The 115,343-nt window shown below is 71.1% G+C and carries 93 protein-coding genes, 1 pseudogene and 1 riboswitch (2 of these 95 only partly in view); of the genes and pseudogenes, 54 read left to right on the top strand and 40 right to left on the bottom strand.

Annotated features, from left to right (window positions below; genetic code table 11):
* On the bottom strand, positions 1-84 hold the start of the coding sequence (locus tag BT364_RS20580) for an SDR family NAD(P)-dependent oxidoreductase (protein ID WP_072486670.1). It extends 690 nt beyond the left edge of the window; only the first 84 of its 774 coding nucleotides appear in the window; the start codon lies at positions 82-84; its stop codon lies beyond the left edge, outside the window.
* Positions 85-119: 35 nt separating this feature from the next.
* Complete coding sequence (locus BT364_RS20575) at positions 120-794, bottom strand: MOSC domain-containing protein (protein WP_072486669.1); 675 nt, start codon at positions 792-794, stop codon at positions 120-122.
* A 106-nt stretch (positions 795-900) separates the two neighbouring features.
* Between BT364_RS20575 and BT364_RS20570 the strand changes: the two genes are divergently transcribed.
* Positions 901-1,791 carry a LysR family transcriptional regulator gene (locus BT364_RS20570; RefSeq protein ID WP_072486668.1) on the top strand — a complete coding sequence of 297 codons (891 nt, stop codon included), beginning with the start codon at positions 901-903 and terminating at the stop codon, positions 1,789-1,791.
* Between the two features lie 96 nt (positions 1,792-1,887).
* On the opposite strand, the gene BT364_RS20565 is transcribed toward BT364_RS20570, so the two are convergent.
* Entirely contained in the window at positions 1,888-2,223 is a 336-nt protein-coding gene (locus BT364_RS20565; RefSeq protein ID WP_072486667.1) for a WhiB family transcriptional regulator, read from the bottom strand.
* A gap of 412 nt (positions 2,224-2,635) precedes the next feature.
* On the opposite strand from BT364_RS20565, the gene BT364_RS20560 reads away from it, so the two are divergent.
* From BT364_RS20560 to BT364_RS20545, 4 genes are all read left to right on the top strand, one after another.
* A complete protein-coding gene (locus tag BT364_RS20560) occupies positions 2,636-3,247 on the top strand; it encodes a response regulator transcription factor (RefSeq protein WP_003948568.1) in 612 nt (203 codons plus the stop codon).
* Positions 3,248-3,545: 298 nt separating this feature from the next.
* A complete protein-coding gene (locus tag BT364_RS20555; protein ID WP_072486721.1) occupies positions 3,546-4,121 on the top strand; it encodes a sigma-70 family RNA polymerase sigma factor in 576 nt (191 codons plus the stop codon).
* A 139-nt stretch (positions 4,122-4,260) separates the two neighbouring features.
* Complete coding sequence (guaB, locus tag BT364_RS20550; protein ID WP_072486666.1) at positions 4,261-5,763, top strand: IMP dehydrogenase; 1,503 nt, start codon at positions 4,261-4,263, stop codon at positions 5,761-5,763.
* Positions 5,764-5,869: 106 nt separating this feature from the next.
* Positions 5,870-6,994: a GuaB3 family IMP dehydrogenase-related protein gene (locus tag BT364_RS20545; protein ID WP_072486665.1), complete on the top strand. Its 1,125-nt coding sequence runs from the start codon at positions 5,870-5,872 to the stop codon at positions 6,992-6,994.
* A 71-nt stretch (positions 6,995-7,065) separates the two neighbouring features.
* On the opposite strand, the gene BT364_RS20540 is transcribed toward BT364_RS20545, so the two are convergent.
* A complete protein-coding gene (locus BT364_RS20540) occupies positions 7,066-7,638 on the bottom strand; it encodes a hypothetical protein (protein WP_072486664.1) in 573 nt (190 codons plus the stop codon).
* A 106-nt stretch (positions 7,639-7,744) separates the two neighbouring features.
* A complete protein-coding gene (locus BT364_RS20535) occupies positions 7,745-9,007 on the bottom strand; it encodes a nucleotide sugar dehydrogenase (RefSeq protein WP_072486663.1) in 1,263 nt (420 codons plus the stop codon).
* A 261-nt stretch (positions 9,008-9,268) separates the two neighbouring features.
* On the opposite strand from BT364_RS20535, the gene BT364_RS20530 reads away from it, so the two are divergent.
* Positions 9,269-10,975: a glycerol-3-phosphate dehydrogenase/oxidase gene (locus BT364_RS20530; RefSeq protein ID WP_072486662.1), complete on the top strand. Its 1,707-nt coding sequence runs from the start codon at positions 9,269-9,271 to the stop codon at positions 10,973-10,975.
* Here the strand turns inward: BT364_RS20530 and BT364_RS20525 are convergent.
* On the bottom strand, positions 10,972-12,060 hold the full coding sequence (locus tag BT364_RS20525) for a serine hydrolase domain-containing protein (protein WP_072486661.1): 1,089 nt from the start codon (positions 12,058-12,060) through the stop codon (positions 10,972-10,974). The genes BT364_RS20530 and BT364_RS20525 overlap by 4 nt on opposite strands.
* A 120-nt stretch (positions 12,061-12,180) precedes the next feature.
* Here BT364_RS20525 and BT364_RS20520 point away from each other — a divergent pair, with 120 nt between their 5' ends.
* The 5 genes from BT364_RS20520 (at position 12,181) to BT364_RS20500 (ending at position 22,678) form a co-directional block, all read left to right on the top strand.
* Positions 12,181-14,178 (top strand): serine/threonine-protein kinase, encoded by a 1,998-nt coding sequence (locus tag BT364_RS20520; RefSeq protein ID WP_072486660.1) that lies wholly within the window; start codon positions 12,181-12,183, stop codon positions 14,176-14,178.
* Between the two features lie 181 nt (positions 14,179-14,359).
* Complete coding sequence (locus tag BT364_RS20515; RefSeq protein WP_072486659.1) at positions 14,360-17,230, top strand: protein kinase; 2,871 nt, start codon at positions 14,360-14,362, stop codon at positions 17,228-17,230.
* Positions 17,231-17,361: 131 nt separating this feature from the next.
* Positions 17,362-19,029, top strand: a complete 1,668-nt coding sequence (locus BT364_RS20510) for a serine/threonine-protein kinase (RefSeq protein WP_177328180.1) — start codon at positions 17,362-17,364, stop codon at positions 19,027-19,029.
* A gap of 140 nt (positions 19,030-19,169) precedes the next feature.
* The gene (locus BT364_RS20505) at positions 19,170-20,798 is read left to right on the top strand and encodes a succinic semialdehyde dehydrogenase (protein ID WP_072486657.1); all 1,629 of its coding nucleotides are present in this window, start codon (positions 19,170-19,172) and stop codon (positions 20,796-20,798) included.
* Positions 20,799-20,848: 50 nt separating this feature from the next.
* Positions 20,849-22,678 carry a GMC family oxidoreductase gene (locus tag BT364_RS20500; protein ID WP_072486656.1) on the top strand — a complete coding sequence of 610 codons (1,830 nt, stop codon included), beginning with the start codon at positions 20,849-20,851 and terminating at the stop codon, positions 22,676-22,678.
* A 67-nt stretch (positions 22,679-22,745) separates the two neighbouring features.
* Here the strand turns inward: BT364_RS20500 and BT364_RS20495 are convergent, their stop codons facing one another.
* Together BT364_RS20495 and BT364_RS20490 are read right to left on the bottom strand one after the other, a co-directional pair.
* Positions 22,746-23,783, bottom strand: a complete 1,038-nt coding sequence (locus BT364_RS20495; RefSeq protein ID WP_072486655.1) for an LAETG motif-containing sortase-dependent surface protein — start codon at positions 23,781-23,783, stop codon at positions 22,746-22,748.
* A 506-nt stretch (positions 23,784-24,289) separates the two neighbouring features.
* Positions 24,290-24,607: a chorismate mutase gene (locus BT364_RS20490; protein WP_072486654.1), complete on the bottom strand. Its 318-nt coding sequence runs from the start codon at positions 24,605-24,607 to the stop codon at positions 24,290-24,292.
* 365 nt (positions 24,608-24,972) lie between these two features.
* On the opposite strand from BT364_RS20490, the gene guaA reads away from it, so the two are divergent.
* The 5 genes from guaA (at position 24,973) to BT364_RS20465 (ending at position 30,168) form a co-directional block, all read left to right on the top strand.
* Positions 24,973-26,568 (top strand): glutamine-hydrolyzing GMP synthase, encoded by a 1,596-nt coding sequence (gene guaA, locus BT364_RS20485; RefSeq protein ID WP_072486653.1) that lies wholly within the window; start codon positions 24,973-24,975, stop codon positions 26,566-26,568.
* 114 nt (positions 26,569-26,682) lie between these two features.
* Positions 26,683-27,288: a Uma2 family endonuclease gene (locus BT364_RS20480; RefSeq protein ID WP_072486652.1), complete on the top strand. Its 606-nt coding sequence runs from the start codon at positions 26,683-26,685 to the stop codon at positions 27,286-27,288.
* A 102-nt stretch (positions 27,289-27,390) separates the two neighbouring features.
* Positions 27,391-28,173 (top strand): class II aldolase/adducin family protein, encoded by a 783-nt coding sequence (locus BT364_RS20475; RefSeq protein WP_072486651.1) that lies wholly within the window; start codon positions 27,391-27,393, stop codon positions 28,171-28,173.
* A 112-nt stretch (positions 28,174-28,285) separates the two neighbouring features.
* A complete protein-coding gene (locus tag BT364_RS20470) occupies positions 28,286-29,551 on the top strand; it encodes a hypothetical protein (protein WP_072486650.1) in 1,266 nt (421 codons plus the stop codon).
* Positions 29,552-29,658: 107 nt separating this feature from the next.
* Positions 29,659-30,168, top strand: coding sequence for a DoxX family protein (locus BT364_RS20465; protein WP_072486649.1), 510 nt, complete (start codon positions 29,659-29,661; stop codon positions 30,166-30,168).
* Positions 30,169-30,324: 156 nt separating this feature from the next.
* Here BT364_RS20465 and BT364_RS20455 read toward each other — a convergent pair whose 3' ends face one another.
* A complete protein-coding gene (locus BT364_RS20455; protein ID WP_072486647.1) occupies positions 30,325-31,662 on the bottom strand; it encodes a PspC domain-containing protein in 1,338 nt (445 codons plus the stop codon).
* Positions 31,663-31,856: 194 nt separating this feature from the next.
* Here BT364_RS20455 and BT364_RS20450 point away from each other — a divergent pair, with 194 nt between their 5' ends.
* The 6 genes from BT364_RS20450 (at position 31,857) to BT364_RS20425 (ending at position 39,920) form a co-directional block, all read left to right on the top strand.
* Positions 31,857-33,155, top strand: coding sequence for an ATP-binding protein (locus BT364_RS20450; RefSeq protein ID WP_072486646.1), 1,299 nt, complete (start codon positions 31,857-31,859; stop codon positions 33,153-33,155).
* The gene (locus BT364_RS20445) at positions 33,139-33,834 is read left to right on the top strand and encodes a LuxR C-terminal-related transcriptional regulator (protein WP_072486645.1); all 696 of its coding nucleotides are present in this window, start codon (positions 33,139-33,141) and stop codon (positions 33,832-33,834) included. Before BT364_RS20450 ends, BT364_RS20445 begins: the two co-directional genes overlap by 17 nt.
* Before the next feature lie 79 nt (positions 33,835-33,913).
* The gene (locus BT364_RS20440; protein ID WP_072486644.1) at positions 33,914-35,167 is read left to right on the top strand and encodes an AAA family ATPase; all 1,254 of its coding nucleotides are present in this window, start codon (positions 33,914-33,916) and stop codon (positions 35,165-35,167) included.
* Positions 35,167-35,883, top strand: a complete 717-nt coding sequence (locus tag BT364_RS20435) for an RloB family protein (protein ID WP_072486643.1) — start codon at positions 35,167-35,169, stop codon at positions 35,881-35,883. Before BT364_RS20440 ends, BT364_RS20435 begins: the two co-directional genes overlap by 1 nt.
* Before the next feature lie 94 nt (positions 35,884-35,977).
* Complete coding sequence (locus BT364_RS20430) at positions 35,978-38,656, top strand: type I restriction-modification system subunit M (RefSeq protein ID WP_072486720.1); 2,679 nt, start codon at positions 35,978-35,980, stop codon at positions 38,654-38,656.
* A complete protein-coding gene (locus tag BT364_RS20425; RefSeq protein WP_072486642.1) occupies positions 38,646-39,920 on the top strand; it encodes a restriction endonuclease subunit S in 1,275 nt (424 codons plus the stop codon). Before BT364_RS20430 ends, BT364_RS20425 begins: the two co-directional genes overlap by 11 nt.
* Here the strand turns inward: BT364_RS20425 and BT364_RS20420 are convergent.
* Positions 39,883-40,311, bottom strand: a complete 429-nt coding sequence (locus BT364_RS20420; RefSeq protein ID WP_072486641.1) for an ATP-binding protein — start codon at positions 40,309-40,311, stop codon at positions 39,883-39,885. The two genes, BT364_RS20425 and BT364_RS20420, sit on opposite strands and share 38 nt — an antisense overlap.
* A gap of 252 nt (positions 40,312-40,563) precedes the next feature.
* On the opposite strand from BT364_RS20420, the gene BT364_RS20415 reads away from it, so the two are divergent.
* The 4 genes from BT364_RS20415 (at position 40,564) to BT364_RS20400 (ending at position 46,223) form a co-directional block, all read left to right on the top strand.
* On the top strand, positions 40,564-41,436 hold the full coding sequence (locus BT364_RS20415; protein WP_072486640.1) for a helix-turn-helix domain-containing protein: 873 nt from the start codon (positions 40,564-40,566) through the stop codon (positions 41,434-41,436).
* Positions 41,437-41,449: 13 nt separating this feature from the next.
* Positions 41,450-41,647, top strand: coding sequence for a DUF397 domain-containing protein (locus tag BT364_RS20410; RefSeq protein WP_072486639.1), 198 nt, complete (start codon positions 41,450-41,452; stop codon positions 41,645-41,647).
* Positions 41,648-41,770: 123 nt separating this feature from the next.
* The gene (locus BT364_RS20405) at positions 41,771-45,400 is read left to right on the top strand and encodes a type I restriction endonuclease subunit R (protein WP_072486638.1); all 3,630 of its coding nucleotides are present in this window, start codon (positions 41,771-41,773) and stop codon (positions 45,398-45,400) included.
* Positions 45,401-45,404: 4 nt separating this feature from the next.
* Positions 45,405-46,223, top strand: coding sequence for a M48 family metallopeptidase (locus tag BT364_RS20400; RefSeq protein WP_072486637.1), 819 nt, complete (start codon positions 45,405-45,407; stop codon positions 46,221-46,223).
* A 32-nt stretch (positions 46,224-46,255) separates the two neighbouring features.
* Here BT364_RS20400 and BT364_RS20395 read toward each other — a convergent pair whose 3' ends face one another.
* On the bottom strand, positions 46,256-47,011 hold the full coding sequence (locus BT364_RS20395; RefSeq protein WP_072486636.1) for a GNAT family N-acetyltransferase: 756 nt from the start codon (positions 47,009-47,011) through the stop codon (positions 46,256-46,258).
* 107 nt (positions 47,012-47,118) lie between these two features.
* Entirely contained in the window at positions 47,119-48,180 is a 1,062-nt protein-coding gene (locus BT364_RS20390) for a C40 family peptidase (protein WP_072486635.1), read from the bottom strand.
* A 315-nt stretch (positions 48,181-48,495) separates the two neighbouring features.
* Here BT364_RS20390 and BT364_RS20385 point away from each other — a divergent pair, with 315 nt between their 5' ends.
* On the top strand, positions 48,496-48,849 hold the full coding sequence (locus BT364_RS20385) for a hypothetical protein (protein WP_072486634.1): 354 nt from the start codon (positions 48,496-48,498) through the stop codon (positions 48,847-48,849).
* A gap of 55 nt (positions 48,850-48,904) precedes the next feature.
* On the opposite strand, the gene BT364_RS20380 is transcribed toward BT364_RS20385, so the two are convergent.
* Positions 48,905-50,047 (bottom strand): C40 family peptidase, encoded by a 1,143-nt coding sequence (locus BT364_RS20380; RefSeq protein WP_256260091.1) that lies wholly within the window; start codon positions 50,045-50,047, stop codon positions 48,905-48,907.
* Between the two features lie 7 nt (positions 50,048-50,054).
* Positions 50,055-50,220: riboswitch (cyclic di-AMP (ydaO/yuaA leader) on the bottom strand.
* Positions 50,221-50,628: 408 nt separating this feature from the next.
* Between BT364_RS20380 and pcrA the strand changes: the two genes are divergently transcribed.
* Positions 50,629-53,121 (top strand): DNA helicase PcrA, encoded by a 2,493-nt coding sequence (gene pcrA, locus BT364_RS20375; RefSeq protein WP_072486632.1) that lies wholly within the window; start codon positions 50,629-50,631, stop codon positions 53,119-53,121.
* Between the two features lie 43 nt (positions 53,122-53,164).
* Here pcrA and BT364_RS20370 read toward each other — a convergent pair whose 3' ends face one another.
* Positions 53,165-54,691 (bottom strand): M23 family metallopeptidase, encoded by a 1,527-nt coding sequence (locus BT364_RS20370; RefSeq protein ID WP_072486631.1) that lies wholly within the window; start codon positions 54,689-54,691, stop codon positions 53,165-53,167.
* Between the two features lie 231 nt (positions 54,692-54,922).
* The gene (locus BT364_RS20365; RefSeq protein WP_072486630.1) at positions 54,923-55,843 is read right to left on the bottom strand and encodes an esterase/lipase family protein; all 921 of its coding nucleotides are present in this window, start codon (positions 55,841-55,843) and stop codon (positions 54,923-54,925) included.
* 327 nt (positions 55,844-56,170) lie between these two features.
* Between BT364_RS20365 and BT364_RS20360 the strand changes: the two genes are divergently transcribed.
* The gene (locus BT364_RS20360; RefSeq protein ID WP_072486629.1) at positions 56,171-56,584 is read left to right on the top strand and encodes a coenzyme B12-dependent isobutyryl CoA mutase small subunit; all 414 of its coding nucleotides are present in this window, start codon (positions 56,171-56,173) and stop codon (positions 56,582-56,584) included.
* A 38-nt stretch (positions 56,585-56,622) separates the two neighbouring features.
* Here BT364_RS20360 and BT364_RS20355 read toward each other — a convergent pair whose 3' ends face one another.
* Together BT364_RS20355 and BT364_RS20350 are read right to left on the bottom strand one after the other, a co-directional pair.
* Complete coding sequence (locus BT364_RS20355) at positions 56,623-58,230, bottom strand: DUF5691 domain-containing protein (protein WP_072486628.1); 1,608 nt, start codon at positions 58,228-58,230, stop codon at positions 56,623-56,625.
* Between the two features lie 22 nt (positions 58,231-58,252).
* A complete protein-coding gene (locus BT364_RS20350) occupies positions 58,253-59,662 on the bottom strand; it encodes an SWIM zinc finger family protein (protein ID WP_072486627.1) in 1,410 nt (469 codons plus the stop codon).
* 132 nt (positions 59,663-59,794) lie between these two features.
* Here BT364_RS20350 and BT364_RS41635 point away from each other — a divergent pair, with 132 nt between their 5' ends.
* From BT364_RS41635 to sucD, 6 genes are all read left to right on the top strand, one after another.
* The gene (locus BT364_RS41635; protein WP_177328178.1) at positions 59,795-59,947 is read left to right on the top strand and encodes a hypothetical protein; all 153 of its coding nucleotides are present in this window, start codon (positions 59,795-59,797) and stop codon (positions 59,945-59,947) included.
* Positions 59,948-60,058: 111 nt separating this feature from the next.
* Positions 60,059-61,171, top strand: coding sequence for an ATP-binding protein (locus tag BT364_RS20345; RefSeq protein WP_072486626.1), 1,113 nt, complete (start codon positions 60,059-60,061; stop codon positions 61,169-61,171).
* Entirely contained in the window at positions 61,168-63,627 is a 2,460-nt protein-coding gene (locus BT364_RS20340; RefSeq protein WP_079179554.1) for a DUF5682 family protein, read from the top strand. The genes BT364_RS20345 and BT364_RS20340 overlap by 4 nt, the downstream gene beginning before the upstream one ends.
* A complete protein-coding gene (locus tag BT364_RS20335; protein WP_072486625.1) occupies positions 63,624-64,886 on the top strand; it encodes a VWA domain-containing protein in 1,263 nt (420 codons plus the stop codon). Before BT364_RS20340 ends, BT364_RS20335 begins: the two co-directional genes overlap by 4 nt.
* A gap of 241 nt (positions 64,887-65,127) precedes the next feature.
* On the top strand, positions 65,128-66,309 hold the full coding sequence (gene sucC / locus BT364_RS20330) for an ADP-forming succinate--CoA ligase subunit beta (protein ID WP_072486624.1): 1,182 nt from the start codon (positions 65,128-65,130) through the stop codon (positions 66,307-66,309).
* A 21-nt stretch (positions 66,310-66,330) separates the two neighbouring features.
* Entirely contained in the window at positions 66,331-67,215 is an 885-nt protein-coding gene (gene sucD / locus BT364_RS20325) for a succinate--CoA ligase subunit alpha (RefSeq protein ID WP_072486623.1), read from the top strand.
* Positions 67,216-67,340: 125 nt separating this feature from the next.
* Here sucD and BT364_RS20320 read toward each other — a convergent pair whose 3' ends face one another.
* Positions 67,341-68,681 (bottom strand): helix-turn-helix domain-containing protein, encoded by a 1,341-nt coding sequence (locus BT364_RS20320; RefSeq protein ID WP_072486622.1) that lies wholly within the window; start codon positions 68,679-68,681, stop codon positions 67,341-67,343.
* Between the two features lie 125 nt (positions 68,682-68,806).
* Between BT364_RS20320 and BT364_RS20315 the strand changes: the two genes are divergently transcribed.
* Positions 68,807-70,444, top strand: coding sequence for a cell division protein PerM (locus BT364_RS20315; RefSeq protein WP_256260097.1), 1,638 nt, complete (start codon positions 68,807-68,809; stop codon positions 70,442-70,444).
* Here the strand turns inward: BT364_RS20315 and BT364_RS20310 are convergent.
* Positions 70,434-71,321, bottom strand: coding sequence for a hypothetical protein (locus tag BT364_RS20310; protein WP_072486621.1), 888 nt, complete (start codon positions 71,319-71,321; stop codon positions 70,434-70,436). The genes BT364_RS20315 and BT364_RS20310 overlap by 11 nt on opposite strands.
* Positions 71,322-71,640: 319 nt before the next feature.
* Between BT364_RS20310 and purN the strand changes: the two genes are divergently transcribed.
* Both purN and purH read left to right on the top strand, forming a co-directional pair.
* A complete protein-coding gene (gene purN, locus BT364_RS20305; protein ID WP_072486620.1) occupies positions 71,641-72,297 on the top strand; it encodes a phosphoribosylglycinamide formyltransferase in 657 nt (218 codons plus the stop codon).
* Entirely contained in the window at positions 72,284-73,837 is a 1,554-nt protein-coding gene (purH, locus tag BT364_RS20300; RefSeq protein WP_072486619.1) for a bifunctional phosphoribosylaminoimidazolecarboxamide formyltransferase/IMP cyclohydrolase, read from the top strand. The genes purN and purH overlap by 14 nt, the downstream gene beginning before the upstream one ends.
* A 113-nt stretch (positions 73,838-73,950) precedes the next feature.
* On the opposite strand, the gene BT364_RS20295 is transcribed toward purH, so the two are convergent.
* On the bottom strand, positions 73,951-74,712 hold the full coding sequence (locus BT364_RS20295; RefSeq protein ID WP_072486618.1) for an RDD family protein: 762 nt from the start codon (positions 74,710-74,712) through the stop codon (positions 73,951-73,953).
* Positions 74,713-74,938: 226 nt separating this feature from the next.
* On the opposite strand from BT364_RS20295, the gene BT364_RS20290 reads away from it, so the two are divergent.
* The 4 genes from BT364_RS20290 (at position 74,939) to BT364_RS20275 (ending at position 79,475) form a co-directional block, all read left to right on the top strand.
* The gene (locus BT364_RS20290; RefSeq protein ID WP_072486617.1) at positions 74,939-75,802 is read left to right on the top strand and encodes a bifunctional methylenetetrahydrofolate dehydrogenase/methenyltetrahydrofolate cyclohydrolase; all 864 of its coding nucleotides are present in this window, start codon (positions 74,939-74,941) and stop codon (positions 75,800-75,802) included.
* Between the two features lie 29 nt (positions 75,803-75,831).
* The gene (locus BT364_RS20285) at positions 75,832-76,458 is read left to right on the top strand and encodes a DUF3017 domain-containing protein (RefSeq protein ID WP_072486616.1); all 627 of its coding nucleotides are present in this window, start codon (positions 75,832-75,834) and stop codon (positions 76,456-76,458) included.
* Between the two features lie 530 nt (positions 76,459-76,988).
* Positions 76,989-77,978: a malate dehydrogenase gene (locus BT364_RS20280; protein WP_072486615.1), complete on the top strand. Its 990-nt coding sequence runs from the start codon at positions 76,989-76,991 to the stop codon at positions 77,976-77,978.
* Positions 77,979-78,098: 120 nt separating this feature from the next.
* Entirely contained in the window at positions 78,099-79,475 is a 1,377-nt protein-coding gene (locus tag BT364_RS20275; protein ID WP_072486614.1) for a B12-binding domain-containing radical SAM protein, read from the top strand.
* Between the two features lie 34 nt (positions 79,476-79,509).
* Here the strand turns inward: BT364_RS20275 and BT364_RS20270 are convergent, their stop codons facing one another.
* Both BT364_RS20270 and BT364_RS20265 read right to left on the bottom strand, forming a co-directional pair.
* Entirely contained in the window at positions 79,510-80,244 is a 735-nt protein-coding gene (locus tag BT364_RS20270; RefSeq protein WP_072486613.1) for an isocitrate lyase/PEP mutase family protein, read from the bottom strand.
* A 74-nt stretch (positions 80,245-80,318) separates the two neighbouring features.
* The gene (locus BT364_RS20265; RefSeq protein WP_072486612.1) at positions 80,319-80,834 is read right to left on the bottom strand and encodes a carboxymuconolactone decarboxylase family protein; all 516 of its coding nucleotides are present in this window, start codon (positions 80,832-80,834) and stop codon (positions 80,319-80,321) included.
* Positions 80,835-80,881: 47 nt separating this feature from the next.
* Here BT364_RS20265 and pdxR point away from each other — a divergent pair, with 47 nt between their 5' ends.
* From pdxR to BT364_RS20250, 3 genes are all read left to right on the top strand, one after another.
* Positions 80,882-82,285, top strand: coding sequence for a MocR-like pyridoxine biosynthesis transcription factor PdxR (gene pdxR, locus BT364_RS20260; RefSeq protein WP_072486611.1), 1,404 nt, complete (start codon positions 80,882-80,884; stop codon positions 82,283-82,285).
* 100 nt (positions 82,286-82,385) lie between these two features.
* Positions 82,386-82,655 (top strand): hypothetical protein, encoded by a 270-nt coding sequence (locus BT364_RS20255; protein ID WP_072486610.1) that lies wholly within the window; start codon positions 82,386-82,388, stop codon positions 82,653-82,655.
* Positions 82,656-82,660: 5 nt separating this feature from the next.
* Positions 82,661-83,842 (top strand): glutathionylspermidine synthase family protein, encoded by a 1,182-nt coding sequence (locus BT364_RS20250; RefSeq protein ID WP_072486609.1) that lies wholly within the window; start codon positions 82,661-82,663, stop codon positions 83,840-83,842.
* Positions 83,843-83,908: 66 nt separating this feature from the next.
* Here the strand turns inward: BT364_RS20250 and BT364_RS20245 are convergent, their stop codons facing one another.
* Entirely contained in the window at positions 83,909-84,694 is a 786-nt protein-coding gene (locus BT364_RS20245) for an SMI1/KNR4 family protein (RefSeq protein ID WP_072486608.1), read from the bottom strand.
* A gap of 67 nt (positions 84,695-84,761) precedes the next feature.
* Complete coding sequence (gene rocD / locus BT364_RS20240; protein ID WP_072486607.1) at positions 84,762-85,964, bottom strand: ornithine--oxo-acid transaminase; 1,203 nt, start codon at positions 85,962-85,964, stop codon at positions 84,762-84,764.
* 140 nt (positions 85,965-86,104) lie between these two features.
* Here rocD and trpS point away from each other — a divergent pair, with 140 nt between their 5' ends.
* Both trpS and BT364_RS20230 read left to right on the top strand, forming a co-directional pair.
* Entirely contained in the window at positions 86,105-87,118 is a 1,014-nt protein-coding gene (trpS, locus tag BT364_RS20235; RefSeq protein WP_107408268.1) for a tryptophan--tRNA ligase, read from the top strand.
* A 112-nt stretch (positions 87,119-87,230) separates the two neighbouring features.
* A complete protein-coding gene (locus BT364_RS20230) occupies positions 87,231-87,821 on the top strand; it encodes a 2'-5' RNA ligase family protein (RefSeq protein WP_072486605.1) in 591 nt (196 codons plus the stop codon).
* 21 nt (positions 87,822-87,842) lie between these two features.
* Here BT364_RS20230 and BT364_RS20225 read toward each other — a convergent pair whose 3' ends face one another.
* Both BT364_RS20225 and BT364_RS20220 read right to left on the bottom strand, forming a co-directional pair.
* A complete protein-coding gene (locus tag BT364_RS20225) occupies positions 87,843-88,694 on the bottom strand; it encodes a decaprenylphospho-beta-D-erythro-pentofuranosid-2-ulose 2-reductase (protein ID WP_072486604.1) in 852 nt (283 codons plus the stop codon).
* 46 nt (positions 88,695-88,740) lie between these two features.
* Positions 88,741-90,090: a decaprenylphosphoryl-beta-D-ribose oxidase gene (locus BT364_RS20220; RefSeq protein ID WP_072486603.1), complete on the bottom strand. Its 1,350-nt coding sequence runs from the start codon at positions 90,088-90,090 to the stop codon at positions 88,741-88,743.
* A gap of 143 nt (positions 90,091-90,233) precedes the next feature.
* On the opposite strand from BT364_RS20220, the gene BT364_RS20215 reads away from it, so the two are divergent.
* Entirely contained in the window at positions 90,234-91,163 is a 930-nt protein-coding gene (locus BT364_RS20215; protein WP_072486602.1) for a YihY/virulence factor BrkB family protein, read from the top strand.
* Here BT364_RS20215 and BT364_RS20210 read toward each other — a convergent pair.
* Complete coding sequence (locus BT364_RS20210) at positions 91,111-92,364, bottom strand: D-alanyl-D-alanine carboxypeptidase family protein (protein WP_371268628.1); 1,254 nt, start codon at positions 92,362-92,364, stop codon at positions 91,111-91,113. The genes BT364_RS20215 and BT364_RS20210 overlap by 53 nt on opposite strands.
* Positions 92,365-92,485: 121 nt before the next feature.
* Between BT364_RS20210 and BT364_RS39230 the strand changes: the two genes are divergently transcribed.
* The 3 genes from BT364_RS39230 (at position 92,486) to BT364_RS20200 (ending at position 95,836) form a co-directional block, all read left to right on the top strand.
* A complete protein-coding gene (locus tag BT364_RS39230; protein ID WP_079179553.1) occupies positions 92,486-92,731 on the top strand; it encodes an SCO4848 family membrane protein in 246 nt (81 codons plus the stop codon).
* Between the two features lie 30 nt (positions 92,732-92,761).
* Positions 92,762-94,093 carry a metallophosphoesterase gene (locus BT364_RS20205; RefSeq protein ID WP_072486601.1) on the top strand — a complete coding sequence of 444 codons (1,332 nt, stop codon included), beginning with the start codon at positions 92,762-92,764 and terminating at the stop codon, positions 94,091-94,093.
* 186 nt (positions 94,094-94,279) lie between these two features.
* Positions 94,280-95,836, top strand: a complete 1,557-nt coding sequence (locus BT364_RS20200) for an ABC transporter substrate-binding protein (protein ID WP_072486600.1) — start codon at positions 94,280-94,282, stop codon at positions 95,834-95,836.
* A gap of 123 nt (positions 95,837-95,959) precedes the next feature.
* Here the strand turns inward: BT364_RS20200 and BT364_RS20195 are convergent, their stop codons facing one another.
* The 4 genes from BT364_RS20195 to BT364_RS20180 all read right to left on the bottom strand — a co-directional run bounded on the left by BT364_RS20195 (position 95,960) and on the right by BT364_RS20180 (position 98,883).
* Positions 95,960-96,694 carry a TetR/AcrR family transcriptional regulator gene (locus tag BT364_RS20195; RefSeq protein WP_072486599.1) on the bottom strand — a complete coding sequence of 245 codons (735 nt, stop codon included), beginning with the start codon at positions 96,692-96,694 and terminating at the stop codon, positions 95,960-95,962.
* Between the two features lie 23 nt (positions 96,695-96,717).
* Positions 96,718-97,152, bottom strand: coding sequence for a thiol-disulfide oxidoreductase DCC family protein (locus BT364_RS20190; RefSeq protein ID WP_072486717.1), 435 nt, complete (start codon positions 97,150-97,152; stop codon positions 96,718-96,720).
* Between the two features lie 5 nt (positions 97,153-97,157).
* Positions 97,158-97,589, bottom strand: coding sequence for a hypothetical protein (locus BT364_RS20185; RefSeq protein ID WP_072486598.1), 432 nt, complete (start codon positions 97,587-97,589; stop codon positions 97,158-97,160).
* Between the two features lie 67 nt (positions 97,590-97,656).
* On the bottom strand, positions 97,657-98,883 hold the full coding sequence (locus BT364_RS20180) for an MFS transporter (RefSeq protein ID WP_072486597.1): 1,227 nt from the start codon (positions 98,881-98,883) through the stop codon (positions 97,657-97,659).
* 1 nt (position 98,884) lies between these two features.
* Here BT364_RS20180 and BT364_RS20175 point away from each other — a divergent pair.
* Positions 98,885-99,052, top strand: a pseudogene (locus BT364_RS20175) (MarR family winged helix-turn-helix transcriptional regulator); the annotation flags it as partial.
* Positions 99,053-99,157: 105 nt separating this feature from the next.
* Here the strand turns inward: BT364_RS20175 and BT364_RS20170 are convergent.
* The 7 genes from BT364_RS20170 to BT364_RS20140 form a co-directional block, all read right to left on the bottom strand.
* Positions 99,158-99,961 carry a hypothetical protein gene (locus BT364_RS20170; protein WP_072486596.1) on the bottom strand — a complete coding sequence of 268 codons (804 nt, stop codon included), beginning with the start codon at positions 99,959-99,961 and terminating at the stop codon, positions 99,158-99,160.
* Between the two features lie 12 nt (positions 99,962-99,973).
* A complete protein-coding gene (locus BT364_RS20165) occupies positions 99,974-100,573 on the bottom strand; it encodes a hypothetical protein (RefSeq protein ID WP_072486595.1) in 600 nt (199 codons plus the stop codon).
* A 175-nt stretch (positions 100,574-100,748) separates the two neighbouring features.
* Positions 100,749-101,507 (bottom strand): succinate dehydrogenase iron-sulfur subunit, encoded by a 759-nt coding sequence (locus BT364_RS20160; protein ID WP_072486594.1) that lies wholly within the window; start codon positions 101,505-101,507, stop codon positions 100,749-100,751.
* Positions 101,507-103,261: a succinate dehydrogenase flavoprotein subunit gene (gene sdhA / locus BT364_RS20155; RefSeq protein WP_072486593.1), complete on the bottom strand. Its 1,755-nt coding sequence runs from the start codon at positions 103,259-103,261 to the stop codon at positions 101,507-101,509. Before sdhA ends, BT364_RS20160 begins: the two co-directional genes overlap by 1 nt.
* A 29-nt stretch (positions 103,262-103,290) precedes the next feature.
* Positions 103,291-103,767, bottom strand: a complete 477-nt coding sequence (locus tag BT364_RS20150) for a succinate dehydrogenase hydrophobic membrane anchor subunit (protein WP_072486592.1) — start codon at positions 103,765-103,767, stop codon at positions 103,291-103,293.
* Between the two features lie 5 nt (positions 103,768-103,772).
* Positions 103,773-104,153: a succinate dehydrogenase, cytochrome b556 subunit gene (gene sdhC / locus BT364_RS20145; protein WP_072486591.1), complete on the bottom strand. Its 381-nt coding sequence runs from the start codon at positions 104,151-104,153 to the stop codon at positions 103,773-103,775.
* A 206-nt stretch (positions 104,154-104,359) separates the two neighbouring features.
* A complete protein-coding gene (locus BT364_RS20140; RefSeq protein ID WP_072486590.1) occupies positions 104,360-104,878 on the bottom strand; it encodes a 2-oxo-4-hydroxy-4-carboxy-5-ureidoimidazoline decarboxylase in 519 nt (172 codons plus the stop codon).
* 318 nt (positions 104,879-105,196) lie between these two features.
* On the opposite strand from BT364_RS20140, the gene BT364_RS20135 reads away from it, so the two are divergent.
* Both BT364_RS20135 and BT364_RS20130 read left to right on the top strand, forming a co-directional pair.
* Positions 105,197-106,795 carry a beta-N-acetylhexosaminidase gene (locus BT364_RS20135; RefSeq protein ID WP_072486589.1) on the top strand — a complete coding sequence of 533 codons (1,599 nt, stop codon included), beginning with the start codon at positions 105,197-105,199 and terminating at the stop codon, positions 106,793-106,795.
* 115 nt (positions 106,796-106,910) lie between these two features.
* Positions 106,911-107,741 (top strand): DUF4328 domain-containing protein, encoded by an 831-nt coding sequence (locus BT364_RS20130; RefSeq protein ID WP_107408267.1) that lies wholly within the window; start codon positions 106,911-106,913, stop codon positions 107,739-107,741.
* A 200-nt stretch (positions 107,742-107,941) separates the two neighbouring features.
* Here BT364_RS20130 and BT364_RS20125 read toward each other — a convergent pair whose 3' ends face one another.
* Both BT364_RS20125 and BT364_RS20120 read right to left on the bottom strand, forming a co-directional pair.
* Positions 107,942-115,210, bottom strand: coding sequence for a non-ribosomal peptide synthetase (locus BT364_RS20125; protein ID WP_072486588.1), 7,269 nt, complete (start codon positions 115,208-115,210; stop codon positions 107,942-107,944).
* Positions 115,207-115,343, bottom strand: the 3' end of a protein-coding gene (locus tag BT364_RS20120) for a type I polyketide synthase (RefSeq protein WP_072486587.1). Its footprint extends 3,310 nt past the window's final position; the window shows 137 of its 3,447 coding nt (coding positions 3,311-3,447); its start codon lies beyond the right edge, outside the window; the stop codon is at positions 115,207-115,209. Before BT364_RS20120 ends, BT364_RS20125 begins: the two co-directional genes overlap by 4 nt.

Here is a 115,343-nt window from a genome sequence, read left to right as displayed (position 1 = left end):
CAGGTTGTGCCCGTCGGCCGCGAGCCGCCGCGCGAAGGCGGCACCGATCCCCGCGGTCGCGCCCGTAATCAGTGCAGTCGTCATACGCGGCACGTTAGTGCCTGTCCGGCACGCCGTGATCAGCTGTCCGCCGCCGGCTCCCCGGTGTACTTCAGAGCGGCATGCGAGGTCTCGGGATGCAGCGCGTCCCCGGCCGCGAGCAGTTCCGGCAGCAGCTCCCGCCGAGTCGTGGAGGCGAGGAACTCCAATTCCACGGTGACGTCGTGGTCCGGGCGGTGCACGATCTCGACCGGGTCACCGGCCCGGATCTCACCCGGCTCGATCACCCGCAGGTAGGCGCCCGGAGCGGCCGCCTGCGTGAACCGCCTGACCCAGCGCCGCTCGTCGAGATGACCGGCGAACGTACGGCACGGAATCCGGCCCGACGTCACCTCCAGCACCAGATCGGGGCCGATCCGCCAGCGCTCGCCGATCCTCGCGCCGCTCACATCGAGCCCGGCGGTCGTCAGGTTCTCGCCGAACGCACCATTGGCCAGCGGGCGGCCGAGCTCCCGCTCCCAGCCGTCGAGATCCTCGCGGGCGAAGGCGTACACCGCCTGGTCGGAGCCGCCGTGATGGCGCAGGTCGCACACCGCGTCCCCGGCCAGACCACTGCCGCCGGAGCCCTTGGGCCCCGGGTCGCTGACGCGTACCGGGCCCTCGACGGGCTGCTTGTCGATGCCGGTCAGGCCCGCGGGGGCGTCGGTGTAGTCGACGGCCTCCGGCCGTCCCGCATTCACGCTCAGCAGCCGCATCGGTTCTGCCGGTTCCATGGACGTCATAGGAGAACGCTAACCACCCGCTCCCAAAGAAGCACGGCAATAATTCGTACCCAACCCAAGATCCGCTTATGGTTGAGGGGTGATCGAAGCCCGTCATCTCCGTGTCCTGCGCGCCGTGGCCACCACCGGCTCGTTCTCCGCCGCCGCCCGCGAACTGGGCTGCACCCAGCCGGCGGTCAGCCAGCAGATGAAGGCCCTGGAGGCCTCCGCGGGCACCACGCTGCTGATCCGTACGGGACGCGAGATGCGGCTCACGCAGGCGGGCGAGGCCCTCGTCCGCCACGCCTCCGGCATCCTCGCCGGGCTCACCGCCGCCGAGGAGGAGGTCGCCGCCATCGCCGGGCTGCGGGCCGGCCGGGTCCGGCTCGTCTCGTTCCCCAGCGGCAGCTCCACCCTGGTCCCCGGCGCCCTCGCCGCACTGCGCGAGGCCCACCCCGGCACCCGGGTCTCGCTGGTGGAGGCCGAGCCGCCGCGCTCGGTCGAGATGCTGCGCGAGGGCGACTGCGACATCGCGCTGGCCTTCCGCTACGGCACCTCCGGCACCGAGTGGGACGACCTGGTCGTCCGCCCGCTGCTCACCGACCGGCTGATCGGCCTGGTCCCCGAGGGGCACCGGCTCTCGCACTCGGCCGCGGTGAGCATCGCCGACCTGGCCGGGGAGTCCTGGATCGCGGGCTGCCCGCGCTGCCGCCGTCAGCTGGTGGAGGTCTGCGAGGAGTCGGGCTTCACCCCCCGGATCGACTTCGCCACCGACGACTACCCGGCGGTGGTCGGCCTGGTCGGCGCCGGACTCGGGGTGGCCGTGCTGCCCGAGCTGGCGATCGAGTCGGTGCGACCCAAGGGGGCACGCACCGTGACGGTGGAGCCGGCCATCGAGCGCGAGATCGTCGCGCTGACCCTGCCCGACCTGGCGCAGGTCCCGGCAGTGGCGGCCACCCTCGACCGGCTGTCCCTGGCGGCCGCCCGCTGAGCGGCCTGCCTGTGGCCCGGCCCCGAGGTCATGCCGTCACCGTGGCCGGGTGAATTGCCAAAACGATTCTCTTGTTGCGGTACGGGTACGGCGTGGTCAGCCGTGCCCGGACGGGGACGGAACGCCCGAGGGTGCCGCCGCCGCGATCAGCCGGCCGCGGGCCCGTCCCATGAGCTCCTCGCGTTCGTCCTCGGTCAGTCCGCCCCACACCCCGTAGGGCTCTCGCACCGCCAGGGCGTGTGCCGCACACTCGGCGCGTACCGGGCATCGCATGCAGACCTCTTTCGCCGAGTTCTCGCGGGCGCTCCGTGCTGCCCCGCGCTCACCCTCCGGGTGGAAGAACAGCGAACTGTCCACTCCGCGGCAGGCCGCCAGCAGTTGCCAGTCCCAGAGATCGGCGTTGGGTCCGGGTAGGCGGGAGAAATCTGCCATTGCTTGTCCCCTCGAAACCATGCTGAGTCGGAAACGTCGTTGTCGTCCGTCATCGACCGTGCCCACGACCGTACATCTACCGTGTAAGTAGATGTAAATATGACTGATTGCGAATCTATCCACAGACACCAGTAAAAGGGAAGAAAACCCGCTAAATGGGGCATACCTTCATGTGAAATTTCGGTTGACCGTTGGATGATCCGCGCCGTTCTCCTCCGTGTGCGCCCCCTCACGTAGAGTGCCGAACCCGCTTGTCCGACCCGTAACTCTTTCGAGTGACCGTCGTTGAGAGGGCGGAAGCGGTTGACGAAAAAAGCGATCGGGCAGGTGTCCGAGAGTGTCAACCGCACAGGTGACGACATGTAACAGCCTGGAGGCTCAAGGTGACGCGCATCAGCTGCGGAGGACGGTCATGACATCCGTCCTCGTCTGCGACGACTCCCCGCTTGCCCGAGAAGCGCTCCGTCGGGCGGTCGCGACCGTGCCCGGCGTCGAGCGGGTGACGACGGCGGCCAACGGCGAGGAAGTCCTCCGCCGCTGGGGCGCCGACCGTTCGGATCTGATTCTGATGGACGTACGCATGCCCGGTCTGGGGGGTGTGGAGACGGTTCGGCGGCTGCTCTCCGCCGACCCCGGCGCCAGGATCATCATGCTGACCGTCGCCGAGGACCTGGACGGTGTCGCGCTCGCGGTCGCCGCCGGCGCCCGCGGCTATCTGCACAAGGACGCCTCCCGCGCGGAGTTGCGCGCCACCGTCACCCAGGCGCTGGCCGATCCGACGTGGCGGCTCGCCCCGCGCCGGCTGCGGTCGGCCGAGATGGGTGCGGCGCCGACGCTCACCGCGCGTGAGATCCAGGTGCTCGAAGGAATGAGTCACGGCCGTTCGAACGCGGAGATCGGCCGTGAGCTGTTCCTCTCGGAGGACACCGTGAAGACGCACGCCAGGCGTCTGTTCAAGAAGCTCGGCGCCTCCGACCGGGCACACGCCGTGGCGCTCGGCTTCCGCTGGGGCCTGGTCCGCTGAGCTCCGGCCGTGGCGGGCGGTCGATCGATATCCCCGTCCGCGCTCCGGCGGACGGGGCGACGTGACCGACGTGCGCGGGACGGGCTCCGCTCCACCGGTGGAGCCCGTCCCGACGACGGTATGTGAAGCTTCCCGGCCGATGCCGCATCCTTGAGATGTGGAGTTCCTCGGGAACGATTCGGTCGAGCGGAAGGGGAGGGCGCAGGACATGACTTCCGGCGCACCCGCTCATAACGCTTCGGTGCACAACTACGGACGCGGCGGCACGGATGACGCGGCTCCGGGGCACCATGGTCCGATGCGCGACGACGAGACGACGGGAATCGGTGCCCTGGTGCACCGTGCCGTCGAGGGCGACGCGCAGGCCACCCACGATCTGCTGGCCCATGTCCACCCCCTCGCGCTGCGCTACTGCAGGTCCCGGCTGAACCGGCTGCCCGGTGATGCCCGCCACTTCGTGGAGGACCTGGCGCAGGAGGTCTGTGTCGCGGTACTGATGGCGCTGCCGCGCTACAAGGACACCGGCAGACCCTTCGAAGCCTTCGTGTTCGCCATCGCGGGCCACAAGGTCGCCGATCTCCAGCGGGCCGCCATGCGGCATCCGGGATCGACAGCCGTGCCGTCCGACGAGATGCCCGAGCGGCCGGACGATTCGCTCGGGCCCGAGGAGCGCGCCCTGCTCAGCAGCGATGCCGCCTGGGCGAAGAAGCTCCTCGCCAACCTCCCGGACAACCAGCGCGAGCTGCTCGTCCTCCGGGTCGCCGTCGGGCTGACCGCCGAGGAGACCGGACAGATGCTGGGCATGTCGCCGGGCGCGGTCCGGGTCGCCCAGCACCGCGCCCTGAGCAGGCTGCGGGCCCTCGCGGAACAGTGAGCGGACCCGGTCGGGCCCGTACGGAAGGTTCCGTACGAAGCTACAGAACCTCTAGGTGATCTTGCTCGTGGAATGAGACACCCCCGAAGGCCGTTAGCATGGACATCCGCACCGATCAAGGCCATTTGGGGAAGGTGTCATGACTGCAAACGTCGACGGAGTGCCCGAGAAATTCGCGACGCTCGGGCTGACATACGACGACGTGCTGCTGCTGCCCGGCGCATCCGAAGTGCTGCCCAACGCAGTCGACATCTCGTCCCGCATCTCCCGCAACGTACGCGTGAACATTCCGCTGCTCTCCGCGGCGATGGACAAGGTCACCGAGTCCCGCATGGCCATCGCCATGGCGCGGCAGGGTGGAGTCGGTGTGCTGCACCGCAACCTGTCCATCGAGGACCAGGTCAACCAGGTCGACCTCGTGAAGCGCTCCGAGTCCGGCATGGTGACCGACCCGATCACCGTGCACCCGGACGCGACGCTGGCCGAGGCCGACGCGTTGTGTGCCAAGTTCCGCATCAGCGGCGTACCGGTGACCGACCCGGCGGGCAAGCTGCTCGGCATCGTCACCAACCGCGACATGGCGTTCGAGTCCGACCGCAGCCGCCAGGTGCGCGAGGTCATGACGCCGATGCCGCTCGTGACCGGCAAGGTCGGCATCTCCGGCGTCGACGCCATGGAGCTGCTGCGCCGCCACAAGATCGAGAAGCTTCCGCTGGTCGACGACGCGGGCGTGCTCAAGGGCCTCATCACGGTCAAGGACTTCGTGAAGGCCGAGCAGTACCCGAACGCGGCCAAGGACGCCGAGGGCCGTCTCCTCGTCGGCGCGGCCGTCGGCGCCAGCCCCGAGGCCCTGGAGCGTGCGCAGGCCCTGGCCGGGGCGGGTGTGGACTTCCTCATCGTCGACACCTCGCACGGACACAACAGCAACGCGCTGAACTGGATGGCGAAGATCAAGTCCAGCGTCGGCGTCGACGTCATCGGCGGCAACGTCGCGACGCGTGACGGCGCGCAGGCCCTGATCGACGCCGGTGTCGACGGCGTCAAGGTCGGCGTGGGCCCCGGCTCCATCTGCACCACGCGCGTGGTCGCCGGCATCGGCGTCCCGCAGGTCACCGCGATCTACGAGGCCGCCCTCGCCGCCCGCGCGGCCGGTGTCCCGGTCATCGGGGACGGCGGTCTGCAGTACTCCGGCGACATCGGCAAGGCGCTCGCCGCCGGTGCCGACACGGTCATGCTGGGCAGCCTCCTCGCGGGCTGCGAGGAGTCTCCCGGCGAGCTCCTCTTCATCAACGGCAAGCAGTTCAAGTCGTACCGCGGCATGGGTTCCCTCGGGGCGATGCAGTCCCGCGGACAGGGCCGCTCGTACTCCAAGGACCGCTACTTCCAGGCAGACGTGGCCTCGGACGACAAGCTGGTGCCCGAGGGCATCGAGGGTCAGGTGCCCTACCGCGGCCCGCTGGCCAACGTGCTGCACCAGCTCGTCGGCGGCCTTCGCCAGACCATGGGCTACGTGGGCGCCGCCTCCATCGACGAGATGGAGACCAAGGGCCGCTTCGTCCGCATCACGTCCGCGGGGCTAAAGGAGAGCCACCCGCACGACATCCAGATGACGGTCGAGGCGCCGAACTACAGCAGGAAGTAACGCGACAGCGCAGCCGAGGGGCGGTCCGGGGGTTCCCGGGACCGCCCCTCAGCCGTGTGTCGGGGATACTGGACAGCGCAGACATAGAGGGAAAGGCCACACCATCGTGACTGAGATCGAGATCGGGCGCGGCAAGCGCGGCCGCCGGGCGTACGCATTCGACGACATCGCCGTCGTTCCGAGCCGTCGTACCCGCGACCCGAAGGAGGTCTCGATCGCCTGGCAGATCGACGCCTACCGTTTCGAGCTGCCCTTCCTGGCCGCTCCCATGGACTCCGTGGTCTCCCCGCAGACCGCGATCCGCATCGGTGAGCTCGGCGGCCTCGGCGTCCTCAACCTCGAGGGCCTGTGGACCCGGCACGCCGACCCGCAGCCGCTGCTCGACGAGATCGCCGAGATGCCCGTCGAGTCGGCGACCCGCCGCCTCCAGGAGATCTACTCCGCCCCGATCCAGGAGGAGCTGATCGGACAGCGCATCAAGGAGGTGCGCGACTCCGGTGTCGTCACCGCCGCCGCGCTCTCCCCGCAGCGCACCGCGCAGTTCTCCAAGGCCGTCGTCGACGCGGGTGTGGACATCTTCGTCATCCGCGGTACGACGGTCTCCGCCGAGCACGTCTCGGGTGCCGCCGAGCCGCTCAACCTCAAGCAGTTCATCTACGAGCTGGACGTCCCGGTGATCGTCGGCGGCTGCGCCACGTACACCGCCGCCCTGCACCTGATGCGTACCGGTGCGGCCGGTGTCCTCGTCGGCTTCGGCGGCGGCGCCGCGCACACCACGCGCAACGTCTTCGGCATCCAGGTCCCGATGGCGACCGCGGTCGCCGATGTGGCCGGCGCCCGCCGCGACTACATGGACGAGTCCGGCGGCCGGTACGTGCACGTGATCGCGGACGGCGGCGTCGGCTGGTCCGGCGACCTGCCCAAGGCCATCGCCTGCGGCGCGGACGCCGTGATGATGGGCTCCCCGCTGGCCCGTGCGACGGACGCGCCCGGCCGCGGCCGGCACTGGGGCATGGAGGCCGTCCACGAGGACGTGCCGCGCGGCAAGCTGGTGGACCTGGGCTCGGTCGGCACCACCGAGGAGGTCCTGACCGGTCCCTCGCACACCCCCGACGGCTCGATGAACATCTTCGGCGCGCTGCGCCGGGCGATGGCGACGACGGGGTACAGCGACCTCAAGGAGTTCCAGCGCGTCGAGGTCACGGTGGCGGACTCGCAGCACCGCCGCTGAGTCCTCGGAGCACGACGGGAGGGCCCGGACCGCGACGGCGGTCCGGGCCCTCCCGTGTGTGCGGTCCGCGACTAGGCTCCGGCCTTCTTGGCGCCGGAGAACGCGGCGACGGCCGCGATGGCGAAGAAGAGGTACGAGATGAAGTCCGAGTCGGCCTTCCACGCCTCGTTCAGCAGGCTGAAGTGGTCGAAGAAGAGTTCGGAGACGGTGACCGGGAGCTCCTTGGCCGCGCTCATCGCCTTGCCGAGCAGCTGGCCGAAGTAGACGGCGACCAGCGAGAGCACGGCGCTGACGACCGGCAGCACGGGGTTGCGGCCGCCGAGCTTGCCCGCCGCGAAGCCGACGACGAAGCCGACACCCACGGCCGCGTAGCCGATCTCGTGCTTGGTGGCGCCGATGATGGCCCCGTAGATGCCCGCGGCGACGACGGCCGCGACGACGGCGGCGACCAGGCCGAGGCCGATGTTGTTGCGTGCGGGGGCCGGCGGGGCGAAGGGCGCGCCGCCGAACGGGGCGCCGGGCTGCTGGCCCGCGAAGGGGTTGCCGGTCGGGGCGCCGGCCTGCTGGCCCGCGAACGGGTTGCCGCCGGGCTGGGCGTTGTACGGCTGCTGCGGCTGGTCCGACGGTGGCACGGGCTGGCTCATGGTGGTATCCCCCCTGGGACGGAAGCGCACAACTGTGCGAGAAGTGACGCCGCAGGCTAGCAGCAGCCTGTGACATCTCCCCACCCAAATCCCGGGGGGAGAGTTCTCACAGCCGGTGCGCGGCCCCCGCCGGGGTCGCGCCCCGGGTGTCCAGGAGGAGCTGGGCCTTCACGGCGAGGCCCTGGAGGTCGTACGTCCGGTGGTGCTGGAGCAGCACCGTGAGGTCGGCGCTGGACGCCGCTTCGTACAGGGAGTCGGCGCGCGGCACCGGGAGTTCGCGCACCCGCCAGTCCAGGACGTGCGGGTCGTGGTAGCCGATCTGGGCGCCCATGCCCATCAGCCGGCTCGCGATCTCCCGGGCGGGGGAGCCCTCCTGGTCGGCGAGGTCGGGCTTGTAGGTGACCCCGAGCAGCAGCACCCGGGCGCCGCGGACGGACTTGCCGTGTTCGTTCAGGAGGGTGGCGCAGCGCTGGATCACGTACTGCGGCATCCGGCCATTGATCTCCTGGGCGAGCGAGACCATCCGCAGGGGGTGGCCGGGGGTGCGGCTGTTGTACGGGAGGTAGCCCGGGTCCACGGGTGCGCCGTGGCCGCCGACGCCGGGGCCGGGACGGAACGGCTGGAAGCCGAAGGGCTTGGTCTCGGCGCACCGGATGACGTCCCACAGGTCGACGCCGAGGTCGTGGCAGAGCACCGCCATCTCGTTGACCAGGGCGATGTTGACGTGCCGGAAGTTGGTCTCCAGGACCTTCGTCATCTCGGCCTCGCGCGGCCCGCGGGCCCGGACGACCTTGTCGGTGAGCCGGCCGTAGAAGGCGGCGGCGGACTCGGTGCAGGCGGGGGTGAGGCCGCCGATGACCTTGGGGGTGTTGGCGTAGACGTGGCTCCGGTTGCCGGGGTCGAGGCGGCTGGGGGAGCAGGCGAGGTGGAAGTCGCGGCCGGCGCGCAGCCCCGAGCCCTCTTCGAGCAGCGGCAGCAGGTAGTTCTCGGTGGTGCCGGGCGGCACGGCCGATTCCAGCAGCACGGTGGTGTGCGGGCGCAGCCGGGCGGCGAGCGCGCGGGCCGCGTCGCCGACGGCGGTCAGGTCGAGGGTGCGGTCGGCGCCGAGCGGGGTGGGCGCGCAGATCACCGCGGTACGGACCCGGCCCAGCTCGGCCGGGTCGGTGGTGGGCCGGAAGCCGCCCGAGAGCATCCGGCGGACGTCCGAGGCGGTGAGCGGTCCCTCGACGGGGGTGCGGCCGGCGGAGAGTTCCGTATAGGCGCGTGGGTCGGTGTCGTAGCCGACGGTCTGCACGCCTGCGGCCACGGCGGCCTGGGCGAGGGGCAGGCCGAGATGGCCGAGTCCGATGACTGCGAGGTCTGCGGGCATGTGGATGGGCCGTCCTTCCCGGTCGGTCTATGGACCATGAGGGCAGAAAGCGCAACCGCTGGGGACAGCGCAATGTCACACTAGGCGTAAATATGACCTATATGTTGCATTGTGGGCCTCCTGTCGTCCTGGTGTTGTCCACAGGCGGTGGCCGAAGTCGGGGACGGCGGACAGAATCGAGAGGTGCGCACGGGCCGCCCCGACCGCCGGGCCGGGTCGCGTCCCGGTGCCGGACCACCCCGATCTACCCGGGAGGCAGCAGTGAGGACAGCGACACTGGGACCTGCGGAACGTGCCGAGGCGCTGGCCGCGCTGGCCGAGCGCGAACTGGACGTGCTGGTCGTGGGAGCGGGCGTGGTCGGCGCCGGTACGGCGCTGGACGCGGCGACGAGAGGACTCTCGACCGGCCTGGTCGAGGCCCGCGACTGGGCGTCGGGCACATCGAGCAGGTCGAGCAAGCTGATCCACGGCGGGCTGCGCTACCTGGAGATGCTCGACTTCGCGCTCGTCCGGGAGGCGCTGAAGGAGCGCGGGTTGCTCCTGGAGCGGCTGGCCCCGCATCTGGTGAAGCCGGTGCCGTTCCTCTACCCGTTGCAGCACAAGGGCTGGGAGCGGCTCTACGCCGGTTCCGGAGTGGCGCTCTACGACGCGATGTCGGTGTCGTCGGGCCACGGCCGCGGCCTGCCCGTGCACCGGCATCTCTCCCGCCGCCGCGCCCTGCGCGTCGCCCCGGCGCTGAGGAAGGACGCCCTGGTCGGGGCGTTGCAGTACTACGACGCACAGATGGACGACGCCCGTTATGTGGCGACCCTGGTGCGCACCGCCGCCGGCTACGGCGCACATGTGGCCAACCGCGCGCGGGTGACCGGCTTTCTCCGGGAGGGCGAGCGGGTCGTCGGCGTCCGGGTGGAGGACGTCGAGGCGGGAGGGGAGTACGAGGTCAGGGCCAAGCAGGTGGTCAACGCGACCGGGGTCTGGACGGACGACACCCAGGCGCTGATCGGGGAGCGCGGACAGTTCCACGTCCGGGCGTCCAAGGGCATCCACCTGGTGGTCCCCAAGGACCGCATCCACTCCTCGACCGGCCTGATCCTGCGGACCGAGAAGTCCGTCCTCTTCGTCATCCCGTGGGGGCGGCACTGGATCATCGGGACGACGGACACCGACTGGGACCTGGACAAGGCGCACCCGGCGGCGTCCAGCGCCGACATCGACTACCTGCTCGAACACGTCAACTCGGTCCTGGCCACGCCCCTGGGCCGGGACGACGTCCAGGGTGTCTACGCCGGGCTGCGGCCGCTGCTGGCCGGCGAGTCCGACGCCACCAGCAAGCTCTCGCGCGAGCACACGGTGGCGCATCCGCTGCCGGGCCTCGTGGTCGTGGCGGGCGGCAAGTACACGACGTACCGGGTGATGGCGAAGGACGCCGTGGACGAGGCGGTGCACGGCCTCGACCAGCGGGTGGCGGCCTGCGTCACCGAGGAGATCCCGCTGTTGGGGGCGGAGGGATACCCGGCCCTGTGGAACGCCCGTGCGAGGATCGCGGCCCGCACCGGCCTCCATGTCGCCCGGGTGGAGCATCTGCTCAACCGGTACGGCTCGATGACCGAGCAGATCCTCGAACTGATCCTCGCCGATCCGGTGCTGGGGGAGCCGCTGCCCTCGGCCGACGACTATCTCAAGGCCGAGATCGTCTACGCGGCCTCGCACGAGGGGGCCCGCCATCTCGACGACGTACTGACCCGCCGGACCCGGATCTCCATCGAGACCTTCGACCGGGGCACGAACAGCGCCCGGCTCTGCGCGGAACTGATGGCGCCGGTGCTGGGCTGGGACGAGGGGCAGATCGACCGGGAGGTCGAGCACTACGAGAAGCGGGTGCAGGCGGAGCGGGAGTCGCAGCGGCAGCCGGACGACCTCACGGCCGACGCGGCGCGGCTCGGCGCTCCGGACATCGTGCCGATCTAGGAACTCCGGGGTCTCTGCGGCCGGTCGCAGAACTCCGCGTCCAGCAGCGCCGTTTCGAGGGTCTCCGCGTCGGCCAGGGTGTCCGTGTCGACGCGGTAGGTCAGGGTGTGTCCGCCGTCGCGCGTGGCGGCGGTGCGGACGTGACTGCCCGCGATGTGGCCGTTGTGACCCCAGACGGTGATGCCGCAGGAGAGCTTCTGCGGATAGATGCCCAGGCCGTAGACGCCGTGCGTGGCCCGGGTGTTCAGCAGGACCTTCAGCTGGGCGGGCGCGAGGAGACGGCCGCCCAGCAGGGCCGCGTAGAAGCGGTTCAGATCGTCGAGCGTGGAGATCAGCTCGCCGGCCGCGCCCGCTGTGCGCGGGTCGAGCGCGGTGACGTCGCGCAGGCGGCCGTCTGCCGCATCGCGGGTGTAGCCGCGGCCGTGCGGGGAGGGCAGCGCGGTACGGGCGCCCGGGAGGGAGGTGCCCGTGAGACGGAGGGGGGTGATGATGCGGTCGCGGATCTCGGCGGCGTAGCCGTGCCCGGTGACCCGTTGAACGACGAGTCCGAGTACGGCGTAATTGGTGTTGGAGTAGGCGTAGCGGCCGGGGGCGTCCGTCGGACGGTGGGCCAGGGCGACGCGGACCGCCGCGGTGGCGGAGAGAGGGTGGGCCGATGGGTCGGCGGTGTAGTCGTAGAGGCCGCTGGTGTGGCTGAGCAGGGCGCGCAGGGTGATGCGGCGGCCGTCGTTGCCGTTGCCGCGCACCAGCCCCGGCAGCAGCCGTTGGACCGTGTCCGACAGGCGCAGCTTCCGTTCCTCGACGAGCTGGAGGACGACCGTGGCGACGAAGGTCTTGGTGATGCTGCCCGCCCGGAAGTGGTCCGCCCGTCGGATGCCGGTCCCCGTCGAGCGGTAGGTGTCGTACGGTGCGGAGGAGGTGTGACGGGCCAGCAGCGCCGCCGTGGGAGCACCGCCGTCGGCGACGAGCCGGGGGAGATGGGCGGCTGCGGGGGTGAGGTGTGGTTCGCTGGGCAGGGGCACTGTTCCGAGCCCGAGCAGCGCCAGCACCAACAGGGTGGCGAACAGCACCCTGAGTATCGGCATGGCAGGGATTCCCTTCCTCCGGGCACATCATGGCGGCCGTGTGGACCCGGCACCATGACCGGTGCCGGGGTGAGGGACAATGAACGCTCTGCCAGGGCGGGTTGATCGCAGAGGGGACGCATGTCGGAGGCGGAGCAGGCACGGGAGCCCCAACGGGACAAGGAAGGACGTCTCCTTGCGGGGCGCTACCGGCTCGGGGAGGTGCTCGGCCGGGGCGGTATGGGCACGGTCTGGCGTGCCGTCGACGAGACGCTGGGCCGCACGGTCGCGGTCAAGGAACTGCGGTTCCCCTCGGCCATCGACGACGACGAGAAGCGACGGCTCATCACACGCACGCTGCGTGAGGCGAAGGCGATCGCCAGGATCCGCAACAACGGCGCGGTGACGGTCTACGACGTGGTCGACGAGGACGACCGGCCGTGGATCGTGATGGAGCTCATCGAGGGCAAGTCCCTCGCCGAAGCGGTGCGCGAGGACGGTGTGCTGACGCCGAAGCGCGCCGCCGAGGTCGGGCTCGCCATCCTCGACGTGCTGCGTTCGGCGCACCGCGAGGGCATCCTGCACCGCGATGTGAAGCCGTCCAACGTGCTGATCGCCGAGGACGGCCGGGTCGTGCTGACCGACTTCGGCATCGCCCAGGTCGAGGGCGACCCGTCGGTCACCTCCACGGGCATGCTCGTCGGCGCCCCCTCGTACATCTCTCCCGAGCGCGCCCGCGGCCACAAGCCGGGACCGCCCGCCGACCTCTGGTCGCTCGGCGGACTGCTGTACGCGAGCGTCGAGGGCTCTCCGCCGTACGACAAGGGGTCGGCCATCGCCACCCTGACCGCGGTGATGACCGAGCCGCTCGACCCGCCGAAGAACGCCGGTCCGCTGGAGGAGGTCATCTACGGCCTGCTCGCCAAGGACCCCGAGCAGCGGCTCGACGACGCGGGCGCCCGCGCCCTGCTCAACGACGTGATCCACGCCCCCGAGAAGCCGGACCCGGTGGTGCCCCCGCCCGCCGAGGCCACCCAGGTCATGGCGCTGCCCAAGTCGCCGGCCGAACCCCGTGCCAAGGCGACGTCGGCCTCCGCGGAGCAGGGCGAGGGTGCGCGGGACCGGCTGCGGGGCGCACTGCGCTCGGTACGGAACGCGAAGGGGGCACCGGCCGCCGCGACGGGGGCCGCCGCGGCCTCGGCCACCGTGCCGCCCAAGCCCTCGGACTCCCCCTCGGCCGGTGGCGCGGGCACCCCCGCGAAGCCCGCCCGGCCCGCGGCCGCCGCGGCCACGGCCTCCGCCGCCGTACCGCCGCAGCGCCCGGCGACGTCACCGGCCACCCCACCCCGGGCGTCCATCACGGACGTGGTCCCGCGCCGCACCCTGGCGATCATCGCGGCGGTGATCGTGCTCGCCGTGATCGGCACGATCCTCGCGCTCACGGTCGGCGGGGACGACGAGAACAACGCGGGCAAGCAAGGCGGCAAGGGCGACAAGTCCACCTCGGCCGGGCCCTCGGCGTCGACCGGCGGCTCCACGGAGACCGACAGCGGCAGCGGCAAGGGCCAGGGCAAGGGCCAGGACCAGAGCGGCGACCAGAACCAGGGGCAGGGCGAGGACAAGGGCAAGGGCAAGGACAACGGAAAGGGCAGCGACAAGGGCGACAAGCCGGGTGACGCGTTGCCGGCCGGATTCAAGACGGTCACGAACAAGAAGTTCCACTTCACGATGGCCATGCCCGAGGACTTCCGGTTCGACAAGACGGCGGGCAGCAACTCCGGTGGCATCTACAACGTCAGCGGCGGCTTCCCCCGTGTCCAGGTCGACTACACCGATTCGCCCGGTGGCGACGCGGCCGCGGCCTGGAACGCCGCGAAGGCCGGCGTCGCCGCCAGCAGCAACGGCTACCACCATCTCGGCGTCGAAAAGGTCCAGTACAACGGCTACCCGACCGTCGCCGACTGGCAGTTCGAGCGCACCCAGCACGGCAAGCGGGTCCATGTGATCAACCGGGGCTTCAAGGTCGATGCCGGCCACGGCTACGCGATCATGATCAGCTGCAAGGCGGACGAGTGGGACAGCGCGGAGTGCCGGACACTGCGCAAGACCGCGTTCGACACCTTCAAGCCCATCGACTGACCCGTGGGGGAAAGGGCCGGGATGCGACGACCCGGCCGCGTGGCTGTCACTTGCCACGTATCGTGAGAGCCTGAAGGCCGTACGCAGCCAGAACGGTGGGTCAATTGCGCGGTAAGTGACGGCGATTGATGGATCGACGCGGTCTTCGCGGCCGGGGGACAGCGCGCTCTGGGGAGGCGTCGTGGACGACTACGCGGGTCGGGTGCTTGCCGACCGCTACCGCCTTCCGCTGTCTTCGGACGATGAGTCCGAAGCGGTCGAGACCCGGGCGTTCGACACCTACAGCGGACAGGAAGTCCTGGTCCGGCAGGTGCCGTTGCCCGAGGTGGTGGACGCCGAGGTGCTCGACGCCGACGATCCGGCCCCGATGGCCCGTCGCGCCACCGGCCGGGCCGTGCACGCGCCCGCGGACCCGGCGGTCCGGCGCGCCGTGGAGGCCGCGCAGGCGGCGGCCCAGGTGCCCGACCACCCCAGGCTCGCCCAGGTCTTCGACGTGTTCGCCGAGGAGGGCTCGCTCTGGATCGTGAGCGAACTCGTCGCGGCCCGCCCGCTCGCCGCCCTGCTCACGGAGCGGCCGCTCAACCCCTTCCGGGCCGCCGAGATCGGTTCCGACGTGCTGACCGCGCTGCGGGTGCTGCACGCCCACGGCTGGACCCACCGGAACATCACCGTCCGCACGGTGCTGATCTGTGACGACGGCCGCGTCTTGCTGACCGGCCTGGCGGCCGGTGCGGCGGAGGAAGCGCTCTGCGGCTACGTACCGACACCGCAGCCCGACGAGGACGAGGACGAGGACGGGCACGAGGACGGGCACGAGGACGGCTACGGGCACGAGGGCGGGTTCGGCGACGGGGACGGCTTCCGCCGCCCGGCGATCGGTGCGGGCCCGCCCGGGACGTACGCACCGCCCCCGCCCGCCATACCGCCCATGCCGTCCGTGCCCGCCCCTCCGGCCGAGGTACCGGCCTCACGCGGCCCGGCGGCGATAGAGGCGGGCCGGTCGACCAGCGCCCCCCACGACGATGACGATGCCGATCCGTACAGTGAGGATGCGCACGGCGAGGATGCGTACGGCGAAGGCCCGTACGGCGAAGGCCCGTACGGCGAAGGCCCGTACGGCGAAGGCCCGTACGGCGAAGGCCCGTACGACGAAGGCCCGTACGGCGACGGTGACCACCCCGACGACCGTCGTGGCGGGACGGCGGACGCCGCGCACCTGCGGGCCACGCGCGCCGGGGCCATCGCCGCCTACCGCGAGGGCGCCCGCGCCGCCGCAAGCGTCACCGAGGACCGGCACCGCACCGGGGCGGCCGGGGCGGAGGGCACCGGCAGCCTGCCGGTCCAGCGTTCCGCAGGGCCGGAGGACACCGGACCGGCCGCCCCCCGGAGCCACGCCACCGACGCCCCGTACACCGACGACCCGTACACCAAGGACCTGCGCGCCCACGACCCGTACGCCGAGACCTCCCCCGACGACTGGGACGACGACGCGGACGGCCGGCCGCCCGCGCGGCGGCTGCACCTCACCGGCTCCTGGAGCGACGGCCCCACCTCCGGGCGCCCCGTCCCCGCCGGAGGCTCGGACGTCCGGCGCCGCGACGACTCCCCGGCACTGCCCGCGCACCGCCCCGGCGGGCAGCCGCAGCCGGGCCGCTGGGACGAGGCCGCCGGGAGCGTCCGTACCGGCTCCGCCTACCGCGGCCCCGCCACGCCCCTCGCCGCCGAGCGCGCCCGGCAGGCCCGGATCGCCGTGGTCGGCGCCGTCACCGAGCGCTGGGCGCCCGAGCAGGCCGGCCCCGTCCACGAGAACTGGCGGCTGGCCCCGCCGATCGGACCCGCCACCGACCTCTGGGCGCTGGGCGCGCTGCTCTACCGCGCCGTCCAGGGCCACGCCCCCTACCCCGAGGAGAACGCGGCCGAGCTCGTCCAGATGGTGTGCGGGGAGCCACCCGCCTTCGCCGAGGAGTGCGGCCCGCTGCGCCCCGTCGTCGAGTCCCTGCTGCGCCAGGACCCCACCGAGCGGCCGGACTTCGAGGAGCTGAGCGGCTGGCTGCGCTCCCTGGTGCGTTCGGCGCCCGAGCCCGAGGCCGGACTGGATGTCGTACCCCTGCCGTCCGCCGACAGCGCCCGGCTTCCCGTCGTACGCCGCCGGGGCGAGCTGGTCCGCAGACGGCGCGGCAGGAACGCGGCCCACGGCCGCCACCGCCACACCAAGGACAGAGCCGACCGGCAGGACGGCCCCAGGCCGGAGAAGGCCCCCCGGGTCGCCCCGGCCCCCCAGCCCCCCCGGCCGCCGCGCGAGCCCAAGGGCCCCAAGGCGCTGCGCACCCCGCCCCGCCCCCGGGACGGCGAGCGGCGGGCGCCACGGCGGCTCGGGCGGCTGCTCCTGGCGCTGATCCTGCTGGCCCTCGTCGCGGCCATCGCGTATGCCGTGATGTTCATGCCCAAGGCGGACACCGAGCCGGGCAAGGGCTCCACGGGCCCGGCGTCGTCCACGTCCGGTTCGCCGGAGCCCGGCACCGGCGGGTCCGGTGGCTCGGGGTCCTCGCGGTCACCCGGCGCGCAGCAGCCGCAGACCAGCCGCTCCGCCGTCGCGCTCGCCCCCGGCTACACCCTGCGCAAGGACCCGGAGGGCTTCGAGGTCGGCGTGCCCAAGGGCTGGCAGCGCAGCCCCGCCAACGCGGACCGTCAGATCCGCTACGGCAGCGACGGCTTCAGCCTGCTGATCGTGCCGGGCCGCGACACCGTCAAGGCGGGCGGCGACGACCCGCTGGCGTACCAGGCCGACAAGGAGCTGGAGTTGCAGCAGTTCCGCGACTCCACCTGGTCGGGGTCGAGCGGGCTGCGCCGGATCGACGTCGGGCGACAGGCCATGGCGGAGGGCCAGTTCACCTGGCAGGACGCGTCGGGGCGCGAGGTGTACGCCCGCAACCTCGTGATGGCCGTGGGCGGCCGGTACCACATCATCCAGGTCATCGGCCCGGAGAACCGGCGCGACAAGGTTTCGGACATCTACGAACAAGCCATCTCCTCCTACCGCGTGACGTCCTGAACCCTCTCCGCGCATCACCCGGCCGGTGGGGGGAGCGACAAGCATCACAGTGCGGTCTCGTGGGCGGTGCGAGGTTCCGTGGCCGTACGTCCGCTCCGTAATCTGGCACCCGAGGAACGGGGCGGGGACACGTGGATCGATCACAGGGCACGGACACGGGACTGTTGCTGGCCGGAAGGTACCGGCTGGGCGAAGTCCTCGGGCGCGGCGGCATGGGCAAGGTCTGGCGCGCCCACGACGAGGTGCTGCACCGCACGGTCGCGGTCAAGGAGTTGACCGCCGGTCTGTACGTAGCGGAGGCCGACCGGATCGTGCTGCACGCCCGCACGCAGAAGGAGGCCCGCGCGGCCGCCCGGATCACGCACCCGGGCGTGGTCACCGTGCACGACGTGATCGAGTACGACAACCGGCCCTGGATCGTCATGCAGTACGTCGACGGCCCGTCCCTCGCCGACGCCGCCAAGGAGTCCGGCGAGATCGAGCCGCGCGAGGCCGCCAGGATCGGCCTCCATGTGCTGAGCGCCCTGCGCGCCGCGCACGGGGCGGGGGTCCTGCACCGCGACGTGAAGCCCGGCAACGTGCTTCTCGCCAAGGACGGCCAGGTGCTGCTCACCGACTTCGGGATCGCCGCCATCGAGGGCGACTCGACCATCACCAGGACCGGCGAACTGGTCGGCTCCATCGACTACCTGGCGCCCGAGCGGGTACGCGGTGGCGACCCGGGCCCGGCGTCCGACCTGTGGTCGCTCGGCGCCACGCTCTACACCGCGGTCGAGGGGCGCTCGCCGTTCCGTCGCACGTCCCCGATCTCCACCATGCAGGCCGTCGTCGCCGACGAACCCCCGCCGCCCGGCCGGGCCGGCCCGCTGGCCCCCGTGATCACCGCGCTGCTGCGCAAGGAGCCGGACGAGCGTCCGTCGGCCGCGGAGACGGAGCGGATGCTGCTGGACGCCATGGAGGGCCGCGCGCCCGTGGCCGCCCAGGCGTTCGTGCCGACGCAGAGTGTCCCCGACGAGGTCCTGCGCTCGCTGGGCCCGGACGGCCCCTCCGGTCCCGGGACCACTCAGCTGCCCCACCCGGCGACCCCCGCCCCGGCACCAGCCCCCGCACCGGCCCCGGCGGTCCGGCGCAGCCGCAGCCGCTGGCGCACCGCGGTCCTGGTCATCGCGGCCGCGGCGCTGGTCGGCGGCGGCGCGGGACTCGCCGCGATGAAGTACAGCGACCGGACGGAGGACACCACCGGGGTCGACGGCACGGGCACGCACGCGCCCGTCGACCCCGGAAAGCCCGACGCCAAGGCCTCGCCCTCGGCCAAGCCCGACGTGCGGGTGAAGGACGTGCCCGACGGCTGGAAGCGGGTGGACGACCCCGAGGGCTTCAGCCTGACCGTGCCCGAGGGCTGGGAGCGCCGGGCGGACGGCAACCAGATCGACTACACCCCGGACAACGGCGTGCACTACATCCGGATCAGCATCGACCCGGCGCCCGACTTCGACAACCCGTACATGCACATGCTGAGTCTGGAGACGCAGCTCGCCACGCGGCTTCCCGGCTACCAGCGCAAGACCCTGCACTCCAACACCTACCGGGACCGGCCGGGCTCGCTCTGGGAGTTCACCTGGACCGAGACCAAGGACCACCCGGGGCCGCGCCACGCCATCGACCAGATGTACTTCGGGGAGCAGGGCGGTCCGGAGTACGCGCTGTACATGACGGGCCCGGCGGACGACTGGGACACGACCCGGTCGCAGTTCGACACGATGCTGCGCGGATGGCGTGCGCCCGGCAGCTCCGGCTGAGGTCCGCCGGACCGTTCCGCGAGCACAGGGCTCCTGATCAGGGGCTTTGTTGCCAGTGATCGCTGGCTCGTTTGTGAGGAGTGTGAAAACCCGTTACTCACGGGTACCCAAAGCGTCCGGCTGGACGTACTCTCGCCCTCATGACGGACTCGCAGGCCTCCACGTCCACCTCCGCAGCCCCGCTCGGCACCAATCCGGTGGCCGCCGCCCCCGCAGGGGTGCGCACCGCCGCCGATGTGGTGACCCCCGAGGTGGTCGCCCAGCTGACCCGGGGCGTGGCCGGATCGGGCCGTACGGCCAACCACACCCCCTTCACCGGGGAGAAGCTGGCCGACCTGCCGGAGTCCACTCCCGAGGACGTGGCGGGCGCCTTCGAGCGGGCCCGTGCCGCCCAGTCCGCCTGGGCCGCGACGCCCGTCCGCGCCAGGGCCGCCGTACTGCTCCGCTTCCACGACCTCGTCCTCAGCCGCCAGGCCGAGGTGCTCGACCTCATCCAGCTGGAGACCGGCAAGGCCCGGCTGCACGCCCACGAGGAGGTGCAGGCCGTCGCCGTCGCTGCCCGCCACTACGGGCGCAAGGCCGGCTCGTACCTGAAGCCGAAGCGGCACACCGGAGTCGTACCGACCCTCACCAAGGTCACCGAGCTGCGCCAGCCGCGCGGTGTCATCGGGCAGATCGCCCCGTGGAACTACCCGTTCGAGCTGTCCGTCGGCGACGCCCTGCCCGCGTTCGTCTCCGGCAACGCCGTCGTGATGAAGCCCGACACGGAGACCGCGCTGACCGCGCTGTGGGCCCGTGACCTGCTGATCGAGGCCGGGCTGCCCGCCGAGGTGTTCCAGGTCGTGCTCGGCGAGGGACCCGTCGTCGGCCCCGAGGTCGTCAAGCACGCCGACTACGTCTCGTTCACCGGCTCCACCCGCACCGGCCGCGAGGTCGCGCAGGGCGCGGCGGCCCGGCTCGTCGGCGTCTCGCTGGAGCTCGGCGGCAAGAACGCCATGCTGGTTCTCAAGGACGCCGACGTGGAGAAGGCCGCCGCGGGCGCCGTCCGCGCCTGCTTCTCCTCCGCAGGTCAGCTCTGCATCTCCATCGAGCGGCTGTACGTCCACGAGTCGATCGCCGACGACTTCGTGGCCCGCTTCGCCGCCCGCACGAAGGCCATGCGGCTCGGCAACTCCCTCGCCTACGGCGCCGACATGGGCTCCCTGGTCGGCGAGCGCCAGCTGGAGACCGTCACCCGGCATGTCGCCGAGGCCGTCGAGAAGGGTGCCCGGCTCGTCGCGGGTGGCGTCGCCCGGCCCGACATCGGCCCGCTGTTCTACGAGCCGACCATCCTCGACGGCGTCGAGGCGCCGATGGCCGTCTGCAGCGAGGAGACCTTCGGCCCGGTCGTCTCCATCTACCGCTTCACCGACGAGGACGAGGTCGTCGCCCTCGCCAACGCCACCCCGTACGGCCTGAACTCCAGCGTCTGGACCAAGGACTCCAGGCGCGGCCACCGGGTCGCCGCCCGGCTGCGGACCGGCACCGTCAACATCAACGAGGGGTACGCCCCCGCGTACGGCAGCGTGCAGTCCCCGATGGGTGGCATGAAGGACTCCGGCCTCGGCCGCCGGCACGGCTCCGAGGGCATCCTCAAGTACACCGAGGCGCAGACCGTCGCCCAGCAGCGGCTGATCCAGCTCGCCCCGTCCTTCGGTATGGACGACGAGAAGTACGCGGCGTTCATGAGCGTCAGCCTCAAGGCGATGAAGGCGTTCCGCCTGCGCTGACACCGGGGGGTTCCGCAGCACTTTCCGCTCGTTCCGCACCGAGGAGAGCCATGTCCCAGGACAGCCCTGCCCAGAATCGGCCCGCCGGCCCGGAAACAGCCGACGACGACGCCGCTTACGACTACGACGTGCTCGTCGTCGGCTCGGGCTTCGGCGGTGCGGTGTCGGCGCTGCGGCTGACCGAGAAGGGGTACCGCGTCGGGGTGCTGGAGGCGGGCCGCCGCTTCACCCGGTCCGAACTGCCCAGGAACTCCTGGGACCTGAAGAACTTCCTGTGGGCGCCGACGCTCGGTCTGTACGGCATCCAGCGCATCCACCTGCTGGGCAACGTCATGGTGCTGGCGGGCGCGGGTGTCGGCGGCGGTTCGCTGAACTACGCCAACACCCTGTACGAGCCGCTCGCGCCGTTCTTCGACGACCCGCAGTGGAAGGACATCACCGACTGGCGCGAGGAGCTGGGCCCGTACTACGACCAGGCCAAGCGGATGCTGGGGGTCCGGCTCAACCCGACCATGACCCCCTCGGACGTCCACCTGAAGGCGACCGCGCAGGCCATGGGCATCGGCGACACCTTCCACATGGCGCCGGTGGGCGTCTTCTTCGGGGACGGCAAGGACGGCGACGGCACGGGGAAGGCCCGGCCGGGCGGCGAGGTCGCCGACCCGTTCTTCGGCGGGGCGGGGCCCTCCCGCAAGGCCTGCACCGAGTGCGGCGAATGCATGACCGGCTGCCGGCACGGCGCGAAGAACACCCTCAACGAGAACTACCTCCACCTCGCTCAGAAGGCGGGCGCGGTCGTCCACCCGATGACCTCGGTCGTCGCGGTCACCGAGAACTCCAAGGGCGGCTACGCGGTCAAGACCCTCCCCACCGACAACCGGAAGAAGGGGAAGGGCCGTACGTTCACCGCCCGCAAGGTCGTCATCGCCGCAGGGACGTACGGCACCCAGACATTGCTGCACCGGATGAAGGACACCGGCCTGCTGCCCCGGATCTCGTCCCGGCTCGGCGAGCTGACCCGCACCAACTCCGAGGGCCTGGTCGGCTCGCAGACCAGCGACCGGCGCTACCGGAAGAAGCACGGGGCCGCGCGGGCCGACTTCACCCGCGGCATCGCCATCACCTCCTCGATCCACCCGGACGAGAACACGCACATCGAGCCGGTCCGCTACGGCAAGGGCTCCAACTCCATGGGCGCGCTGACCGTCCTCCAGGTGCCGTACGGCGCGCACCGGGTGCGCAGGTGGCTGCTCGAACTGGTCAAGCACCCCACGCTCGCGGCCCGGTCGCTCTCCAACCGCCGCTGGTCGGAACGGACCATCATCGGCCTCGTCATGCAGTCGCTCGACAACTCCCTGACGACGTACCGCAAGCCGGGCGGCGTGGGAAAGGGCCTGCTCACCGCCCGGCAGGGGCACGGAGCGCCCAACCCGACCCAGATCGAGGCGGCGACGCGCAGCGCCAAGCTGCTCGCCGAGGAGATCAACGGCTTCGCGGGTTCGAACGTGGGCGAGCTGATGGGCACCCCGCTCACCGCGCACTTCCTCGGCGGCTGCCCCATCGGCGCCACCGCCGACGCCGGGGTGATCGACCCGTACCACCGGCTCTACGGACACCCCGGCATCTCGGTGGTCGACGGCTCGTCGGTCTCCGCGAACCTCGGAGTCAACCCCTCGCTCACCATCACCGCACAGGCCGAGCGCGCCATGTCCTTCTGGCCCAACAAGGGCGAGGCGGACCCGCGTCCGGCGCAGGGCGAGGTGTACGAGCGGCTGTCCGCGGTCGAGCCGCGGTCACCGGCCGTGCCGAAGGACGCCTTCGGCGCGCTGAAGCTGCCGTTCCTCGGGCTGCCGGCCGTCCCGCCGAAGAAGAAGCCGTAAGCGCAGCAGAAAGGGGCTGCACCCCCCTCCGAGTGCAGCCCCTCCATGCTCACGGTGAATCGGCGTGTCACACGCCGGCGTCACCGTTCCTGCGGCGCCGCACGATGAACATCGCGCCCGCGCCGAGCACTACGGCCGCCCCGCCCGCGGTGGCGAACACCGGCAGCGCGGAGGACGAACCGGTCTCCGCGAGGCTGCCGGAGACCTTGCCCGTCGGGTTGTCGGCCGGCTTCGCGGACGGGACCGGGGCACTGCCACCGGTCTGCGGCGTCGAACCGCTCCCGCCGGACTCCACGATCTTGAACCTGTACGCGATGTCGCTGATGCCCGTGCAGTCCTTGTCGCCCACGTACAGACCGGCACCGAGCGTGAAGCCGGCGCCGACGGGGGCGGTCGGCTTCACGTTGATGCGCAGCGGGATGTCGACCTCGTACCCCGCGGGCATCTCGTCGGACCGGCCGACGTAACCGACCGCGCGGCCGTCCTCGCTGAGCTCCACCCACTTGTCGGTCTCCGGGTCGAGGGCCTGGAGGCTGACCTGCTTCGAGCGGAAGAGGTCGTTGCCCTCCTCGTCGGAGGAGGCGCCCGCGAAGTAGTCGATCTTCTTCACGGTGGACTTCGAGGAGTTGTAGACGTTCATCTTGAACGTGTGCCAGCCGCTGCCCCGGGCGATCCGGCCGGGCAGGCCGTCGATGGAGATGTCCAGGTCGGACTTGGCGCACTCCGCCGGCTCCGCCGGGTTCTCGGACTCCGACGGGGAAGCGGATGCGGACGACGAGGTGCTCGCCGAAGGGGTCGGGGCCGCGCCGACGGCCTCGTCCGGGGCCGGACCGGTGCTCCCGGCGGACTCGGACTCCTCGCCCGGACCGGGCTCGGCGGGGTCTTCGGAGGACTCCTCGGCGGGCGTGGAGGCGGACTCGGAGGCGGACGCGTCCGGCTCGGCCGCCGGGGCCCCGGAGTCGCTCGGCGAGGGCGAGCCGGTGGCCTCCGCGGCTGCGGTGGTCCCGTCCGCCGCCACGGCGAGCGCGGCGGGGGCGGCCAGGACCGCGGCAGGGGCGATGGCCGCCGTGGCGGCGGCGAGCGCCAGGGCGCGGCGAAGCTGCATGGTGACCTCAGGAGTCCGGCGTACCGCGAGGGGCGATACGGGGGCGGGACGGGCCCGCCGTGAGGGGGCACGAGCGGGGCCGGTGGTTCCGCATGGTTGACCCGCGGTCCGCCGCAAAGGTTGTCCGGATACTCACAGAACCTTTATGTGACGACGCTCACGTCCGCGTCCATGAGAAAGGGCCCCCGGGCCGGGAAGTCGGCCGGTGGGGGCCCTGGGGGGCCTCGGACACGGCCGGCTCCGGGCGTCCCCGGAGCCGGCCGTTTCCTGGGGTGACCGGCCTGCTGTCCCCTGCCGACCGGTCACGCACGCTGGGGCGCGGTCCCACGGCGTACCTGCAGTACGCCACACGCTCCAGCGGAGCCACGCGTGGTTTCTTTCCAGAGCCGCCCCTGGCTGGCACGGACACCGGGACCAACGAAGCCGCGCCGGACCCGGTCACGCGCCGTACGGGTGAGAGTGGGCCCGAACTGGGATACGCCGGGGTACCCGGCGCCCGCCCGGTGTCAGGCCCGGCCGCGGCACAGCTCCAGCAGCGTCATGGCGAGCGAGGTGCCGGGCCTGCCGAGCGCGTCCCGGTACGAGGCGAGGACCTCCATCTCGCGCGAGAGGTTGATCCGGCGGCCGCCGGAGGTGATCCGGGCCTCCTGGATGACCGCAGAGACGGCCATCCGCTCCTGGACGAGCCCGATGATCCGGTCGTCGAGGGTGTCGATGCGGGCCCGCGCGTCGTCGATGAGCGCGGCGGCCTCCTCGGTGTGCGCACCGGTCTTCTCGGCGGTGGTCTTCGCCGGGACGGTCTTGGCGGGGGCGGTGCTGGTCATGGTGGTGACTCCTCGTGGGGTGCGGTCCCCGAGGCCGGCCGGTCCGTGAACGCCAAGACGCCCCGGGCCTTTCGGCCCGGGGCGCCTGGAACGTTGCTTGTCAGTGGATCAAGCAGCACGACCATGGCAGCCGGCGGGCCGGATGCCATAGGTAAAGACGAAGGTCGTGTGCTGACGCATGGAACTCAGTATGGCCCCGTCGCCGGGGACGGACCAACACGGGGCCCGGATGCTGAGACTCCGAGTCCGGGCCGGCCCGCGCGGAGTCCGCTCCCGCACCCCCCGTACGGTCGGGACGACGGCCGACTCCGCAACCCCGGTAGAATCGACAAAACAGACCCCCCTTCACCGCCGGAAGGCCGCCCGTGCCAGCAGCACCCCCCGCCGCCCCCGACACCACCACAGACGTGGTTCTCGTCGTCGACTTCGGCGCGCAGTACGCCCAGCTCATCGCCCGACGCGTCCGTGAGGCCCGGGTCTACAGCGAGATCGTCCCGTCCACCATGCCGGTGGCCGAGATGCTGGCCAAGAACCCCCGGGCGATCATCCTCTCCGGCGGCCCCTCCTCGGTGTACGCCGAGGGCGCGCCCTCCCTCGACCGTGCGCTCTTCGAGGCCGGGGTCCCGGTCTTCGGCATGTGCTACGGCTTCCAGCTGATGGCCACCACGCTCGGCGGCACCGTCGACGACAACGGTGCCCGTGAGTACGGCCGTACCCCGCTCACCGTCTCCAAGACCGGCTCCACGCTCTTCGAGGGCACGCCCGCCGAGCAGTCGGTCTGGATGTCGCACGGCGACGCCTGCTCCGCCGCCCCCGAGGGCTTCACCGTCACCGCGTCCACCGATGTCGTCCCGGTCGCCGCCTTCGAGAACGACGAGAAGAAGCTCTACGGCGTCCAGTACCACCCCGAGGTCCTGCACTCCACGCACGGCCAGCAGGTCCTGGAGCACTTCCTCTACCGCGGCGCCGGCATCGAGCCGACCTGGACCACGACCAATGTGGTCGAGGAGCAGATCGCGCTGATCCGCGAGCAGGTCGGCACCAAGCGCGCCATCTGCGGCCTGTCCGGCGGCGTGGACTCCGCGGTCGCCGCGGCCCTCGTGCAGAAGGCCATCGGCTCCCAGCTGACCTGCGTGTACGTGGACCACGGTCTGATGCGCAAGGGCGAGAGCGAACAGGTCGAGAAGGACTTCGTGGCCTCCACCGGAGTCCAGCTGAAGGTCGTCGACGCCGAGGAGCGCTTCCTGGACGCGCTGGCCGGGGTCTCCGACCCCGAGCAGAAGCGGAAGATCATCGGCCGCGAGTTCATCCGCGTCTTCGAGCAGGCCCAGGCCGAGATCGTCGCCGAGGGCGCCGCCGACGGCGAGGAAGTCGCCTTCCTCGTCCAGGGCACCCTCTACCCGGACGTCGTCGAGTCCGGCGGCGGCACCGGCACCGCCAACATCAAGTCGCACCACAACGTGGGCGGCCTCCCCGAGGACATCGAGTTCCAGCTCGTCGAGCCGCTGCGCCAGCTGTTCAAGGACGAGGTCCGGATGGTCGGCCAGGAGCTCGGCCTGCCCGACGAGATCGTCCAGCGCCAGCCGTTCCCCGGCCCCGGCCTCGGCATCCGTATCGTCGGCGAGGTCACCAAGGAGCGGCTCGACCTGCTCCGCGAGGCCGACGCCATCGCCCGCGAGGAGCTGACCGCGGCCGGCCTGGACCGTGACATCTGGCAGTGCCCGGTGGTCCTGCTCGCCGACGTCCGCTCGGTCGGCGTCCAGGGCGACGGCCGCACCTACGGCCACCCGATCGTCCTGCGCCCGGTCTCCTCCGAGGACGCCATGACGGCCGACTGGTCGCGCCTGCCCTACGAGACGCTCGCCCGGATCTCGACCCGCATCACCAACGAGGTCGCCGACGTCAACCGCGTCGTGCTCGACGTGACGAGCAAGCCGCCGGGCACCATCGAGTGGGAGTGACCCCTCCCGCAAGGTCAATGCCGATGCCGTCGCTCATTCGTTTGGGCGGCGGCATCGTCGTATGAGCTGGGTACGCTGGCTGAGGAGACGAGACTCTGCCCCATGGGAGCAATCATGAGTGCCGCACCCGAATATGAGCTGGACGAGAAGTACAACTACCCCGTCCCCCCGCCCGAGGGCTGGACTGCGGACGATCTCGACCGGCTTCCGAATCTGCCGCGGCGCACCGAGCTGATCGACGGGAGTCTCGTCTTCATGAGTCCGCAGACCAGGTTTCACATGCGGACCATGCGTCTGCTGGAGAATTCTCTCCTTGAGCAGGCGCCGGACGATCTCGATGTCTTTCGTGAATTCAGCATCAGGCTGGACAGCCGGAACCGGCCGGAGCCGGACGTGCTCGTGGTTCCGCTGGGGGCGGATACCGGTCCCAAGCAGACATCGCTCAGGCCGGAGGACGTCATCCTGGCGGTCGAGGTCGTCTCGGAAGAGTCCGCGGACAGGGACCGGGAGGTCAAGCCCCGGAAGTACGCAGCTGCCGGGGTCGTGCACTTCTGGAGGGTGGAGTCGGGCGGGGACGGTCTGCCCATCGTGTACGTCTACGAGCTCGATCCGGCGCTGAAGGCTTACATGCCCATGGGCATCCACCACAACAAGCTGAAGCTGGACGTTCCCTTCCCCCTTGAAATCGACCTCACCGCGATCAACCAGCGGCGGCGATAGACGAAGCGAACGGGCGGTCCTCCCGGTGACATCCCTGGCCACTTGCGGCAACCGGCGGTAACTTCCGGTTCCCGTACGCCATGGGAGCCCCGAGGAGCCGCCATGTCCGAGCCCATATCCGTACCCGCACCCGTACCCGTGGACCAGCTTCACTTCGCGATGCCGCCCGTCCACGAATCCGTGGCCGACGAGCGCGCCCACCGGAAGGAACGGCTGGCCGGGGCGCTCCGGCTGTTCGGGGAGTACGGGTACGAGGACGGCGTCTCCGGGCACATCACCGCACGGGACCCGGAGTTCACCGACTGCTTCTGGGTCAACCCCTTCGGGGCCCCGTTCGACGGGCTCACGCCGGACGAGCTGATCCTGGTCAACGGCGAGGGGCAGGTCGTCGAGGGGCGCCACCACGTCAACCAGGCGGCGTTCGCCGTCCACGCGCAGGTGCACCGGGCCCGCCCGGACGTCGTCGCCGTCGCGCACACCCACTCCGTGCACGGGCGGGCCCTGTCCGCACTGGGCGAGCTCATCGAGCCGATCACCCAGGACTCCTGCGCCTTCTACGAGGATCATGTGCTGTACGACGCGTACACCGGGGTCGTCGTGGACGAGGACGAGGGGCGCCGGATCGCCGCCGCGCTCGGCGGACACAAGGCGATCGTGCTGCGCAACCACGGGCTGTTGACCGTCGGCGACTCGGTGGACGCGGCCGCCTGGTGGTTCATCGCGCTGGAGCGCTCCTGCCAGGTGCAGCTCGCCGCGCGGGCGGCCGGGAAACCGGTGCTGATCGAACACCGCGACGCGGTCGCCACCCGTGACCAGCTGGGCAGCGACCTGGTGGCGTGGATCAACTACCAGCCCCTGTGGCGCCGGATCAGTCGCACATTCTGACGATACGCGCCGAGGACCGCCCCGATGCGGCCCGCAGCCCTGTCGTGCGGCACAATTCGCTGCAATAGCAGCCGAGTTGGCTGCACCTGGGCTTGAAGGGGCGGCGTTCCCAGTGGTGTTGGACGAGGCAAGGGCGAGCAGCGCGCACGGCGGCTGTACGTGCGGCGACTGCCCGCACGGGGCGCGCGAGGGCCACCGGCGCGCGGTGGCCGCGTTCCTGGCCAAGCGGGACGAACTCGCCGCCGGCCAGGGGCTGCCGCCCGGGGTCGCACAGTCCGCCTCGGCGACCCGCCAGTGGGTCTCGGACGAGCTGACCCAGTCCGCCAGGACCGTCGCCGAACGGGGCCGGGAGGCGGGCGACGCCTGGCTGTACCGGGTGTGGCGGCGCACCCTGATCGCGGTGTGGGGAGGCGTCGCCCTGCTGATCATCGGCGAGGCCGCCACCGCCATCGGCGCGGGCTGGACCAACGCCCGTACGGCGGGGCTGGTCGCCGGACTCGTCACCGCGGGCCTGCTGACCGGCGCCGCCCATGTCCACCGCGCCCGCGGCGGCCTCCTCGCCCCGCTGATCGGCGAGGACAACCGGCTCTCCACCTCCCGGGCGGTCGCCGTCTCCTGGGTGCTGCTCGCGGTCTTCTCCGTACTCGTGCTGGCGCTCCAGCTGGCGGGCGCCTCCGGTCACGCCGAGCGCGACGCACTCATCGAGGGGCTGGACCTGGCCCGGGGCGCCGGCGTGGTGACCGTGCTCGCGCTGGTGTGCGCCGTCGCCGTCGTCGTACGCCGGGTGGTGACCGTACGGGCCCTGGCCGGGCGCCTGCAGAAGCTGCGGGCCGAGCGGCCGCGCGCCGCCGATCTGCTCACCGACGACTCCGGGCGGGGCAGCTTCACGGATGTGCAGTACGTACTGGTGAGCACCGTCGCCGTGCTGTTCGCCGCGGTCCGCCTCGCCCGCCGGCCCGAGCAGCTGCCGGACCTGCCCTGGGGCCTGGCGTTGCTGGTCACCGTCTCGGCGCTCGCCTACTTCGCCGGGAAGTACGCGGAGGGCGGACGCCCGGTGATCCTCTCGGTGGTCCGGGCCCGCGAGGCCGGGGACCTGGACGCGCCGGTCCGCACCGGCGACGACATCGAGATCCGCGGTGCGGGCTTCGTACCGCCCGGCGCCGGGACACCGGACCGGCTGGCCCGCATGGTCGTCCGGATCGGCCGGGTCCATGTGCATGTGCCGCTGATCCCGGTCACCGGCGGCTTCGCCAACCCGACGGACGGCGTCCTGACCGTGCCGGTCCCGGTCGAGGTCGAGCCGGGACGGGTGGAGGTGCAGGTCGTGACCGCCGCCGGAGTGGAGACGAACCGCGTCGAGATCGATGTGACGGACTGACCGCCGTGCGGGGTGGCGGGCACCGGCCGGACGACCCACCGGGTGAGCAGCGCGTTCGCCGCGTACGTAAGGTCTGGTGACGGGTCTACGGAAGGCGGTGCAGCCACATGCAGGGATACGGCACGAACGTACGGGGTCTGGGCGAGTCGAGAGGGCTCAAGGACCTGGCGCGGGAGCACGCCCTGCTGCCCCTGCGGATCTTCCTCGGCGTCACCTTCGTCTACGCCGGGCTCGACAAGCTGACGGACAGCGCCTTCTTCCGGGCGAGCGGCCCCGGCTCCATCGGCGAGACCATGCACGCGGTACGCGACTCGTCCGCGATCCCGGCCCTCGTCGACCTCGCGCTGAAGAGCCCCGGCGCCTTCGGGTACACCATCGCCATCGGTGAACTCGCCGTCGGCCTCGGCACCTTCTTCGGGCTCTGGACACGGCTCGCCGCGCTCGGCGGGGCGTTGATCTCGCTGAGCCTGTGGCTGACCGTGAGCTGGCAGGTCACGCCGTACTACTTCGGAAATGACCTGGCCTATCTCATGGCCTGGCTGCCGCTGGTGCTCGGCGGGGCAGCGGCGTTCTCCGTGGACGCCCTTCGCGCGACACGGCGGCGACGTATCAGGTAGTTCACCCAGGTCGCGGTGGCGGCCAGCCAGAGGCCGCCGAAGAACAGCGGGAAGAAGAAGACCCACGGGGCGTCCCAGGCTCCCGCGGCGTCCGCCGCGTATCCCGCCGCCAGTGCGAGCATGACCACGCCCGCCACCGCCCGTCCGGGACGGATCTCATGACGCAGCACGGGTGACCTCCACCTGTCCGATGCCGACTTCGAGAGTGAGCTCCACGGTGCCCGCCGGTTTGCTGCCCGGGGGCGGCGGAAGCGTCCGGTGCTCCCGCTGTGCGGCGTTGACGTCCACCTCGCGCGGCCCCCCGGTCGGGGCCTTGCCCGGCCGGCTGACCGGCAGCGTGATGTCGCCGATGCTCGCCCGCGCGTCCACCTTCACCGTCACGTCCTCGGGCACGACGACGACCGCGCGGCCCGCCCCGACGTTCACCTCCGTCGCGACGGTCCCGCCCCGGGGGACGGTGATCCCGGTGAGGTCCAGCCGCGCCACCCCCGTGCCCAGCCGGTAGTGCGGCTGGACCGCTGCCACCGAGGTGGGCCGCCACCCCTCGCGCACCCAGTGGGTGGTGATGTTCTTGGGCAGTGCGGACGCGCCCGCCAGCAGGGCGGCCGTGATCATCGCCAGCATGACCGTGCCGAACCCCGTCCGGCCCAGGAACGCGCTGACCAGCATTCCGAGCCCGAACACCGCGAGCGCACCGGCCAGGCCGAACTGCAGACTCGTACCGAAGGGCTGGGACTCCCAGCTCAGCCCCGTGCCCAGACCGCCCGCGATCAGCGCGAACAGGAACACCAGCCCGCCGATCGAGGTCGGGCCCCTGGTGCCGGCCTCCTGCCGGGGCGCGCGGAACGGATCCTTCGGCGCGGCACCCGCGGGGCGCGGTGCACGGGGCGGGAGCACTGCGTCGGCCGGACCCCACAGATAGCCGGCGCCCACCGGCCCCGTCGTGCCGTCCTTGACGATCGGGTCCCGCCACCACGACGGGCTGCCCGGTGTCGGCGGCGCCTTCACCTCGGGGGGCGCGTCCGCCACCGCCTGCGCGGTCGCCGGGTGCAGCGGGTTCTCGGGCGCCGCGGACCTGCGGTGCTGCGTCCACACGGCGAAGCCGACGACCGCGAGCGACAGCATCGCGGAGAACGCCAGCGTGCCGCCGTTGCCCAGCATGGACAGGAAGAGACCGCAGCCGATCAGCGCGAGCAGCACCGCGATCAGCGAGGCCCCCTCCACCCGGCCGGACAGCAGCCGCCGCGCCTCGTTCTCCTCCTCGCCGTCCACGGGGACCAGCAGCCAGGCGAAGCCGTAGAAGATCAGCCCGATGCCGCCGGTCACGGACAGCACACCGAGCACGATCCGGAAGATCACCGGGTCGACGTCGCAGTACCGGCCGAGCCCGCCGCACACCCCGGCCACCACCTTGTGCTGCGGACTGCGCCGCAGCAGAGGTGCCGGATCGGGGGGCGGAGCGACACCGGGGGAGGCGTCCTGGGGAACGGTCATGGCTCCATGGTGACGGGCCCGGAGCCCGTCCGGGACCCGCGCCGACCCTGGCCGATCCCTGATATTGGCCGGCCGGGCCCTTGAGGGATCTCCCGGTGCGGGGGTCTCCGGGGCCGGGGCCCGCCGGGCACTCAGGGTCGACTAGGGGGCCGACCCTGATGCCGCCACCCGCACGGACATGTGACGATCGGGTCATGCCAGCCGCCACGACCCGAGCCGCCAGCTCCCGCACCACGGACCCGGACGAGCCACCGCTGCGCAAGCTGTACCGCAGCGCCGACGGACGGCTGCTGGGCGGCGTCGCGCGCGGTCTCGCCGGGCACCTCGGGCTGCCCGTCGTCTGGGTGCGGTTCGTCTTCCTCGGCCTGTTCTTCGCGGACGGCCTCGGCGCACTGCTCTACGCCGTGTTCTGGATCGTCGTCCCGCTCGGTATCGGAGGCGTCGAGACACCGCGCTCGGTCTTCGAGACCGCCCCGGACGGCAGCCGCCGGCTCCGCAAGCCCGACAAGGGCCAGGTCTTCGCCCTGATCGCGCTGGTCTTCGGCGCCATGATCTTCGTCGGCAACGTCGACATGGGCAGCGGGGCCGACCGCTACATCTGGCCCACGCTGCTGATCGGCGCCGGTTCCGTACTGGTGTGGCGGCAGGCCGACAACGCCCGGCGCGCCCGCTGGATGGAGGTCGGCAGCCGCCGCCGGGTCCTGCATCTGGCCCGGGGGCTCGCCGGGGTCGCCCTGGTCGGCCTGGGTCTGGCCGTCTTCATGGTGGTACGCGGCTCCGCGGCCCAGCTCGGCAACGTCATGACCGCGGCCATCGCCGTCCTCACCGGCATCGCGCTGCTGGCCGGCCCCTACCTCGTCCGCATGACCCAGGACCTCTCCGAGGAACGCCTGATGCGCATCCGGGCCCAGGAGCGCGCCGAGGTGGCCGCCCATGTCCACGACTCGGTGCTGCACACCCTCACCCTGATCCAGCGCAACGCGGACGACGTGGGAGAGGTCCGCAGGCTCGCCCGCGCCCAGGAACGCGAACTGCGCAACTGGCTGTACAACCCCGAGGGCACCGGCAAGGACGAGGACGACGAGCCCGAGACCCTCGCCGAGGCGGTCAAGCGCGCCGCCGCCGAGGTCGAGGACAAGCACGGCGTCCCGCTGGAGGTCGTCGTGGTCGGCGACTGCCCGCTGGACGAGAAGCTGACCGCCCAGATGCAGGCCGCGCGCGAAGCCATGGTCAATGCCGCCAAGTACGGTGGCGAGGGCGGCGCCGTGCAGGTCTACGCGGAGGTCGAGGGCCGCACGGTCTTCGTCTCGGTGCGCGACCGGGGCCCGGGATTCGACCTGGACTCCGTACCGGGGGACAGAATGGGCGTACGAGAATCAATCATCGGCCGGATGCAGCGCAACGGCGGTACGGCGCGACTGCGTTCGGTGCCCGGCGGGGGCACGGAAGTCGAGCTGGAGATGGAGAGGGCGAGCGATGACCAAGACCACTGAGCCGGCCGGGGGCCCGGAGCGCCGGGTACGGGTCGTGCTCGTCGACGACCACCGGATGTTCCGCACCGGCGTCCAGGCCGAGATCGGCCGCACCGAGGAGACCGGCGTCGAGGTGGTCGGCGAGGCCGCCGACGTCGACCAGGCGGTCACCGTCATCACGGCGACCCGCCCCGAGGTCGTCCTCCTCGACGTGCATCTGCCCGGCGGCGGCGGCGTCGAGGTGCTGCGCCGCTGCGCCCCGCTGATGGGGGCCGTGGAGAACCCGGTGCGGTTCCTGGCGCTGTCCGTGTCGGACGCCGCCGAGGATGTCATCGGCGTCATCCGCGGCGGTGCCCGCGGCTATGTCACCAAGACCATCACCGGCACCGACCTGGTCGACTCGGTCTTCCGGGTCCAGGACGGCGACGCGGTGTTCTCGCCCCGGCTGGCCGGCTTCGTCCTCGACGCCTTCGCCTCCACGGACGCGCCGCCGGTCGACGAGGACCTGGACCGCCTCACCCAGCGCGAGCGCGAGGTGCTGCGGCTGATCGCCCGCGGCTACGCGTACAAGGAGATCGCCAAGCAGCTGTTCATCTCGGTGAAGACCGTCGAATCGCACGTCTCGGCGGTGCTGCGCAAGCTCCAGCTCTCCAACCGCCACGAGCTGACCCGGTGGGCGACGGCGCGACGGCTGGTCTGAGCCCGAGATCCGTTCCTACGGTTCAGTAGGCGCGTGAGCGATCACGCGGCTACCCTGTGCGCGACGGAAGGAGGACGGCGTGCTGCTGAGATTCCGCACGGCGAATGTACGGTCGCTGCGCGACGAGCAGGAGCTGTCCTTCGTCGTACCACCGGGCGAGGAATCGGATGTCGCGCGGACCGTCGAACTCTCCGACGGGAAGCAGCTCCAGGTCTATCCCTTGCTGGGCATCTTCGGCGCGAACGCGTCGGGCAAGTCCAATGTGATCTTCGCGCTGAAGAAGATGCGCGAAGCGGTCCTCAGCTCGTACGGCGAGTGGACCTCGTACCAAGGGATTCCGCGCGAGGTGTTTGCGCTGGATCCGAAGGCCGAGGCGGAAAGCTCCTTCTACGAAGCCGACTTCGTGCTGGGGGACGGCGTCCGCTGGACCTATGGCTTCGAGCTGGGCGCGCAGCGCGTGGAGGCCGAGTGGCTGCACGCGTACCCCAAGGGCCGCCGCCAGGTGTGGTTCGACCGCGACGCGACGCGCGAGAAGGTCTTCGACTTCCCCGGCGACCGGGTGCAGGACCGGGCCCTGCTGGCCCGTATGACCCGTGCCGACGCGCTTCTGCTGTCCCGTGCGGCCAACGACAACCACCAGCAACTCACGCGTATCTTCGACTGGTTCAAGCAGAACCTCTGGGACATCACCCCGGAGACGGAGATCGCGCAGCGCGAGGCTTTCACCGCGCGCAAGCTGCTCGACGAACGCTCCCGGGAGCGTATCGAGGAGCTGCTGCGCATCGCCGACCTGGGGATCAGTGGGGCCGAGGTGGAACAGCGGCCGGGTCAGGCCCCGTCGGTCAGGCTGCTGCACTCCGGCGGAAACGACGGAGCCGTACCACTCGACTGGAAGCGGGAGTCCTTCGGCACGCGGTCGTGGTTCGCCCTGATCGGCCCGCTTCTGCTGGCGCTGGACGAGGGCGCGGTCCTGCTGATCGATGAACTGGACGCCAGCCTGCACCCGCGTTTCGCGGCGGAGGTCGTACGGCTCTTCCAGGCCCCGTGGGCCAACACCAGGGGCGCCCAGCTCGTCTTCACGTCCCACGACCCGTCATTGCTCAGCATGCCTCGGGGCGGTCGGCAGCTGGAGCCTGGACAGGTCTGGCTCACCGAGAAGGACCGGGCCGGCGCCACCGAGATCTACCCGCTGAGCGATGTGGAACCGGGCGAGGAGGAGGACCTCACGGACTCCTACCTCGCGGGTGCTTTCGGGGGTGTACCGAAGATGGCCGCCGGACAGATCGGGCGCAAGCTGCTGGCATCACGTACAGGGGAGGCGGAGCGTTCCTGATGGCGAGGGACAGGGGGCGGGACAACCCGGGGCGAGGGCGGAAGCAGCGTCCGGAGGAGCGCCCGCGAGAGGTGTACGTCTTCACGGAGGGCGAGGTCACGGAACCGGGATTCGTCGAGTACGTGCGTGATCACGGGACCCCCGCCAAGCAGGGCCGCAGCGTCGAGATCTTCTTCGAGAACCTGACCGCGCCCTCGAAACGCCGTAAACCCCTGCCTTTGGTGGAGGAGGCCATTCCGTACGTTGCGAGAGCCGAGAGGACGGCGCGGAAAGCCGGGCTCAAGGAGAAGGACTGGAACTGGCCGCAGGTCTGGTGCCTCTTCGACCGGGATCAGCATGAGGACATCCCTTCCGCCTTCGCCAGGGCGAAGCGAGCCGGCGTGAGGATCGCCTACTCCCACCCCTGCTTCGAGCTGTGGCGGCTGTTCCACTACCAGAACTACACGAGCACCTTCGGCGGCGTCTGCGACAGCGCGGCGGAACGCCTCAAACGGCAGCCGGGCTTCGCGCAGACCTACGGTCCGACCATCCGGAGCGTCTCCCCGGAGACGGCGAAGCGCGTGATGCCGGAGCAGCTCCGTGGCAGGTACGAGAAGGCCCGCCGCTTCGCCCAGCAGCGGAACGCCACGCACACCGGACCGGACCAGAACCGCTGGGACCCGTACACCGACGTGTGGAGCTTCGTCGAGGACGGGCTGGGCGTCGCCGACTACTGACGGAGGCGGGACGCTTCGGTCCCTCGCGTGCCGGTGACGCCGTAGGCTTCCGGGTGCAACCGGACAGAAGTCAGACGTAGAGGGAGTGCCGTACGTGGCCAAGCTCACGCTCGCGCAATTGGAACGCCATCTCTTCGCGGCGGCGGACATTCTGCGCGGCACGATGGACGCCGCCGAGTACCGGGACTTCATCTTCGTCCTGCTTTTCCTCAAGCGCGTCAACGACGAGTTCGATGCCGCACGAGAGCGGATTCGCGCCGAGGCCCTGGCGGCCGGGTCCTCCGAGGAGGAGGCCGAGGAGGAAGCGGAGACCTACCAGAACTACCGGTTGCGCGGAGTCGTGTACGTACCGGAGGAGGCCCGCTGGGAGCGGCTCGCCGGGGGAGTCGACGAGATCGCGACGCATTACCTGCAGCCGGCCCTCGACAAGCTGGAGTCGCAGCCCGGCAACGGAGAGCTGCGGGGGCTGTTCAGCCACGTCAACTTCAACCGTATCGGCGGTGGCGGAGGCAGGAGCTCGTCGGCTGCGGATCTCGCCGACAAGCGGCTGGCCGCGCTCATCGAGCACTTCGGCAGTATCCGGCTCCGCGGCGAGGACTTCGAGTTCCCGGACATGATCGGTGCCGCGTACGAGTATCTGATCAAGGACTTCGCGGATACGGCGGGCAGCAAGGGCGGCGAGTTCTACACCCCGCGTGCGGTCGTCCGGATGATGGTCGAGCTGGCCCGGCCGACGGCGGGAATGCGGATCTACGACCCGTGTGTCGGCTCCGGCGGAATGCTCATCCACGCCAAGGAGTACATCGACGAACACGGTGGCGACTCCGGGAACCTGTTCCTCGCCGGGCAGGACGCCAACAGTGGCTCGTGGGTCATGGCCACCATGAACATGCTCTTCCATGGTGCGAAGTCGTTCTCGTTGAAGACGGGTGACACCCTCACCAACCCGCTGCACCCCGAGGCCGATTTCGACCTGGTGCTCAGCAATCCGCCGTTCTCCATGGACTACAAGGAGGACGAGGTACCGCACCGGGAGGACCGGATGCCGTACGGGATTGCCCCCGAAAAGGGTAAGGCCGACCTCATGTTCCTCCAGCACATGCTGGACATGGTGCGGGTGAAGGGCGGATCGGTCTTCACCGTGATGCCGCACGGCGTCCTCTTCCGGGGCGGCGGCGAACAGAAGATCCGCACGAAGCTGCTGGACGCGCACCTGATCGAGGCCGTGATCGGCCTCGCGCCGAACCTCTTCTACGGGACCGGCATCCCGGCCTGCGTCATCGTGCTCCGCCCCCCGGAGCAGCGGCCCAAGGATCAGCGGGACAAGGTGCTGTTCATCAACGCCGACCGCGAGTACCAGGCGGTGCGCGCGCAGAGCGTGCTGCTGCCCGAGCACGTCGAGAAGATCGTCTCGACTTTCCACGCCTACAAGGATGTCGAAGGCTTCGCGAAGGTGGTGGACCGGAGCGACCTGGCGGAGAACGCCGACAACCTGAACATCCGCCGCTACGTGGACAACACCCCGCCGCCGGAGCCGCAGGACGTACGGGCACACCTGATGGGCGGTGTACCGGTCGCGGAGATCGAGGCGAAGAAGACACTGCTCGACGCGTACGCGGTGGACGCGCTGGAGCTGTTCGCGGCGCGCGAGGGCGATCCGGAGTACGTCGACTTCCTGCCGGAGGGCGAACGCCCGGACGCGGCCCGGCTGACCGAGCTGGCGGGCGAGCGGGAGGCGGTGCTGTGGAAGGCGTTCGAGGAGTGGTGGACGTCGGAGGCCGAGCAGATCGCCCTGCTGGCCCCGGCGGATGATGGCGATGACCGTACGGAGAACGAACGCAAGGCCCAACTGGCCAGGCTCCGCGAGGACTTGATCACCTCCTTCCGATCCCGCCTCCTTCAGGTCGGCCTTCTCGACCGGTACGCGCTGGCCGGCGCGGTCGCCGGGTGGTGGCACGAGGGCAAGAACGACCTCAAGGCGCTTTCGGTGAACGGCTTCGGCGGCGTCATCGACGGCTGGATCGACATGGTCAAGACGATGCTGGCCGCAGAACCGGACCCGAGCACGGGCGGCAGCCGAAAGCGCTCGGCGGCGGAACGGCGCCAGGCCTACGACCACAAGGTGGTCGCCGCCATCGCTCCGGAGTTCCTGGAGCGACTCGCGGCGGCGGACCGGGCCAAGGCGGCGCTGGACGCGAAGGTGAAGGCAGCCGAGGAGGCGAAGGCGGCCCTCGCGGCGGCGGAGAAGGCGGCAGCCGAGTCCGGCGAGGAGGACGCGGAGGTGGACCCGGCCCTGGCGGAGGCCGTGCTCGCACCGAAGGCCCTGGCGAAGCTGAAGAAGGACCGGACGGCGGCGGGCAAGGCCGTGACCGATCTGGAGAACGACTTCTGGCCGATCGACCCGGGGAAAAAGCCGAAGAAGGCGGTGGCGGCTGCCAAGGCCAAGGCTGCGGCGGAGGACGTGCAGGAGTCGCTGCTGGACGCGGTTGAGGGGGAGGGCGGGGCCGAGGCTGAGGCGACGGTGCCCCTTCTTACTCGGGTGCGGCGGGGCCTGGATGCGGAGAGAGCGCGCGATGCGGTGCTCGGCATTCTGCGTGACGACCTTGTGGGCAAGCTTGAGGGGCATGTGGTGCGGAGCCGCCGGGGGTTGGTGGAGTCGTTCCAGGTCTGGGAAGACAAATACGCGGTCTCGCTGCGGGTCCTCGAGACCAAACGGGCCGAGGCATCGACCCAGCTGAACACCTTGCTGAAGGGGCTCGGTCATGGCGGGTGAAGTGCGTGTAGAGCGTCGCAAATTGTCCGACCTTGCAGACGTTACGGGGGGTGTGACGCTGGGGCGCGAGGTGCCGGCGAGTGAGAGCGTGGAACTCCCGTATCTGCGAGTAGCAAATGTCCAGGATGGATACATCGACACTGAAGACGTCAAAGCAGTACGTGTGCTGAAGTCCGAGGTGGATCGATTCCGCCTGAGACGTGGCGACGTTCTTCTCACTGAAGGCGGTGATTTCGACAAACTGGGCCGTGGGGCGGTTTGGGACGGTCGAATTGACCCCTGCCTGTACCAGAATCATATCTTCCGAGTTCGTTGCAACCCTTCACATCTGGTGCCGGAGTATCTTTCCCTCTTCATGGCATCACCTGAGGGGCGTTCGTACTTCCTGAGAATCGCCAAGCAAACGACGAACTTGGCCACGATCAACTCGTCGCAGCTCAAAGCGATGCCAGTGCCCTGGCCGTCGATCGCTGAACAACGTCGGATTGCTGGAGCGCTCGATGTCGTGTCGGCTGAAGAGAACTCCATTGAAGCATCGATCACGAAGATTCGGGCCGTGCGCCAGGGGGTGCTGCTCAGGGCAATGCCCTTGGGCGCACAGGGGGTGCCTCTCGAAGACTGGCAGCGCGTAACGCTCAAAGCGGTCGTTCCGTCCACTGACTATGGAATTTCCGAAGCGTTGGTCAGTGACCCGCAAGGCATGCCGGTCCTGCGCATGAACAACATCCGCGATGGACAGGTAGATACCAGCGAACTTCGCTACTGCCCCACCTCCGTGCCGGACAGGCTCGTGCTGCGGCATGGAGACGTTCTGTTCAATCGAACCAACAGCATTGAGCACGTTGGCAAAGCCGCCATGTGGAAGGATGATCTGCCGAAGGCCACGTTCGCTTCCTACTTGGTTCGCTTGAACCCTGACCTTCGGCAGATCACGCCGGAATACTTGGTGGAGTGGCTGCAGCACCCGATCATTCGCCAGCGAGTAAAGGCGATTTCGACAGTCGCTGTCCAGCAGGTGAATGTAAACCCGACCAGGCTCCGCGACCTCGAAATCGACCTGCCCATTTCTCTGGACGAACAGCGCAGGATCGTGAGCTCGCTCACCGCCTGCGATGACCGGATTCGCCGCGAGGAAGAGGAGCTTGCCAAGCTCCGCCAGCTGAAGATTGGCCTTGCGGACGATTTGTTGGCGGGCAGGGGCGGTCGGGTCCGGACAGGGTTGATGCTCACGGCCCGAACTCAGAGCCCTCACCGGAGAGTTTGAGCTCCGCCCAAACCGCCTTTCCGATCCCGTTCCTGCGCGGGCACGTCCCCCACCGGTCGGCGAGGGCGATCACCAGTGCCAAGCCGCGGCCGTCCTCGTCGTCGATTCCGGCCGGGCGCGGCTTCGGGAGGTCGTTGTTCGCGTCGGCCACCTCCACGCGCAACGTGCTGTCGTAGAGCGCGAATCGCGTTCCGATCTTCCGGCCGGGCGACACCCGGCCGTGCTCGACGGCGTTGGTGACGAGCTCGGAGAGCAGCAGCGCCGCTGTCTCGGCAGGCTCGTCGTCGATCTTCCACTCGACGAGTTGCTGCCGCAGGGCTGCCCGTGCCCGGCCGGCGCTTCTGCGGTGGCGGGGGAAGAGCTGGCGGGTTTCGACGCCGGTGGCAGGCATGGCCGTGGGCGATTCTCCGGATGCAGACACAGGGGTGCCCCCTCAAGTGCGCGTGGCTGGATGGCGGTTTGGCCTGGCGTGGCCACCCGCAGAAAGTTGCCGTGCGTGAGCAAAAGGCAACTATCCGCATAGTGAGGTGCCGTGCTCGCACGGTGCAAGCAGAACACCTAAGTTCACTCCATCTGACGCTGACGCTGGGTATGTTGGTTGTCGCGAAGAGTGCGCGATGGGAAGTTCGGTTGAGGGGGCGTCATGCCAGTGCTGGAGAACCCAACGGTCCGTCGCCGGGTACTGGGGGCGAACTTGCGGCGGCTGCGCGATGAGCAGGGCCGACTGCTCGAAGACGCCGCCCAGGAGCTCGGATGCCACCCGGCGAAGGTCAGCCGGATCGAGTCAGGGCGCAGCGGGATCCGTCAGCTCGACCTCAGAGTGCTGCTCGACTTCTACGGTGTCAAAGACGTGAGGACTCGCGAAGGGTGGCTCGCCCTGGCACGCGAGAGCCGACGGCAGCGCTGGTGGCGGGAGTTGGAGGATCAGCTTCCGCAGGACTTCCTCGACCTGATCGGTCTGGAGGACGAGGTCGCCGGATGTCGGGGCTTCCAGCCGAGCATCATTCCCGGGCTGTTCCAGACCGAGGCGTACGCGACGGCTGTCATCCAGGGTGGCTCGGCCGGGCCTCCCAGTGAGGCGCAGCTCACCAAGGTGCGCGTTCGACTCGAACGCCAGAAGGCGATGACAGGGCGCCGACCGGAACCGCTCCATGTCTGGATGGTCCTCGGAGAGGCGGCGCTGAGGCAGCAGATCGGCGGGCGGGGAGTGCTTCGGGAGCAGTTGCTGCATCTGGTGGAGATGGCACAGCTTCCGAACGTCACGTTGCAGGTACTACCCTTCTCGGCAGGGGCCTGCAAGGGCGGCATGTTGCCCTTTCTGCTCTACAGTTTTCCAGCTCCGACGGAGCTGGAAGTAGTGCTTCTGGAGAGCTTCACGAGCCACGCCTACCTCGAAGGGCCCGGAGATACGGCGCACTACAACGGAGTCTTCGATCATGTGCGAGCAACTGCGTTGAGCGCACTGGACTCGGAGGCGCTGATGGTCAGCCTGGCCGACGAACTGGCCCGCAGCTAAGGAAGAACGGCAGATGTCCTCTGATCGGTCCGAGTGGTTCAAGAGTTCCTACAGCCAGCAGAACGGCGAGTGCGTGGAAGCCCGCCGGTCGGAAGCCGGTCTGGACCTGCGCGACACCAAGGACCGCCGGGCCGGCACCCTCGCCTTCACCGCCGCCGCATGGAGCGCCTTCCTCGGGGACGTGAAGCAGGACGCATCCCGCTCCGTATAGCCGCGAACACCCCCAAAGCCCCTGGCCGTTGCCAGGGGCTTTCGCGCACTCCGCCTCCCCTTGTGATCTCCTGGCGCAGAATGGGCGGACAGTCGGGCGGTTCACTCGGAGGGGCGCGGGCGGATGGTACGGGGTGCGGTTGGGCGGGACGAAGTCGAGCGGGACGAAGTCGAGCGGCCGTTCATCGAGCAGCTCAAAGCGATGGGCTGGGAGCACATCCACGGCTCCGATCTCGCCGACGACGAGCGATCCCGTGACGACGTACTGCTGACCAAGCGCCTCGCCGCAGCCGTTCGGCGCATCAACCGGCTGCCGGGCACCGGGGACGCCTGGATGACGGAGGCCGACGCCGGGCGGGCCGTCGATGATCTGCGACGAGCGGCCCGCAGCGTGTCCGCGCAGTCGCTGCTACGGGCCAATGGCGATGCCACGGCCCTGCTGTTGCGTGGCACCCCGATGACCGGGCCGCAGGACAAGGACTTCCTCGTCCAGTTCGTCGACTGGGAGTGGGAGGGGCAGGACGACGCCGAGATCCTCCGGCGGAACCGGTTCCTCGTCGTCGACCAGTTCCGTATCCGCAAGGCCGACGGCAAGGATGCCGTCCTCGATCTCGTTCTGTTCGTGAACGGCATCCCCGTCGCTGTCGTCGAGTGCAAGAGCCCCGACCGCAAGGACGCCATCGGTGACGCGGTCCGGGACCTGCGGAGGTACGCCGGGAAGCCGCTGGAGCACGACGCCCGCACGGACTCGGGGAGCCCCGGCGGCGTGCCGGAACTGTTCGTGCCTGCCCAGTTGTTGATCGCCGCGAGTGGGAGGACCGCAGCCCTCGGCACGATCTCCGCCGCCGAGGAGCACTACGCCGCCTGGCACAGTGTCGAGCCGGACTACGCCGACGACCGTGCCCTGCGCGCCGCGCTTCAGGCGTCGAAGGTCCTGCGGGGTGAGGCCAAGCTGACCGGTCAGCACAAGCTGATCGCGACCGTGCTGAAGCCGCGCAATCTGCTGAACATCATCCGGCACTACGTCTTCGAACTGCCCGTCAAGACCAAGGAGGGCGAACCTCCGGTCACGGTCAAGGCCGTCTGCCGGCATCAGCAGTACCGGGCCGTGGAGAAGATCGTCCACAAGCTGCGGACCGGCCGCAAGCGAGGCGAGTCAGGTGCCGAGGACGACGAGCGTGGCGGCGTCATCTGGCACACCCAGGGCTCCGGAAAGAGCCTCACCATGTCGTTCCTGGCACGACGGCTGCACATGAGCCGGGATCCGGAGCTGAATCGCTTCACCCTGCTCGTCGTCACCGACCGCAAACAGCTCCAGCAGCAGCTGTCCGCAGCCGTGCGGGTCAGCGGCAGCACCATCCGTATCGCCAGGTCCCAGACCGATGTGGAGAGCATGCTCCAGCGGGCGGGCAAGCCGGGCGGCCGGGCCGTGATCTTCGCGATGATCCAGAAGTATCTGGGGCGGATCCCCGGGTTCGTCGGGGAGACGGACGGCGACGACCGGGAGTTCGCCGAGGAGTTCAAGCAGGCACATGGTCGGATCTCCGCGGGGGCGGACCCGGCCGAGGTCGCGGACCCGACGCCCGACGAGGCCACCACCGAGGCGGTCAGGCGCCGGTTCACGGAGTGCAGCACCGAGTCGCGTGTGCTGGTCCTGGTCGACGAGGCGCACCGTTCGCACACCTCCGTACTGCACGCGTGCCTGCGGGACTCCGTCCCCAACGCCGCCCGGATCGGCTTCACCGGTACGCCGATCATGAAGGGCAAGCTGAACGACACCGGCCGGATCTTCGGCCTGGAGCCGGGCGACACCTTCCTCGACTCGTACCGGATGGAAGAGGCGGAGAAGGACAAGGTCGTCGTTCCCGTCCGGTACGAAGGGCGTGCCGGGCAGGGCAGGATCAACAAGAAGCAGGTGCTCGACGCCAAGTTCGAAGACCTCATCGCGAAGCTGAGCGAAGAGGAACAGCCCAAGGCCCGCAGGGGCACGAAGCCGACGAGCAGGGACGTCGCCGAATCCTTCCCGATGATCCGGGCCAAGGCCGTCGACATGCTGGAGCACTACGTCACGGGGCCGCTCACCGGTGGCTTCAAGGCCCAGGTCGCGGCTGTCAGCAGGCGGGCGGCCGTGCACTACCGGGATGCCCTGCGCGACGCCCGCGCCGAGCTGCTGGCCAAGGTGAGGGCGTTCGACGGCGCGGCCCGCGAGACGTTGCGGGCGAAGAAGCCGGAGAAGTACACCCGGGAGGACATCCTCCTGCTGCGTGCCTGGCAGTACCAGGAAGTGCTGCGGCGGATGGACTTCGTGCCCGTGATCTCGGAGGGCGACGAGCGCAAGGGCGGTCTGTGGCGGGAGTGGACGGACCCGAAGAGCCAGGAAGAGCACATCGAGCGGTTCCTGGAGCCGTTCCCTCATCTGCCCCCCGACAACCCGTGGGCAGTCGAGCATCCCGAAGAGACCGACCCGCTGCCGGGCGGCACCGTCGGTCTGAACCCCTGGAGCAATGAGGTTCCGGACACCCCGGTCGAAAAGCCGCCGATCGCCTTCCTGATCGTGAAGTCGATGCTGCTGACCGGGTTCGACGCCCCGATCGAGCAGGCGCTGTATCTGGACCGCCCGATCCAGGACGCCGAACTGCTCCAGGCCGTGGCACGCGTCAACCGGCCCGCCCGCCTCAAGCGCGAGGGCCGGGTCGTGGACTACTACGGCGTACTGAACAACCTTGCCGTGACCCTGGCCGCCTACCGGGGTGACCCGCCGGTGCTGGACGGGCTGCGCAGCCTGTCCTCGGAGGTACCGGGGATGACGGGGGCGGCGCGGCAGCTCCGCCGGTTCCTCAAGCGGCTGGGTACCGGCGGGCTGGACGGTCCCGGGGGCATGGGACGGGCGATGATGGCTCTGCACGACCCGGAAGAGCGGGCCGAGTACGACCGGCTTCTCGGGACGTTCCTGGACGCGCTGGAACGCGTACTCCCGCACGAAGCGGCCCTGGAGATGATGCCGTACGCCCGGCGATGGACCCAGTTGCAGTTGCGTGTCCGCAGGCACTACCGCGACGAGTCGGGCGGCACGTTCTCGATGCGGGGTTACGGGCGCAAGGTCCGGGCGCTGATCGCCGACCATCTGGAGTTGCCCGAGATCACGCAGGCCATCGCACCGGTCTCCATCCTCGACCCCGATTTCGACGAGATCGTGGGACGTATCCCGGATGTCCGCGAGTCCGCGGCGGAACACGAGCAGGCGCTCCGCTACCACCTCGAAGAGCGCATCGTCAACGACGACCGGCAGGTGTACCGAGAGCTCTCCGCGGACCTCCAGCAGGTGCTCGACGAATTCGCGGGGCGCTGGGAGGACATCCAGCGGGAACTGGGCCCGCTCATCGACAGGGCACGGCAGGCCGAGCAGGCGGATCCGGAGACGGCAGGGCTGACGCCGGTGGAACGGAAGCTGTACGTCAAGCTCACCGATCACATGGCCGAGCACCCGGTCTTCGGCGAACTCGACCAGGAGTTCCTGCGGGCGCTGACGGTCGAGCTCGCCTCTCTCATCTCCGAGCACGTCTCCAGCGCGTCCTGGTCCGGGCTGGAGACCAGCCTGGAGGATCTCCAGGTGCACATCTGGGCCCGGCTGCGGGAGAACAAGCTGCGGCCGGTCGAGGGCGGGCTGAAGCCGCTGACCTTGCTCTCCAACTCGATCGCGGGATTCGCGCAGGATCACGCCGGGGCGTTCCGGGCGGAGCGGCTGGGACAATAAGGGGGTGTCCGAGTCGTCGCCCCTCTCCTCCGCCCCGCCCTCGCTCGTCGACGGGCAGGAGCTCACGGTCGACGGCAGGGCGTTCCTGGTGCGGGTGAGCGCGCGGCGGTCGAAGCTCGGGCTCACGGTCGAGCGGGACGGTTCGCTGACGCTGCGGACTCCGACGGGGTGTGCGGCCCGGAGAGCCGAATCGTTCGTGCGGAACAGCAGGCCGTGGATCGACGACAAGCTCCGGTTGCGGGATGCGCTGCGTCCGGTGCATCCGGTCCGTGAATTCACCGACGGCGAGACCTACCGGTACCTGGGCCGCGAGTACCGCCTCCTGCTGGTGGACGACCCCGGCGCACCGGTCCGGCTGTCTGCCGGGCGGCTGTGCCTGGACAGGGCCACCGCGGCAGATGTGCGACTGGCCCGGCGCGCGGTCACCGCCTGGTATCGCAAGGTGGGGCTGAACTGGGCGCAGGGGCGCCTCCAGCCCTGGGCCGCACGCATGGACGTCGACGAGCCGATGGTCACCGTGAGAGACGTCGGGCGCCGCTGGGGCACGTACCGGAACGGCGCTACCCCCGCCGACGGCGGGCGGATGGCTCTCCACTGGGCTGTCTTCCAACTCCCCGCCCAGCTCGTCGACTACGTCATCGCCCATGAGCTGGCGCATATCCGGGTGGCCGGGCACGGGCCTGACTACTGGCGGCTGCTGCGCCGGGCCATCCCGGAATGCGAACGTCTCAAGGGGGAACTGGACGAGATGGGGCGGAGGGTCTGGCTGGGGGACGTCCCCGCGGACCCGACGGCACGCGCAAGGGGCGTCCCCGGGGATTGACAGTCCGCGTGCAGTCGAGCCTCGTCCGCAGGTCAGTCGAGCGAGATGTTCAGCTTCTCGCCGATCCTGCGGAAGCCGATGCTCGCGTAGATCCGCTCCACATCGGCGTCGCCCGGCTCCAGCCACACCACCCGGCAGCCGCGTTCGAAGGCGGTCGCGGTCAGATGGGCGGAGAGCGCGGCGCCGATGCCGCGGCGGCGATAGGCGTCGGCGACGGCGAGACCGGCCAGCTCGGTGAGGCCGTCGACCGGGACGGAGCAGCCGCCCGCGCCCGCCGGTACGTCGTCGACCGTGGCGAGGGCGGCGACCCCGCCGTCCCGGGCCGCGGTGCGCAGCCAGTCCGCCACACCGGCCTCGGGTTCGCCGGTGCCGCCGTATCCGTGGTGCTGGACGAGCGCGGCGGCGGCGAACTCCGCGTCGGTGGCCGGTTCGTCGATCGCGAGGTCCGCCACCGGCTTCGGCGTCAGCAGCTCGTCCGGTGCGCAGGCCATGATCGGGGCCCGGTTCTCGACGGTGAACCCCGCGGCGAGCAGCGCGGGTTCGACCGCGGGCGCCGAGCCGGGCAGGAACTCCAGCCGGGGAAGCCGGTCGTGCTCGCGGAACGCCGTGATCAGCGCGTCGACATCGGCGGGCGTCGGCTCGGCGTCCTGGTCGGGTATGGCGTAATTGGCGTACTTGAGCGACCAGTCGGGGTTGTAGCGCACCGTGAAGGGCCCGACCCGGAGGTGGTCCGGGGAGCGCTGGGCGAGCGTACGGGCATGGGTCTGGACATCGGCGTCCATGGGCATGTGGGGTTGTCCTCCGGCCGGTTGGGCGACGGCGGGCCGGTCCGAGGGCGGTCCGGCCCGAAGGCGGTTGCTCCGATGGCGGGTTGCTCCGGATCGGAGACGGGAGCCTATGCCACCCGGGTGGCCCCGGCGAAGGGCATTTGGTCGATCGGCGCGATCCGGACCGGTGACCCGGTGCGCGGGGCGTGGATCATCTGGCCGTTGCCGATGTAGAGCCCGACATGGCTGATGCCGGAGTAGAAGAACACCAGGTCGCCCGGCGCGAGTTCGGAACGCGAGACGCGCCGCCCGGCATTGATCTGCGTGTACGTGGTCCGGGGGAGCGAGACACCGGCGGAGCGCCAGGCGGCCTGGGTGAGCCCGGAGCAGTCGAACGAGGAGGGGCCGGTGGCGCCCCAGACGTACGGCTTGCCGAGCGCCCCGTACGCGAACGCCACGGCCTCGGCGGCGCGGGCGTTCGGCGCCCGGACGGGGCCGCGCGCGGTGGAGCGTTCGGCGCGGTCGGCGGAATGCGTGCCGTCGGCCGATCCGTGGCCGGAGTTCTCGTAGGCGGTGCGCTCGGGCGGGGTGAGCCGGTCGAGCAGCCGCCGGGCGTCGGCGAGCTTGGTCGTGATCGTCGCCTTGTGCTTCTTCAGTTCGGCCCGGCGCTCGGCCAGTGCGGCCAGCTCTCCCTTGGCCTGCGCGCGCAGCGTGGCGATCTGGGCGACCTGCCGCCGGACCTTGTTGAGCGCGGCGGCCTGGCGGTCGCCGACGCGGTCCACGTACGACGCCCGCTCCAGGTACTGGTCCGGGTCGGAGGAGAGCGCCAGCTGCACGGACGTGTCGAGGCCGCCGGTGCGGTACTGCGCGGCGGCGAACGAACCCAGTGCGTCGCGCGAGGCGTTGAGGCGCTCGGTCCTGCGAGCGGCCTCGTCGCGCAGGGAGTCGAGGGAGTCCTCCGCGGCGGACGCCTTCTCCTTCGCGCCGTTGTACTGCTCGGTGGCGACCTCCGCGTCGTGGTACAGCCGGTCGACCTCCGCCTTGACCTGGGCGGGGGTGCGCTGCGGGTCGGCGTGCGCCGGGCCGGGCATCACGGCGGCGGTGGCGGCCCCGGCGAGGGCGAGGGTCGCCGCGGTGCGGGCAGCAGGGCCGGTGTACGGGCGCTGCTTGGGTTTTCGATGCGCTGCCACGAGGGCGTGCGTCCTTCCTGACGACTGCCCGTCGGGGGATACCGACGGGCCCGCCACAACTCTCGGCGGGGCGACCGGGTGCACCGTCCGCGTACGGAGCGGCGGTGAAGCCGGTCACCTGCTCAGGGACGCTAAACCCGGGGCACGGGCAGGAGTCGTAATGACGCTTATTGTCTGTATTTGGCGTGGCAATGTCGTCGAGTGATCGGAAAAATTGCACCAGAGTCAGGCAATTGGTATAGGCGCGAGTGAAGCGGCCAGGAAGGTGTACCTGCCTGCCGAGTGGTGATATGGCCGGGGCTAGGCTGCGGCCTCATGGACGTACTCATTCATGTCTTCGTCGCCCTGCACATCATCGGCATCGCCTCCCTGCTGGGCGGTTTCCTGACCCAGATGAAGGCGATGGGCGCGGGCACAGCCCGGTTCGTCCCGGCGATGCTGCACGGTGCACTGACCATGCTGGTCACCGGTGTCGCACTGGTCGGGCTGAACGAGGCCGACGGCAACCACGTGAACAACATCAAGATCGGCGTCAAGCTGCTGGTCCTGGTCGTCGTCCTCGGCCTCGTCTACATCAAGCGGGACGAGGAGACGGTCGACAAGGGCGCCTTCGCGGCAGTGGGCGGACTGACGATGCTCAACATCTTCATCGCCACGCTCTGGACCTGATCCCGCCCGCGCCGCGCCGCCCCGGCACCGGGGCGGCGCGGCGCGTCGAGGCCTGCTAGGCGGGCCGCACGCTGCCGTAGATCGGCATGTAGTAGATCGACTCCTCGCGCACGTTCGCCCCGGGCTTCGGTGCGTGGATCATCATCCCGTCGCCCTTGTAGATGCCGACGTGGCTGATGTCGTCGTAGAAGAAGACCAGGTCCCCCGGCCGCAGGTCCGCCGTGGCGACCCGGGTGCCGATCTTGACCTGGTCCCAGGTGGTCCGCGGTATGTCCACGCCCGCGGACTTCCACGCGGCCTGGGTGAGCCCGGAGCAGTCGTACGACGCCGGGCCCGTCGCGCCCCAGACGTACGGCTTGCCGATCTGGGCCCTGGCGAAGGCGAGGACCTTCTCCGCCCCGGTGGTGGCGCTGCTGTCCGAGCCGGACCCGGTGCCCGTCCCCGTACCGCCGCCCGACTCCTTCGCGGCCTCATCGGCCTTGCGGTCGGCCTCGGCCTTCGCGGCGGCCTGCTGCTTCGCCAGCTCCTGCGCCTTGCGCCTGGCCTCGGCCTCCTTCTTCCGCTCGATCGCCGCGAGCCGCGCCTTCTCCTCTGCGGTCAGCTTCGACAGCAGCGTGCGCGCCTCGCCCAGCTTCTTCTGGACGTCCTGCTTGCTGGTGCGCAGCGTGGTCTGCGTCGTCGTCAGCGTCTCCAGGCTCCGCACCGCTTCGGCGCGCTCCTTCGACGCCTTGGCCTGCTGCGTACGGAAGTCCGTGATCGCCTGCTGCTGTCGGCTGGTCATCCGGTCCATCAACTGGCTCTGGTCGAAGTACGACTGCGGGTCGTCGGCCAGGAAGAACGTGGCGCTCGGCGTGATGGAGCCGCTGCGGTACTGCGCGGCCGCGTAGGAGCCGAGCGTCCTGCGCGCCTCGTTGAGCTTGTCGGCGCGCTCGGCGACATCGTCCAGCAGGGCGTCGACCTTGGCGCGCTGGGCGGCGGAGGCTTCCTTCGCCTGGTTGTACTGCTGGGTCGCGGTGCCCGCCTGCCGGTAGAGGTCGTCGACCTTCTTCTGCACGTCCTCGACGCCGGGCTTCGGGTCGGGTGCGGCCATGGCGCTCTGCGTGGAGAGCAGGGTCACGGACGCCAGTGCCGCGGTGGTGAGACCGACGGCCGGTGCGGTGGTGCGCACCCGGGTGCGCGGTTTGCGATGGGATGCCAAGGCCGGCATCTCCTTCCGTGGACCGCCTACCGGGTTAGCTGTCGGGTTCGGGCGGAACGGAAGGCTGCCCTACGGTCCGAGTGGGGGATAAGGACCGATTCACCCCGGTGCTGCGTATGGGTCCCCGGTTCCGAACTCCCGTGGGGGCGGCCCGGATTCGGCGGAGGCGCCCGCTCGGCGTGGTTCGCCTCAAGGGGGTACGGGCCGCCCGGTCGAGCACGCTAGCCAACCCATGGTGCTGCTGTGAAGGTTGATGTTCGATATGCCCGATACATTTTCGTGACCTGTCGGGGTGGGGCGGTGGAGGCCCGGAATTCCTCACGGGCTGTGGGTGCGCACTTCCGTTGGGTGTCCGTCGCGGTGTGCGGTTCGCCATGCGGCCTCCGGGTGTCGGTGCGGCGGCCTAGGGCCTTTTGTCTGGATCAGGCCGGATCAGGGAGCGGGATCTGGTGCTGTGGATCGCAAGGCGGAGGAGGGAGGCATGGCGGAGTCATGGCGACCGACGACAACGCGGCGAGGCGCAGCACAAGATCCCGCGAGCCCGGCCTGATCCAGACGAGAGGCCCTAGACTCGACTAGCGATGAGCAGCCTCTTTGACGACAGCTTCCTGGCCGGCCTCCAGCACTCGGAGGAAGAGCCCCCGCCGCCCCCCGAGGACTCCGCACCCGAAGCGGTGCCGGAGGACCTCTTCGCGGGCGTGTTCGACGGGCCCCCGCCGCCCAGGGACGCCTACTACCGCGACGGCGCGCACCGCCCCGTCATCGACTCCGCGGCGCTCCTCGACGGGCTGAACACCGAGCAGCGTGCCGCCGTCGTCCACGCGGGCTCCCCGCTGCTCATCGTCGCCGGGGCCGGCTCGGGCAAGACCCGGGTGCTGACCCACCGGATCGCCCACCTCCTCGCGGAGCGCGGGGTGCACCCCGGCCAGATCCTGGCGATCACCTTCACCAACAAGGCCGCGGGCGAGATGAAGGAGCGCGTCGAGCAGCTCGTCGGACCGCGCGCCAACGCGATGTGGGTCATGACCTTCCACAGCGCGTGCGTACGCATCCTGCGCCGCGAGTCGAAGCGGCTCGGCTTCACCTCGTCGTTCTCGATCTACGACGCCGCCGACTCCAAGCGGCTGATGGCCCTGGTCTGCCGCGACCTCGACCTCGACCCGAAGCGCTTCCCGCCGAAGTCGTTCACCGCCAAGGTCTCCAACCTGAAGAACGAACTGATCGACGAGGAGACCTTCGCCGGCCAGGTCGGAGGGGGCACCTCCCATTCGAGCGGAGCCGAGAATGGGGGAGGCTTCGAGAAGACCCTCGCCCAGGCCTACGCGATGTACCAGTCCCGGCTGCGCGACGCCAACGCGCTGGACTTCGACGACATCATCATGACGACGGTCCACCTGCTCCAGGCGTTCCCGGACGTCGCCGAGCACTACCGCCGCCGCTTCCGCCACGTCCTGGTCGACGAGTACCAGGACACCAACCACGCCCAGTACACCCTCGTACGCGAGCTGGTCGGCCCGACGGGCGAGGGCGACGCCCCGGCCGAGCTGTGCGTCGTGGGTGACGCGGACCAGTCGATCTACGCCTTCCGCGGCGCGACCATCCGCAACATCCTCCAGTTCGAGGAGGACTACCCGAACGCGACGACGATCCTCCTGGAGCAGAACTACCGCTCCACGCAGACGATCCTCTCCGCCGCCAACGCGGTCATCGAGCGCAACGAGAGCCGCCGTCCCAAGAACCTCTGGACGAACGCCGGCACGGGCGCCCGGATCACCGGCTACGTCGCCGACACCGAGCACGACGAGGCGCAGTTCGTCGCCGACGAGATCGACCGGCTGACCGACGCGGGCGACGCCAAGGCCGGCGACGTCGCGATCTTCTACCGTACGAACGCGCAGTCCCGTGTCTTCGAAGAGATCTTCATCCGCGTCGGCCTGCCCTACAAGGTCGTCGGCGGCGTGCGCTTCTACGAGCGCAAGGAGGTCCGGGACATCCTGGCCTACCTGCGCGTCCTCGCCAATCCGGAGGACACCGTCCCGCTGCGCCGCATCCTCAACGTGCCCAAGCGCGGCATCGGCGAGCGCGCCGAGGCGATGATCGACGCGCTGTCCCTGCGCGAGAAGATCACATTCCCGCAGGCGCTGCGCCGGGTCGACGAGGCGTACGGCATGGCGGCCCGGTCGGCCAACGCCGTCAAGCGGTTCAACACGCTGATGGAGGAGCTGCGCACGATCGTCGAATCGGGCGCGGGCCCCGCGGTGGTCCTGGAGGCCGTCCTGGAGCGCACCGGCTACCTCGCCGAACTGCAGGCCTCCACCGACCCGCAGGACGAGACCCGGATCGAGAACCTTCAGGAACTGGCCGCCGTGGCCCTCGAATTCGAGCAGGAGCGCGGAGCGGCCGGCGAGGAGGGCACGGCCGCGGGCACCGGCACGCTCGCCGAGTTCCTGGAGAAGGTCGCGCTCGTCGCCGACTCCGACCAGATCCCCGACGAGGACGAGGACGGCTCCGGTGTCATCACGCTGATGACGCTGCACACCGCGAAGGGCCTCGAATTCCCGGTCGTCTTCCTGACCGGCATGGAGGACGGCGTCTTCCCGCACATGCGGGCGCTGGGACAGGTGAAGGAGCTGGAGGAGGAGCGACGGCTCGCCTACGTCGGCATCACCCGGGCCCGCGAGCGGCTCTATCTGACCCGGGCCGCGATGCGCAGCGCGTGGGGCCAGCCCTCGTACAACCCGCCGTCACGGTTCCTGGAGGAGATCCCGGACCAGCACCTGGAGTGGAAGCGGACCGGGCCGATGGCGGCTCCGGCCGGGCCGACCTCGGGGATCACGTCCTCGCTGTCCTCGTCGCGTTCGCGCTCCGGCCCCTCGGGCTTCGCGACCCGGCGGACCTCGGACAAGCCGACGATCACGCTGGCCGTCGGGGACCGGGTCACGCACGACCAGTTCGGGCTCGGCACGGTGACGGCGGTCGAGGGCGTCGGCGACCAGGCGAAGGCCACGGTCGACTTCGGCGACGAGCGCCCGAAGAAGCTGCTGCTGCGGTACGCGCCGGTCGAGAAGCTGTAGCCGGAGCGGGCGGGCGGAGGCCGTGGCCCCCGCCCCGCCGGGCTCAGGTCGGGTTGACGCCGTGGCTGCGCAGCCACGGCAGCGGGTTCACTGCCGCTCCGCCACCGGGCCGCACCTCGAAGTGCAGGTGCGGGCCGGTCGAGTTCCCGGTGTCGCCCGAGTACGCGATGACGTCACCGGCCTTGACCGGGCCCGAGCGGATCTTGGTGCCGCTGAGGTGGCAGTACCAGGTCTCGGTCCCGTCGGCCATGGTGACGATGGCCATGTTCCCGTAGGCGCTGTTCAGCTGGGTGCGCACGGTGCCGTCGGTCGCGGCCATCACGGGCGTGCCCTCCAGGACGGGGAAGTCGATGCCCGTGTGCACGGACATCCAGTTGACGCCCGCCTGGCCGAAGTACGCGCTGAGGCCGTGCTGCTTGACCGGCATGACGAACTTGGGGCGCAGGGCCTCCTTGCGGGCGGCCTCTTCCTCGCGCTTCTTCTTCTCGGCGGCCTGCCGCTCCCGCAGGTCGATGCGCTCCTGGGTGCGGCTGGCGCGGTCGGCGAAGTTCTCCGCGTCGGCGCTGAGGTTGGCGAGCTGGGCGTCCAGCTTGTTGTTGGCCGCACCCGCCTTGACGGAGCCGGGGTCGGCCGCCGCCATCGTGGTGTTGTCGTCCTTCTTGTCCTCGCCGCCGAGCCCGCCGACCGAGGCCGCGGCGATGCCGGCCACGCTCATCACGCAGGCGGAGGGGATGGCGACGGTGAGGAGCGCGGAACGCTTCGCGGGCGAACGCCGACGGCTGCGGCCGGCGCCGCCGCTGCGGGTGGTGGAGCGGCCGAGGGGGCGGTGCGGGCCGGGTGCGGCCTCTGCGACGTCCGCGATGGCTGCGACGCTGATGGTGGCCGCGTCATGTACGTCTACATCGCCTGCTGCGCTGTCCGCGCCGGCCGCGCTGTCCGAGATGTCGGCGGCGTAGGGCGCGTACGGGTCGTAGAAACCCAGGTCGGTGTGGGTCTCGTGGGTTCCGGGCGCCTCGTGTGCCGACGGCGCTTCGTAGGACACCTGTGCGGTTTCCGTGGTTTGCGTGATCTGCTGTTCGTGCTCGGGCGTGGCGCCGGTGTTCCAGGCGGTGGCGTCGTACGCGCCGGTGTCGTACGCGGCCGTTTCGCCCGTGGCCCACGGGTCGTTCGGGTGCCAGCCGCTGGTGTCCCACTGACCCGTGGCGTCCGGGGCGCCGCCCTGTGCCGGGATGCCGGCGAACGTGGCGGTGGCCGTGGTCGCTTCCGTGCCGTAATCGGCCGCGGGTGTCCAGATGGCCGTCGTCTCGTACGTCGGCCCCGCTTCGTACTGCTGCTGGGGCTGCGCGGCGTACGGGGCATAGGCGTCGTACGAGGTGGTCGGGTGTGCGCCCGTGTCCCACTGCGTGGAGTCGTACTGGCCGCTGTAGCCGGACTGCCCGGCTCCGTAGCCGCTGCTGTACGCGCCGTCGTGACCGCCGGGGAGCGAGCCGAAGAGCGGATCGCTGTCGAAGCCGCCGGTCGCCTCGCTGTCGTATCCGGCGTACCCGGCGTGGGGGTGCTGGTCGTTCACCAACTTCTCTCTCGCCTCGGCAGCAGGACCTGTGCTCTGGGTTCCGGCGGGGGAATCCCAGGGGAGCAGTGGCCGCGACTGTACCCGGCGGTACGTGACGCCGACAATCTTCGGCGGGCATGGGCGACTCAGGAAACGGGCAATCGGCCGCCTTTCGACGGACTGTGCACACAGCCTTGGCTCTATGTTCGAAACGCGTTCTATTTGTGGGTCTCTGCCGGGCCGTGGGGCTCACGCGGCTCCCGCGGTTCCTCCGGTTCCTCCGATTTCTCCGATTCCGGTGGCCTCGGTGGTTTCGGCCGGCGGGTCGCGGGACTCCAGCGCCTGCCGGACCGCGGCGGCGACGGCCGGATGCACCGGCAGCGCGAGATGGCCGATCCCGCTGACGCGTACGTTCTGCGCGTCGAGATCCGGATGGTCGATGCAGGCCGCCTCGGCCGGCACGATCACCCGGTCGAGCTCGCTCCAGAAGCTCACGAACCGGGTACGGCAGCCGGGCGCGGGCCTGCGCAGCTCCTCGATCGGCGCGGACCCCGTACGCATCTGCCGCACGATGGGGTGAGCGCTCGCCAGCCGGGCGACCGCCGTGCCCGCGTGCGGTGTGGCGAGGGTGACCAGGGTGCGGACCCGCTGGTCGCCACCGAGTCGCTGTACGTAATAGCGGGCGATCAGGCCGCCGAGGCTGTGCCCGACGATGTCGACCTCGTGGTGTCCGGTACGCGCGCAGATCTCCTCGACATGGCGCCCGAGCAGCTCGGCCGCCGTCCGGATGTCGCAGGTCAGCGGCGAGTAGTTGAGCGATTCCAGGTGGTGCCAGCCGTGCCGGGCCAGGGAACGGCGCAGCAGGACGAAGACCGAACGGTTGTCGATGAAGCCGTGCAGCAGGACGACGGGGGGCCGCTCGTCGCTCTCGGCGGGGAGGGTGGAGGCCGTGGCCGGGGCGGTGGGGGTGGCGCCGGGAGGTGTGGTGTGCGGTCCGTCCGGGGGTGGCGCGGCCCGTCGTTCCCCCGTGATGCCGGTGGGGTAGAGGAGTGCGTGGCCGGCGAGAACCACCAGCTCCAGCGCGGTGGCCTTCAGCAGTGCGGTCGGCAGCGGAACAGGGCCCGGACACGGCCGGCTCAGTAGTGGCGGAAGAAAAGGCAGGACCTTCATGGCCGACCTCCTGCTTCGGCGGACGGGGGAGGCGGCTGGGTGTGACCGGCGCGCAGGCGCCGACGGACCGGATGGACCGGGCAGGCCGTACCACCGTGCCGTGCGGCTGACGGCGCGGTGGTACGGCGACCTCGTCGCGGCTCCCCTGGCGGCCGGTCCCGCACGGCAGGTCTGCCGCATGACGCGGGGACGGCGCCCGGTGAACATGTCCCACGTGTGATTTCCCCCTCCCCGTCCACCGCGAAACGACGGCTTGCGGGATGCTGTAGATAACGTTCGTTCACATCCCCGGCCCTTCAGGCACGGGAGAGGCATGTGGAGGCAGTGATGGGTGTGACCGGTCCGATCCGTGTGGTGGTGGCGAAGCCGGGCCTGGACGGCCATGATCGCGGGGCCAAGGTGATCGCGAGGGCGCTGCGCGATGCGGGTATGGAGGTCATCTACACCGGGCTCCACCAGACGCCGGAGCAGATCGTGGACACCGCGATCCAGGAGGACGCCGACGCGATCGGTCTCTCGATCCTCTCCGGTGCGCACAACACGCTCTTCGCCAAGGTGATCGAGCTGCTGAAGGAGCGGGAGGCGGAGGACATCAAGGTCTTCGGCGGCGGCATCATCCCGGAGGCGGACATCGCACCGCTGAAGGACCAGGGCGTCGCGGAGATCTTCACCCCGGGTGCCACGACGGCGTCGATCGTCGAGTGGGTCAACGCGAACGTCCGCCACCCCGCGGAGGCCTGACCCGCGGGGCTCGGGGCGCCGGGCTCGGGGCCGGTTCCTCAGGCCGGGATCAGCTCCGAGTCCATCGCCGCGCGCAGCCGCAAGGTGGAGACCAGCCGTTGGAAGGCCTCGGACCAGTAGCCGTTCGCGCCCGGTGAGGCGTCCTCCGGTTCGTCCGGGGTGGTGGTGAGGACCTCCAGGCGGTCCGCCTCGGCCGGGTTCAGACAGCGTTCGGCGAGGCCCATCACGCCGCTGAAGCTCCAGGGATAGCTGCCCGCGTCCCGGGCGATGTCCAGGGCGTCGACGACCGCGCGGCCCAGCGGTTCGGCCCAGGGCGTCGGGCAGACCCCCAGGATCTGGAAGGCCTCCGACAGGCCGTGCGCGGCGACGAAGTCGGCCACCCAGCCGGCCCGTTCGGACGCGGGCAGTATGCCGAGGAGCTTCGACCGTTCGGCGAGCGACGCCGTGCCGGGGCCGTTCGAGGGCGGGACGGAGGGGGTGCCGAGCAGCGCGCGGGCCCACTCGGGGTCACGCTGCCGCACCGTGGCCCGGCACCATGCCGCGTGCAGCTCCTCGGCCCAGCCGTCCGCGACCGGAAGGGCGACGATCTCCCGCGCGGTGCGGCCGGCGAACCGCGCCGGCCAGGTGGCGAGCGGCGTCGCCTCCACCAACTGGCCGAGCCACCACGACCGTTCCCCCCGCCCGGACGGGGGCACCGCCACCACGCCGTCGCGCTCCATCGAGGCATCGCATTCGTGCGGTGCCTCCACGGCGACCGAGGCCTTGTCGCCGGTGAGGTCCGGGCTCACACAGGACAGCGCGCGGGACGCCATCCGGCCGGCCAGCGCCGACTCGGGCAGTGCGGACAGCAGCTCGGCGGCGGTCGAGCGGACATTGCGGCTGCGGTCGGAGAGGGCCTGCTCCAGGAAGGGTTCGTCCAGCGGGGACAGGCCGGTGCGCAGCGAGTCGAGGAACATCAGCCGGTCCTCGGCCCGCTCGGTGCTCCACGTGGTCGCGAGCAGCGCGAGTGCTTCGGCGGGATCATGCGCCCGGACCGCCGCGAGCAGCGCGACCCGCTCGGCGAACAGACCCTCCTCCCACAGCCGGGCGACCGCTTCCGGCTCCGTCGGGCCGGGCAGCGACGAGCCGCCCGAGGAGCCGCGCAACGCGAACTTCCACTCGGGGTTCAGCCCGGCCAGCCACACTCCGCGCGGCCCGGCGAAGGCCAGGGCCGGCGGCCGCAGGTCCGTACGGGCCCTGGCCGCGTCGAGCAGGGCCGGCAGCAGCGCGGCCGGGGCCCGGAAGCCCTGCCGGTTGGCGGTGGCCAGCCACTGCGGGATCAGCTCCGTGAGATCGGGAGCCGTACCGCGCCGGCCGCCCGGGCCGCCCGCCGCCGACCGGTCCGCCAGCAGCTGGGCGAGCCTGCGCCGCGCGGCCGGGGGCAGCGCCGGCCGCGGGTCGACGGGCGCCGGCTCGGGCCGGGCGGCCGGGGCGGAGGGCAGGAGACCCGCCCTGCGCCGCACGGTGTGGAGCGCCGCCGCGTCCAGCAGCCCGGCGGGCCCGCCGTCCGCCCCGGCAGGACGGCGGTCGGTGCCGAGAAGCGCCGTGGTGACGAGCTCTTCCCACGGGGCGGGTGCGGACGGGGCGGGTGCGATGGTGCCGGGCATGGGTCCCCCTTCGAATCCAACGTCAGATGAGCTGCACGGTCCCGCACGCCGCGTCGTCACCGGCCCCGGCGGACCAGGCCGCGAACGGGTCGAAGCCGCGGTGGCCGCATTCGCCGAAGACCGTGACCGGCGCGCCGCCGGAGAGTGCGACGAGCCTCCACAGACCGGGCCGGGACAGCGCCGCCGGGGCGACGGGCAGGGCCGCCCCGCCCGCCGCGTCCGCCAGCTGCCAGCCGTCCCCGGACGGCACGGGTACGACATCGCGCAGCGCCACCGGCCAGGCGTCCAGCCAGGGGTCCTCCCGCAGGGCGTGTCCGTACGCCTCGATCGCGGCCGCCGCCGTGTCTCCCGGCGGCGGGGTGCCGGCCGGCGACGGAACACCGAACTGCCGCCCCAGCTCCGCCCGTAGCTGCCCGGCGCCCGGATACGGCGTGAGCTCGGCGTCGAGCGTGCCACCCACCGGCAGCGCCAACCCGGGGGAGCGCCCGGCCGCCCCGAAGGAGAGCAGCAGCGCCGTGCGGCCGGTCTCCCTCCCGTGCAGCCAGATACGGCGCGCGACGATCTTGCCGTCCGGGGTGTCGTACTGGGCGAGGACCAGCCAGTGGTCGCGGACCGGCGGACCCTCGGCGGGGGCCGTCAGCCCCACCCGGGTGCGGACCGTGGCGGCCAGCGGCTCCGGCAGCCGGTCGATCCCCAGCCAGGCGCTGTCCAGCAGATGCAGCAGCGCACACTCCTCCAGCAGCCGCACCGGCCAGCCCGGACCGGATGCCGCGATGGCACCCAACTCACGTACCCGGGCGGCCAGTCCGGGCGCCTGGGCGTCGATCATGCGGGCCGCCGTCTCCTCCCAGAGCCCGTACCCCGGCTGATCGGCCGCCGCCAGCCCCCCGCGCAGCAGATCGGCCAGCCGCTCCTCCAGCTCCTGCGCACCGCCGGTGATCCGCTCGGCGCGGCGCTCGGCCCGCCGCCGGGCGGCCTCCGGATCGGCCGGGCCCGCGGCCGAAGTGCCGTCCGCCGCGAGCTGCTCCGCCCTCTCCGCCTTCTCGGCCGACCGCTCGCGGCGGCCCGTCAGCCACTCACCGGCCCAGTCCGGCGCCTCGCCCGGCGGCAGGGCCGATTCGTCCGACGCCCAGACCAGCAGCAGGCCCAGCGCGTGCTTGCACGGGAACTTCCGGCTGGGACAACTGCACTTGTACGCGGGGCCGGTGATGTCGACCACCGTTTGGTACGGCTTGCTCCCGCTTCCCTTGCACAGCCCCCACACCGCACCCGGACCGTCACACCCGCCGCCCGACCAGGGACCGGCCGCACCGAGCTTGCTCCCCGCCCTGCGTGACGCATCGTCAGGAGCGAGGGCCAGTACCTGCTCCACCGTCCAGCGCGCCACCGGACCGGCGGTGCGCAAGGGTTCTCCCCCGTGAGATAGCAGCATGGGAACGACGGTAGAACGCGCCACTGACAATCGCCCTGACCTGCTGTTTCGCCATCGTTCACGCATCTTGACTCTGCTTCGTCTCTGCGATTCGCTGCGAGCAGCGGACCCGTCGATCCGGGGGGACAACCGATGAGCCACACCGTTCGCGCCGCCCGTGACATCCGTAGCCTCCGCACCAATGTCCGGACCGCCGTCCGCGCGGCCGTCGTCCTCAGGGAGGCGAAGGGCGAGGGCATGCTCGCCGCGGGCGGCTGCGTGGCCGTCTCGCCGGTGGCCGGCTGAACTCCCCGTCCGTAGCTGGTGAATCGGCCCCGACCTGCGGTCGGGGCCGATTGTCAGTGCCATGGTGCACGGTGGGAACCACATCGGGTCGACCGATCCGGAGGGGGATCCATGACCGTGTCCGAAACCACCGCCACCGTCGGCGTACAGGCTCTCCGGCCGCATGCCGAGGACGCCTTCGCCCATGAGCTGAAGGCCCTCGCCGCGGCCGACGACCGCCCGCGGCCCGCCCGTTGGAAGCTTTCCCCGTGGGCCGTCGCCACCTACCTGCTCGGTGGCACCCTGCCGGACGGCACCGTGATCACACCGAAGTACGTGGGCCCGCGCCGCCTCGTCGAGGTCGCCGTGACCACCCTCGCCACCGACCGGGCCCTGCTGCTCCTCGGTGTCCCGGGCACCGCCAAGACCTGGGTCTCGGAGCACCTCGCGGCCGCCGTCAGCGGCGACTCGACGCTGCTCGTCCAGGGCACCGCGGGCACTCCCGAGGAGGCCGTCCGCTACGGCTGGAACTACGCGCAGCTGCTCGCGCACGGGCCCAGCCGCGACGCCCTGGTGCCCAGCCCGCTCATGCGCGCCATGTCCGACGGCATGACCGCGCGGATCGAGGAGCTCACCCGTATCCCCGCCGATGTGCAGGACTCGCTCATCACGATCCTGTCGGAGAAGACGCTCCCCGTCCCCGAACTGGGGCAGGAGGTCCAGGCGGTCCGCGGATTCAACGTCATCGCCACCGCCAACGACCGCGACCGCGGGGTCAACGAACTCTCCAGCGCGCTGCGCCGCCGGTTCAACACCGTCGTGCTCCCGCTGCCCGCCACCCCCGACGCCGAGGTCGACATCGTGTCCCGGCGCGTCGAGCAGCTCGGGCGCTCGCTCGACCTCCCGGCCGCACCGGACGGCATGGCCGAGATCCGTCGCGTGGTCACGGTCTTCCGTGAACTGCGCGACGGAGTCACCGCCGACGGCCGCACCAAGCTCAAGTCCCCCTCGGGGACGCTGTCGACGGCCGAGGCGATCTCCGTCGTCACCAACGGCCTGGCCCTCGCCGCGCACTTCGGCGACGGGATGCTGCGCCCCGGTGACGTGGCGGCGGGCATCCTCGGCGCGGTCGTCCGCGACCCGGCGGCCGACCGCGTGGTCTGGCAGGAGTATCTGGAGACGGTGGTCCGGGAGCGGGACGGCTGGAAGGACTTCTACCGCGCCTGCCGCGAGGTGTCCGCATGACCCGGGCCCCACGTCCTGCGGGACCGCTGCTGCTGGGGGTGCGGCACCACGGACCGGGCTCGGCCCGCGCCGTCCGCGCGGCGCTGGATGCCGCCCGCCCGCGGGCGGTGCTCGTCGAAGGGCCCCCGGAGGCCGACGCGCTGCTGCCGCTGGCCGCCGACGAGGGGATGCGGCCACCGGTCGCGCTGCTCGCCCATGCCGTCGACGACCCGGGACAGGCGGCGTTCTGGCCGCTGGCCGCGTTCTCGCCCGAATGGGTCGCCATCCGCTGGGCCCTTGAACACGGCGCCCCGGTCCGGTTCATCGACCTGCCCGCGGCGAACTCCCTGGCCATGACACGGGCCGAGGAGAACGAAGCGGACGAGGACGGCGAGTGCGCACCCGATGCCGATGCCGATGCCGAAGGCCCGGCCGCCGGGCCGGCCCCGATCGACCCCGTCGCCGTGCTCGCCGAGGCGGCGGGCTACGACGACCCGGAGCGCTGGTGGGAGGACGTCGTCGAACACCGCGCCCAGGGCGGCGAAGCCGTCGACCCGCGGGCGCCGTTCGCCGCGCTCGCCGAGGCGATGACCGCCCTGCGCGAGGTGTACGGCGACGGCGGCCACCCCCGCGACGCCGTCCGCGAGGCGCACATGCGCATCCAACTGCGCAAGGCCGGCAAGGAGTTCGGCGACGAGGTCGCGGTCGTCTGCGGTGCCTGGCACGTACCCGCGCTCGGCGCCGGGACCACACTCGCCGCCGACCGCGCCCTGCTCAAGGGACTGCCCAAGGTCAAGGCCGAGCTGACCTGGGTGCCCTGGTCGCACCGGCGGCTCGCCCGGCACAGCGGATACGGGGCGGGGATCGACTCGCCCGGCTGGTACGGACACCTCTTCGACGCCGCGGACCGCCCGGTCGAGCGGTGGATGACGAAGGTCGCCGGACTCCTGCGAGACGAGGACCGGTTCGTGTCGTCCGCCCATGTCATCGAAGCTGTTCGGCTCGCCGGGACCCTCGCCGCCCTGCGCGGCCGCCCGTTCCCCGGACTGGGCGAGACGACCGACGCGATCCGGGCCGTGATGTGCGAGGGCTCCGACGTGCCGCTCGCGCTCGTCCAGGACCGGCTGATCGTCGGCGAGACCCTCGGCCAGGTGCCGGACACCGCCCCCGCCGTCCCCCTCCAGCGCGACCTCACCCGCCAACAGCGCACGCTCCGGCTCAAACCGGAGGCGCAGGAACGGGAGCTGGAGCTCGACCTGCGCAAGGACAACGACGCGGCCCGCAGCCGGCTGCTCCACCGGCTGCGCGTCCTCGCCGTCGGCTGGGGCGAGCCCACCGAAGGCCGGGCCGGCACCGGCACCTTCCGGGAGAGCTGGCGGCTGCGCTGGGAGCCCGAGCTCTACGTACAGGTCGCGGAGGCCGGGACCTGGGGCACCACCGTGCTCTCCGCGGCGACCGCCAGGGCCGGTTCCCGGGCCGCCTCGGCGACCACGCTCGCCGAGGTCACCGCCCTCGCCGAGCAGTGCCTCCTCGCGGAGCTGCCCGACGCGCTCCCCGTGGTGATGCGTGCCCTCGCCGACCGTGCCGCGCTCGACGCCGACGTGGGTCATCTCGCCGACGCCCTGCCCGCGCTCGCCCGCACCCTGCGTTACGGAGACGTGCGCTCCACGGACACCGCGGCACTCGGCGAGGTCGCGGCCGGGCTCGCCGAGCGGATCTGCGTCGCGCTGCCACCCGCCTGCACCGGGCTGGACGCCGACGGGGCCGGGGAGATGCGCGGCCGGGTGGACGGGGTCCACACCGCGATCGGCCTGCTCACCGGGGCCGTACGGTCCGGCGCCGGTCCGTACGCCGACGGCCCGGACGCGGACGGACTGCGCGAGCGCTGGACAGCCGTACTGCACAGGCTCACCGCCCGGGACACGGTCGCGGGGGTCGTCCGGGGGCGCGCGACCCGCCTGCTGCTCGACGACGGACGGCTCGCGGAGGACGACGCCGCACGGCTGATGGGCCTGGCCCTCTCGCCCGGCACACCCCCGGCCGACGCCGCGGCGTGGATCGAGGGGTTCGTCGGCGGAGCCGCCGGCGGAGGCATGCTGCTCGTCCACGACGAGCGGCTGCTCGGCCTGGTCGACGCCTGGCTCACCGGAGTGCCCGCCGACCTCTTCGCCGACGTACTGCCCCTGCTGCGCCGCACGTTCTCGGCGTACGAAGCGGGTGTACGGCGCACCCTGGGCGAGCTCGTGAGACGGGGCCCGGCCGCCGGGGGACCGGCAGCCACCGGCGCCGGCCCGGCGCCCGGGACGACGGCATCCGGATTCGGACCTGGACTGGACGAGGCCCGGGCCGGCGCGGTCGAGCCGGTGCTGCGCCTTCTGCTCGGACTGCACAACGATCCGGACCCGGACGGCGACGCCCCGTCCGGGCCGGCCGGGAGAGCCGCGAACGTCGAGGAACCGCTGGGGGCAACGGGATGACCACGACCACGACCACGGGTGCGGACACGGCCGGCACCACACCGCCCCCGGCGCACACTCCAGCCCCGGCCCACACTCCACCGTCGACGCACACCGGCCCGGCGAACGACGAGCGGCTGCGGCGGTGGCGGCTGGTCCTGGGCGCGGACGGCGCGGAGAGCACCGGCCGCACCCTCACCGGGCGCGACGCCGCGATGGACGCCGCACTGACCGCGCTGTACGGCGACGGAGGCAGGCCCGGCGGCCGGGGCAGGAACAGCCGCTCGGCCGGGCTCGGGGCCTCCGCCCCCTCCGTGGCCCGCTGGCTCGGCGACATCCGCACGTACTTCCCCAGCTCCGTCGTCCAGGTCATGCAGCGTGACGCGATCGACCGGCTCGGCCTCGCCGCGCTGCTCCTCGAACCGGAGATGCTGGAGGCGGTCGAGGCCGACGTCCACCTCGTGGGCACGCTCCTCTCGCTCAACAAGGCCATGCCCGAGACGACGAAGGAGACCGCGAGAGCGGTCGTGCGCAAGGTCGTCGAGGATCTGGAGAAGCGGCTCGCCTCCCGCACCCGGGCCACGCTCACCGGCGCCCTTGACCGCTCGGCGAAGATCAGCCGTCCCCGTCACCACGACATCGACTGGGACCGCACCATCCGGGCCAACCTCAAGAACTACCTCCCCGAGCACGGCACCGTCGTCCCCGAACGGCTCATCGGCTACGGGCGGGCCGCCCGGTCCGTGAAGAAGGACGTGATCCTCTGCATCGACCAGTCGGGGTCGATGGCCGCCTCCGTCGTGCACGCCTCCGTCTTCGGCGCCGTGCTCGCTTCCATGCGCACCCTGCGGACCAGGCTCGTCGTCTTCGACACGGCGGTGGTCGACCTCACCGACCGGCTCGACGACCCGGTGGACGTGCTCTTCGGCACCCAGCTCGGCGGCGGCACCGACATCAACCGCGCGCTCGCCCACTGCCAGTCGAGGATCACCCGCCCCGCCGACACGGTGGTCGTCCTCATCAGCGACCTCTACGAGGGCGGGATACGCAACGAGATGCTGAAGCGGGTCGCCGCGATGAAGGCTTCCGGCGTGCAGTTCGTGACGCTGCTCGCACTGTCCGACGAGGGCGCGCCCGCCTACGACCACGAGCACGCCGCCGCGCTCGGGGCCCTGGGCGCACCGGCCTTCGCATGCACCCCGGACCTCTTCCCGGAGGTGATGGCGGCGGCCATCGAGAAGCGGCCGCTTCCCGTGCCGGACAAGGAGGCCCACCGCTGACACGCTGCCGTTCTGTCCACTGACACACGGCCACCGGCGTGATCTGTGACCGTAATCACCGCTCAGGTGTGATCTCTGATTTAGGGTCCTGCGGACCACGGGGATAACCTGCGAGATGGACATGCCGCGTATCCGGGGTCACCGTGTGCGCATTCCTAGTGACAGAGCAGTCACGTTGCCTCTCGCGGCACGCCCACGCAGAAAACCAACCGCGAGACCATTGATTAAGGGACGGACGCGCGTGGACCTGTTCGAGTACCAGGCGAGGGACCTCTTCGCCAAGCACGGTGTACCGGTGCTGGCCGGTGAAGTCATCGACACGCCTGAGGCAGCCCGCGAGGCGACCGAGCGGCTGGGCGGCAAGTCGGTCGTCAAGGCACAGGTGAAGGTCGGCGGCCGCGGCAAGGCCGGCGGCGTCAAGCTGGCCGCCACCCCCGACGAGGCGGTCGCCCGCGCGACCGACATCCTCGGCATGGACATCAAGGGCCACACGGTCCACAAGGTGATGATCGCCGAGACCGCGCCGGAGATCCTTGAGGAGTACTACGTCTCGTACCTCCTCGACCGCACCAACCGCACCTTCCTGGCCATGGCCTCGGTGCAGGGCGGCATGGACATCGAGGAGGTCGCGGAGAAGACCCCCGAGGCCCTCGCGAAGGTCCCGGTCAACGCCGTCGACGGCGTCGACATCGAGAAGGCCCGCGAGATCGTCGCCCAGGCGAAGTTCCCGGCCGAGGTCGCCGAGAAGGTCGCCGAGGTCCTGGTGACGCTGTGGGACACCTTCGTCGCCGAGGACGCGCTCCTCGTCGAGGTGAACCCGCTCGCCAAGGTCGCCTCCGGCGACATCCTCGCGCTCGACGGCAAGGTGTCTCTCGACGAGAACGCCGACTTCCGTCAGCCCGAGCACGAGGCCCTCGAGGACAAGGCCGCAGCCAACCCGCTCGAGGCTGCCGCCAAGGCCAAGAACCTCAACTACGTCAAGCTCGACGGCGAGGTCGGCATCATCGGCAACGGTGCCGGTCTGGTCATGTCGACCCTGGACGTCGTCGCGTACGCCGGTGAGAACCACGGCAACGTGAAGCCCGCCAACTTCCTCGACATCGGTGGCGGCGCCTCCGCCGAGGTCATGGCGAACGGCCTGGAGATCATCCTCGGCGACCCGGACGTCAAGTCCGTCTTCGTCAACGTCTTCGGTGGCATCACCGCCTGCGACGAGGTCGCCAACGGCATCGTCCAGGCGCTCGCGCTGCTCAAGTCCAAGGGCGAGGAAGTCACCAAGCCGCTGGTCGTGCGCCTCGACGGCAACAACGCGGAGCTGGGTCGCAAGATCCTCTCCGACGCCAACCACCCGCTGGTTCAGCGCGTGGACACCATGGACGGCGCGGCCGACAAGGCCGCCGAGCTCGCCGCGGCTGCGAAGTAAGGGACGAGGGACTCCAACACCATGGCAATCTTCCTCACCAAGGACAGCAAGGTCATCGTCCAGGGGATGACCGGCGCCACCGGCATGAAGCACACCAAGCTCATGCTCGGTGACGGCACCAACATCGTCGGCGGCGTGAACCCGCGCAAGGCCGGCACGTCCGTCGACTTCGACGGCACCGAGGTACCCGTCTTCGGCTCCGTCGCCGAGGCGATGGAGAAGACCGGCGCGGACGTGTCCGTCCTCTTCGTGCCGCCGGCCTTCGCGAAGGCCGCCGTCGTCGAGGCGATCGACGCCGAGATCCCCCTCGCGGTCGTCATCACCGAGGGCATCGCCGTCCACGACTCCGCCGCCTTCTGGGCGTACGCGAGCTCGAAGGGCAACAAGACCCGGATCATCGGCCCGAACTGCCCCGGCCTGATCACCCCCGGCCAGTCCAACGCCGGCATCATCCCGGGCGACATCACCAAGCCCGGCCGCATCGGTCTCGTGTCCAAGTCCGGCACGCTGACCTACCAGATGATGTACGAGCTCCGTGACATCGGCTTCTCGTCCGCCGTCGGCATCGGTGGCGACCCGGTCATCGGTACGACGCACATCGACGCCCTCGCGGCGTTCGAGGCCGACCCCGAGACCGACCTGATCGTGATGATCGGCGAGATCGGCGGCGACGCCGAGGAGCGTGCGGCCGACTTCATCAAGGCCAACGTCACCAAGCCGGTCGTCGGCTACGTCGCGGGCTTCACCGCCCCCGAGGGCAAGACCATGGGCCACGCCGGCGCCATCGTCTCCGGCTCCTCCGGCACCGCCCAGGCGAAGAAGGAGGCCCTCGAGGCCGCCGGCGTCAAGGTCGGCAAGACGCCGACCGAGACCGCCAAGCTGGCCCGCGAGATCCTCGGCGCCTGACGGCTCCACCACACCGGAGCAGCACCGCAGTATCGCGTCACCGCACAGACGGCGCGGGTCCGTACCCGAATCAAGGGGTACGGACCCGCGCCGTTTCCGTGTCTCCTCCGCGTCGCCGGCGCGGCTCAGCCCACCCCGGGGACCAGCCGTGCCGGGCCCTGTACGAGCTCGCCGTGGAGGTTCTTCCGCAGCTTCAGGTCCTGCGGCGTCAGCTTCTGCGGACCGCCGCGCGGCGGCACCCCGCCGACCTGCTGGGCGGGCGACTCCGGAGTCTCGTACCGGGTCGGGGCCGTACCCAGCGTGAACAGCGTCAGGCCGATGATCAGCACCGTGAAGGAGACGGCCGCCCGGGTCCACAGCTGGGCCTTGCGCTCGCTGTCCGTGCGGACCATGACGGGCGAGGGCAGCGAGTCGGAGGGCTGGGCCAGGGCGAGCGCGCCCAGCCGCTCGTTCAGGAGCGCCGACTGCTCGGCCGGCGAGGAGGGCTCCGCCAGCTCGGGCAGCCGCTCGGCGACCGCGGCGCGGGCGTTCACCAGCCGGCCCGCCGCCGCCGGGGTGCTCGCCTCCGTCTCCGCCGCCGTCTCCGGCAGATCCAGTCCGACACCGTCGTAGAGCAGCAGGGTGGCTCGGTACGAGGGCGGCAGTGCGAGCAGCGCGTCGAGCAGGGCGCGCGGACCCGGCTCGGCCGGTGGCGGGTCCAGCCGGCGGTGGGTGCGGCGCAGGCGGTGCCACGGCGACATGGCGTACTCGTACGCGGCGGCCCGCACCCAGCCCACCGGGTCCCGGTCCACCGCGACCTCGGGCCAGCGTTCCCAGGCCAGGGCGAAGGCCCGTGCGACGGACTCCCGGGAGAGGTTCCGGCGCCCGGTCAGCAGGAACGCCTGCCGGAAAAGGGCTGCGGCGGAGTGCTTGTACAGGGCATCGAACGCCTCGGCCGGGGAGAGCCCGGCTTCTGTCCCGGGGGCCGGTTCGGGCGTCGCGGATACGCCATTGGAGGTGGGGGCCGGTCCGGGCGTCGCGGACGCGCCGGGCGGATCGGGGGTGGTGCCGGGCTCGGTCGGGGCCATGGCGGTGCTCCCGGTGGCTTCGACGGGGGGCGGCGCCGGCGGTTTCGTGGACGTCACAGGCTTGGACAGCCTGGCGATCGTCGTCGGCGCCGCCGGGCGGGCCGCACGTTTGGCGGCGGCCTTCGGCCGGGTGTTCGGAGCGGCCGGTTTGGTCCGGGCGCTCGGCGGCGTGGCCTGCGGGCTCGGCCGGCCGCCATTGATCAGCCTGGCGTATGCCTCACGTTTCCGCCCCCGGGGCGTGGTGCGGCCGGTCTCCCAGGACCGGACCGTGGCGCGGGTGACGCCCATCACCGTCGCGACCTGCTCTTCACTCAGTGACTTCGCCTCACGCAGTCTGCGTCGCTCCTTGGGGGAGGGGAGCGGGTGGGCGGAGGCCATATCGGTCGGGCCCTGTGTCATGAAGGACCCCCCGCAGGGCTGTACCGGGTAGAAAAGTACATAAACGCATATTGGGCGACACAGCGGCCATTCGCCTGTTACGCGGAAAAAGCGCGTGTCGTTGGGAACATGGCCCGGTGACCCAAGTGACCGAAGGCAACACGTCGTTGTCGGCAGAGCAGGGCCGGTCCACCGTGCTGGCCCTCGTCCTTCTGCGTGGAGCGGTTGCGGCCGGGCTCGGGCTGGGCTCCGTCGCCGTCCTCGTCCTGGCGCTGTGGATCGGCTCCCCGGCCTCCGACAGCAACCCCGGCGGCGCGCTCCACGCGGCGGCCGGGCTCTGGCTGCTCGCCCACGGCGCCGAGCTGATCAGGACCGACACGCTCAGCGGGGTCCCTGCCCCGGTGGGCCTCGTTCCGCTGCTGCTCGCCGCGGTCCCGGTGTGGCTGGTGCACCGGGCGGCGCGGGACGCCCTGGTGCCGGACGAGGGGCGCCCGGTGCCTTCCGCGGTGGGCGCATTCGTCATGGTCGTCAGCGGATATCTGCTGGTCGGGGCGGTTGTCGCGTATTACGGGCGGGGTGGCTCGCCGGCCGTGCACCCGCCGTCGCTGATCTTTCCGTCGGCCGTCGTGGTGGCGGGTGCGGCAGCGGCCGGGGTCTGGACGGCGGCCGGGCGGCCGGTCGGCCCGCCGCCGTCCTGGGCGCCGGTGAGTCTGCACGAGGCGCTGGCGCACGGCCGGTTCAGGGAGCGTGCGGGGACGGTGTGGCGGTCGGCGGCGGCCGGGGTGGCGGTGCTGTTCGGCGGCGGGGCTCTGCTCGTCGCGGTGGCGCTGATGTGGCACGCGCACTCCGCCCAGCAGTCGTTCGTCCAGCTCTCGGGCGACTGGGCGGGCCGGGTCGCGGTGCTCCTGCTCGCGCTGGGGCTGGTGCCGAACGCGGCGGTATGGGGCGCGGCGTACGGGCTGGGGCCGGGTTTCGCCCTCGGTACGGCGTCCACGGTCACCCCGATCGCCTTCGCGGGGCGTCCGGCGCTGCCCCGCTTCCCGTTGCTGGCCGCGGTGCCCGCCGAGGGCCCGGGAACGGTCCTGAACTGGTCGGCCGTCGCGGTGCCGGTCGCGGCCGGGGTGACGGTCGCCTGGTTCACGGCACGGCGGGCCGCGCCCCCGCACGCCGCACGCGCGGAGGCGTGGAGCCTGCGGGAGACCGCTCTGGCGGCCGCCCTCGCTGCGGTGGGGTGCGGGGCCGGTACGGCGGTGCTGGCGGCGGCGGCCGGTGGTCCGCTCGGCACCCGGGCGCTGGTGGAGTTCGGGCCGGTGTGGTGGCTCACGGGTGCGGCGGCGCTGGTGTGGACGGCGCTGATCGGCGTTCCCGCGGCGCTGCTGCTCCGGGCCTGGCGGCTGCGGGAGCCCGACGGGGGCGCGTGGTGGCGGCGGGCGGACGCGGTGCCGGCGGAGGGGGAGGGGGAGGGGGCTGAGGCGGAGAGGGCTGAGGCGGCGTACGTGGCCGGGGCTCCGGGCGCGGCGGCGTCGGGAAAGGGCGCGAAGCCGGAGCCGGAGCCGGAGCGGGCGCCGGGAGACGGGCCCGCGCCCCTGCCCGTGGCTTCCCTGGCGACCGGCGCCGCGTCGGCACCCGCCTCGGCGCCCGTGCCGCCCGCCGCCCGCATCTTTGTCCCGGACGGGGACGAGGACTTCGCACCGTACGACTTCCTGCCGACCGACCCCTGGCACGAGCGGACGGCCCGGCCGGGGGAGGCCGGGCCGTCCGGGACGAAGGACCCTAGTTCTTGACGCCGAAGAACGGCTCCAACGGCTTCGGCAGCTGGTCGTTGCAGGCCACCTGGCCGGCCTTGGTCAGGGCGTCGTTCACGCAGGTGTAGTAGTCGCGGTAGACCAGCTGCACCGTGAACGTCGTCGCGACGATCGAGAGCGCCAGCAGCGCCGTCACCAGACCGCTGACGGCGGCCGTGGTCTGCTGCCGGCCGCCGCTCGGGGCGGCGGGGGCGGCGGGCGTGGATCCGGGCGCCGGAGCGGAACCGGGGGTCCGGGCCGGGCCCGACGCCTGGCCGGCGCCTTCGGCCGCCGCCTCGGACGGCCCCTTCGGCTTGGCCCGGAGCGAGCTGATCGCCCAGTACACGGCGAGTGCGCCGAGCAGCAGGGCGATCTCCGGGAAGTCGAAGAGCGCGAAGAAGAAGGCCCACATGCCGGAGAGCAGCGCGTAGCGCGCGCGGCGCTGGGCGGGGTCGGTGGGGTCCCAGCGCAGCCCGCCGGGGCTGCCCTGGGGTCCGCCCTGGCCGTTCGGCCCGCCCTGGCCCCCGGGCCGGCCGCCGAAGCCGCCGCTCTGGCGACCGGGCTGCCGGCTGCTCCACTGGCCGCCCCAGACCGGCCGGTCGTCGGAGGAGCCGCCCTCGGGGGATCCGTCGCCGTTCCCGTCGCCGTCCCCGTTCCCGGTGTTCGCGGGGCGGCGAGGCTGCCAGGGCTGATCGGGCCGGTTCTCGGGCGGCGCGGCGAACGGGTTGTCGTCCGCCTGGCCGGAGGAGCCCGGCGTACCGGACGAGCCGGCAGAAGAGGAAGAGGAGCCCGTGGGGGACTGGCGTTCCCGCATCAGCAGTGAGGTCCGCTCGGGCAGCGGCTGGCGGAAGGCGGTGCGGCGGCGTCGGTCCGGCATGTGGTGAACGTCTTCCCCATCTCGTCATTTCCGCCCTGCGGACGGTTCGCTGTCCCCTGACGCTACCTCCCGGTCAGGAGGGGCCGAAAGCTGGGAGCGGGGCTCGAACGGCCGACATCCGTCACCCGGGCCCGCTCCCTCGCCCCGGAGCCGGGCCACCGGCCGCCCACCCCCGTCCCGTGGAGGTCCCCCGAGGTGCCGGTATCGTTGCTGACGGTCGGCTTGTTCGTAGAGTTCCCCGTATCGAGGGGCTCAGTTCTTTTGTACGACCATACAAATCAGCGTCGCTCTGCTTCACCACGCGAGAAAGGGCCCAGCCGTGGCCTCCCCGCCCCCCTCCACCGCCCCGGCACGCCTGGTCGTGCTGGTCTCCGGTTCGGGTACGAATCTTCAAGCCCTGCTCGATGCCATCGGTGACGACCCCGAGGGCTTCGGCGCACAGATCGTCGCGGTCGGCGCCGACCGTTCCGGCATCGCCGGCCTGGAACGGGCGGAGCGGGCCGGACTGCCGACCTTCGTGTGCAGGGTCAAGGACCACGCCACCCGCGAGGAGTGGGACGCCGCACTCGCGGCCGCGACGGCCGGGTACCGCCCGGACCTCGTGGTGTCCGCGGGATTCATGAAGATCGTGGGCAAGGAGTTCCTCGCCCGGTTCGGCGGCCGGTTCATCAACACCCACCCCGCCCTGCTCCCCAGCTTTCCCGGTGCCCACGGGGTGCGTGACGCACTTGCGTACGGCGTGAAGGTCACCGGGTGCACCGTCCACTTCGTCGACGACGGCGTCGACACCGGTCCGATCATCGCGCAGGGCGTGGTCGAGGTGACCGAGGAGGACACGGCGGAGGGCGAAGCCGCTCTCCACGAACGCATCAAGGAAATCGAGCGCAAGCTGCTCGTCGAGGCCGTTGGGCGGCTCGCCCGCGACGGCTATCGCATTGAGGGACGAAAGGTTCATCTCGGTCATGTCGGTGAATAAGCCCATCCGTCGCGCCCTGGTCAGTGTCTACGACAAGACGGGGCTGGAGGACCTCGCCCGCGGTCTGCACGAGGCGGGTGTCGAGCTCGTCTCCACCGGCTCCACCGCCGGGAGGATCGCCGCCGCCGGAGTCCCGGTCACCAAGGTCGAGGAGCTCACCGGCTTCCCCGAGTGCCTCGACGGCCGCGTCAAGACGCTGCACCCGCGCGTCCACGCCGGCATCCTCGCCGACCTCCGCCTGGACGCCCACCGCGAGCAGCTCGCCGAGCTGGGCGTGGAGCCGTTCGACCTGGTGGTCGTCAACCTCTACCCGTTCAAGGAGACCGTCGCCTCCGGCGCCTCCGCCGACGAGTGCGTGGAGCAGATCGACATCGGCGGCCCGTCCATGGTCCGCGCCGCAGCCAAGAACCACCCGTCCGTGGCCGTCGTCACCAGCCCCGAGCGGTACGCCGACGTCCTCGCCGCGGTCAAGGCGGGCGGCTTCGACCTGACCGCCCGCAAGCGCCTGGCCGCCGAGGCGTTCCAGCACACCGCCGCGTACGACGTGGCCGTGGCCTCCTGGTTCGCCGCCGACTACGCCGCCGCCGACGACTCGGGCTTCCCCGACTTCTTCGGTACGACGTACGAGCGCAAGAACGTCCTGCGCTACGGCGAGAACCCGCACCAGCCCGCCGCCCTCTACACCTCCGGCGCCGGTGGCCTGGCCGAGGCGGAGCAGCTGCACGGCAAGGAGATGTCGTACAACAACTACACGGACACCGACGCCGCGCGCCGGGCCGCGTACGACCACGCCGAGCCGTGTGTCGCGATCATCAAGCACGCCAACCCGTGCGGCATCGCGATCGCCGACGACGTCGCCGAGGCCCACCGCAACGCGCACGCCTGCGACCCGCTGTCGGCCTTCGGCGGTGTCATCGCCGTCAACCGTCCGGTGACCGTCGCCATGGCCGAGCAGGTCGCGGAGATCTTCACCGAGGTCATCGTCGCCCCGGCGTACGAGGACGGCGCGGTCGAGATCCTGGCCCGCAAGAAGAACATCCGCGTGCTGCGCTGCCCCGACGCCCCGACCGCCCCGGTCGAGGTCAAGCCGATCGACGGCGGCGCGCTGCTCCAGGTCACCGACCGCCTCCAGGCCGAGGGCGACGACCCGGCCAACTGGACCCTCGCCACCGGTGAGGCCCTGACCGCGGACGAGCTGAAGGAGCTCGCCTTCGCGTGGAAGGCCTGCCGCGCGGTCAAGTCCAACGCGATCCTGCTCGCCAAGGACGGCGCCTCGGTCGGCGTCGGCATGGGCCAGGTCAACCGCGTCGACTCCGCGAAGCTGGCCGTCGAGCGGGCGGGCGAGGAGCGGGCGCGCGGCTCGTACGCCGCCTCCGACGCGTTCTTCCCGTTCCCGGACGGGCTGGAGATCCTGACCGCCGCGGGCATCAAGGCCGTGGCCCAGCCCGGCGGTTCGGTCCGTGACGAGCTGGTCGTCGAGGCCGCGAAGAAGGCGGGCGTGACGATGTACTTCACGGGTACGCGGCACTTCTTCCACTGATACGAGTTGCGCCCGGGCCGCCCGGGTAAGACGGAAGGCCGCCAATTCCCCGGAACGAGTGGGGAATCGGCGGCCTTCGCCATGCGGTGAGGGTGGTTAGACCTTCAGCATGCTCACTTCGTCTTGATGACGATCGTGCTGCCCGCGCGGTCGTGCCAGCCCTGGAGCTTGCCCGAGTTGTCGAAGAAGGGGGAGAGGTAGACCAGCAGCGTGCCGAGACCGCAGAAGAGCGAGCCGACCATCGGGATGATCCAGCGGATGAAGCCCGCACCCAGACCGGGGGCCTGGCCGGTGCTCTCCTTGACGACCTTGACGTTGAGGACCATCTTGCCGAGCGTGGCGCCCCAGATGGAGACCATCAGCCACTCGTAGAGCAGCGCGATCAGCGCGAACACGGCGATGAAGCCGAAGAAGCCCGCGACGATGCCGACGCTGGCGTTGGCCGCGTCGTTCATGCACTGGGTGTAGGACTCGGTGCCGTACGAGTAGCCGCTGCAGTCGTCGATGGACTCCGAGGCGCCCACGAGGCTCGCGACGCCGATCGCCGAGAAGATCAGGTAGAGGATGCCGTACGCGACACCGTCCAGCGCACGGGCGCCCAGGCGACGCCCCATCGTGGCGAGTTCGACGGTGCCGAGGCCCGCGACGTTGATGTAGCCGTTGTTGGCCTGGAGGGTGCCGCCCGGCTGCTGCTGCGGGTAGCCGTAACCCGGCTGGTCCTGCTGCGGGTAGCCGTAGCCCGGCTGACCCTGCTGCGGAGGGACGCCCTGCGGGGCCTGCTGCGGGTAGCCGTAACCGGGCTGGCCCTGCGGCGGCTGGTTCGGCTGCTGGCCGTACGGGTTGTTCGGATTCGGGTTCGGGTCGCCGAAACTCATCTGGGCGTTCCTCCAACGTGCGTGCGGGGACGATGCGGCCGCACGGAGGAAAGAAAGGTCAGCGGTCCGCCCCCCGGGTACTACTGCGGCACTGCGACAATAATCGTTATAAATGAAATGTAAGTTTGTCCAGTCGTGGCCCTTGCTTGTTGCGCAAGCGCAACATCGCGCCACCGCCTGCGGCCCGAATTGGTATGCGGGCGGGGTCATCCGCGAGTATGGGGACATGACTGCCCAGATTCTCGATGGCAAGGCCACCGCAGCCGCGATCAAGTCCGATCTCACCGTCCGCGTGGCGGCCCTCAAGGCACAGGGCATCACCCCTGGCCTGGGAACCCTGCTGGTCGGGGACGACCCGGGCAGCCGGTGGTACGTGAACGGCAAGCACCGTGACTGCGCGCAGGTCGGCATCGGTTCCATCCAGCGCGAACTCCCCGACACCGCCACCCAGGAGGAGATCGAGGACGTCGTACGGGAGCTCAACGCCAACCCCGAGTGCACGGGTTACATCGTGCAGCTGCCCCTGCCCAAGGGGATCGACACCAACCGCGTCCTGGAGCTGATGGACCCGGCCAAGGACGCCGACGGCCTCCACCCGATGAACCTCGGCCGCCTCGTCCTGAACGAGACGGGCCCGCTGCCCTGCACCCCGCAGGGTGTCGTCCAGCTGCTCCGCCACCACGACGTGGAGATCAACGGGGCGCACGTCGTGGTCGTCGGCCGCGGAGTCACCATCGGCCGCTCCATCCCGCTGCTGCTGACCCGTAAGTCCGAGAACGCCACCGTCACCCAGTGCCACACCGGTACGCGTGACCTCTCCGCCCAGCTCAAGCAGGCCGACATCATCGTCGCCGCCGCCGGGGTGCCGCACATCATCAAGCCCGAGGACGTGAAGCCGGGCGCCGCCGTGCTCGACGTCGGCGTCAGCCGGGACGAGAACGGCAAGATCGTCGGGGACGTCCACCCGGGCGTGGCCGAGGTCGCCGCCTGGATCTCCCCGAACCCGGGCGGTGTCGGCCCGATGACCCGCGCCCAGCTGCTCGTCAACGTGGTCGAGGCGGCCGAGCGCAACGCGGCCGCGGCCGTCTGAGCCGGCCGACCCGATCCGGAGGGAACCCCATGGGTGCTGGTACGAGTCCGGCCGACCCGTCCGCCGAGGCGGACGGCACGTCCGCGGCGCCGTCCCGCGCGGACGCGCCGGGCACGGGTGAGAGGGCGGCGGACGGGGCCGCACCGGACCAGGCCGCGACGTGTGACGACGACGCCCGTGACGACGACGCGCCTGACGACGCCCGTGACGACGACACCCGTGAAGGTGCGGGCGACGGCGGTACGGGCACCGGCCCGCGTCCGTCGCGGCGCTTCCCGTCGCTCACCCGGGACACCGCGCGTCCCGAGGGCGGGGGCAGGGCCGCGTCCGGGGACGCGCCCGCCCCGGCCCGTCAGTGGCCGCTGCTCGCCGTGCTCTGCACGGCCGGGATCGGGCTGCTGATCGTGGCCGTCGACCTGTTCGCCGAAGCCTTCCGGGTCGGCACGATGCTGATCGGCGTCGCCCTCATCGGGGGTGCCGTGCTGCGGCTCGTGGTGCCGTCGGTGGGCATGCTGGCGGTACGTTCCCGCTTCACCGACCTGGTGACCTACGGGCTGCTCGGCTTCCTCATCGTGATGCTCGCGCTGGTGGCGCAGCCCGAGCCGTGGCTGGACATTCCGTTCCTGGAACAGGCGGTCCACTTCACCATCCGCTGAGCCCGCGGTTTGCCGCGCTCGCGGAAAAAGGGTGCCCGTCCCCTCCCCCGAGAAGGGACGGACACCGGTATCGGGGCCCACCGGAACGTAAACGCCCCGGAATGTGGTGACTTGAGCGGCCTTGCCCCGTCCGGAGTTCAGCCTGGTCGACGGGGTGTGGCCGGTTCAAGGGATGCCTGTGGCCTGTGGCACGGAAGTGACCATTCCGCCACTGTGTGATCGTCAGGCAACGGAGCCCCGGCCCGAGGGCGTGGGGCGAGGACGTGGAGCAGGGGCGCGCGGCAACCGGGTGCGAGGTTTCCGAATACCCCCGTGCGCCCCGTACCGATGACCCGCCGCCTCCCGGGTGACCGGGTTCGGCCGGGTGAGCGCTGTGTGACGGGTTGTGTGCGGTGCCACAGGGGGCAGGGCGGCCGGGATGTCCCGGGTCGGATAGCCTGATCGCCGGATATCTCTTCACATCAAGATTCAGGGATGTCCAGCACCAGGGGCCAGGAACCCCCACCGCCAGCTGTCTAACGGAGATCGCCATGACCCGCACTCCCGTGAATGTCACCGTGACCGGCGCAGCCGGCCAGATCGGCTACGCGCTGCTCTTCCGCATCGCCTCCGGCCACCTGCTCGGCCCGGACGTGCCGGTCAACCTGCGCCTCCTGGAGATCCCGCAGGGCCTGAAGGCCGCCGAGGGCACCGCGATGGAGCTCGACGACTGCGCCTTCCCGCTGCTGCGCGGCATCGAGATCACCGACGACGCCAACAAGGCGTTCGACGGTGCCAACGTCGCCCTGCTGGTCGGCGCCCGCCCGCGTACGAAGGGCATGGAGCGCGGCGACCTGCTCTCCGCCAACGGCGGCATCTTCAAGCCGCAGGGCAAGGCCATCAACGACAACGCCGCGGACGACATCAAGGTCCTCGTCGTCGGCAACCCGGCCAACACCAACGCGCTCATCGCACAGGCCGCGGCCCCGGACGTACCGGCCGAGCGCTTCACCGCGATGACCCGCCTCGACCACAACCGCGCGATCTCGCAGCTGGCCGCCAAGACCGGTGCCGCCGTCTCCGACATCAAGAAGCTGACGATCTGGGGCAACCACTCGGCGACCCAGTACCCCGACATCTTCCACGCGGAGGTCGCCGGCAAGAACGCCGCCGAGCTCGTCAACGACGAGGCCTGGCTGGCCGACACCTTCATCCCGACCGTCGCCAAGCGCGGCGCCGCGATCATCGAGGCCCGTGGCGCGTCCTCGGCCGCCTCCGCCGCCAACGCAGCCATCGACCACGTGCACACCTGGGTCAACGGCACCGCCGCGGGCGACTGGACCTCCATGGGTATCCCCTCGGACGGCTCCTACGGCGTGCCCGAGGGCATCATCTCGTCCTTCCCGGTCACCACGAAGGACGGCAAGTACGAGATCGTCCAGGGTCTGGAGATCAACGACTTCTCCCGTGCGCGCATCGACGCCTCGGTGAAGGAGCTCACCGAGGAGCGCGACGCGGTTCGCGAGCTCGGCCTGATCTGATCCGTACGCTTTTTCACGCGTACCCCGTCGCCCCCGGCAGCGCTCGCTGCCGGGGGCGGTCGCGTACACGGGCGGCCGCGGCCGGGAACTGACCGCACCCCTTCCCGAGTCTGCGCTGTCATGCGCGTGACGATGATCCTTCCGGCCCTGACCGAGGCGACCAGCCCGCTGTTCCGGCCCATCAAGTACTCGCTCTTCCCGCCGCTCGGCCTGGCGACCCTCGCCGGGTACCTCGACCCGGACGACGAGGTGACGCTCCTCGACGAACACGTCGAGCGGGTCGACATCGAGGCGCTCGACAGCCCCGATCTCCTGGTCGTCCAGCCGTACATCACCTCCGCCCGGCGCGGCTACGAGATCGCCGACCACTTCCGCGCCCGGGGTGTCCACGTCGCCATGGGCGGGCTCCATGTGACCTCGCTCCCGGACGAGGCCGCCGCCCACGCCGACACGATCTTCACCGGGCCGGGCGAGGACACCTGGCCGCTGTTCCTCAAGGAGTTCCGCGACGGGGTGCCGGCCCGGCGGTACGACTCGAAGCTGCGTACCCTGGCCGGGCTGCCGCCCGTGCGGCGCGACCTGATCAAGCGGCAGCTGTATCTCGTACCGAACTCGATCGTCGTCTCGCGCGGCTGCCCGCACCACTGCGACTTCTGTTACAAGGACGCCTTCTTCGAGGGCGGGAAGTCCTTCTACACCCAGGCCGTGGACGAGGCGCTCGCCGAGATCGAGCGGCTGCCGGGCCGGCATCTGTACTTCCTCGACGACCATCTGCTCGGCAACCGGCGCTTCGCCGAGGCGCTCTTCGACGGGATGGCCGGAATGGGACGGCTCTGGCAGGCCGCCGGCACCGTCAAGTCCGTGCTCCAGCCGGATCTGCTGGAGCGCGCCGTGGACGCCGGGCTGCGCAGCCTGTTCGTCGGCTTCGAGACCGTCAACAGCGCGAACCTCGCCGAGCGGCGCAAGGACCAGAACATCGGCAAGGACTACGCGGCCGCCGTCCGCCGGCTCCATGACGCCGGGGTCATGGTCAACGCCAGCTTCGTCTTCGGGCTCGACCACGACGGCCCGGACGTCTTCGACCGTACGGTGGAGTGGGCCGTCGAGCAGGGCATCGAGACAGCCACCTTCCACATCATGACGCCGTATCCGTCCACCGGACTGTGGAAACAGCTGGAGGCACAGGACCGGATCGTCCACCGGGACTGGGACCTCTACGACACCCGCCATGTCGTGTACCGCCCGAAGGGCATGACGCCGCGCCAGCTGGAGGACGGGTACTGGCGCGCGTACCGCGACTTCTACCGGTGGTCCAACATATGGCGCGGTGCGGCCGCCCAGCCGGGCATGCACGAACGGCTCAGGCACCTGGCGTACTCGGGCGGCTGGAAGAAGTTCGAGCCCGCCTGGGACGCCCTGATCCGCTCCCGCAACGTGGTGCGGGCCATGCCGATGCTGGAGCGGACCCTGGCGGCCTTCGGCGGCAGACGGGCCTGACCGCGTACCGCCCACCGCGTGCCGGCCGGGGCGGCTACCTCTTCCGCAGCTCGTCCGCGATCTCGCGTACGGCCGCCATGGCCCGGCGCTGCAGCCCGGGGCCGAAGGTGATCCGGGTGGCGCCCAGCTCGCCGAGTCGGCGCGGGGGCGGTCCGTCCGGCCGGGCGAAGGTGTTGAGCGGGGCCGGGACGGCGGCGGCCAGGGCGGGCAGCGCCTCGGGCGGGGCCATGATCGGATAGACGCAGTCCGCGCCCGCCGCCACGTACAGCAGTGCGCGGCGGACCGTCTCCGTCTCCGGGTCGGTGCCGTCGGGGACACCGCGGACGTAGGTGTCGACGCGGGCGTTGATGAAGAGCGCGTCGCCCGCGACCGCCCGTACCTCCGCGAGCCGGTCCGCCTGCCGCTGGGCGTCGACGAGGGCGCCGTCGGCGGAGTCCTCCAGATTGCAGCCGACGGCTCCGGCGTCGAGAAGCCGTTCGACGAGTTCCTCCGGCGCCAGTCCGTAACCCGCCTCGATGTCCGCCGAGACGGGCACGGAGGCCGGGACGGCGCGCACGATCCTGGCCACGGCCGCGAACATCTCGGCGGCGGGCGTCGCCCCGTCCTCGTAACCGAGTGAGGCCGCGACCCCGGCGCTGGGCGTGGCGAGCGTCGGGAAGCCCGCGTCGACGAAGACGCGCGCACTCGCCGCGTCCCACGGGCCGGGGACGATCAGCGGGTCGCCGGGGGTCCGGTCGTGGTGCAGGGCGCGGAGGACGGAAGCGGTCACGCGGGGCTCCTGTGGGGTGTCGAGCGGTGGCGGGGCGCGGATTACGGGCCGGTCTGCGGGGTCGGCCCATCGGGTCAGTGCTTGATTTCGCCCGGCTTGTAGTGGCCGGGGACCATGCGGGTGGTCACGGCGAAGCGGTTCCAGGCGTTGATCGTCGTGATCGCGGCGACGAGATGGGCGAGTTCCGTCTCGTCGAACTGCTTCGCTGCCTTCTCCCACACCTCGTCCGGCACGAAACCGTCGGTCAGCACCGTCACCGCCTCGGTCAGCTCGATCGCCGCGATCTCCTTGGGCGTGTAGAAGTGCTGCGACTCCTCCCACGCGCTGAGCTGGACGATCCGCTCGACGGACTCACCGGCCGCGAGCGCGTCCTTGGTGTGCATGTCGAGGCAGAACGCGCAGTGGTTCAGCTGCGAGGCGCGGATCTTCACCAGCTCCGCCAGGACCGGGTCGAGGCCCTTACGGGAGGCTGCGTCCAGCCGGACCATGGCCTTGTAGACATCGGGGGCGAGCTCGGCCCAGGGCTGCATGCGCGGGGCGTGCTCGGGGTTGAGGCCGGTGGTCGGGTGGCTGTGTTCGTTCGTCGTCATGGCTACGACGTTACGGGGCGGATGGCGCACCGGTATGGTCCATTCCTGTGACAGATTCATGGGCCACTTTCGGTGCCGACCTGCATCTCGAAACAACCGGTGCGACGGGGCTCCGGGCCGGGCTCATGGACGCCCTGCGCGAGGCCGTACGGACGGGGCGGCTGGTGCCCGGCACCCGGCTGCCGTCGTCCCGCGGCCTCGCCGCCGACCTCGGCATCGCCCGGAACACCGTCGCCGACGCCTACGCGGAACTGGTCGCGGAGGGCTGGCTCACCGCCCGGCAGGGCTCGGGCACCCGGGTGGCGCAGCGGGCCGAGCCGCGCCGGCCGGCCACCAGGACCACGCGGGCGCGGGCGGTGCGCTCCAGGCCCGTCCACAACCTGCTGGGCGGCTCGCCCGACCTCTCGACCTTCCCGCGCGCCGACTGGCTCAAGGCCTCCCGGCGCGCCCTGACGGCCGCACCCAACGACGCTTTCGGTTACGGCGATCCGCGCGGACGTATCGAACTGCGCACCGTGCTCGCCGACTATCTGGCACGGGCCCGCGGGGTGTACGCGGACCCGGAGCGGATCATGATCTGCGCCGGTTTCGTACAGGCGCTGAAACTGATGGGGCCGGTCCTGCGCAAGCGGCGGGTGCGGGAAGTGGCCGTCGAGTCGTACGGACTGGACGTGCACTGGAACCTGCTCTCGGACGCCGGGCTGCGGCTGCCCTGCCTGCCGGTCGACGGATTCGGCGCGAGGACCGGTGAACTGGCCGGTCTGCGCGGCGTGGGCGCGGTCCTGATGACGCCCGCGCACCAGTTCCCGACGGGGGTGCCGCTCCACCCCGACCGGCGGGCCGCGGCCGTGGACTGGGCGCGCGGCACGGGTGGGCTGATCCTGGAGGACGACTACGACGGCGAGTTCCGCTACGACCGGCAGCCGGTCGGCGCGCTCCAGGGCCTGGACCCCGAGCGCGTGGTGCACCTGGGGACGACGAGCAAGTCGCTGGCGCCCGGGCTGCGGCTGGGGTGGATGGTGCTGCCGGAGTCGCTGGTGGGGGAGGTGTCCGAGGCCAAGGGGATGAGCGACTGGTCGTCGAGCGCGCTGGACCAGCTGACGCTCGCGGAGTTCATCGAGTCGGGTGCGTACGACCGTCATGTGCGTTCGATGCGGCTGCGCTACCGGCACCGCCGCGACCAGCTCGTCGCGGCACTGGCGGAGCGGGCCCCCGACGTCCGGATCAGCGGGATAGCGGCCGGGCTGCACGCCGTGCTCGAACTGCCGGAGGGCAGCGAGACGTCGGTGCTCCGGGCGGCGGCGTGGCAGGGGCTGGCGCTGGAGGGGATCTCGCGCTTCCGGCACCCGGACGCGGCGCCGGGCCGCGATGCGCTGGTCATCGGCTACGGAACACCTACCGACAGCGCCTGGGCGAGCGCGCTGGACGCCCTCTGCCGGGTGCTGCCCTGACGGGGAGGTTCGGTGCCCCCGCTTCCTGCCGTACCCGGCGGCCCTCTAATCTGACGAATGGCCACACTGGCTTGATTCGTACGGCGGGGGAGACGGAAACATGGCCACACGCAGGCTGAGGTCGAGCACCGTGGTGCTCGGTGGCATGGGGGTGCTCGCGGCGATGATCACCTCCTGCGGTTCGGAGCCGGACAAGCGGTGCGTCGACCCGCTGACCCGCGACAAGCTGCCGAGCTACGAGTGCAAGAACGGCAAGGGCTCGTACTACTACGGCGGCAGCAGCAAGAACGGCAAGGTGGAAGGCGGCAGTTTCGACAAGTCCGCGGTCGAACGCGGCGGCTTCGGCTGCTCGGGCACCGGCGGCGGCTGACCGGCATGGAACGCCGCACCACGCAGCCGCGCGAGGGCTGGCAGCAGACGGTGGAGGAGCAGGGGATCGTCTTCCCGCTCACCCGCTACCCGGACGGATCGCTGCGCCCGTACTGGGACGAGAGCGCCTACTACGTCTTCTCGCTGCCCGAGGTCGAGGCACTGGAGGACGTCGTCGAGGAACTGCACACCATGTGCCTGGCCGCGGCCGCGCACATCGTGGAGCGGGACCGCTTCGCCGAACTCGGCATCACCGACCGGCGGCTGGCCGCGCTGATCGCCCAGTCCTGGCGGCGCCGTGACGAACTGCCCTCGCTCTACGGCAGGTTCGACCTGTGCTACGACGGCACCGGTCCGGCGAAGATGCTGGAGTACAACGCGGACACCCCCACCTCCCTGGTGGAGGCCGCGAGCGCCCAGTGGTTCTGGATGGAGGACCGCTTCCCGGGCGCCGACCAGTGGAACTCGCTGCACGAACGCCTCGTCGCGGCCTGGAAGCGGCAAGCCGCCCTGCTGCCGCCCGGACCGCTGCACTTCGCGCACTCCGACGGGGACGAGCTGGGCGAGGACCTGATGACGGTCGCCTATCTGCGGGAGACCGCCGCGCAGGCCGGCATCGAGACGGAGGCGCTCTCCGTCGAGCGGATCGGCTGGGACCGGCTGAGCGGGCGGTTCGTCGACGAGCGGCTCCGCTTCATCCGGAGCTGCTTCAAGCTGTATCCGTGGGAGTGGCTGGCGACCGACCGGTTCGGCCCGCAGGTGCTCGACACCCTCGACAACGGCGGTGGTACGGGTACGACCTGCTGGATCGAGCCCGCCTGGAAGATGCTGCTGTCCAACAAGGCGCTGCTGGTGATCCTCTGGGAGCTCTACCCGAACCACCCCAACCTGCTCGCCTCCTACCTCGACGGCCCCCGCGGACTCGCGGCGTCGGCCGGCTGGGCCGCCAAGCCACTGCTCGGCCGCGAGGGGGCCGGGGTCACGATCCACGAGCCGGGAAGCCCGGCGGTACCGCGGGACGAGCCGTGCTGCTACCAGGAACTGGCACCGCTGCCGGACTTCGACGGCAACCGTGTGGTGCTGGGCGCGTGGGTCGTCGAGGACGAGGCGGCCGGCCTCGGCATCCGCGAGTCGGAGGGCGCGGTCACGGACGAGTACGCCCGCTTCCTGCCGCACGTCATTCTCTAGGCCCTGTCGTCAAACTGCCGTGCGGCAGACGGCAGTTCGACGACAGGGCCTGGGGCCGGACGCGGCTCAGGAGGTCCCGCCCGCGCGCAGCCAGCCGAGCAGGTCGTCCGTCACCCGTTCCCCGGCCGCCGCCACGTCCCCGCCGATCGCGCCCAGTCCGAGCCGGTGGACGGAGACACGGTCGCGGCCGTGGTGGCGCATGAAGAATCCGTCGCCCCCGCTGTCGTCGCCGACCAGCACCCAGCCGGGCGCGTACCGGGACACCTCGAAGGTCTCGTTGCGTTCCTGGATGAGGTGCGGGCCGTAGACATGGACGCCGTTGTCGAGCAGCACGCCCGGCGTCGACCGCCACAGCCGGGCGACCGCGGGGTTGGGCCCGTCCCGCAGCCCCCGCAGCTCCGAGGCCCGGACGGCCAGGAATCCGGCGAAGGACTCCGCCATCGGGTACTCGCAGCCGTCCGTACCGTCACGGTGGACCACCGGGTACTCCCCGTCCCCGGCCTCCCCGGCCCGGTCGAGCGCGAAGTGGTAGTCGTCGCCGCAGTCCGGCTCGACGGCGAAGCACAGCCGGTCGCCGCTCAGCCGCCACCCGGCGGTGACGGCCTCGTACATGTCGTCCTCGGACCCGGCCGTGCCGTCGTCGGATCCGCCGGGCGCCACCGTCGCGATGTCCGCGTTCCCGGCCCGCCCGTGGCCGTACTCGGCCAGCCACCACCGGTACGACGGCGGCAGCGGGCCGACCCGGGACTCGGCCTCGCGGATCAGTGCCTCCGGTACGGCGGCGGCGCGCCTGCGGCCGAACCCCGGTGAATCCTCGACCAGGTCCCGCAGCTGTGTCAGGTCAGGTCTCACGGAGCGGATTCTGCCAGGGCGGCCCGCCGGACAGGCCCCGGGCCTGTCCGGCGGGCGGACGCCGGCGTCAGCCGCGCAGCACGGCGCGGATCTGTTCGAGGCCCCAGTCCAGGTCCTCCTTGCTGATCATCAGCGGCGGGGCGATCCGGATGGTCGAGCCATGGGTGTCCTTGACCAGTACCCCGCGGTCCATCAGCTTCTCGGAGATCTCCCGGCCGGTGCCGAGCGCCGGGGCGATGTCGACGCCCGCCCACAGCCCGCGGCCGCGCACCTCCTCCACCGCGCCGCCCACCATCAGCCCCAGCTCCTGGTGCAGGTGCTCGCCCAGCTCGGCCGCCCGCTGCTGGAACTCGCCGGTGCGGAGCATCGCGATGACCTCCAGCGCGACCGCGCAGGCCAGAGGATTGCCGCCGAACGTCGAACCGTGCTCACCGGGCCGGTACACCCCCAGCACCTTCTGCGACGAGACCACCGCCGACACCGGCACCACACCACCGCCCAGCGCCTTGCCGAGCACGTACATGTCCGGCACGACCCCCTCGTGCTCGCAGGCGAAGGTCCGGCCGGTCCGGCCCAGGCCCGACTGGATCTCGTCCGCGATGAACAGCACGTTCCGCTCGCGCGTGAGCGCGCGCACCCCGGGGAGATAGCCCGGCGGCGGCACCAGCACCCCGGCCTCGCCCTGGATCGGCTCCATGAGGACCGCCACGGTGTTCTCGGTCATCGCCTCCCGGAGCGCCGTGAGATCCCCGTACGGCACGATCTCGAACCCCGGCGTGTACGGGCCGAAGTCCTCCCGCGCCTCCGGGTCCGTGGAGAAGCTGATGATCGTCGTCGTCCGGCCGTGGAAGTTGTTCGCGGCGACGATGATCTTCGCCATGCCGTCCGGGACGCCCTTCACCCGGTAGCCCCACTTGCGGGCCGTCTTCACCGCGGTCTCCACGGCCTCCGCGCCCGTGTTCATCGGCAGCACCGACTCCATGCCGCACAACGCGGCGAGCTGCGTACAGAAGTCGGCGAACCGGTCGTGGTAGAAGGCGCGGGAGGTGAGGGTCACCCGCTCCAGCTGCGCCTTGGCGGCGTCGATCAGGCGCCGGTTGCCGTGACCGAAGTTGAGCGCCGAGTAGCCGGCGAGCATGTCGAGGTAGCGGCGGCCCTCGACATCGGTCATCCAGGCTCCGTCCGCCGTGGCGACGACGACGGGCAGCGGATGGTAGTTGTGCGCGCTGTGCGCCTCGGCGGAGGCGATGGCGGTGTCCGTGGTCGACACGGGATCTCCGTTCGTCGTGCGGCGTGGGCGGGGTGGTGCCCACTTTGTATCGTCGGTCGGATCCGTGGTGAGGAAACCTGTATTTCCCGGCGCGCCAGGCCGGTCGGGGGGCGGTGCCCGCACCTGAGACAATGAGTTCCATGGCCTCTGAACGCCCCCGTGTGCTCTCCGGAATCCAGCCCACCGCAGGCTCTTTCCACCTCGGCAATTACCTCGGCGCGGTCCGCCAGTGGGTGGCGCTGCAGGAATCCCACGACGCCTTCTACATGGTCGTGGACCTGCATGCGATCACCATCCCGCAGGACCCCGCGGAGCTGCGCGCGAACACCAGGCTCGCCGTCGCCCAGCTCCTCGCCGCCGGTCTCGACCCGGAGCGCTGCACGCTCTTCGTCCAGAGCCATGTCCCCGAGCACGCCCAGCTCGGCTGGATCATGAACTGCCTCACCGGTTTCGGCGAGGCCTCGCGCATGACGCAGTTCAAGGACAAGTCCGCCAAGCAGGGCGCCGACCGCACCACGGTCGGTCTCTTCACGTACCCGATGCTGATGGTGGCCGACATCCTGCTGTACCAGGCCGACCAGGTCCCGGTCGGTGAGGACCAGCGCCAGCACCTGGAGCTGACCCGTAATCTCGCCGAGCGGTTCAACGGCAGTTACGGCGACACGTTCACCGTGCCGGACCCGTACATCCTCAAGGAGACGGCGAAGATCTACGACCTCCAGGACCCGTCGGCGAAGATGAGCAAGTCGGCGCCGACCCCGAAGGGCCTGATCAACCTCCTGGACGAGCCGAAGGCCACCGCCAAGAAGGTGAAGAGCGCGGTCACCGACACCGACACGGTGATCCGCTTCGACCGCGCGGAGAAGCCCGGCGTCAGCAATCTGCTGAGCATCTACTCGACACTCACCGGGACCGGTATCGCGGATCTGGAGCAGAAGTACGAGGGCAAGGGCTACGGTGCGCTCAAGACCGACCTCGCCGAGGTCATGGTCGAGTTCGTCACACCGTTCCGTACCCGCACCCAGGAATACCTGGACGACCCGGAGACGCTGGACTCGATCCTGGCCAAGGGCGCGGAGAAGGCCCGTGCCGTCGCGGCCGAGACCCTGGCCCTGACGTACGACCGGATGGGTTTTCTGCCCGCGAAGCACTGAGTCCAAGGACCCTGGCGGTTTCGCGGCCGCAGGCGTCACACTGGCGACGGGAAGCTGAACCGGTCGGTGGCCGAAAACAGGCCACCGGCCATCGAGGATTGAGGAGGACGACGTGGGGACCGTAACGCTCGGCGTTTCGATCGCGGTCCCGGAGCCCTACGGCAGCCTGCTCCAGGAGCGGCGCGCGAGCTTCGGGGATCCTGCCGCGTACGGCATTCCCACCCACGTCACCCTTCTTCCGCCGACCGAGGCCGAGGCGGCCGACCTGCCCGCGATCGAGGCGCATCTCGCCCAGATCGCGACGGGCGGCCGCCCCTTCCCGATGCGGCTGTCCGGCACGGGGACCTTCCGTCCCCTCTCGCCGGTCGTCTTCGTCCAGGTCGTCGAGGGCGCCTCGGCCTGCACCTGGCTGCAGAAGCGGGTCCGGGACGCCTCCGGGCCGCTGGTGCGCGAGCTCCAGTTCCCGTACCACCCGCATGTGACCGTGGCGCACGACATCGCCGAGGCGGCGATGGACCGGGCGTACGCGGAGCTCGCCGACTACGAGGCCGCCTGGACCTGCGGTTCCTTCGCGCTGTACGAGCAGGGCTCGGACAGCGTCTGGCGCAAGATCAACGAGTTCCCGTTCGGCGCCGGTGGCGGCACGCCCGCCGTGCCCGCGCAGGGCGGCTCCTCCGTGGACGAGCCCTCCCTGCAGCCCTGATCACCTCCCGGCGGCTCCGGCTCAGATCGGCAGCCGCCGGAACAGCGGGCGCGGCACATGCCGCAGCGCCGACATCACCGCACGCAGCGACCCGGGCACCCACACCGTCTCCGAGCGCCGCCGCAGCCCCGTCACGATGGCCTCAGCGACCGCGTCCGGGGTGGTGGTGAGCGGCGACGCCTCCAGCGGCGCCGAGACGAACCGGGCCGCGGCCCGCACCGCTCCCGCTCCCTGCACCACTCCCGCGGCCTGTGTGGCTCCCGCCACCCGCACCGCCCCCGCCTCCGCCCTCGGCTCCGGACGTACGACGCCGGGGCGCACGACCATCACATGCGCCCCCGTCCCGTGCAGCGCGTCCCCCAGCCCCTGCGCGAACGCGTCCAGCCCCGCCTTGCTGGACCCGTAGATGAAGTCGGCGCGGCGGACGCGTTCGCCCGCCACCGAGGACAGCACCACCAGCGAGCCGTGCCCCTGCGCCTGGAGTGCGCCTGCGCACACCAGCCCGGCGGAGACGGCTCCCGTGTAGTTGGTCTGGGCGACCCGGACCGCGGCGAGCGGCTCCTCCTCGTCGCGCCCCTGGTCGCCCGCGATGCCGAAGGCGAGCAGCACCATGTCGATGTCGCCCTCGGCGAAGACCTTGCCGAGCGTGGTCTCGTGCGACGCGGAGTCCAGGGCGTCGAAGTCGACCGTGCGGACGTCGGCGCCGCGTGCGCGCAGTTCGGCGGCGGCCGCGTCGAGCGCGGGGGAGGGGCGCCCGGCCAGCCGGACCGTACGGGTCCGCAGGGCGATCAGCCGCCGCGCGGTGGCCAGGGCGATCTCCGACGTGCCGCCGAGGACGAGCAGGGACTGCGGGGCTCCGAAGGCGTCCTTCACGGGAACACTCCTTGCGACGTGGGGAGGGAGGGGCGGGCGGCGGTGGTCAGAGCGACAGGCGGCGCGACAGGTCCGAGCGGAAGGCCCCGTCCGGGTCCAGCTCGGCGCGCAGCGACCGGAAGTCGGCCAGCCTCGGATACATCGCGGCCAGCAGCTCCGGCCGGAGCCGGGAGTCCTTTGCCAGGCAGACCCGGCCGCCGGCCGCCGCCACCTCCTCGTCCAGCGAGTCCAGGAACCGGGCCAGGCCGGGCAGGGCGGCGGGCAGGTCGAGGGCGAGCGTCCAGCCGGGCACGGGGAACGACAGCCACCCCGGGTCGCCGGTGCCGAACCGCTTGAGCACCGCGTTCGACGACGGGCAGCGCCGCCGGGAGAGCCGGTGCACGATCCGGCGCAGCGCCTCCTCCCGGCCGTGTCCGACGACGAACTGGTACCGCACGGATCCGGCCCGCCCATGGGCCCGGCTCCACTGCGGCAGCCCGTCCAGCGGGTGGAAGAACGCGGCCAGCCTCTGGAGTTCGCCGATCCGGTACCTGGGCGCCCCGCGGTACCGGACCTCGTTGAACAGGGCGGCCGGGGTGCCGCCGAGCAGCGCCTCCGGTACGAGGGCGGGGGCGGTCGGCAGCGGCCCCGGGCGGAACGCCAGCGGTGTGCGCCGGGCGCGGGCCGGGAGCGCGTACCGGGGCACGTGCTCCCCTCGGGTCAGTACGGAGCGCCCCGTCGCCCGGCCGCGGGCGCGGAGGTCGATCCAGGCGGCCGAGTAGCGGTAGCGGTGGTCCCCGGCGCAGAGCCTCTCCAGCAGGTCGTCCAGATCGACGGCGCGTTCGGTGTCGACCGACATCCATGAGCTGGTGACGCGGTGGCACCGGAGCGTGGCCGAGAGGATCACACCCGTCAGGCCCAGACCGCCCGCGGTCGCGTCGAAGAGGGAGGTGCCGGACCGGACCGTACGGATCTCGCCCCCGGCGGTCAGCAGCTCCAGCTCCTGGACGTGCCGGGAGAAGGAGCCGGAGACGTGCTGGTTGTGGCCGTGGATGTCGGCGCCGATCGCGCCGCCCACCGTGACGTAGCGGGTGGTGGGCGTGACGGGGACGAACCAGCCGAGCGGCAGCAGGACCTCCATCAGCCGGTGCAGGCTGACCCCGGCGTCGCAGACCACGGTTCCGGTCCCGGCGTCGATGGTGCGGACCCGGTTCAGCGCGGTCATGTCGAGGACGGAGCCGCCCGCGTTCTGGGCCGCGTCGCCATGGGCCCGGCCGAGGCCCCGGGCGATGGAGCCGCGCGGTCCGCAGCCGCGTACCGTCGCCGCCGCCTCCTCGTACGAACGGGGGCGGAAACGCAGGGCGGCCGTCGGGGCGGTGCGGCCCCAGCCGGTCAGGGACACGGTGTCGACAGACATGACGGTGACCGTATCGCCCGAGAAAACCCTTTCGGGGCATTTGTTACAACACTCACCGTTATGGGTGATTGAGGGAGCGTCAGTCCGTACGGTGACGAGGCCCGGTGCCGGTTTTCCGCGCCCGGGAGGGTAAGCCGTACGTCATGGACTGGCTCAAGAACCTCCCCGTCATCGGGCCGATCGTCTCCCGGCTGATGGCGACGCACGCCTGGCGCTCCTACGAGACGCTGGAGCGGGTCCACTGGGCCAGGCTCGCCGCCGCGATCACCTTCATCAGCTTCCTGGCGCTCTTCCCGCTGATCGCGGTGGGTGCGGCGATCGGTGCCGCGCTGCTCTCCACCGAGCAGCTCCACAAGATCGAGGACAAGCTCGCCGAGCAGGTGCCCGGCATCTCCGACCAGCTCGGCATCGAGAACCTGGTGACCCACGCGGGCACGGTCGGACTGGTGGCCGGTGCGCTGCTGCTCCTCACCGGCATCGGCTGGATCGGCTCGATGCGGGACTGCCTGCGCGCCGTCTGGGGCATGGACGACATGGACCTGGGCAATCCGGTCCTGCGCAAACTCAAGGACGCGGGGCTGCTGTTCGGCCTCGGCGGGGCGGCGCTCGCCACCTTCGCGGTGTCGTCGGTCGGCTCGGTCGCCGTCGGCCGGGCCGCCGGTCTGCTGAACATCTCGGACCGGGGCGCGGGCGGTGTGGTGCTGCGGGTGGCCGCCCTGGTCGTGGCGGCGCTCGCCGGCTTCCTGCTGCTGCTCTACATGCTGACCCTGCTGCCCGGCGTCGAGCCCCCGCGGCGCAGCCTGCTGGTCGCCGGGGCGATCGGCGCGGTCTGCTTCGAACTGCTCAAGCTGCTGCTCGGCAGCTATATGAGGAGCGTGGCGTCGAAGAGCATGTACGGCGCCTTCGGGGTGCCGGTGGCGCTGCTGCTGTGGATCAACTTCTCGGCGAGGCTGCTGCTGTTCTGCGCCGCCTGGACGGCGACGCAGAACGACGAGGACACCGAGGCGGCGTCCGGGCAGGTCAGCGGCGAGGACGGCGGCGCATCAGGTCAGGCAGCGGCCAGCGCCGGTTGACCAGGAACACCCCGCCGGCCAGCAGCACCAGGGCGCCTCCGGTGATGCCCAGAGCGATCCCGGCGCCTCCGCCGCCGCTCTCGGTCGCGGAGGTCTTCGTGGTCCGCGCGGGGCCGTTCCTGCCCTCGTCCTTGCCCTGCTCGGCCGTGGGACCCTTCCCGGTCCCGGTGCCGGTGGTGGCGGACTTCGGGGGCACCAGCTCGCCGACCGGGGTCACCTTGCCGCTCGCGTCGAAGCCCCAGTCGAGGAGGCTGGCGGCCTCGTTGTAGACGGCGTGGGCCTTGTCGGACGACGGGTTCATGACGGTGACGAGCAGCACCTTGCCGTTGCGTTCGGCGACGCCGGTGAAGGTGTTGCCGGCGTGCGTGGTGTAGCCGTTCTTGACGCCCGCGATGCCCTTGTACGGGGCGACGCCGTCCGCGCCGGTGAGCAGCTTGTTGGTGTTCTGGATGCCGAAGCTCTCGCGCTTCCCCTTCTTCTTCGCGCCGGGGAACTGCGCCTCGGCCGTCGAGCAGTACTCCCGGAAGTCCGCCTTCTGCAGCCCGCTGCGGGCGAACAGCGTCAGGTCGTACGCGCTGGAGACCTGGTCGGGCGCGTCGTACCCGTCGGGCGAGACCACCGTGGTGTCGAGTGCCTGCAACTCCTCGGCGTGCGACTGCATGGCGTCGACCGTCTTGGGGACACCCCCGTACATCGAGGACAGCACGTGCACCGCGTCGTTGCCCGACCGCAGGAACACCCCGAGCCACAGGTCGTGGACCGTGTAGGTGAGCTTCTCCTTGACGCCGACCAGGCTGCTGCCCTCGCCGAGATCGGCGAGATCCTCGTCCTTGACGGTGTACTCCTGGGTCTTCGGCTGGAGCGCGGGCATCACGGTGTCCGCGAAGAGCATCTTCAGGGTGGAGGCGGGAGGCAGCCGCCAGTGCGGGTTGTGCGAGGCGAGGACCTGGCCGCTCTCCGCGTCCGCGACGATCCAGGACCTGCCCGTGAGGTCCTTCGGCAGCACCGGGGCGTCCGGTCCCAGTTTGACCTGCGTGCCGGGCCTGCCCAGCAGTTCGCCACCGACCTTGGACATGTCCGAGGGCGGCTTCGGCCGGTCGTCGGAGGTGTCCTTGCCGACCGCCGATGCCGGACTGATGACAAAAGTGGACAACAAGGCGGCAGAGATGACCGTCAGTGCGGTCTTTTTGAGAGCAGGCACGGTCGGAAACGTACAGGGAGAAGATATGAAAATGTGTCCGGATGGCTTGACCCGCCGGGCGTTCCGCCGGGACAGCCCACCCCGGGCGGCTCTGCCGGAGCGCGGCGGAGATACTGAGTCCATGAAGCTCAGCCGCCCCGTCTCCTGGTTCCTGCTCGCCTTCGGGGTGTGGAGCTGGTTCATCTGGATCACTTTCGTCAAGAACCTGTGGAAGGACGGCAGCGGACTCGCCTTCGACGACGCGGGTGACCCGACTGCGTACTTCTGGGTGCATCTGCTGCTCGCCATCACGTCCTTTCTCCTGGGGACGGCTGTTGGTGTGATCGGGTTCCGTGGCGTCAAGGCCCTGCGCCGCGAACGCGCATAATCAGGCCGTATGACGGACGGGTGAGGACGGGTGGCAGTGGCCGGACTCGTGGTGACGGTGATCGTGGTGCTCGCACTGCTCGCCGGTGTGCACCGCTATCTCTGGCGCCGCTTCGTCGGTGACACGACGGCCGAGGGCAGTGCCCTGCGCCGAGCCGGCACGGTGGCCGCGTACGTCCTGCCCCTGCTGAGCATCGGCGCGCTGGTCTCCGGCCGCGCGGGTGCGCCCTTCCGGCTCCAGCAGGTGCTGGCCTGGCCGGGCTATCTGTGGCTGGCCGCCGTGCTGTACCTGACGCTGGCTCTGCTGGTGGGCGAGGCGGTACGGCCGGTGCTGCGCCGGGTGCTCGCGAACCGGGCGGACCGGGCGAGCCGGGTGAACCGGGAGGGTGCGGACGCGACGGCAGCGGCGAGCGAGCCCCCCGCAGATCGCCCGAATGGCAGAAATCGCCCGTCGACCGCCTCGGTCGCGGAGGCTTCCGGCGGTGCCGCCCCGAGCACCCTCGTCGCCGACGCCCCCGCCCCGCAGCGCCCCGCCGCCCCCACACGCCGGCTGTTCGTCGCGCGGGCCGTCGGCGGTGCCGCCGCCGTCGCCGGGCTCGGTACGGTCGGCTACGGCACCTACGGGGTGCTGCGCGGGCCGCGGGTCAAGCGGATCACCGTCCCGCTCGCCAAACTGCCGCGCTCCGCGCACGGCTACCGGATCGCCGTCGTCAGCGACATCCACCTCGGCCCGACCCTCGGCCGCGCCCACACCCAGCGGATCGTCGACACCATCAACCGGACCCAGCCGGATCTGGTCGCCGTGGTGGGGGATCTCGTCGACGGAACCGTCGCCGACCTCGGGCCGGCCGCGGAGCCGCTCGCCCGGCTGAGTTCCCGGCAGGGGAATTTCTTCGTCACCGGTAATCACGAGTACTACTCCGGCGCCGCCCAATGGATCGACCAGGTGAGGGAATTGGGGCTTCACCCGCTGGAGAACTCCCGGGTCGAGATCGATGGATTCGATCTTGCGGGCGTCAATGACGTGGCCGGTGAGAGCGAAAGGCAGGGCCCCGACTTCGCGCTCGCGCTCGGCGACCGGGACCGCACCCGCGCCGCTGTTCTCCTGGCCCATCAGCCCGTCGTCATCCATGACGCGGTCGCCCATGGAGTGGACCTCCAGCTCTCCGGTCACACCCACGGCGGCCAGCTCTGGCCGGGCAAGTACATCGCGGATCTGGCCAATCCCACGGGCGCCGGGCTCGACCGGTACGGCGACACCCAGCTCTACGTTTCACGCGGCGCGGGCGCCTGGGGCCCGCCCGTACGGGTCGGCGCGCCCTCCGACATCACCGTCGTGGAGCTTGCTTCGCTGCGGGCGTGACTCTCCGTCGATGGCAGTTCCGGACGTTCACATGCACCCAAGGTTTCAGCTGCCGAACAAAAGGCTATGAGTCACAGTTTTACTCTTCCAGATGTGAAAATCGTGTGATTGGCTGATCGCGAGCATGCGGTGATGTGTGCATCTGAGCACAACGCCGAGGTGGGGCTGGTAAGGGAGAACACGTCAATGCGGTCGGTCCGGCTACGGATTCTCGCGATTCTCGCGGTTTTGGTCATCGCAGGTGTTGTTGCCTGGCAGCTGCTTCCCTCGGACGAGGTGAACAAGACCCCCGTCGCGGTCGGCACGACGGACGAGGTCACCTCGCTCGACCCGGCCGGTGCGTACGACGCGGGGTCCTGGGCGATGTACAGCAACATCTACCAGTCCCTGATGACGTTCAAGTCCGGGGCGGTCGTGCCCGAGCCCGACGCCGCCGAGAGCTGCGGGTTCATCGGTCAGAAGCTCCAGACGTACCAGTGCAGGCTCCGTGACGACCTGACGTTCTCCAACGGCCGCAAGATCACGGCCGAGGACGTCAAGTACTCCATCGAGCGCATGATCAAGATCAAGACGGACGTCGGTCCCTGGGTGCTCTTCCCGAGCCTCAAGAACGTGGTGGCCGACGGCCGCACCATCACCTTCAACCTCTCCTCGCGCGACGCGACCTTCCCGCAGAAGCTCGCCACCGGGGCCGGTTCGATCGTCGACCGCGAGTCGTACCCGGCGGACAAGCTCCGCAAGGGCAACACCGTCGACGGCTCGGGTCCGTACCTCCTGAAGACGTACCGGTCGGGCGAGATCGCCGAACTGGTCCCCAACCCCCTCTACAAGGGCGCGCTGAGCAAGCACGGTGTCCCGGTCACCGTGCACTACTACAAAAAGTCGGACGAGCTCCAGGCCGCCTGGAAGGCCAAGCAGCTCGACGTCACGCACCGCGAACTGCCGCCGGCCACGCTCGCCGAGCTGAACCCCGGCGACCCCGACCTGCGCGTCACCGAGGCGGAAAGCGCCGAGATCCGCAACCTCGTCTTCAACGTCCGGCCCGGCTCCCCGCTGGCCGACAAGAAGGTCCGGCAGGCCATCGCCTCGATCATCGACCGCGGGCCGCTGGTGACCGACGTCTACAAGAGCACCGTCGAGCCGCTCTACTCGCTGATCCCGCAGGGCTACATCGGGCACAGCACACCGTTCTTCGACGCCTACCCCTCGCCCGACCCGGCGCGCGCCAAGAAGCTGTTGGCGGAAGCCGGCGTGCAGACGCCGCTGAACATCAGCTTCGGCTACGGCGGCGGCAACGAGACGTCCGAGCAGGAGACCGCGGAGCTCCGCCGCCAGCTGGAGGCCGACGGGCTGTTCAAGGTCAAGGTCCACGCCGTCGACTGGTTGAAGTTCCAGAAGGAGTACGCGGCCGGCAAGTACGACGCGTACACGGTCGGCTGGCTCCCCGACTACCCGGACTCCGACACCTTCAGCCAGCCGCTGGTCGGCCGCAACAACAGCCTCCACAACGGCTACTCCAGCAAGAAGGTGGACGGCCTGATCAGCTCCACGCTGCAGTACAGCGACCGCGGGCGCACCGCGGCCGACTTCAAGGAGCTCCAGGCGCAGGTCGGCGAGGACGTGCCGCTGGTCCCGCTGTGGCAGAAGAAGGACTATGTCGTCAGCACGACGGACGTCTCCGGTTCGCAGTACCTCTCGGACGGAACCGGCCTCTGGCGGCTCTGGGAACTGAAGCGGATCTGACGGGCCTGACGGATCGGACGGGCCTGAGGTCCTGCCGGTCCGCCGGACCGGAACACGGGGCGGTCGTACCGGCACTGCCGGACGGCCGCCCCGCCGCTTTCCCAAGGGATTACGGGACGGCGCTCAGTCCGATGCGTCGGAGCGCCCCCGGCCCCCGGACTTCGCGGCGCCGGGCAGGAACTCCTCCAGCACGTCGTGGATCTGCCGCACCAGCGGCCGCAGCACCCGGAACCGGGAGAGCGCGATGGCGCGGGCGCCGATCGGGGCGGAGCGCTCGACCAGGCGGCGGCTGCGCTCGGTGTGCTCCGTCCGGTCGTACACCCAGTACAGCACCAGCCCCATCTGTATCAGCCACATCAACTGTGGCAGCAGCTCGGCCAGTTCGGGGTCGGTCTTGGTGTCGGATCCGGCCAGGCAGCGCCGGTGGATGGAGATCGCCGCCTCGCGGGCCGCGACCGACTCCGCGGAGAACGGGCTGAGCGGGCTCTCCGGGTCGGCGGCGTTCTTGAAGAACTGGGCGGCGAAGCGGTGGTACGGCTCCGCCACGTCCAGCCAGGTGAGCAGGACCCCGCGCATGCGCACCGCGAGGTCCTTGTCGCCGTCCAGGACCGGCTGCACCGCCGCCGCGTGTTCGGCGGCGAGCCGGTCGTAGAAGCCCTGGACGAGGTGTTCCTTGTTCGTGAAGTAGTAGTAGGCGTTCCCCACGGAGACGCCGGCCTCCTGGGCGATGGCCCGCATCGTCGTCTTGTCGTAGCCGCGTTCCTGGAAGAGCCGGAGCGCCGTTTCGAGGATGAGTGTGCGGGTCTGCTCGCTCTTGGGAGCCTTGACTTCCTTCACGTCCTTCGCTTCCTTCACCACAGTCCCGAGGGTATCCGCCCCGGTCAGCCTCCGGATCCGGGGACCGTACAGGCACCGTCCCCGTCCCCCTCGCCGCACGGCGGAGCGGTCAGGGACCGGTACTTCGCGGCGGCCAGTACGGTGGCCCGGGCGAACGGGCGGCCCGCCGGGGTGGTCAGCCAGTGCGCCCTGGGCCGGTGCTCGGCCAGCGCCCAGAGGCAGACGATCCACGCGGAGGTGGAGCGGTAGATCTGCCCCCGGTCGCCGACCACCGTGATCTCGTCCAGCGTCCCGGCGTGGTCGAGCCCGGGGAAGCGGCGGCGCGCCTCCTCGGAGGCCGCCGGGACGAGGTCGAGCGGGACGAGCTGACGCTGCTTCATCAGCCACTGCCGCAGGTGGCGGCAGAGCGGGCACCGCGCGTCGTACAGCACCGTGAGGCGCTCGACGGAGAGCGGCTGCCCGCCCGGCCCGTCCGTCATGGCGCTCAGGCCCTCGGGGCGGGCGCCGCCCACGGACCGTTGCCCGGTCCCGTCCAGCCCTGCGGGGCCACGGGCGGGATCTGCTCACGCTCCATCAGGCCGCGGCGGCGGATCCTGTTGAGTACATAGACATTCCCGAGGTGCATCACGCCGAGGACGAGCAGGACGACGCCGAGCTTCACCGACAGCGCCTCGAAGAGCCCGCGGGCGTCGGTGACTCCGTCGGAGTTCCTCAGATAGAGGGTGACGAAGCCCAGGTTGACCAGGTAGAAGCCGACCACCAGCAGATGGTTGACGGCATCGGCGAGCTTTTCGTTCCCATGCAGCACATCGGCGAGGAACACCCTGCCGTTGCGGCTGAGCGTGCGCGCGACCCAGACGGTCAACGCCACGCTGATCAGCAGGTAGATGACGTACGCGACAACAGTGAGGTCCATGCCCCACCCTCCCTTGAACGCGTTCAAAAGTTGTTGTCATGGACTGTAGACCTGCTTTTGAACATGTTCAAGCCGGGGTCGCGGTGGCATGCTCCGCCTGCTTGCCGGGCGCCCCGAGGTGCCGTACGCCCGGTACTGCCGCCGTCCCCAGGCAGGCCGCGCCGACCGCCACCGCGGCGACGGTCAGGGGTGCTTCGGCACCCCAGGCCGAGGCCGCGAGCGGGGCCAGGGCGTAGCCGAGCGGCATCGCGCCGAGGGAGAGCAGCCAGTCGTACGAGGTCACCCGGGCCAGTGCGTGTGCCGGTACGGCGGACTGGACCGAGGTCTCCCAGACCGGGCCGAGGAAGCCGAGGCCGGCCTGGGCGACGCCGTACGCGGCGATGGTGAGCGCGACCGGCGCATGGGCGGCCAGCAGGCCGAGCGGCAGGGCGTACGTGGCGAGGCCCAGGTTGGCCACCAGGACCGGGCGGCGGGGGCGGGCCCGGCCGGCCAGCAGGGAGCCGAGGAGCAGGCCGACCGCACCGGTCTGGAGAAGGGCGACCCAGACGCCCTTGCCGCCCAGCTCCCGGACGAAGAGCGCCGGGCCGACCGTCATCAGGACGGCCGCCGCGCCGTTCCAGACGGCGTGCGCGATCAGGCTCGTCCAGTACCAGTCACGGCCGCGGACCTCGCCCCAGCCCTCCTTGAGGTCGGTGAGCAGTGAGCGCCTCGGGACGGGTGCGTGCCGGACCTCGACGGCGGACAGCAGCGCGGCGCTCACCGCGAAAGTGGCGCCGTCCAGAACGAAGGCCCAGCCCGGACCCGCGGTGAGGATCAGCGCACCAGCGAGGGCCGGCCCGCCGAGCCGGGCGGAGCTGTTGACGACCGCCATCAGTGAATTGGCGCGCAGCAGCCCGGACTCCGCCACGGTGCCCCGGATCAGTGGCGAGACGGTCGGCATCGCGAAGGCCCCTGCGGCGCCGCCGATCGCCTCGGCGAGCGCGATCTGCCAGAGCGCGGGGGAGCCGCCGAGCAGCTCCGCGCCGACGAAGAGCTGGGTCGCGCACCGTACGAGATCCGTGGTGAGCGCGACCGTACGGGCGTTGAAGCGGTCACCCACGACGCCGCCCAGCGGCAGCAGGAGCAGCTTGGGGACCATCGCGCAGCCCAGGACGAGGGCGAGCGCCCCGGTCGAGCCGGTGGCCAGGTAGACGGCAAGGGAGAGGGCGGTGGGGATGACGGCGTCGCCGATGAGCGAGAGGGCGCGGCCGATGAAGAGCAGGCGGAAGGCGCGCGTGCGCAAGGGGTGCGGCATGCTCACCGACGAGGGCCGCTCGACCTGGCTGGGCGCGATGGACGTCCTCGGTCACGAGGAGTACCGGCTGCTCGGCGTCCTCGACAAGGACGAACGCACACTGCTCAACGACATGCTGCGGCGCGTCATGGTGGTCGCGGAGGACCGGGGCGGCGCCGCCTGGGACTGAGAGCCTGTCGGGTGACCTTCGACCGGGAAGCGGGCGTGCCAGGGCGTGACCGCCCGATCAGAGGTCACCCGACAGGCTCTGAGCCGCGGGCGCTCGGCCGTGCGCTCAGCGGGGCCCGTCGGCCGCCTCGCCGGGATCGGCCACGGCACGCTCGGCCAGCTCCGCCCTCAGCTCGTCCAGGTCCTTCGCGAGGACCCGCCCGAGCACCTCGTTCCACCGCTCGGCCGCCTCCTCCACCGAGGAGCGGAAGCCGCGGCGCAGCGGCACACCCGCGAGCAGCAGTGCGAACGCGGCGACCGGCCGCAGCAGCAGCCGCCCGTGCACGGTCACCGTGACATCGACGAACCACAGGCCCGGCTCCGCCCGGCGCGGCCGCAGATACAGGCGGGCGACCCCCAGCCGGTGCTTCAGCCGCGCGGTGGCCGGTGCGCGGGCCACCGGGGGCGCCCCGGGCGCCAGGGCGGCCGCCGCCCACCAGGCGGCCAGGTCGAGCGAGGCCCTGCCCGACATGCGGCGCAGCGAACCAGAGCCCTCGGGCCCCCACATCCGCCCCTCGATCTCCAGCGACGCCGGACGGTCGGGGCTGCGCAGCCGCAGGGCCATCCGCCCGGACAACTCCGGTGACCGCATCAGCTGTTCGACGGCGATCGCACTGCCGCGCCGCCACTCCCGTATCACCGTCGTGTCCAGCTCCCCGGTGTCGGGGCCGTGGGACTCGTACCGGGCACCGGGCCGCAGATGGCGGCCCTTGACCAGGGCGAGGCCGGGGACGGCCCGCCCGTCCGGCAGCACCACGGACCGGCCCCGGGCCCGGGTGGACTCGACGAGATCCCAGACCAGCCCGGCGCAGGCGTCGAGCAGTTCACGGTCCGGCGCGCGGACGGTGACGGTGTGGTGGAGGCGGGCCATCGGCGCCGACCGTCAGACGCTCATCGCGCGGGCCGTGTTGAGCTGGGCCATCACCATGGGGAAGGTGTCGGGGCCGACCGCCGGGATCATCGTCGAGTGATGCCGCCCGCCGCTGGTCACCGAGACCTGGACGAAGCCGGTCGTCCGCTTCTCCTTCATCAGCAGGAACAGCAGGCCGACCAGGCAGAACAGCGCGAAGACGATCGCGAGCACGATCCCCACCGTCGGGATCTTCTCCTCGGTGCGGGTCAGGTCCGTGGCCGTCCACACCGCGCCCTTGAGCGGCATCGGACCGGCCGGAGTCACGATCTGGTCCTGCATCACGGCGATGTCACCGAACGTCAGGACCGGCATCCCGGCGCCCATCGGGGCGCCCGGCTGCGGCGGGAAGCCGTGACCGGGCATGGTCGGCTGGGCCGCGACGCCCTGCGGATAGCCGTAGGCGGGGCCGGGCTGGGCCGCCGACTCGGGCAGCGGCTGCGGGTAGCCGTACGCCGGGGCGCCCGGGCCGGGTTGTGCCTGGCCGTCCGCGACGGTGGGCGGATTGCCCGGCTGCTGGGGAGCCGGCCCCCACTTGTATGAGTCGTCCGCGTACGGATTCGGATCGCTCAACGTTCCCCGCTCTCGATCAAGCCTGTGCGCCCCGGGCCCTGCTGCGCCGGCGGCGAACCGGCGCCCGGTTCCGCACGACCGTACCGCCAAGGCCCGGGCGGCGCAGCAAGAGGCCCCGCTCCCCGCAGAGTTCCTGCGGAGAACGGGGCCGGATGCGGCTGCCGTGAAGCGGCGGTCAGAAGCGGCGCGTGATCAGCGCCCGCTTGACCTCCTGGATCGCCTTGGTGACCTCGATGCCACGCGGGCAGGCGTCCGTGCAGTTGAAGGTGGTGCGGCAACGCCACACCCCGTCACGGTCGTTGAGGATCTCCAGGCGCTGCTCGCCGCCCTCGTCGCGCGAGTCGAAGATGAAGCGGTGCGCGTTGACGATCGCCGCCGGGCCGAAGTACTGGCCGTCGTTCCAGAACACCGGGCACGAGGACGTGCACGCGGCGCAGAGGATGCACTTGGTGGTGTCGTCGAAGCGCTCGCGGTCCTCGGCGGACTGCAGGCGCTCACGGGTCGGCTCGTTCCCCTTGGTGATGAGGAAGGGCATGACGTCGCGGTACGCCTGGAAGAACGGGTCCATGTCGACCACGAGGTCCTTGAGGACCGTGAGGCCCTTGATGGCCTCGACCGTGATCGGCTTCTCCGGGTTGATGTCCTTGATCAGCGTCTTGCAGGCGAGCCTGTTCTTGCCGTTGATCCGCATCGCGTCGGAGCCGCAGATGCCGTGCGCGCAGGAGCGGCGGAAGGTCAGGGTGCCGTCCGTCTCCCACTTGATCTTGTGAAGGGCGTCGAGCACACGCTCCTTCGGGTCGATCGAGATCTGGAAGTCCTGCCACTGGACCTCGTCGGAGACCTCCGGGTTGAAGCGGCGGATCCGGAGGGTGACCGTGATGTACGGGGAGGAGGCGGACTCCGCCTCGACCTTGTCCAGAATCGGGGTTGCCATCAGTACTTACGCTCCATCGGCTGGTAGCGGGTCTGGACGACCGGCTTGTAGTCGAGCCGGATCGACTCGGTGCCGTCGGCCGAGACCTCGCGGTACGCCATGGTGTGGCGCATGAAGTTGACGTCGTCGCGGTTCGGGTAGTCCTCGCGGTAGTGACCGCCGCGGGACTCCTTGCGGGCCAGCGCGGAGGTCGCCATGACCTCGGCCAGGTCGAGCAGGTTGCCCAGCTCGACGGCCTCCAGGAGGTCCGTGTTGAACCGCTTGCCCTTGTCCTGGATGGACACGTCGAGGTAGCGCTTGCGCAGCTCGGCGATCTTGTCGACGGCCGTCTTGATGGTCTGCTCGGTGCGGAACACCATCACATTGGCGTCCATGCACTCCTGCAGCTCCTGACGGATCGTCGCGACCCGCTCGGTGCCCGTCGAGTTGCGCAGCCGCTCGATCTGCTCCTCGACCATCTGCGCCGGGTTCTCGGGAAGCTCGACGAAGTCGTTCTTCGTGGCGTACTCGGCGGCGCCGATGCCCGAGCGGCGTCCGAAGACGTTGATGTCGAGCAGCGAGTTGGTGCCGAGGCGGTTGGCGCCGTGCACCGAGACGCAGGCGACCTCGCCGGCGGCGTACAGGCCCGGGACGACGGTGGTGTTGTCGGCCAGCACCTCGCCCTCGACGTTGGTCGGGATGCCGCCCATGGCGTAGTGCGCGGTCGGCTGGATCGGGATCGGGTCCGTGTAGGGCTCGATGCCGAGGTACGTGCGCGCGAACTCGGTGATGTCCGGGAGCTTGGCGTCCAGCTGCTCCGGCGGCAGGTGCGTGAGGTCGAGGTAGACGTGGTCGCCCTCGGGACCGCAGCCGCGGCCCTCACGGATCTCCGTGTAGATGGAGCGGGACACGACGTCACGGGACGCGAGGTCCTTCATGACCGGCGCGTACTTCTCCATGAAGCGCTCGCCGTCCTTGTTGCGGAGGATGCCGCCCTCACCGCGGGCGCCCTCCGTCAGCAGGATGCCCATGCGCCAGATGCCCGTCGGGTGGAACTGGAAGAACTCCATGTCCTCCAGCGGCAGGCCCCGGCGCCAGGCGGCGGCCTGGCCGTCACCGGTCAGGGTGTGCGCGTTGGACGTCACCTTGAAGAACTTGCCGGTGCCGCCGGACGCGAAGATGACCGACTTCGCCTGGAAGACGTGGATCTCGCCGGTCGCCAGCTCGTACGCGACGACGCCGGCGGACTTCTTGACCCCGTCCACCTCCTGGAGCAGCAGGTCCAGGACGTAGAACTCGTTGAAGAACTCCACACCCTCCTTGACGCAGTTCTGGTACAGCGTCTGGAGGATCATGTGGCCGGTGCGGTCCGAGGCGTAGCAGGACCGGCGGACCGGGGCCTCGCCGTGACTGCGGGTGTGACCGCCGAAGCGGCGCTGGTCGATGCGGCCCTCGGGCGTGCGGTTGAACGGGAGGCCCATCTTCTCCAGGTCGAGGACGGCGTCGATGGCCTCCTTCGCCAGGATCTCGGCGGCGTCCTGGTCGACCAGGTAGTCGCCGCCCTTGACGGTGTCGAAGGTGTGCCACTCCCAGTTGTCCTCCTCCACGTTGGCGAGCGCGGCGGCCATGCCGCCCTGCGCGGCGCCCGTGTGGGAGCGGGTCGGGTACAGCTTCGTGAGCACGGCGGTACGGCTGCGCTTGGTGGACTCGATGGCCGCGCGCATACCGGCGCCGCCGGCGCCGACGATGACGGTGTCGTACTTGTGGATCTGCATGATTTCCTCTGGTCCCTCTGGCCCGGCGCCTAGCGGATGTTCGGGTCGAAGGTGAAGATCACCAGCGTGCCCAGCAGGACGGTGAACACCGTGGCGGTGTACAGGAGCATCTTCAGCCAGAAGCGGGTGTTGTCCCGTTCGGCGTAGTCGTTGATGACCGTACGGAGACCATTGGCGCCGTGGAGCATGGCCAGCCACAGCATCGCCAGGTCCCAGACCTGCCAGAACGGCGAGGCCCAGCGGCCCGCCACGAAGGCGAAGCCGATCTTGGAGACGCCGCCGTCCAGCACCAGCTGGATCAGCAGGTGGCCCAGGACCAGGACGACCAGGACGATGCCCGACAGGCGCATGAAGAGCCAGGCGTACATCTCGAAGTTGGTGCGCGAACCCTTGGGGGTCTTGCCGGTCCGCTTGCGCGGCGGCTCGATGACCGGGGCCGGGTTGTCTACGTCGTACAGGCTGACGCCCTCGACGGAGCCGATCGCGGCGGAGGACTCGGTGGACATTGGCCTCAGCTCCCGAATACTTCGCGTACGGCGTGGCCGAGGACCGGGTACAGCGCCCCGACCATCAGCACGACCCAGATGCCCACGACCGACCAGAGCATCTGCTTCTGGTAGCGCGGGCCCTTGGCCCAGAAGTCCACGGCGACGATCCGGAGACCGTTCAGCGCGTGGAAGAGAATGGCGGCCACCAGGCCGTATTCGAGGAGCGCGACGATCGGCGTCTTGTACGTGGCCACGACGTCGTCGTAGGCCTCGGGGGAGACGCGGACGAGAGCGGTGTCCAGGACGTGTACGAACAGGAAGAAGAAAATGAGGACACCGGTGACTCGATGAGCCACCCAGGACCACATGCCTTCCCGGCCGCGGTACAGCGTTCCAGCCGGCACGGAAGAACCCTCCGGGAGCGGGGATTGGGGTCGGCCGGCTTGACTGTCGGTCTGACCCGGCCGGGTACGGTCCACCGGCCCCGGCCATCGTAGCGACGGTTTGTCGGTTCGTTCGCGCGGGGGCCCGCGGTGTGATCAAAGTGGCAATCAAACAGGCACGGACGGGCTAGAAAGGGCTGCCGGACGTCGCCGCCGAGCCCGTTCCGTTATGAACCCGATACCAGCTCGATGATGCGGCCCCGGGCGAGTCGGCGCATCTCGTCCGCGGAGACCACCCGCTCCTGGTCGGATTCGTGGCCCAGCCTGGCCCGGATACCGGCGAGCACCTGGTCCGGCTGTTCGGCCGGCTCCAGCCCGTCCACGCACATCACGAAGACATGGCCGAAGCGGGACTCGTACGCGGCGTGCGCGGCCCGCAGCGCGAGATGTGCGGAGTGCGGCGCGGCATGGTGCAGACCGGGCGGGACCTCGACGGCGAGCGCCTCGGCGAGATCCGCCGGGGCCAGGTCGTAGCCCGCCTCGTCGGCCGCGGCCAGCAGCGAGTCCAGGTCGGGATAGGGGCGGTGGGCGGTCAGCCGCTGCGCCCAGCGGCGGCTGCCGCAGCACTCCAGCAGGGCGGCCTCGGCCTCGGCGGGCGGCGCGGTGTTGAAGAGGCCGAGGCCCTGGGCGTGTGCGGATCCGGAATTCTGGACGGGTACGGCCGTCCGGGTGGCCGGTTGCCGCAGTTGCTCCGGGAGGCCTGCGTGGGACTCGCTGGACCTGGACAGCGTGGGCTCCTCGGTTCAACGGCATCTGTGACCCTGGAGCGGGCAGGGGCGGATGGGGTCAGACAGATGCAGGGTGCAGGGAGAGACGAATGTGCCTCAAAGCTAGCGAGGAGGGGCAACGGACGTCCGACAAATACGCGAACTTCACCCGGACGGGAGAGTTTCGGAACGCCCGCTGAACCGTAATCCAAGGAGAACGCCTGGCTGTCCGCCCGATTTTAATCGGGTCTGCCTGGTTTAGCCTTGTTTTTCGTAAACGACGGAGGTTTCTGAACGATGTCGCCCTCACGTGGCGCTCTCGCGGCCGGTGCGGTCCTCACCGCGGCGGCCGCCGCGACGATCGCCGTCGTCGTCTGGCCGGAAGGCTCCGACAACGGACTCGCCGGCGAGGGGTCGAACGCCCGCACCCCCGCGCCCGCCCCTTCACCCACCCGGAGCTACCCGCTCTCCACCGCCCCGCGCACCATCCCCGCCGTACGGGAGCACATCGCGGCCCGCGGTCCCGGCTGGCGCCCCGGCCCGGACGGCGGGGTGGTCGTCGCCGGCGGCAGCGGGACGCTCGCGGACGAGGGGCAGCTGCTGGCCAAGGAGCTGAAGATCCATTACCGGGGCGAGGTCCCCGCCCGCGCGGGCGATGTGGAGCTGGCCCTCGCCCCGGGCGGGGGCGCCCCCGAGTCGTACACCCTCGACGTCCACGACGGACGGGCCAGGATCAGCGGACCCGACCAGGCCGGGGTCTTCTACGGGACCCGCACCCTGAAGCAGTCGGTGCGCGCCGACGGCGCGATGCCGGAGGGCGAGGTGCGCGACCGCCCCGACCGGCCGCAGCGCGGCCTCAACCTCGACATCGCGCGCAAGCACTACACCGCCGCCTGGATCGAGGACCGGCTGCGCGAGATGGCCGACCTCAAGCTCAACCAGCTCGGCCTGCACTTCTCCGACGACCAGGCCTTCCGCATCGAGTCCGACACCCACCCCGAGGTGGTGTCGCCGGAGCACCTCAGCAAGGCGGAGGTCCGGCGGATCCTCGGCCTCGCCTCCCGGCTGCACATCGAGGTCGTCCCGGAGATCGACTCGCCGGGCCATCTCGGCGCGGTGCTGCGGGCCCACCCCGACCTCCAGCTGCGCAATGTGTCGGGCACCCGCTCGCCCGGGTCGCTCGACATCTCCAACCCGGGCTCGGCGAAGCTCGTCGACGAACTCCTCGGCGAGTACACCGAGCTGTTCGGCGGCGCGTACTGGCATCTGGGCGGCGACGAATACCTCGCGCTGATGGCACGGGACCCGGCCGCCTCCTACCCGCAGCTCCAGCGCGCCGCCCAGCAGAAGTACGGAGCGCAGGCCGGCATCAAGGACCTGACGACCGGCTGGCTCAACGACCGCGCGGCGGTGGTGCGCCCGCACGGCAAACGGCCCAAGGCCTGGAACGACGGCTTCTTCCGCGACGGGACCGTCCACGCCGACAAGGACATCGAGGTCGAGTACTGGACGGGCAAGGAGTACGGCGCCCGGCAGCCGGAGGAGTACCTGCGCGAGGGACGGCGCGTGGTGAACCTCAACGACGAGTTCCTCTATTACGTGCTCGGCCAGCCCAACAACTTCGTCTACCCGACGGGCGAGCGGATCTACGAGCAGTGGACCCCGCTCGTCCTGCGCGGCACCCAGCCGGTCCCGGCGCGCTACTCCGGCCAGATCCTCGGCGGCCGGTTCGCGGTCTGGGGCGACCTCCCGCAGGCGCAGACCCCGGCGCAGGTGGCGCAGGGCATCCGGATGCCGCTGCGGGCGACCGCCCAGAAACTGTGGGCCCCGGGGAAGCCGGCGCTGAGCTGGGACCGGTTCCGGGCACTGGCCGCACGGATCGACGGGACGGGCTGAGCGGAATCGGCGTGGACAGCGCGGTGGGCGGGAGCTAGGTTCCGCATGCCGCGCGCAACCGGGGAGGGGCGCGCGTTCTCGCGTTCGCGCTCAGAACCTTGGGGGGTTCCGCTTCATGCTCTGCTCCACCTGCCGTCTCAGACCGCCCGTCACCGACGACGGACGCTGTCCGCTCTGTGCCGGGCCGGCCGGTGCGGCGGCCCCGATGCCGCCCGCCCCGGCCTTCTTCGCGCCGCAGCAGTATCTGCGCTCGCCGGAGGGGCTCGCGAAGGCCGTCGTCGTGCTGCTGGCGGTCATGATCGTGGCGGACCTGCTCGCCGTGGCGGCGGGGCTGAACACCCACCGCGTGCTCGCGGCCGGGGTGGCGAACGACTTCGCGACGTACGACGAAGAGGCGGCGACCTTCGCGGACAATCTGTACGGGGCGGCGAGCTCGTTCCAGACCTTTGTGGGCCTGGCCATCGCGGTCGTCTTCATCATCTGGTTCCGGCGGGTACGGCTCAACGCCGAGGTGTTCGACCCGAGCATGCAGTCGATGAGGCCCGGCTGGGCCGTCGGCGCCTGGTTCATCCCGATCGCCAACTGGGTGCTGCCGCGCCGGATCGCGGGCGGCATCTGGACCGCGAGCGCCCAGACCAACACCGACGGCAGTTGGCGCACGGTCCCGGCCACCGTGATGAACCTGTGGTGGGGCGCCTGGGTCTGCTCGCAGATCCTCTCCCAGTACACGGCCCGGCGGTACTGGGCGGCCGAGCAGCCGCAGGAAATCCTGGACACGACGTTCCTGCTGGTGGCGACCGACGCCATCGACATCGCGGCCGCGGTGCTCGCCATCCTCTTCGTGCGCAAGCTGACCCGGATGCAGAGGGAGCGGGCGGCCCTCGGCGTGTATCCGCTGAGCACACCGGGTCTGGCGGAGCGCGCCTCCTGGGGCCGCGCCCACTGAGCGATGCAATTCGGCCCTCTGTAGTGACGGTTCTGAGCCATCTGGCGCTGAACGCGGTACCCGTTTCCTTGCCTGTTCCTGGCTGCGGTTGGTCACGCGTTGGCCACGTGACCAACCGATGGGTCGGTTGCCCGGCAAGCGCACGCGGGTCGGATGCGCTGGACATGCGTGCCCCCCCGTCGTGCCGGGGCACCCCGGGGTCAGCTCGTACCGTCGGCGAGCGCCTCCCTGACCTTGTCCCGCAGCAGCCGCACGTACTCCCGTGTCCACGTCTCGACCGTCGCCCGGTCCCACAGGTCGGCCGAGTACTCCACGGCACCCCTCAGAACGTCCCCGGCCGGGGTCAGCACCATGATGAACTCCGACCGGGACGCGGCCGGGGCGATCTCCGCCACCGTGGTGGTGAGTCCCGGCAGTTCGATCCCGGTGTCCAGCGAACTCTCGTAGGCCAGGCCGATGGCCAGGCCGTCCGGAATGTCGACGCCCCTGCGCTCCCGCATCGCCGGTGCTACCCGGCGCGGCGGCATGGCGTGCTCCATGCCCAGGACCGTCGTACGGGTGACGCGGTCCGTCAGCGCCGCGAAGGAACCAGCGCGCGCGTCACGGACCCGCAGGGCGAACCCGATGGCCGTGCAGCCCACCAGGGACTCGAACTCGCGGCTTTCCCGACCCGCGTAGGAGATGTTCATCACCACGTCCTCCTGCTCCGCCTTCGCCGCCAGCAGTCGGCCGAGCGCCGCCGCGGTCACCACGAAGGGCGTGGTCGCCCGCCGGACGGCCAGCCGTTCCACATCGGCCCGGATCTCGGCGGGCACGGTGAATTCGACGACTCCGCCCCGCCCGCTGAGTGTGTCGGGCCTCGGCCGGTCCAGCGGCAGATCCACCGTGAAGGGGGCGTCGGCGAGTTCCTCCAGCCAGTAGTCCGTGCGGCGCCCACCGGTCGCCGCCTCGTGAGCGACCTGCCAGTGCGCGTACTCCACCTGCTGTGGCGCTGCGGGTGACAGGCCGTGGCCGGTTCCGGTGACAGCCGTACGGTAGAGCGCGGCGAGTTCCTTCAGCAGCGTGGTCAGGGCCCACCCGTCGCAGGTGCAGTGGTGCATCACGAGCAGCAGCACCCACTCCTCGGCGCCGGTGCGCAGCAGGCGGGTGGAGAGTACGTCCCCCTCGAAGAGGTCGAGCGGTGTCTCCGTCGCCTGCTCGGCGAGCCGTCGCACCTGGGCCTGCCGTTCCGGCTCCGGCCGTGAGGTGAGGTCGTCGACGGGCAGGTCAAGGGGGCGGGATTCGAGCACTTCCTGCCGCCAGGAGCTGAGGCCCTCCCGTACCAGGCGGGTACGCAGCGCTTCATGACGTTCTGTCAGTTGCTGGAGTGCGGTGTGGAGCGATCCGGGGTCCAGCCGGCCGGAGAAGGTGATCCGCAGGGCGACGTTGAAGACCTGCGGCTTGGCGTGGCGGGAGTGCAGGGAGGCGAAGCGCGACTGCTGATGGCTGGCCGGGCCTCGGCGGACGACCCTTCTCGATCCGGCGCCGTGCACGAACTCCGTCATGGCGCGCAGCGTGGGCTCCTGGTAGAGGCGCGAAAGCGGGTATTCGATGCCCCACGCCTCTCTGATCCGGTTGACCAGCCTCATCGTGGTGAGCGAATGTCCGCCCAGGTCGAAGAGAGAGACATCCTGATCGATGCCTGACGGGGTGAGGCCGAACTCGGCCGCCCAGAGATCACGGAGTCCGTTCTCCACCGCGGTGAGGGGTCCGGCCTCCGGCGACGGGCCGTCGGCCCGGCGGGCCCCCTCTCCGTCAGCCGGGAGGAAGGGATCGGCCGACGGGAGCTGCGTCCGGTCCACCTTGCCGTTACCGGTCAGTGGCAGTTCGGTGAGGACCCGCCAGGCGCGCGGCACCATGTACTCCGGCAGGTGGTGGCTCAGCTCTTCGGCCCACCGGTCCGTGCGGGACCGTTGCTCCGCCGTGCTGTCGCAGCCCGGCTCGGTGGGTACCACATAGGCGGCCAGGAAGGCCTCGCCGTTCGCACGGCGCCGGCCGACGACGGCCGCCCGGCGGACACCGTCGAGACGGCCCAGCACCTGCGCCACCTCCTCCGGCTCGATCCGGAATCCGCGGATCTTCACCTGGTCGTCGGTACGGCCCACGAACACGAGTCGCCCGTCCGCCGTCCAGCGGACCAGATCACCCGTGCGGTAGTAGCGGGCCTCCGCCCCGGCCTCCGGGGCGGCCGCGAACCTCCCCTCGGTGAGGTCCGGCCGGTGCAGGTAGCCCGCGGCCACCCCCGGACCGCCGACGAAGAGCTCCCCCACCGCGCCGATGGGCACCGGCTTGTCCGACGCGTCCACCACGCGCAGGGTCACGTTGTCGGCCGGACGCCCGATCGCGATCACGTCCGCTCCCTCGTCCGGGACAGGCCCGTCGGCCCCGGGCGAGACCGTGTCGACGACGCACAGCACGGTCGTCTCCGTCGGGCCGTAGATGTTCAGCGTCTCGTAGGGTGCCTCGGGCCGGGGGCGGCTCCGGAGCGCCTCGCCGCCCAGCAGCAGATGGCGCAGCGGGGGCTGATCGGCCACCGGCAGGCGCAGCACCTGTTCGCCCAGGGCCGTCGGCAGGACGCTGAAGGCGATGTCCTGGTCCGCGTACCACCGGGCCAGGGCGAGTGGATCGCGGCGGATCGGCTCACCGGCCACGACGATCGTGCCGCCCGCCGTCAGCGCCGGCCAGATCTCCAGGAGGGAGGCGTCGAAGCTCTGGCTGCACACGACGGCACTCCGGTCGTCGCCGGTGAACGCGAAGCGTTCGTGGTGCCACTGGCAGAGGTCCACGAGGCCGCGGTGTGTGAGCACGACACCCTTGGGCGTGCCGGTACTGCCCGAGGTGTAGATGACGGAGCATGCGGAGAAAGGGGACGAGCCCCCGGTGTCGCTTGCCGGCCGGCTGCCTGCCCCAGGGTCTCCCGTCGGGGCGGCGTCCGGCGCGACGACGGTCACCGATCCGGGCAGCCGCAGGTCCTCCGATCCGTCAGCGCCGCTGATCACCGTGCGGGCGCCGCTCTCGGCGATCACCTGCGTGGCGCGGACGGCACCGAGCGACGGGTCGAGCGGCACATACGCGCAACCGGCCCGCAGCACGGCGAGCAGCGCCACGACGAGTTCCGCGGAGCGTGGCAGCCACACCGCCACCAAGGATTCCTGGTCACCGTCCGCCCGGTGTTCCGCGAGCACGGCGGCGAGCCGGCCGGCGCGCTCGTCCAGCTCCCGGTAGGTCAGAACGGCGTCCTCGCCCACCACCGCGGTCCGCGCGGGGTGCTCTGCCGCCTGCCGGGCGATCCAGTCGTGCACGGTGGTGTCCGCGACCGGCCGGACCGGGCCGTGTTCCCAGCTCTCCGGCACCTCGTCACCCTCGACCGCCGCACGCGCGAGCAGGGACAGCGGTGTGCCGGGCTTGCCGACGGCGGCGGCCAGAAGGTCGCGGAAGACCGTGAAGAACATGTCGATGGTGCCCGGCTCGAACAGCTCCGCGTTGTACTCCAGATGACAGCGAACGCCCTCCGGCCGGTCGGTGAAGTAGACCGTCAGGTCGGTCAGCGCCTTGTCGGGGCCCGCGTCCAGTGCGACTGCCTCGATGCCGGGGAGGTCGAGGCGGAACGGCTCCGCCGACTGGAACTCGGCGCACACCTGGAACACCGGCGTGCGGTCCGTCCTGCGTGGCGGAGCGAGCACGCGCACCACCTTCTCGAACGGTGTCCCCGCGTGGTCGTAGGCGTCGAGTGCGGCGGTACGCACCCGGTCCAGCAGCGTCGCGAACCCGGGATCGCCGGCGAGGTCGACCCGCAGAGCGAGGGTGTTGACGAAGAAGCCGATCAGCTCCTCGGCCCGCTGCGGCCGGTCCGAGACCGGGATGCCGATGACGATGTCCTCCTGCCCCGTGACCCGTTGCAGCATCGCCGCCCAGCCGGCCACCAGGGTCATGAACAGGGTGGCGCGGTGGCCGCGGCTCAGCTGCCTGACCTGTTCGGACAGGCCGGGGTCGAGGGAGCGGAAGACGGCGCGGCCTTCGGAGGTCATCTCCGCCGGCCGGGGGCGGTCGGTGGGCAGTTCGAGGACCGGCAGGTCACCGCCGAGCACGCGCAGCCAGTGGGCCAGGTCCTGCGCGGTGTCGGGGCCGTCCGCCGCCGCGCGCTGTTCCCGTGCGTGCCGGGCGTAGCTCCAGGTCAGTGCGGGCAGACCGGCCTCCGTGCCGTCGCGCTCCGCCCGGTAGAAGGCGGAGAGGTCCCGGCACAGGACGGTCGCCGAGGCCGCGTCGACCACGATGTGGTGGAAGGACAGGACCAGCACGTGCTCGTCGACTGCGGTACGCACGACCCTGCTGACGAACAGCGGGCCGTTCTCCAGGTCGAAGCGGCGGGTGCTCTCCGTCGCCAGTGCCTCCTGTACGGCGGCCTCGGCCCGAAGTGTGCCGTCCACCACGCCGAAGTCGGGCTCGGCGGCCTCCCGCACCAGCTGGACCGCCGAATCGCCGGCCTGCCGGAAGACGGTGCGCAGCCCTTCGTGGCGGGCGACGAGCCGACGCAGCGCGGTGTGCAGCGCCTCGGTGTCGAGCGCACCGCGCAGGCGGATCGCCTTCACCTCGTTGTAAGCGGTGCGTTCCGGGAGCAGGCGTTCCAGGAACCAGATCCGCTCCTGGCCCGGGGACAAGGGCGCACCCGGGGCGGGTGTCTGTCGCTCCCGGTGCCGGCGGCGGAGGGCGTCCAGCCGGGGGAGGCCGGCGCGCAGTTGGTCCGCGGAGACGCCGAAGTCGACCAGCGCGACGATCTCGTCCGCGCCCGCGTCGACCACCGCCTCGACCACGGGCAGGACGGTGTCCACATCGCCGATCAGGGCCCGTTGGTCGCAGTAGCGGCCGTAGGCGCGGCGGAAGACCACGTCCAGGTCGTCCTCGCTGAGCGATCTCAGGTCGGTGGTGACACCGAGACTGTTGGTGACGCCGCTGAACAGGGACAGGGAGGCCTGCATGTAGCGGGCCATCGGCGCGAAGGCCTCGGCCCGGGCGGTCTCGTGGTCCTCGGAGAGGTAGGTGTGCAGCAGGACGGCGACCCGCCCGGCGTCCGGGTCCAGGCCGTGCCGCGCCCGGGCCCGGCGGTAGCGGGCGATGTTGTCCCTGAGCTGGTCGATGTCCTGGGTCATCAGGTTGGTCACGATGCCCAGGTCGTGCGCGGCGGCGCGTTCGTACGACTCAGGGTTGGCGACCACCGCCGTGCAGAGCGGCGGCATCGTCTGGACGGGTCGCGGGAAGAGCCGGATCTCCCGTTCGCCGTCCCCGGTGGTGCGGCGCAGTGTCTCGCCCCGCCAGAGGCTCCGCACCTGTTCCAGCCGGTCGTACATCTCCTGCTTGTGCGGCCCGAAGCGCTCGGGGAAGAAGACGAAGTCGTTGGCGTTCCATCCGCTCGCGACACCGAGGCCGACGCGTCCGCCGGAGAGGTTGTCCGCCATGGACCACTCCTCCGCCACCCGGATCGGGTCGTGCAGCGGGAGCACGACCGAGCCGGCGTTGAGGCGGATGCGCCGGGTCTCCCGGGACAGCGCTGCGACCAGGACGGCGGGGTTCGGGAAGAGGCCGCCGAACGAGTTGAAGTGCCGTTCGGGCATCCACAGCGCCTCGAACCCGTGGCGGTCGGCGAACCGGGCCGCCTCCATGAGCAGTTCGTAGCGGCCCTCCTTCGGGCCGGGGCCGTCGTCCGGGTAGTCGCCGAAGAAGTAGAGGCTGAAGTCCGCGCGGCGCGGCGTCGTGTGCGCCGCGGAATCCGGGGCGGCTACGGGAACGGGGGGCGCATCGGCCACCGCTTCGACCACGGCTTCGGCCGGCGGGACCGGCCAGGCAGCCGCCGGTGTGACGGCTGCCTGGCCGGGAGCGGGCCTCCGGGTACGGGACGGGGCTCCGCCGGTGCGGAAGAAGCCGGCCTTCCGCAGGTCCCTCAGCGACCCCCGCACGGCGTCGGCCACGTGCTCGATGTCGCCGTCGGTGTGAGCCGTGGAGAGGAAGAAGTTGCGCCACTCCCATACATGCACGCCCCGCAGCATCAGGTGGTAGTAGAGGAGCTCCATGTCGGCGCGGTGCTCGAAGCGGAACTGGGAGCCGAACCAGCCCATCCGCAGGGGGAACTCCTCGGCCTCGAAGAAGTCGTTGAGCCCGGTGGCCAGTTCGGTCGTCCGGGCGTTGAGCCGTTCCTGCAGGTGCGGACTGTGTTCCTTCAGATGGGTGAGCACGGCGAGCGCAGCGGTCATCGACACGGGATGCTGCAGGTAGGTGCCGCCGAAGAAGGTGGTGTCGGCGGTCGGACCGCTGTCGTCCCCGTAGGTCCAGTAGCCGCCGTCGATCCCGTCCATGATGTCGGAGCGGCCGGCGACCGCGCCGATGGGGAATCCGCCGCCGAGGAGCTTGCCGTAGGTGGCGAGATCCGGGGTGACACCGTAGAGCTCCTGCGCGCCACGGAGAGCGGGACGGAATCCGGTCAGCATCTCGTCGAACATCAACACGATGCCGTGACGGGCGGTCAGTTCGCGCAGCCTGCGGACGAACGCGGCCGGCTGGAGCGAGGGATGCCTGCTCTGCACCGGTTCGACGACGACCACCGCGATCCGCGCCGCGTCCCGTTCGATCGCGCGAAGGGCCTCCTCACTGCCGTATTCGAGGACGGTCAGCTCGGAGACGGCACTGTGCGGGATGCCCCGGGAGACGGGCACGGTCCCCTCCTGGGCACCGTGGCCGGCCGGCCGGCCCAGCACCTGGTCGGCATGACCGTGGTAGGAACCCTGGAAGGTGACGATCCGGTCGCGGCCGGTGGCGGCACGGGCGAGACGGATCGCCGCCGCGTTGGCCTCCGTACCGGAGTTGGCGAAGGCCACCCGTTCCATCCCGGTCAGTTCGCACAGCAGCTCGGCGGCCCCGCCCGTCTCGACACTGCGGGGGCCGAGCCGGATGCCTCGGGAGAGGTGTTCGCGTACGGCTTCCCGGACGAAGCCGGGCTCGTGGCCGAAGAGGAGCACCCCGAAGCCCATGGTGATGTCGGTGTAGCTGTTGCCGTCGATGTCCTCGATCCGCGCGCCTTCCGCGCGACGGGCCGCCACGGGATAGAGCATCTCCTTGGTCGACTTGCGGAATCCGACGACCGCTCTGCTGTCGGCGAGTCTTCGACGGTGGCGCTGGGCGAGTTGTCTGGAGGCCGCCGTCCGCGCCGTGTACCGGCGTACGAGGTCGTCGAGGTGTTCTTGCTGAGTGCGGGGTGAGGTGGAGCGGACCATGCCGGCATCGGGGGCGATCACCACGCGCGGCCCGTGTGCCTGAGGCTGTTGCGTACTGCCGGCCATGGCTCGCCCGGCGTCGATCTGTTCGGTGACGCGCTGTGCGAGTCCGGCCATGGCGGCCAGGTCCCGGTCCAGGGTGGCCGTGAGGTTCTCCTGCTCGTTCACCGGACCACCTCGTCGTTCGGCAGGGTCGCCGTCGAGTCGCTCTGGACCGCGAGCAACTGGGAGAGCTGGGTGAGCACCTGGAGCTGGATCTTCGACAGCTGCTGGACCCGTTGGGCAAGCTCCAGCAGCTCCT

The organism is Streptomyces atratus, assembly GCF_900119365.1.
Lineage (GTDB): Bacteria > Actinomycetota > Actinomycetes > Streptomycetales > Streptomycetaceae > Streptomyces > Streptomyces atratus_B.
The sequence above is the reverse complement of the archived record's forward strand: the minus strand, read 5'-3'. Positions and strand labels throughout refer to the sequence as shown.

Excerpts from the sequence above, each read along its gene's own strand:
- BT364_RS20575 (WP_072486669.1), bottom strand. The coding sequence starts at position 794 with ATGCGGCTGCTGAGCGTGAATGCGGGACGGCCGGAGGCCGTCGACTAC.
- BT364_RS20565 (WP_072486667.1), bottom strand. The coding sequence starts at position 2,223 with ATGGCAGATTTCTCCCGCCTACCCGGACCCAACGCCGATCTCTGGGAC.
- BT364_RS20560 (WP_003948568.1), top strand. The coding sequence starts at position 2,636 with ATGACATCCGTCCTCGTCTGCGACGACTCCCCGCTTGCCCGAGAAGCG.
- BT364_RS20555 (WP_072486721.1), top strand. The coding sequence starts at position 3,546 with ATGCGCGACGACGAGACGACGGGAATCGGTGCCCTGGTGCACCGTGCC.
- guaB (WP_072486666.1), top strand. The coding sequence starts at position 4,261 with ATGACTGCAAACGTCGACGGAGTGCCCGAGAAATTCGCGACGCTCGGG.
- BT364_RS20540 (WP_072486664.1), bottom strand. The coding sequence starts at position 7,638 with ATGAGCCAGCCCGTGCCACCGTCGGACCAGCCGCAGCAGCCGTACAAC.
- BT364_RS20535 (WP_072486663.1), bottom strand. The coding sequence starts at position 9,007 with ATGCCCGCAGACCTCGCAGTCATCGGACTCGGCCATCTCGGCCTGCCC.
- BT364_RS20525 (WP_072486661.1), bottom strand. The coding sequence starts at position 12,060 with ATGCCGATACTCAGGGTGCTGTTCGCCACCCTGTTGGTGCTGGCGCTG.
- BT364_RS20520 (WP_072486660.1), top strand. The coding sequence starts at position 12,181 with ATGTCGGAGGCGGAGCAGGCACGGGAGCCCCAACGGGACAAGGAAGGA.
- BT364_RS20505 (WP_072486657.1), top strand. The coding sequence starts at position 19,170 with ATGACGGACTCGCAGGCCTCCACGTCCACCTCCGCAGCCCCGCTCGGC.
- BT364_RS20500 (WP_072486656.1), top strand. The coding sequence starts at position 20,849 with ATGTCCCAGGACAGCCCTGCCCAGAATCGGCCCGCCGGCCCGGAAACA.
- BT364_RS20495 (WP_072486655.1), bottom strand. The coding sequence starts at position 23,783 with ATGCAGCTTCGCCGCGCCCTGGCGCTCGCCGCCGCCACGGCGGCCATC.
- BT364_RS20490 (WP_072486654.1), bottom strand. The coding sequence starts at position 24,607 with ATGACCAGCACCGCCCCCGCCAAGACCGTCCCGGCGAAGACCACCGCC.
- BT364_RS20480 (WP_072486652.1), top strand. The coding sequence starts at position 26,683 with ATGAGTGCCGCACCCGAATATGAGCTGGACGAGAAGTACAACTACCCC.
- BT364_RS20475 (WP_072486651.1), top strand. The coding sequence starts at position 27,391 with ATGTCCGAGCCCATATCCGTACCCGCACCCGTACCCGTGGACCAGCTT.
- BT364_RS20465 (WP_072486649.1), top strand. The coding sequence starts at position 29,659 with ATGCAGGGATACGGCACGAACGTACGGGGTCTGGGCGAGTCGAGAGGG.
- BT364_RS20455 (WP_072486647.1), bottom strand. The coding sequence starts at position 31,662 with ATGACCGTTCCCCAGGACGCCTCCCCCGGTGTCGCTCCGCCCCCCGAT.
- BT364_RS20450 (WP_072486646.1), top strand. The coding sequence starts at position 31,857 with ATGCCAGCCGCCACGACCCGAGCCGCCAGCTCCCGCACCACGGACCCG.
- BT364_RS20445 (WP_072486645.1), top strand. The coding sequence starts at position 33,139 with ATGACCAAGACCACTGAGCCGGCCGGGGGCCCGGAGCGCCGGGTACGG.
- BT364_RS20435 (WP_072486643.1), top strand. The coding sequence starts at position 35,167 with ATGGCGAGGGACAGGGGGCGGGACAACCCGGGGCGAGGGCGGAAGCAG.
- BT364_RS20425 (WP_072486642.1), top strand. The coding sequence starts at position 38,646 with ATGGCGGGTGAAGTGCGTGTAGAGCGTCGCAAATTGTCCGACCTTGCA.
- BT364_RS20420 (WP_072486641.1), bottom strand. The coding sequence starts at position 40,311 with ATGCCTGCCACCGGCGTCGAAACCCGCCAGCTCTTCCCCCGCCACCGC.
- BT364_RS20415 (WP_072486640.1), top strand. The coding sequence starts at position 40,564 with ATGCCAGTGCTGGAGAACCCAACGGTCCGTCGCCGGGTACTGGGGGCG.
- BT364_RS20410 (WP_072486639.1), top strand. The coding sequence starts at position 41,450 with ATGTCCTCTGATCGGTCCGAGTGGTTCAAGAGTTCCTACAGCCAGCAG.
- BT364_RS20405 (WP_072486638.1), top strand. The coding sequence starts at position 41,771 with ATGGTACGGGGTGCGGTTGGGCGGGACGAAGTCGAGCGGGACGAAGTC.
- BT364_RS20395 (WP_072486636.1), bottom strand. The coding sequence starts at position 47,011 with ATGCCCATGGACGCCGATGTCCAGACCCATGCCCGTACGCTCGCCCAG.
- BT364_RS20385 (WP_072486634.1), top strand. The coding sequence starts at position 48,496 with ATGGACGTACTCATTCATGTCTTCGTCGCCCTGCACATCATCGGCATC.
- pcrA (WP_072486632.1), top strand. The coding sequence starts at position 50,629 with ATGAGCAGCCTCTTTGACGACAGCTTCCTGGCCGGCCTCCAGCACTCG.
- BT364_RS20365 (WP_072486630.1), bottom strand. The coding sequence starts at position 55,843 with ATGAAGGTCCTGCCTTTTCTTCCGCCACTACTGAGCCGGCCGTGTCCG.
- BT364_RS20360 (WP_072486629.1), top strand. The coding sequence starts at position 56,171 with ATGGGTGTGACCGGTCCGATCCGTGTGGTGGTGGCGAAGCCGGGCCTG.
- BT364_RS20355 (WP_072486628.1), bottom strand. The coding sequence starts at position 58,230 with ATGCCCGGCACCATCGCACCCGCCCCGTCCGCACCCGCCCCGTGGGAA.
- BT364_RS20350 (WP_072486627.1), bottom strand. The coding sequence starts at position 59,662 with ATGCTGCTATCTCACGGGGGAGAACCCTTGCGCACCGCCGGTCCGGTG.
- BT364_RS41635 (WP_177328178.1), top strand. The coding sequence starts at position 59,795 with ATGAGCCACACCGTTCGCGCCGCCCGTGACATCCGTAGCCTCCGCACC.
- BT364_RS20345 (WP_072486626.1), top strand. The coding sequence starts at position 60,059 with ATGACCGTGTCCGAAACCACCGCCACCGTCGGCGTACAGGCTCTCCGG.
- BT364_RS20340 (WP_079179554.1), top strand. The coding sequence starts at position 61,168 with ATGACCCGGGCCCCACGTCCTGCGGGACCGCTGCTGCTGGGGGTGCGG.
- BT364_RS20335 (WP_072486625.1), top strand. The coding sequence starts at position 63,624 with ATGACCACGACCACGACCACGGGTGCGGACACGGCCGGCACCACACCG.
- sucD (WP_072486623.1), top strand. The coding sequence starts at position 66,331 with ATGGCAATCTTCCTCACCAAGGACAGCAAGGTCATCGTCCAGGGGATG.
- BT364_RS20320 (WP_072486622.1), bottom strand. The coding sequence starts at position 68,681 with ATGACACAGGGCCCGACCGATATGGCCTCCGCCCACCCGCTCCCCTCC.
- BT364_RS20310 (WP_072486621.1), bottom strand. The coding sequence starts at position 71,321 with ATGCCGGACCGACGCCGCCGCACCGCCTTCCGCCAGCCGCTGCCCGAG.
- purH (WP_072486619.1), top strand. The coding sequence starts at position 72,284 with ATGTCGGTGAATAAGCCCATCCGTCGCGCCCTGGTCAGTGTCTACGAC.
- BT364_RS20295 (WP_072486618.1), bottom strand. The coding sequence starts at position 74,712 with ATGAGTTTCGGCGACCCGAACCCGAATCCGAACAACCCGTACGGCCAG.
- BT364_RS20290 (WP_072486617.1), top strand. The coding sequence starts at position 74,939 with ATGACTGCCCAGATTCTCGATGGCAAGGCCACCGCAGCCGCGATCAAG.
- BT364_RS20285 (WP_072486616.1), top strand. The coding sequence starts at position 75,832 with ATGGGTGCTGGTACGAGTCCGGCCGACCCGTCCGCCGAGGCGGACGGC.
- BT364_RS20280 (WP_072486615.1), top strand. The coding sequence starts at position 76,989 with ATGACCCGCACTCCCGTGAATGTCACCGTGACCGGCGCAGCCGGCCAG.
- BT364_RS20275 (WP_072486614.1), top strand. The coding sequence starts at position 78,099 with ATGCGCGTGACGATGATCCTTCCGGCCCTGACCGAGGCGACCAGCCCG.
- BT364_RS20265 (WP_072486612.1), bottom strand. The coding sequence starts at position 80,834 with ATGACGACGAACGAACACAGCCACCCGACCACCGGCCTCAACCCCGAG.
- BT364_RS20255 (WP_072486610.1), top strand. The coding sequence starts at position 82,386 with ATGGCCACACGCAGGCTGAGGTCGAGCACCGTGGTGCTCGGTGGCATG.
- BT364_RS20250 (WP_072486609.1), top strand. The coding sequence starts at position 82,661 with ATGGAACGCCGCACCACGCAGCCGCGCGAGGGCTGGCAGCAGACGGTG.
- trpS (WP_107408268.1), top strand. The coding sequence starts at position 86,105 with ATGGCCTCTGAACGCCCCCGTGTGCTCTCCGGAATCCAGCCCACCGCA.
- BT364_RS20220 (WP_072486603.1), bottom strand. The coding sequence starts at position 90,090 with ATGTCTGTCGACACCGTGTCCCTGACCGGCTGGGGCCGCACCGCCCCG.
- BT364_RS20215 (WP_072486602.1), top strand. The coding sequence starts at position 90,234 with ATGGACTGGCTCAAGAACCTCCCCGTCATCGGGCCGATCGTCTCCCGG.
- BT364_RS39230 (WP_079179553.1), top strand. The coding sequence starts at position 92,486 with ATGAAGCTCAGCCGCCCCGTCTCCTGGTTCCTGCTCGCCTTCGGGGTG.
- BT364_RS20200 (WP_072486600.1), top strand. The coding sequence starts at position 94,280 with ATGCGGTCGGTCCGGCTACGGATTCTCGCGATTCTCGCGGTTTTGGTC.
- BT364_RS20190 (WP_072486717.1), bottom strand. The coding sequence starts at position 97,152 with ATGACGGACGGGCCGGGCGGGCAGCCGCTCTCCGTCGAGCGCCTCACG.
- BT364_RS20185 (WP_072486598.1), bottom strand. The coding sequence starts at position 97,589 with ATGGACCTCACTGTTGTCGCGTACGTCATCTACCTGCTGATCAGCGTG.
- BT364_RS20180 (WP_072486597.1), bottom strand. The coding sequence starts at position 98,883 with ATGCCGCACCCCTTGCGCACGCGCGCCTTCCGCCTGCTCTTCATCGGC.
- BT364_RS20170 (WP_072486596.1), bottom strand. The coding sequence starts at position 99,961 with ATGGCCCGCCTCCACCACACCGTCACCGTCCGCGCGCCGGACCGTGAA.
- BT364_RS20160 (WP_072486594.1), bottom strand. The coding sequence starts at position 101,507 with ATGGCAACCCCGATTCTGGACAAGGTCGAGGCGGAGTCCGCCTCCTCC.
- sdhA (WP_072486593.1), bottom strand. The coding sequence starts at position 103,261 with ATGCAGATCCACAAGTACGACACCGTCATCGTCGGCGCCGGCGGCGCC.
- BT364_RS20150 (WP_072486592.1), bottom strand. The coding sequence starts at position 103,767 with ATGTCCACCGAGTCCTCCGCCGCGATCGGCTCCGTCGAGGGCGTCAGC.
- BT364_RS20135 (WP_072486589.1), top strand. The coding sequence starts at position 105,197 with ATGTCGCCCTCACGTGGCGCTCTCGCGGCCGGTGCGGTCCTCACCGCG.
- BT364_RS20130 (WP_107408267.1), top strand. The coding sequence starts at position 106,911 with ATGCTCTGCTCCACCTGCCGTCTCAGACCGCCCGTCACCGACGACGGA.